This window comes from Wujia sp., assembly GCF_056872695.1.
Genome location: NZ_DBMFCD010000007.1, coordinates 57,672 through 155,201 on the forward strand (window position 1 = coordinate 57,672; position 97,530 = coordinate 155,201).

The following is a 97,530-nucleotide window of genomic DNA, read 5'->3' on the forward strand; positions in this document are numbered from 1 at the left end:
CGGAAGCATTTTCTATCTATGTGAAGAATCTGTTACAGGAAAAGAAGCTCACCCAGCAGTATGTATTCCTGCAGGCAGATATTCCGGAGCGGTATGGCTATAAGCTGTTGTCCGGGGAGAAACGTACGCGGCAGAGAGATGTGATCCTGCGAATCTGTTATGCGGCGAAATTCAGTCTGGCGGAGACGCAGCGCGCACTTAAAAAATACGAGATGCCGGAATTATATGCGAAGGTCCCGAGAGATGCACTCCTGATGATCGCGTTCAATGAGCGGCCGGGAAGCATCCTGGACGTAAATGATCTGCTTAATCAAAAAGGCTTGCAGCCGCTTCGCACAAGCGGGGTGCAGGATTAAAGGATAATTTTGCCACTGCTGCGGGGGCAACGAAGCCGGATAATTTATGGGATAATACTTGTGGGGATACAAAAGAAGAAAATGTCATAAACGAAGAGAACCGTTAGGATGTTTTCGATAAACTGCCACCGGGCAATGCGCGGGGGTAATACCACAAGAAAAGGAGGAAGAGGTTCATGAAAACTTGGAAATTAGTGTCCGGCATTTTATCCATGATTTTATTCGTCATCGTAACATTTCAGTCATGTGCAGCGGGCGTTGCCAATTCGCTCGAAGCAAATGGCGAGACATCCGGCTCCGCAGGCGTATTGGTAGCAATCCTGATGCTTGCAGGCGGAATCGTATCGGTTGCGACGAGAAACGCTGAGAAAAAGGGCGGAAATATCGCTTTGATTGTTCTGTTCGGTCTGGCAGCACTGGTAGGATTTACCGGTTTCGGAAGCTTCTCAGATCTTGCAATCTGGTCAGGCTGGTGTCTGATCAATGCGATACTTGCAGTCGTGGCGATGATAAAGAGCAAATAAAAATCATTTATATATAACAGTTATGGGAGAAATGGTGTTTCAAAGCATCCGCATTTGCGGGTGCTTTTTTATAGCGTAAATGATTGGAAATGTTGGAATCCAGATTGACGATTTTTGAATAAATGTCTATACTGAAAGCAAGTTTTTTACTACAAATAATAGAAAAGAGATACGAACATGACACGACAAACAGGCAGACCGGCCGATGAGACAGGCAGGCTGGCAAAGGAAATACGGACCTATGATTTTTTGGATGCAAACCATGTATGGTATGAGCGGATTGACCACGAAGCAGCGATGACGATGGAGGTTTGCGAGGAGATTGACAAGGCGTTGGAGGCGACAATCTGCAAGAACCTGTTCCTGTGCAATCGCCAGGAGACGAACTTTTATCTGCTGATGCTGCCGGGACATAAGAAGTTCAAGACGAAGGATATCTCGAAGCAGTTAGGCGTGGCGAGACTTTCCTTCGCGAAGGATGCTTATATGGAAGAATACCTGGATATCACGCCGGGCTCCGTGAGTGTGCTTGGGCTGATAAATGATACGGAAAATCACGTACAGCTTCTGATGGATAAGGATCTGGTGCAGGATGAATATGTAGGCTGTCATCCATGTATCAATACAAGCAGTCTGCGCCTGAAGATGGACGATCTGTTACATGTGTTGCTTCCGGCGACGCACCACGAGCCGATTTTCGTGACGGTGGAGGACGAGGAAAGTCAAATCAGTTAAATAATTGTAAAATATATAGCTATTTTTGTAGATTCATGTTACACTCAATTTAACTTAACAGAGGGGGTGAACGCGTGGATACGATGCAGATTGTGAATCAGCTCGATGGTTTGCATAAGAAGTACAGACAGGCGATGTATTTATTCGCAGCTCCAGTTGTATTGCTGGTGATAGCCTATATAGGGGCACCGGGAATGGGGGCGATGGCGGGCACAGTAGTTGCGGTATTGATGTTTGCGGTACCCGTTGGAACCATTTATGCATCCGGCAGGATGTCAAAGATCAACAAGGAATATCAGATGATCTACAAGAATGCATTTGTTGTTTCAATATTGAACAAGACATTCTCGGATGTTCAGGTGAACTGGGAGTGCGGATTTACGAGACAGAATGTCGAGCAGATGGGACTGTTGAAGCTTGGAAATCGTTTTGATTCCGAAGATCTGATCCACGGATCCTATGAAGGCGTCTCCTTTGATCAGGCGGATGTCACGATCAAGAATGTGACGGGCAGCGGAAAAAACCGGCATACGACCACCTATTTCAAAGGACGGATATTCGTGTTTGATTTGCAGAAATCCGATATACGTTCCGTCGGTATCCGGTCGAAGGATTTCCAGTATTATGGAAATCTGAATGGATTTCATCACGAGAATGTGAAGCTGGAGAGCGAAGCGTTCAACCGCGAATTCAAGGTGATGGCAACCTATCCGGTCGATGCGTTTTATGTGCTTACTCCACAGACGATGGAATGTGTGACAGATCTGTACCGGCGTGCAGGAAATGTAGCCATGCGGTATCTGGGTAACAAGCTATATGTGGCGATCAATACAACAGGAAATGCATTTGATGGTAATATCAAGAAGCCATTCGTCTATGTGGATGAAATCAACAAGATTAAAAATGATTGTGCTGTGATTATGGATATCATACACCGGTTGCGGATTGGAGAAGCACAGTAACATTTTTAATAGTCAAACAATATAATTTCTATGAAAAAGAGAGGAGAGCAATTATGGAAGCGATTATTACAGTGATTATTGTACTTTTGGGCTGTATCGTGATCTGGTACATATCAACATCGAATGGAATCAAGCGGTCACAGCTCAAAGTGGAGGAAGCAGAGTCCGGAATCGATGTGGCGCTCACGAAGCGTTACGATGTGCTTACGAAGATGCTCGATGTCGTAAAGGGATATCAGGCACATGAGAAGACAGTTCTGACAGAGCTTGTCAAGCTTCGAAGCGGCATGACGATGGCTGAGAAAAATGTGGCCAATCAGAAGATGGAACAGCTTACGAAGGATATCAACATTCTCGCTGAGAATTATCCGGAGTTAAAATCCAGCAACAACTTCATGGAACTGCAGAAAGCAATCACAGATGTGGAAGAACACCTGCAGGCAGCCCGCAGATTGTACAATGCGAATGTCAACACGTATAATACGAAGCTCGTTGTATTCCCGAGCAGCATCGTAGCAAACAACATGCATGCGGTAAAGAAACCATTCTTCGAGGCAGAGGAAGCAAAGCGTCAGGATGTGAAGATGAGCTTCTAATTAAAATAAAAATCTTAAAACAAAAATCCGGAGCGTTCATGCAAATGAATGCTCCGGATTTTTTATGGCAACGATTGTCAAATGCACGCATTATGCGGTGCATTTGACAATCGTTAATCGAAACGCAGCTTGTCTCTGCGGGACTGTATATGTACTAGGCTGCATCTTGTATCTGACTGACTCCAAGGTGCCCGTGTTTTTTCATCCATATAAATGCGCATACACAGATAATAACCGAAAGCATGGATCCGGCAGGGGCTGCAAGTCCCATCGGGAACAGGGTATCTGCGAAGAACTTCGAGGCCAGATACGAACCCGGTACACGCAGACAGATGATCGCAATCATATTGTGGATGAATCCGATGTAGGATTTGCCGTATGCACAGAAGTATCCGCTGAAGCAGAAATGGATACCGGCTAATGCACAGTCGACGATATAGCCACGCAGGTATTGTGAACCAAGCACGACAACCGCGGCGTCCTTCGTGAAGATGCCGACGATACCTGCGGTAATCAGTTCCCCGATGATTGCAACGATTATCCCATAGGTAAATGTAATCAGAATGGCATATTTCAGCGTCTTCGATGCACGGTCATGCCTGCCTGCACCGATATTTTGTGCGGCAAGTGCAGAGACGGTTGCAAGCATCGAAGATGGCACGATGAAGAGGGCACTGATTACCTTCTCGACGATACCGACGGCAGCGGCATCATTTAAGCCACGGCTGTTTGCGATAACGGTGATAATGATAAATGCAATCTGGATACAGCCATCCTGAATCGCAACCGGGATACCGATTTTTAAGATCTCGCTGAGCACAGCACGGCTTGGGATGAAATCCTGTTTGCAAAGCTTGATGTCAAGCTTCTTTTTCTTTGTCATGAGCAATGAGATAATAACACTTAACGTCTGGGCGAGTGTCGTGCCAAGTGCGGCTCCGGCAGCACCCATATGGAGAACTCCCATAAATACATAGTCGAGCGCGATATTTGCCGCGCAGGCAATCGCGATAAAATACATCGGACTTTTCGAGTCGCCCATACCACGGAAGATGGAAGCGATGATATTATAAGCTGTAATAAACGGAATTCCGATAAAGCAGATCGTCAGGTACCGGATCGAACCCTCGATTGCTTCGACCGGTGTCTGAATCAGTAACACGATCGGTCTTACAAGCAGCAACAGAACAATCGTCAATACGATGGAAAGTCCCATGAATAAGGTTACGGAGTTTCCGACTGCTTTTGCAATTTCATCCTTATGCCTGGCACCGACGGCACGCCCGATTATGACAGTGGATCCCATTGCCAGACCGACGATCATGACGGTCAGCATGTGCATGACCTGACTGCCGTTTGCAACGGCGGTCGTACTTTCGGTTCCGTTAAACTGTCCGATAATGAACAGATCCGCCATACCATATAATGTCTGTAAAAAATAAGAAAAAAGATAAGGAAGCGCAAAATATAAAATCGTCTTGAATACGCTTCCGGTTGTGAGATTTTTTTCCATAGTAAATAATGCCTCCTGCGAAGTCTTTTTCAACCCCGCATCCTATATTAAACCCTACAACAATTGTAAGGTCAATGCCAGTTATGCATAAAATTATAAAAAAATAAGCTTTTTATACATAAAAATGTATTGTATTGCAAAAAAAACGCGTCTTTCGTTGCATTTTTTGTCGCAGGATGCTATATTAAATCGTAAATGTGAAGAAAGGAAGTAAAATATTATGAAACTTAAGAAGTTAGTAGCAATTACATTGTCCGCAGTTATGTGCATGGCAGCACTGACAGGATGTGGCGGAAAGAGCGATTCTGCAAAGAAGACAGCCAAGGTTATCGAGGTAGATCTGACCGATGAGCAGTATGCATTCGGTGTAGATAAGGATCAGCCGGATTTATTAAAGGAAGTAAATCAGTTCGTTAAAGACATGAAGTCTGATGGAACATTTGACGAGATCTGCAACCGTTATTTTGGTGATGGTACTCCGGTTCCTGTGAAGTCAGCAGCTTATGACGAGAGCAAGGATCAGTTGGTAGTAGCAACAAACGCTGCATTTGAGCCATTTGAGTATATGGATGGTGAGAACTATGTTGGTATTGATATGGAGATTGCAAAGGCACTTGCAGATAAGCTTGGCAAGGAGCTTGTAATCCAGAACATGGATTTCGATGCCGTATGTCTCTCTGTTGGCCAGCACAAGTGTGACGTTGCCATGGCAGGCCTTACAATCAAGCCGGACCGTGAAGAGTATGTAGCATTCTCTGATCCATATTACAGCGCATCACAGAAGCTTATCACATTGTCTACAGATACAGAGTTCGATGCCTGCAAGACAGCCGATGACGTAAACAAGATTCTTGAGGCAAAGGGTTCTGACTTAAAGATCGGTTTCCAGAACGGTACAACCGGTCAGTTCTACTGTGAAGGTGATGCTGATTGGGGATTCCCGGGACTGAAGATGGAGTCTAAGGGTTACAAGAATGGTTCCCTTGCAGTACAGGATCTGTTAAATGGAAACATCAATTACGTAATCATCGATTCCGCTCCTGCTGAGAGCATTACATCATCTATCAATAAGATGCAGTAATTTAAGGAACGAAAGGATATTTCATGGGAGATATAGGAACTAAAATAGACAAATTCATAGAAATATTCATTAATAACCGTGGGTATGTAAAAGTATTAGAGGGTTTGAAGAATACGCTGGTGATTGCCATCATCGGTCTCATTATTGGTGTTGTGATCGGTACTTTGATCGCGATGGTGCGTGTGATTCCGAAGTATAAGCGTCTGCCGCGTGTCTTAGATGCCATCTGCCGGTTTTACGTCGGATTGTTCCGTGGAACTCCTATGGTTGTACAGTTGTTGGTATTTTATTATGTATTGCTGCCTCTGATGGATGCACATATGACAGGCGTACAGGTATCTATTATGGTATTTGGCTTAAACAGTGGTGCATACATCTCCGAGATCATGCGAAGCGGTATTCTCTCCGTAGATCCGGGACAGATGGAAGGTGGACGTGCGATGGGCTTGAGCTTTGCGACAACTATGCGCAAGATCGTCATTCCGCAGGCAGTCAAGAATATCCTGCCAACACTTGGAAATGAATTTATATCGTTGATCAAGGAAACTTCCGTAGTCAGCTTTGTCGGTGCCTCAGATCTGTATGTGGCATTCAACTTCATCGGAAGCAACAGCTACGAGTTCATGATTCCATATCTGGTTATGGCGATCATCTACATCGTGCTTGTCCTGCTGATCAGCTTTGGAATTAAAATGATGGAAAGGAGCCTGAGAAAGAGTGATAGAAGTCATTGATCTTGAAAAACATTTTGGTGACAATGAAGTCTTGAAAGGCATCAACGTCACTGTGGACAAGGGCGACATTATGGTTGTCATCGGTCCTTCCGGCTCCGGTAAGAGTACATTTTTGCGTTGCCTGAACTGTATGGAAGATCCAACAGGCGGACAGATCATCTTCAATGGTGTTGATATTGCAGATCCAAAGGTTGATATCAATATCCACCGCCGCCGTATGGGAATGGTGTTCCAGCATTTTAATCTGTACAATAACAAGACAGTCATTCAGAACATCATGCTTGCACCGGTCTATGTACAGTGTCAGGATCTGAAGAAGGCGAAACGCCACAACCGGTTCCTTCCACTTACAAACCTGTTCCGTAAGGAGAAGCAGGAGAAAATCGAAATCACAACGACCAAGGCAAAGATTGTAGCGGAAGCGAAAGAAAAAGCAGAAGATCTGCTGAAGAAAATCGGACTGTTAGACAAGGCAGACGTATATCCGTCTACACTTTCCGGCGGACAGAAGCAGCGTGTGGCAATCGTGCGTGCACTTGCAATGAATCCGGATGTGATCCTGTTCGACGAGCCAACCTCCGCGCTTGATCCGGAGATGGTAGGCGAGGTATTGGATTTGATGAAGGCAGTCGCGAAGGAAGGCATGACGATGATCATCGTTACCCACGAGATGGGATTTGCAAAGGAAGTTGCAAACAAAGTTCTCTTTATCGACGATGGTCAGATCTTGGAATCCGGCACACCGGAAGCGTTCTTTGGCAATCCAAAGAATCCAAGACTGAAAGAATTCCTGTCGAAGGTGTTGTCGTAAGTTAAATTGAAGTGTAAATAAAGAAGCATACAATGCACAGACATCAAAAAATTAGATGCCTGTGCATTTTTTTGTTATAGTATATATGAAAGACACATGTGTCATATATGATATAGAAAACGAAATTAACGAAACTGGTTAGAAGTAGTATTATATAGATCCAGATTGATTCATAAAGATATACGATATGTTTGAAGTTTAGAAGTTCTTGATGTTCTGTGAATTATAGCAGCCATGTTTGAACACGATGTTCAAACAAGCCGCCACTGAGCCATGGATGGCGAATTGGCGGCGGTGGCGTATATTACAAAATGTAGATCAGAACATATAGAACTTCTTAGCTTCAATACATTGTATATCGTATGAATCAATCTGAATCTATATATAGAATGCTAACCAGTTTCACCACGAAGTAAAGGGGAGAACAGTATGTACCAGATTCTGTTGGTGGAGGACGACAAATCCATCCGGGAAGTCATCGCAGATTACATGGACGAGAAAGGAAAAGACACGATGCGGCTGACACTCGCCGAGGACGGAAGAGCCTGCGAGGGCGCACTCGAACGCCGGACATTTGACCTGATCCTGCTTGATGTGATGCTTCCGGATATCGATGGATTCACACTTTGCCGGACGATACGGAAAAAAGATATGGTTCCAATCGTATTCCTGACCGCGAAGGGAAGCGAGGAGGATATTCTCTGGGGCTACGGACTTGGCTGCGACGATTATATCGTGAAACCATTTTCGCTGGCGACACTCTATGTGAAGATGCTGGCGATTCTCCGGCGTACTCAAAAAGAGAATCAGAAAATGGTACTTACCTGCGGGGGAATCCGTCTGGATAAAGAGCGCTGTCAGGTGTTTGTGAAAGACGAGGAAATAAAACTGCAGAACAAGCAGTATGAGATTCTGCGGTTCCTGCTGGAACATAAAAATGTTGTATGGTCGAGGGATGCCCTGCTAAATCACATCTGGGGATATGATTACATCGGCGTCGACCGTGTGGTGGATAACCAGATCAAGAAGCTGCGGAGTGCGCTTGGCGAGGAAGGAAAGCGGATTCAGACGGTGGTAGGCAGGGGCTATAAAATATCGGATGCGTAGCCATGTGTGAAAACAGAAAAATTATAGTTGGTATTTTATCTGATGTGTGTTCAGGAAAATCAAACGAAGATAAGAAAATGGAGGGATGCATATGAAGTTTACGATATTACCGGATTTTGAAGCAAATAGAAAAAGGCGTGCAATCCGCAGGCAAAAGCGTGGGCAGCGAAGAGATGCGCGGCAAAGCCGGAAGAACTATTGGTATCTGAAACGAAAGAAGTTCTGGCAGGTGTGGCTGGAGCGTTTTATCCTTGTGTTTCTGATTCTTGGAATGGGTGGTGCATGGTATTTTAGGACCGTGGTGCAGGATACGGAGGATAATGCGGAATTTGAGATGGATCAAAGTCAGGAAATTATTCAGACTTACGTCCAAAGGCGGTATGAAGAACTGACTGCGATGGGAATGAAGCCCGGAAAAGAGTTCGACGATCAGATGGGCGCGTATATGTACCGTATGATTCCGAGCAGATTGATGGGCGCGTATGGCGTATCTGCAGCGGCAGCGGCGATCTATAATGAAAATGGAGAACTCCTAACCGACAGCAATCCACGGTTTTATCTGTACTGTGACCGGTATGAGCCGGTAGGAGACGAGAACGATCATACAGTGAATCTATACCAGTCTTATTATACATGTGCGCAGGAGCTGTCGGATGAGTTTCTCCGGGATTATAACGACTATTTTCTCTATGGCAACATTGAAAATGGAGAACGAATGGAATTCGGAGATTTTTATGTAGATGAAGAGAAACGACAGTTTTATTTCAGTACCGTTTCTTGTTTAGAGCAAGGGAAAGTGGTGAAAACCTATGATTTTACACCGGAGCATGTAGAGGGAATGGAAAAAGTACAGGAAACGTATGACTACTGGACGAGAGAAGGAACACGCTGGTACCCGGTTCTTGGAATGCGGTCGGCGGAGATTTCGGAACTTCTGCAGTTTGCATATGATGTGTATGATGATTACAAGGATGACAAACAGTTAAAAGGTGCCGGTGTGACAGCAGAGCGGGGATACTTCGCAAAGACACATGCGCAATATAATGTGATAGAAGTGAGCAATCTGAATAATAGCAATCCGGAATATACAGTTGTGTTCACGTATAACTATGATTTCTTACAGGCAAATCGTGGCTTTGTACAGAAGTTTGTGACCTGCCTGTCCCTTGCAATCCTGATCATCAGCTTCTTATGGGCTCGGTTTACCTACGTGCGGCTTCGGGCGCGGTATGAACTCGAAGACTATCAGAAAAATCTGACAAATGCGATGGCGCATGACCTGAAAAGTCCATTGATGATCCTTTCCGGCATGGCAGAGAATCTGAAAGAAAATGTACATACGGAAAAACGGGAATATTACGCAGAGGAAATGCTGAAAAATATCGCGGATATGAATCGCATGATCGAGCAGTCGCTTGGATTCTCAAAGCTTAGCCAGACAGGCAGGGTTGGCAGGAAGATAGAGGTTGATATGCGTGCACAGACGGATGCATTGATCGGAAAATACAAGGAGCTTGCGGAGGCACAGGGACAGCATATTTCCGTGACAGGCGAGGGGCAGATGCGCGGAAATGAGGCGATGCTCCGGCAGATGATCGACAATCTGCTGCAAAATGCCATCCTGCATGGAGAAGAAAACGGACAGATTCAGATCATAGTCGGAAACGGAACATACCGGATTCGAAATACATACACGGGCTCCCTTACGACGGAGGACGCGAAGAAGCTTCTAAAACCATATGCCAAGGAAGAAGACCGGAAACGGACAGGCGGACATGGGCTGGGACTATCCATTGTAAATGAGATCGTGAAGCTGCATGGAGGAAAGCTGGAGCTGAACGTGGAGGATGCGGTATTTGAGGTAAGTGTCAGGCTGTAAAGGAAGTGGATTTTTCTAAATCCTGATAAACATTATCATATGAATAACTTTTCATGTATCAAAAATGGTGCTATAATCGGCGGTGGTTAGCAAATGCTAACTGTCGCCGATTTTTGGCGTAGTAAAAGAATAAAAAGAGATGGAGGATACATGTATGAGTGACACAGGGAAAAAGACGATTGTTGAATTTCAGGATGTCGTAAAAACCTATGGAGAGGGCGAGGCACTGCAGTATGCCAACAACCATGTGAGCTTTACGATCGAGGAAGGCGAGTTTGTAGTCATTCTCGGTCAGTCCGGTGCCGGAAAATCCACCGTGTTAAATATGCTTGGCGGCATGGATCTGCCGACATCGGGTAAGGTTCTGATCGATAGTGAGGAAGTATCGGCGATGAACGATAAGCAATTGTCAGATTTCCGTGCACGCAAGATTGGATTTATCTTTCAGTTTTATAATCTGATCCCAAGCCTGACGGTACGGGAGAATGTTGCTCTTACCAAAAGCATTGTGAAAGATGCTGCGGATCCGGACGAGATGCTTGCGGCGGTTGGACTTGCCAATCATAAGGATAAATTTCCATCTCAGTTATCCGGCGGCGAACAGCAGCGTGTATCGATTGCGCGTGCGCTTTCCAAGAAGCCACGTATCATCCTTGGCGATGAGCCGACCGGTGCACTTGATTCTGAGACGGGTGTGATCGTTTTATCGCTCTTGCAGAAGCAGAGCCGCGAGGGAAAGAACACTGTCATCTTAGTTACGCACAACGCGGATATCGCACAGTGTGCAGACAAGGTCATCCGTATGAAGAACGGAAAGATCCGTGAAGTGATCACGAACGAACACCCGCTTGCAGTTGAGGAGGTGGAGTGGTAATGCTATTTCGAAAGATGCTGCGTGAGTTCAAAGCGAACTTTGGACCATTCTTCTCTGTATTTTTGCTTGCAGCCATTGCCATGATGCTATTCATCACGATGGAGGGACATGTCGTATCCCAGAATGTGGCGCGAAGCAAATACCACGATGCATGTAACCTCTCGGATATCTGGATGTACGGAGAAGGCTTTACAAGTGACGATCTGAAAGCGGTAAGAAATCTGGATTTTGTGGAGCAGGCACAGCTGCGGATGCAGGTGACAGCGAGTGCACCGAAGCAGGATGGCGCACAGGTTGATCTGTTCTTAATGAAAGAAAATGAAGTGAATACACCGTATCTGATCGAGGGTGAGGATTTTAACCCGGATGATACAGACGGTGTATGGATAGCAAATGCATTTGCCGAAAAACGGGATCTGCATGTCGGCGATGCATTTACGATTGAATACAATGGTGTGACATTTACGAAGACGATCCGTGGTCTGGTCGAGTCTGTGGAATATGAGTTCCGGCAGGCGGACGGGGATGCGGATATGTTTCTGGAGAACATCACGATGGCATATATGTCGTACGATGCATTTCCGGTTCGGGAGTATGTGACGCACCTGATCAAACAGGAAAAGATTACGGCGGCAGATATCAAGAAGCACGCAGATACCTATCAGGCAGTGTTCGATAAGCTGGATGAATACGGTATGAGCGTGGATGATCTGTCGCAGGATATGCTTCTGACGCTGGTCGAGAAGATGAGTGATGAGAAGCTTACGAAGATGATGCCGTACACACAGATGGTCATTAAGACGACCGACGGAAAGGCACTTGCACACGAGGACGAGATTGCCGATGCAATCAATCACAGATATTCAGCAATGATTGACCGCAAATCAGTACCGGGACTGGCAAGACTTGACAGTGAGCTTGACCAGCACCAGACATTTTCGTATTCTTTTATGATTATCTTCGTTGGTATTGCAATTCTTGTTATTGCAACGTCCATGAAGCGTATGGTTGACAAGCAGCGGACGGAGATCGGAACGATGAACGCCCTTGGTATGAAGAAAGGAAAGATTCTGTTCCATTATTTAAGCTTCAGCTTATTTATTTCCCTGTTTGGTGTGATTGCCGGAATCCTTATGGGTGTATTCTGGTCATGTCCGTGGCTGATCAGCCTGTTTGCGGAATATTATATTGTACCGGGGTTGCATTCGATCTTCCATCCGATCTATCTGGTTGTCGGAGTGGCAATCGTAGCCGCATGTGTGCTGGCAGATTTCTTAAGCTGCAAGAAGCTTCTGAAGATCCGTCCGGCAGAAGCACTTCGCCCGGCACCACCCAAGCAGGTCAAACGGTGCCTGTTCGAGAAGCTGCCGTTCTGGAACAAGCTTTCGTTCCAGGCACAGTACAATCTGCGCGATGTCTCACGTTCAAAGCTGCGTGCCTTCATGTCGATCATCGGAACTGCAGTTGGTATGCTTCTGATGTTATATGGTGTAGGCTGTAATGAGCTTGTGCCGCAGATGGAAGATATGATGTTTGGCAAATCAACCATATCTGAATATCAAGTGAAGCTTTCTGCCGACGCATCGATCTCCGAGGTAAATGCGATGCAGGAGGAGCTTGGTGGAGAACTGGTGATGATCGACCAGATCGAAGTATCCAAGGTGCAGAATCCAACGACGGATGAGAAGAAGAAACAGACGATCACCGTGATCGAGGGGAAAGGACTGTACAATATTCTCGACCTTGACAACCATATCACATCGATCAAGCCGGGGACTGTCAGTGTCAGCCGCAAGCTTTCTGAGACAATGAAGATTCATGTCGGCGACACGATTTACTGGCATCTGTACAGCAAAAATACATGGTATGAAGCAAAAGTTGGGGCGATCTATCGAAACTCTGATACACAGGGAATCGCGTTTTTGAAGGAAGATTTCGAGAAGACCGGAGCAGCCTATACACCGACACTGCTTATGACAGACAACAAGGATGCTGAGAGTAAGAAGACACTTTCTTATGTCAGCGGTGTGAACAGCCAGACCGAGATGAAGGAAGCATATGAGAAGGGCATGGAGGTTATGAGTATTATGATCTTCGCCATGATCCTGTTTTCTGCCGTGCTGGTCGTAACGGTATTGTATAATTCTGGTTCGCTCTCCTTTAACGAGCGCATCAAGGAGTTTGCGACATTGAAGGTGCTTGGCATGCAGTCCGCGAAGATACGAGGCATGCTTTCCAGACAGAATTTCTGGCTGTCGATCATCGGCATCCTGCTTGGCGCACCGCTCGGAAATCTGACATTAAATGCGATGATAAACAGCAACGGGGAAAACTACGACTATATGCTGAAGGTTCCGGCGATGGATTATATTTTATCCGGTATCTTTGTGTTGATCATCTCCGTTCTTGTCAGCTTCCTGTTCGCAAAGCGGATCAAGAAGCTTGACATGATCGAAGTATTAAAAGGGGTAGAGTAATCCGGCAATCTAACCTCTGCCGAAAATCGTATCCATATCCTGCTCCGGCGCCGTAAGTGGCTGGAGCTGGTAGGTATCAACTAAGAACTTGACAACGGTCTCGGACATGAATGCCGGGAGCGTCGGGCCAAGGTATATCTTTTTGACACCGAGGGAAAGCAGGGTGAGCAGGATGCAGACAGCCTTCTGTTCGTACCACGATAAGACGAGGGTAAGCGGAAGCTCGTTGATGCTGCACGAAAATGCATCTGCAAGTGCGAGGGCAACCTTGATGGCACTGTAAGAATCGTTGCATTGCCCCATGTCTAAGATACGTGGAATCCCGTCGATCTCCCCAAGGTCGATATCGTTAAAACGGTATTTACCGCAGGCGAGTGTCAGGACGAGGGAATCCATTGGTGTCTGCTTTACAAATTCCGTATAATAATTTCGTCCCGGATGGGCACCGTCACAGCCGCCGACAAGAAAGATGTGTTTGATCGCACCACTCTTGATGGCGGCTATGATTTTGTCTGCGTGGGATAAAACTGCACCATGTGCAAAACCGGTCGTTACAATATGACCGCCGTTAATACCGCTCATGCTGTGGTCGTGTTCATAACCGCCTAAGCGTTTGGCATGTGCAATCAATTCGCTGAAATCCTTGTGTCCGTCTTTATCTCCGGTGATGTGCTTCATTCCGGCATAACCGACAACGGATGTCGTGTAAATGCGGTCAGCGTAGCTTGGACGCGGCGGCATCAGACAGTTTGTTGTGAAAAGCACAGGGGCAGGGATATTCTCGAATTCCGTCTGCTGACTCTGCCAGCTGGTTCCGAAATTCCCGGCAAGATGCTTATATTTCGCAAGCTCCGGATAGCCATGTGCCGGAAGCATCTCGCAGTGTGTGTAGACATTGATACCGGTTCCTTCTGTCTGTGCGAGCAGTTCTGCCATATCTTTTAGGTCATGACCGGACACGACGATAAATGGTCCCTTCCGGATGTCGGTGTGTACGCGTCGCGGTTCCGGAGTGCCGAAGGATTTTGTATTTGCTGTGTCAAGCAATTCCATACATTTGAAATTAACCTGCCCAAATTCCATGATCAGGGCAATCCATTCTTCCACAGTGTGTTCCCGATTGACCTCGCATAAGCCCTTGTAAAACCATCGGTTGACGTCCTCGTTCTCATAGCTTAAGTTGCGGGCGTGATGCGCGTAGGCGGACATACCCTTCAGTCCGAAGAGCAGGGTGGAGCGAAGCGATACGATATCGTTTGTACCATCCCACAGAGAGATAACCGGAACAGGTGTGGAACCGATGCGTTCCCGCTCCGCAATGACACGATGGATAAAATCCCGGATCGCATCGTTATCAAAATTCACATTGGTCAAGGTTGTGAAAAGTCCGTCGATGATCAGACGGCAGGATTCGGACGTGAAATTCTGCTCCTTCGTAGCTGCCTCAGCCAGCTGGATCAGCTCGCATACGAGCTCGTCTTGCAGATTAGAGGTTTCTGGCTGTTTGCCGCAGACACCGGTTGTCACACAGGCTTTGTTGCCTGCGGTCTGCTGACATTGAAAACAAAACATTTCTGACATGATTGTACTCCTTTGAAAATAGATTCTTACGAAAGTATGAACCGGAGAATCTAAATTTATTCAAAAATCGGGTTGTCAAACAAAAATCCTGTGGTATAATACCCATGTATATAGGAAAAAGCGTTGACGGAAAGAGTAGTGCATGGACACCATCCAGAGAGAACGACATAAGCTGGAAGCCGTTTATGGAAGAAATGTATGAAAACCATTCCCGAGCTGTGCGTAGAAGATGACCGGATGATCGGTTGTTGAAGCGTCACCGTAAGGCATGCGTTAAAGCCAAATGAAGTGAAACACTAAGGTGGAACCGTGTGAAAGCACCCTTAGATACAAGGTTAAGGCATTGTATCTCAAGGTGCTTTTTTGGTAGTATGCGAAACATTCAATAAGATGGATTGAGGAGCATATGAATAGTAATTCTAAAGCAGACCGTTGAAGCACGCTGGTACTTAATGAACGGCAAACTTGTTTGTCGTGAATTTAGTACCACTGCGTGATGAACCGAGCGAGAGCGTGTCTGCGTAGAATTAGTATTCATATGAGACTCTCGTAGAGTGGATATGTTTCGCAATAAGAAAAAGGAGAACGAAAATGGTAAACTTCAAAGAAGACGAACAGTTAAAAACATTGAACCACTCCTGTGCCCACTTAATGGCGCAGGCAATCAAGCACCTGTACCCACAGGCAAAGTTCTGGGTAGGACCGGTTGTTGCAGAAGGTTTCTACTATGACGTAGACCTCGGCGATGACGTAATCCGCGATGAGGATATCGCAGCCATCGAGAAGGAAATGAAGAAGGTTGCAAAGTCAGGCAAGAAGATCATCCGTAAAGAGATTTCCAAGGAAGAGGCTCTGGAGATGTTCAAGGATGATGAGTACAAGCTGGATCTGATCTCTAATCTGGAAGATGGAACGATTTCCTGCTATGAGCAGGGCGACTTTACAGACCTCTGCCGTGGACCACACGTAGACAATGTAAAGCTCTGCCGTAACTTCAAGCTGCTCCGTCATTCCGGCGCTTACTGGAAGGGCGACAGCAACAACAAGGTATTGCAAAGAATCTATGGCGTCTGCTTCCCGACACCGGAAGAACTGGAGGCACACTTAAAGCTTCTTGAAGAGGCAAAGGAGAGAGACCACAGAAAGATCGGTAAGGATATGCAGCTGTTCATGGTAGACGATCTCGTTGGACGTGGACTTCCGATGTTCCTTCCAAAGGGCTATACGATCTGGCAGGAGCTTGAAAACTACATCAAGGAGAAGGAGCGCAAGCTTGGCTATCTGCACGTTATGACACCATGTGTTGGTACGGTGAATCTGTACAAGACATCCGGTCACTGGGATCACTACAAGGAAAATATGTTCCCGGCCATGGACGTAGAGGGTGAGTCTTTCGTTCTTCGTCCGATGAACTGCCCACATCATATGATGATTTATGCAAACCGTATGCATTCTTATAAAGACCTCCCAATCCGTATTGGTGAGATCGCACATGACTTCCGTTTCGAGGCGAGTGGTACTTTGAAGGGTATCGAGCGAGGCAGACATTTCTGTCAGAACGATGCGCATTTGTTCGTGACACCGGAGCAGATCGAGGATGAGTTCTCAAAGGTTGTAGACCTGATCTTCAGCACATACAAGGATTTCGGTATCACAGATTATCGTTGCGTGCTGTCTTTGCGTGACCCGGAGAACAAGGTAAAATACCACGATGATGATGAGATGTGGAACACAGCCGAGGATGCACTTCGTAAGGTATTGAATGACCTTGGCATCGAGTATACAGAGGAAATCGGTGAGGCAGCATTCTACGGACCAAAGCTTGATGTAAATGTAAAGCCGGCCGTCGGAAATGAATATACACTTTCTACCTGCCAGCTTGACTTCTGTCTGCCTGCGAGGTTCCAGCTTACTTATATTGACAAAGATGGCGAGAAGAAGACACCGGTTGTATTGCACAGAGCAATCCTCGGTTCTCTGGATCGTTTCATGGCATACATTCTGGAGGAGACAAAGGGTAACCTTCCAACCTGGTTAGCACCAGTTCAGGTAAAGGTTATGCCGGTTAAGACAGACAACGAAGAGTTGATGGCATATGCACACAAGGTTGTGGATGCGCTGGATGCGAAGAATGTCCGTGTAGAATTAGACGACAGAGCAGAGAAACTTGGCTACCGTATGCGTGAAGGTCAGGTGGAGAAGGTTCCATATCTTCTGGTTCTTGGCTTCAACGAGGTTGAAAATAACACCGTATCTTACAGATTGCATGGTCAGGCAGATACAACTGTTGTTGGTCTGGATGAATTTGTTGCGAAGATTGAGGAAGAGATCAAGACAAAGGCGAAAAACAGATAATCAATGAGGAAACATCGAGTGCTTAGAGTGATCGGTTGCGTCGTTGGCGCAATCGTGATCATTCTGCTATATGAAATGATTGGAATATTTGCTGCATACAAGAAGCAGCCGGCGCTCTCGGAAGAGACGAAGCAGAGCCTGCATCCCGAAGATATTTATACGGATGCATCGGTCGAAGAGCGCGCCCGTATTATCGAGGAAAATGGGGATGCGTTGTTGCAGCGTGTCCGCCTGATCGAACAGGCGAAGGAAGAAATCATCTTATCTACGTTCGCATTTCATGATGATGACAGCGGACAGATCATGATGGGTGCTTTGCTTCGGGCAGCGGAGCGGAATGTGCACATCCGTATCTTAGTAGATGGATTCGAGAGTTGGACGGCGATGGAAGGAAATGCATATTTCTATGCGATGTCGTCCCATCCGAATATTGAGATCAAGGTGTATAACCGTGCGAACCCATTAAAACCTTGGGAGATGATGGGGCGCATGCATGACAAATATCTGATCGCAGATGGGAAAACATACATCCTTGGCGGACGAAATACATATAATTATTTCCTTGGTGAGTTCCCGGGACATAAGAATTACGACCGCGATGTGCTGGTCGTCTGCGAGAATCCGCAGGCGGATAGCTCCGTGAACCGGTTGCTTGCTTATTTTGAGACGATCTGGAGTCAGAAGGATTGTAAATATTTCCATGACAAAGAAAAGCTTGCCGACCGGAAATCTGTTAAGCAGGCAAAGGAAGATGTGCAGACGGCATTTGTCACTTATTACGATGCACGGAAAGATACAATCACAGACACGGACAATGAGAAAGATACGGTTGTAACTGACAAAATCATGTTGATCTCGAATCCAATCCATACCGGGGCGAAGGAGCCGACAGCATGGTATGAGATGGGTGTCCTGATGAAGCAGGCGAAGAAGCGTGTAAAGATCCACACACCGTACATCATCTGCAATGATATGATGTATGACACCTGGTCAGATGTAGCTGCAAATGTACCGGAATTTACGGTTATGACAAACTCTGTCGCGAATAACGGCAACCCGTTTGGTTCCGCAGATTACCAGAAAAACCGGGACAAAATCAGCAGTACCGGTGTTACAATCTGGGAGTATGAGGGCGGATATTCGTATCATGGAAAGAGCATTCTGATCGACGATGATATATCCATCATTGGTTCGTTCAATATGGATATGCGCAGTGTCTATTTGGACACAGAACTGATGCTCGTAATTCGAAGTAAGGAGATCAACGCCCAGTTGGAATCAGCCATGATGAAATATGAACAGGGCGCAAGACAGGTGCTTGCCGACGGACAGTATGCGAATCCTTATCATGTGGAGCCAATCGCACTCACACCGAAACGCCGCCGTAGAGTATTTGTTGTACGGTATCTGCTTGGATGGCTGCGGTTTTTGTTTTAGGGATATAATTAGATAAGATATAAAAAAGAAAGGTTTATCCGAGAAAAATTGGATAGACCTTTCTTTTTGTTGACTGCAAATCGAATTATTCTGTTATGCCTAATATGTTTTCAATTTCATCCGTGCTTTTTCCAGAAGCTAATGCGATCTGGTCTATGGTAAAGTTATTTTTGTACATATTTTTGATAGTGACTACTATGCCTTGCTGTTCACCTGCCAGATATTGTTCTTCCAATTCATCTTGAAATAAATCTCTTAATGCTTCACACATAGCTAATTTCTCCCTTCTGATTTCCTGATATATAGTTCGATTCGCCGCATAACTTACTTGCAATATAGCATTGATATTATTCATATCACGTTTGGATGTCATCCCTTTTGTACTTTTGAGGAACTCCTGAATTGTTGAGGTTTCAGCCTCTTTGGATAATACACAAAATATGCTGTGTAATACTGGATCTAGTCTGCGTAGTACAACAATCTGCAAAGGAAACAGAAAACCGGATATGTAATAAATTCCGGGATATTCTTCTTTGATCTCATGGCTTTGTGTATCCTCCTTGAGTTTTTTGAATAGTTCTCGTGGATATGCTTCCCGGAAGAGTGACACCGTGATATCATGCGTGGATATGGCGTCCACGGTGTCTCCAAAGGATTTGTACAGGCAGGCATAACCAAGTACTTTGTGCAATGTGTCAATGGATAACTGGTCACCGGGACCTTTGTACTCGATGATATTATGTTTCCGCATAATTTTTCCAATCTCATTATGCAGATGCGTTGTATGATCCTTCAAATGCAGAATCAATAGATCAATGCGCAACGGTTCTTTACTCAGATAATGCTCTGGCTCAAACGTTAACTCTTCGATATTTTCCCGTAGTTCCAATTCGGCTGCAGCCTGAAAGGCTGTATGCCAATGGATATAGTTTTGATTTGTACTCAATATATTCCTCCTAAGTATATCATAACAAGGCATGAAAATGTGTGAATTTTGTAAAACAGTAAAATGTTTGTCTGAATTCAAAAGTAAACGGGTAACAAAATAAGTAAATAGATATTTGAAATGATAAAAATAAATAGACTGTTACCGAACTACGCCAGAACAACGATTCTCGACAACACAATTACCATATCATGGAAAAGCATATGCTGTAAATAAGGGAAAGAAAAATATCACAGAAAATTCACACGTTACACAAGGTATTACAACCTATAAAATCGACACATTCCCCTATAAAAATCCCCTATTATCCGATATAATATTATGTGAAAATAATAGTAGTTAATTGTGCGATACAGGAAACGTGTTTACACGTGTGAAGTCACCGGGCGGTGTCCGGTGACTTTCCTGTAAATGAGCAAAAACGCGAAGGAGAATAATCTATGATTCGAATGGAGATTGCGCTGATACTGATTCTGGCGTTTGTGGCGGGAATCTATTTCTCGGCAAGGCGGAGACAGACCGCGTTACATAAGACATTTTCGGCACTTTTGATCGTGGTGATCGTGCATCTGATGTTTGATGCGGCGACGATCTATACGGTAAACCATCTTGCTCAGGTACCGCTTGTGCTGAACGATGTTTTACACCGGCTGTTTGTCGGTACGATGGCATTGGTGTTGTTCTTTTTCTATCAGTATATTGCGATACTGGTGGAGGAAGAGACCGGGAAGAAGCGGACACTCGATCTGCCGGCACGGATATTTCTGGCGATTTCGGAAGTCGGGGCGATGACGCTTCCGATTACTTACATCGAGACACCGGATGGAAATTATTCGGCGGGACTTTATGCATATGTAAGCTATGTCAGTGTGGCAGTGTATCTCATACTTTGCTCATGGCTGCTGCTTGCAAACTGGAAGCGGATGGACAATAAGAAGAAATTCGCCATCGGAATGGCACTTATATTTGAGTTCACAATCTGCTTCCTACAGGGATTGCACCATACATGGCTGATCAGTGGAATGGGAATCACGCTTATGACGCTCGCATTCTATCTGACCTTGGAGAATCCGGATGCGCTGCGTGCGGAGCTTACGGAACAGAAGATGTCGATGCTCTATCTGAAAAGTCAGGTGAATCCGCATTTCTTGTATAATACGCTTGATACGATTCGGATTCAGGCGGAGTTGGACGGAGATAAGAAGGTTGCAAAGCTTCTGATGCGGCTTGTGGATTTCTTCCGGCTGAGCGTCAAGGTCGACCGTTCGATGGTCACGCTTGATGATGAGCTCGAACTTGTGGAAGCATATATGGAGCTGATGTGCTACCGGTATCCGGAGCTCTTCTGCGATTATGATATCGATCCGGATTTAGGGGCAGTGCAGGTACCGAACTTTATCTTACAGCCGCTGGTGGAGAACAGTCTGCTGCATGGAATGAAGAACCGCGGATACCGGGGCGAAATCGAGATATCCGTAAAACGCGCAGGCGCAGATATGGAGATCCGCATCAAAGACAGTGGCAGCGGATTTGAAGAGGGTATGAAAGCACAGATTGATAAGATGTTACTGCACTACAACAAGCAGGAGGCGAAGCTGGATGGAAACAGTATCGGGATCCTGAATGTGCAGAAACGGATCAAATATCTGTGCGGCAGAAAATATGGACTATCCTATGAGGAAAACAGCGCAGGGGGCGTGACAGCGCGGTTGCTATTGCCGGTTTGGAAGGAGGAAGCATCATGAGAAAGTTGCGCGTCGTATTAGTCGACGATGAGATTATGATACGTGAGGGATTCAAGAAATTATTTGACTGGGGCGCACATGACTGTGAAGTCGTGGGTGAGGCAGCGGATGGTGTCGAGGCGCTTGGGGTGATCGACAGCATGGTGCCGGATATTGTAATCATGGATATCAATATCCCGATTATGAACGGCCTGAAGGTCATCCAGACCAGCCGCCTGAAATATCCGGATATGGCATTTATCGTTGTATCGGGATACGATGATTTTTCTTATTGCAGGGAAGCATTGCGGCTGCAGATTACGGACTACATCCTGAAACCGGTCGACTATGAGGAGTTCGGGAACACGATCGATCATTTGAAGATATCGATATTCGAGAAGCAGACGAAGGATGTGACACCCGGCAGTGAAGCGTCAACGATTGTTGGAATTGTACGGTATATGCAGGAGCATCTGGCAGAAGAAATCAGCCTGAATGTACTTGCGGAAACATTTCATCTGAGCGCACAGTATATCAGCCAGCTCTTCAAGAATGAGATCGGTGTGAATTTCCTTGCTTATCTGACGACAATCCGTATGGAGTGTGCGAAGAAGCTGCTCGTCTCGACACAGTTATCCGTTGCGGAGATTTCTGATCGGTGCGGCTATGCCGATTACCGGGTGTTTACCAAGGTATTCAAGAAGACGGAGGGGAGTACACCGTCGCAGTATCGCAGAGATTTTTTGTAAAAGATATAAATCTGTAACAAGAATGATGCAGAAATGATGCATGCCGGATGTATGATGCAGGTTATAAAAAGAAAATCGGAAGATATCTGAAGAATTGACACATTTAGATAGAAAAAGAGCCTATTTTCTTTTTATATCAATCGTTATAATACAACCGAAAGAAGGAAAGAACTATGAGAAAGAAAGCATGGATATTATGTACGGCAATGGTAGTGACTTTGGCGGGATGCAGCAATGTGAGTGAAAATAACACAACCGATATCATCCAGGTGAGCAGCGAGATGGTGACTACGACGGAAGCAGCAACGGAGGTTACGACAACCACCGAAAATGAAACTGCGACCGAATCTGTTACGGAGAGCAATACCCCGGACAGCACATTACAGTCAGAAGGTTCGAATACAGGGAAGACGGAACCGGCGGCAACAGAATCCCAGACAACAGAATCTCAGTCACAGGAAGGCGAGCCATCCGATGATTCGTGGAAGGAAGCGTTCGAGAAGACGCTGTATGAGGAGTATGGAGTGGTGCCGGATCATTACGAATATATCGGAAATGATGTCTATCAGGTCTATGTGAAAATCGACGGGAAGATCGTGCCATATGTGGCAGTGAATTGGAAGACGGGAGATTTCCACGGATAGAAGAAAGGATAAAGACGGGTGAAAGAAATGGGCGATGCAAACAAAATCACAGGATATGGAGAACATAGAGAATTATATCGGATTTCAACGGATGAAATCCTGTATTTTGAGGCAGTAGGAGAGAAAGTGTTTGCCTATACGGAACAGGAAATTTATGAGATAAAGAATCGCCTTTACCAGATTGAAGAGAAGGTAAATGCGTATGATTTTACCCGGGCATCCAAATCTATGCTTGTAAATACAGACAGAATCTCAAGTATTGCTTCGATTTCAGGCAGCCGAGGGAAGATTATGATGGATAACGGAGAGGCGGTCATTGCAAGCCGCATGTACTACAAACCATTGCTTTCATCCATGAAATGGAAGAAAATCAGTTAATGTTTTTTGTGTTTTTTTCTGACAGAAAATATGCTATGATGAAAGACAATTGGCATAAAGGTTAGAAAAAGGAGACACAAAATGAGCAAGAAATTACTTTTGATCAACGACATGGCTGGCTATGGAAAGGTTGCGTTATCCGCGATGATTCCGGTGCTTTCCCATATGAAATATGAGGTATTTAATCTGCCAACGGCAATCGTATCGAACACGCTTGATTACGGTAAGTTCGACATCCTGGATACAACCGGTTACATGAAAAATGCGATCGCTGTCTGGGAACAGCTGGGATTTGAATTCGATGCGATCTCAACCGGATTTATCGTGTCAAAGGAGCAGACGGAGCTTGTGACTAAGTTCTGTAAGGCACGGGCGGAAAAAGGTGTAACGATCTTCACAGATCCGATTATGGGAGATGAGGGAAAGCTCTATAACGGAATTACAGAGGAGACGATTCATTTGATGCGCAAGCTGATTTCGGTTGCGGACTACATCGTACCGAACTATACCGAGGCGGCATATCTGACTGGGCTTCCATATAAGGAAGATGGTGTGACAGAGGAAGAATATCATGCGATGATCGACAAGCTTCGTGCATTTGGTGCGAAATCAATTGTAATCACAAGTGCGAAGATCGCGGGCACAGACTGCAGATCGGTTGTCGGATACGACCACAAGAAGGAAGAATATTTTAAGGTTGATTTCGAAGAGATTCCGGTACGTTTCCCGGGAACCGGAGATATCTTCTCGGCTGTATTTATCGGAAAGCTTATGAGCGGTAAAGATCTGCAGACTGCAACCGCAGAGACGATGGATGCCGTGAAGATCATGATTAGGGTAAATGCGGATAATGTAGATAAATATAAGGGGATTCCGCTTGAAACCTGTTTGGAGGTGCTTGACTGATGGCAAGACCGAGGATTCGGATCACACTGATTGATCAGAAGGGTGAAAAGGGATGTCACAGAGGTCATAAGATCGGTGATTCCTATGATTTTGATACGGAGCGGGGGAAGCTGTGTCCGATGGCAATGCACGTTGCATTCCCATACGTGGATATCCTCCGGTATGGCGGCGAGATACCGGGACAGGAGAACGGTACCGCTGTTTTTGCATGTCCGGATGTGGATACACTGAATGTATTTAAAATCGAGCGGATAGACAGTTGATGTACGAAAAGAAAAACAATAAAAACAATAAGGATTATTGATTTTATTTGAAACATTTTGTATAATACAGTCAGAGTTTATATTACATCTAATATAAAACATAATATAAATAATTTGAAAGGAGAAACTATTATGTTACAGAACCAGGAATGGGAATCATTCACAGGTAGACTCTGGAAGGAAGAGTGCAACGTAAGAGACTTCATCCAGAACAACTACACACCTTATGATGGAGACGAGAGCTTCCTTGCAGGACCAACAGATGCTACGAACAAGCTCTGGGATAAGCTTCAGGCTCTTCAGAAGGCAGAGAGAGACAATGGTGGTGTATTGAAGGAGGATGCAGATGTTGTATCTAGCATTACAGCATATGGTCCTGGCTACATTGATCCAGAGACAAAGGATCTTGAGCAGATCGTAGGTCTTCAGACAGACGAGCCACTTAAGAGAGCATTTATGCCTTATGGTGGTATCAAGATGGCTGAGGAAGCACTCGAGATGTACGGATACAAGCCAAACGAGAACTTCCACAAGATCTTTACAGATTATCATAAGACACACAACCAGGCAGTATTTGATGCTTATACACCAGAGATGATGGCAGCTCGTCATACACATATCGTAACAGGTTTGCCAGATACTTATGGTCGTGGACGTATCGTTGGTGACTACAGAAGAGTTGCTCTTTACGGTATTGATCAGCTGATCGCTTGGAAGCAGGAAGATAAGGCTAACTGCGGCGATGGTAATATGTATGATGACGTTATCCGTCAGAGAGAAGAGTTGACAGAGCAGATCAGACGTCTTCAGGAGATGAAGGTTATGGCTCAGTCATACGGCTATGATATTTCTAAGCCAGCTTCAAATGCGAAGGAAGCTGTTCAGTGGTTATACTTCGGATACCTTGCAGCTATCAAGACACAGAATGGTGCTGCTATGTCCGTAGGACGTGTATCTACATTCCTTGATATCTATATCGAGAGAGATATTAAGGCTGGTAAGCTTACAGAGGCTCAGGCTCAGGAGCTTATCGATCACTTCACAATGAAGCTTCGTATGGTTAAGTTCGCAAGAATTAAGTCATACAACGAGCTGTTCTCAGGTGACCCTGTATGGGCTACACTTGAAGTCGGTGGTATTGGTATGGACGGACGTTCAATGGTTACAAAGAACGACTACAGATTCCTTCATACTCTTGAGGATATGGGACCTGCTCCAGAGCCAAACCTTACAGTACTTTACTCTTCAGCATTGCCTAACAACTTCAAGACATATGCTGCTAAGATCTCTGTAAGAACAAGCTCAATCCAGTACGAGAACGATGATGTAATGAAGCCAATCTGGGGCGATGATTACTCAATCTGCTGTTGTGTATCTGCTACACAGACAGGTAAGGAGATGCAGTTCTTCGGAGCTCGTGCAAACCTTGCTAAGTGTCTCCTGTACGCTATCAACGGTGGTAAGGATGAGAAGTTCCTTGACAAGAAGACAGGTAAGCCAATGCAGGTAGGCCCTGACTACGCTCCTATTACTTCTGAGTACCTTGACTATGATGAAGTACTTGCTAAGTACAAGCAGATGCTTGACTGGTTAGCAGGACTTTATGTAAATATCCTGAACCTGATTCAGTACATGCATGACAAGTACTACTATGAATCAGCAGAGATGGCATTGATCGATACAGATGTACGTCGTACATTTGCTACAGGTATTGCCGGATTCTCACACGTTATCGATTCCCTTTCAGCTATCAAGTATGCTAAGGTTAAGGTTATCCGTAACGCAGAGACAGGACTTGCAGAAGACTTCGAGATCGAAGGCGAGTTCCCTAAGTATGGTAATGATGATGACAGAGCAGATAATATCGGTGTATGGCTGCTTCATGAGTTCCTTACAGACATCAAGAAGAGACACACATACCGTAATTCAGAGCCTACAACATCTATCCTTACAATCACATCTAACGTAGTATATGGTAAGTTCACAGGTAACCTTCCAGATGGTAGACGTGCTTGGACACCATTTGCTCCAGGTGCTAACCCAAGCTACGGTGCTGAGACATCAGGACTTCTTGCATCTCTGAACTCAGTTGCTAAGATTCCTTATGAGTGGTCTTTGGATGGTATCTCAAATACTCAGACAATGAACCCATCTGCACTTGGTCATGATGAGGCTGAGAGAGCTGAGAAGCTTGTAAGCGCTATGGATGGTTACTTCGATCAGGGCGCTCACCACTTGAACGTAAACGTATTCGGTAAGGATAAGCTCCTGGATGCTATGGAGAACCCAGATAAGCCAGAGTACGCTAACTTCACAATCCGTGTATCTGGATACGCTGTTAAGTTTATCTCTCTTACACGTGAGCAGCAGCTCGATGTTATCAACAGAACATTCCATGACTCACTTTAATTAGAAGTTTGTCAAAAATGTTTTTGATAGATAAGTAATTCACTGGAGTCCCGGAGATACTATCTCCGGGACTTTTTATAAAAATAAAATTGTTAGAGGTGGAACATGCCGGAGAAGAAACAGATTTTAGGTTATATTCATTCAACAGAAAGCTTTGGAGCCGTAGATGGACCAGGTATCCGATTTGTAGTATTTTTGCAGGGCTGTAAGATGCGTTGTAAGTACTGTCATAACCCGGAGACGTGGAATCTGGTAACCGATTACACAAAGCTCTATGCTGATACAACGGATGATAAAGAACGAGAAGAACTCGAAAAGAAAATTGAAGAGAACACAAAACTGCTACTAGATAAAGGCGTCAAGGTTGAAGCGAGAACTCCGGAAGATCTGCTCAAGCAGGCACTTCGTTATAAGCCGTATTGGAAGGGCGACGGAGGAATAACCGTCAGCGGAGGCGAAGCACTTCTGCAGATGGACTTTTTGATCGAATTCTTCAAGCTTGCAAAAGCACAGGGGATTCACACAACGATTGATACAGCGGGCAATCCATTTACAAGAGAGGAGCCTTTCTTCTCGAAGTTTAATGAACTGATGGCACTCACTGATTTGTTCCTGCTTGATATCAAGCAGATTGAGGACGACAAACACCGGGAGCTGACAGGGTTCTCGAATAAGAATATATTAGACTTGGCACAGTATCTCTCCGATCAGGGAAAGCATATGTGGATTCGACATGTCCTTGTGCCGGGCATAACAACCGACGAAGCAGATCTGAAGAAGACGGCTGAGTTTATCAAGACTTTGAAGACGGTTGACCGGGTGGAGGTATTGCCATACCATAAGCTTGGAATTCAGGAGTGGGAGCGCCTTGGAATCCCTTATAAGCTGGAAGGAATCGATCCTCCAACGGACGAACAGCAAAAAATTGCAAGAGAGATTCTGGACGCAAAGTAATTTTGCTTATAGAATCAGAATAAGACAATATAAGAAAACGAATGAGACTGCACAATATTCAGAAAGATGAGTATTGTGCAGTCTTATTTTATTTTAGAAATGGAATAAAAATAGAGATTTGGAATAGAAAAGTAGGCTGTAACGTGCTATGATTTGATACAGTTAGTCGTGACAAACAAACGTTGCATATGGAGAGAATCAAGATATGAATAAGAGATTACAGGCAATTATTAAGCGGAGTAAGTATCTGGAAGCGCTGATAGGAGGAATTCCGCCAGAGATGTTATCCTTCTTCTTAGACAAATTGCAGATTGAAATATCGGAGCTGTCCGGGGAGGTAACACATTTAAAAATGGGACAAGATGATGAGTATATGAATTTTGTCACACCGCTGGAGGGAATTGAGATTCTGGAATACTACATGGCAGGAATGGATCAGGTGCCGGGACATGAACAGGCACAGGCAATGGATAATACCACTGTGATTCATTATTGTAACCGGGGACAGGCAGAAATCCGGGTACAGGATGGCAGGTATGCGTATATGAAGCCGGGAGAATTCTGTATCGAGTGGCACCAGCAGGTCGGGAAGCAGTTTAATTTCTATAATGAATCCTATGGTGGATTAGAGATTATAATGACGCTGGATGGTATCAGTGATGAGGATGAAGCATTGCTCCGGCGGTTTGGAATCGATCTGGACTTGATACAGGAAGCGTATGACCGGAATGATGATTACTTTATCGGACGGTGTACGGACAGACTCCAGGCAGCTTTCGAGGTTTTGGCGGAGAACATACAGGATGGCAGGAGTGAGAAAAGTACATATCTGATCTCTACACTGTATGTGTTGAATCTGATTCAGACGGAGGCGATTCCGAAGTTAGAACAACAGTTTTATCTGACGAAGGGACAGCGGAAGATCGTGCAGGAGATCCACGACCGTATCGTGCAGAATCTGGCGGAGGATATCTCTATGACAGAGCTTGAAGCGAGCTATCCGGTCAGCACCGTTTCGCTGAACAAATATTTTGAGATCGTATATGGAAGCACAGTCAAACGGTATATGCAGAATCTCCGGATGCAGGAGGCGGCGAAAAAGCTTGTGACTGGAACCGATTCGATTGCGGATATCGCACTCGCAGTCGGGTATGAGAGCCAGAGCAAATTCGGTACTGTTTTTAAGCGGAAATATGGACATACACCATTGGAATATAGAAGATTATATGGAGGAAAATAAGATGTTTATTCAGATGCAGCATGCAAAGAAAAGCTATGGAAAGGGAGAAAGGGAAGTACACGCATTGGATGATACGGAGCTTGCTTTAGAGCAGGGCAAGATCTATGTGATCTTAGGACCATCCGGTTCCGGAAAAAGTACGATGTTAAATATGCTTGGCGGTCTGGATTCGCTCGATTCTGGAAGTATCACTGTGGATGGAAAGGAGATTTCCAAACTGAAATCAGGCGAGCTTACGAAGTACCGCCGGTCCGATGTCGGATTTGTATTCCAGTTTTATAATCTGATTCCAGACCTGACAGTGAAGGAAAATATACAGGTCGTATCGGACATCGCAAAAGAACCATTGCCATTGGACGAAGTGATGCAGGCAGTGGATATCGAGAAATATAAGGATCGTTTTCCAAATGAACTTTCCGGTGGACAGCAGCAGAGAGTTGCAATCGCACGTGCGATCATCAAGAATCCGAAGCTTCTGCTGTGTGATGAGCTGACCGGAGCACTTGATTCCAAGACATCTAAGAATGTGTTAAAGTTCGTGGAGAAGGTCAATGCGCAGTTTGGCACGACTGTCGCAATCATCACCCACAATGAGATGATCGCGGGTATGGCAGATGGTGTGATCCGGATCAAGGATGGCAAGGTTGTCGCAAACAAAGTAAATGAGACGAAGATTCCGGCAGATAAGCTGGAGCTGTAAGGGGTGGCGACATGACATTAAATAAGAGATACATACGAAATATCAAACAGAATCTGTCCTTTTATATATGCGTGATGCTCCTGACAGCGGTTGCGATTATTTTATATGTTGCATGTAGCGGTGCCAGCCGTGGCGAGGGTGATTATCTGGACAAATTTTTTGAGGAAAAACACGTGGAGGATGCACAGTTTGCAACATATCAGAGCATTGACAAGGATGCACAGCAGACACTTTCAGAAAAGTATGATGTGACGATCGAAGAACAATCATACGCAGATTTTGATGTGGATGATCCAGACTGTGATGTGCGGGTTGGAAGTGATATTGCGGAGGAATATACGATCCGTGTATTTGATCCTACTGAGAAGATTGATACCTATGAGGTATTAGATGGTAATGACGTGCAGGCGGGGGATGAAATCCTGCTGACACCGAGAATGATGTCGTTACGGGGATTTGAGATCGGAGATACGATTGAGCTTGGTGGAAAACGTTATACGATCGTTGGTTCGATGGCACGCCCGGATTATTTATCTCCATATATAAATAATTCAGATAATATGTTCCAGTTCGATGTATTTGGCTGTGCGATTGTCAGCAAGACGGCATATGAGGAGATAGAGCCGGCAAAGAAAAACACCTATTACAGTGTGATCTATGGAGAAAATTCCGACGAGAAAGCATTTCGGAAGGCGGTTCATGAGGACTATTACATTCTCTCATATATAGCAGCCACGTCCAATATGCGAATCCGGACGTCAAGAAACGAGATCAAGACACTGGATATGTACACAGGCATGATTCTGCCGGTTATGGTGCTGTTCATCGTGCTTTTAATCGCAATCGTGCTCGGTAGAAAGATCAAGTCCGAAGCAAAACAGATTGGAGTGCTGAGCGCACTTGGCTATGGCAAAGGACGGCTGGCACTGCATTACGGAATATTTGGACTGATTCCGGGCGTTGGCGGTGCGTTGCTTGGAAGCCTCTCTGCAATTCCCCTTCGGGATGCAATGATAGAAATGATGTTTGGCAACAAGATAGAGAAGCTGCCGGTTGATTACAGCTCTTCTATACAGCAGATGATATATGTGTGCCTGATTCCGGTCGTTGCATATGTGCTGGTTGCGATGCTTGCGGCACTTCGGGTTCTTCGGTTAAAGACGGTGGATCTTCTGCATGGAAATGGCGGCGTGAAGCGGCATAACCGGATGCGCATGGCGAAATCAAAGCTGAAATTCACGACGAAGTTTAAGCTTCGGGCATTGATTGGAAACTGGTCAAGAAGTCTGGTCGTAATTTTCGGTGTTGCGGTTGGCGGAATCCTGATGATATTCTGTTATGCATGCGTGGATTCACTGGAGAATTTCTGTGACAAGTCCGTGCATGAAGTCGGAAGCTATGAGTACGAATATTTCCTGACCGATATCCGCACAGAGCCTGTGACCGATGCGACTCCGATCATGATCGGAAATTTCGGTGTGGAAGGCAGCGAGACAAACATGTTGTATATGGGTATGGATAATAATCCATATATGGGACTGAAAAACACGCAGGGCGAGGAGCTGACGCTGATGAAGGGAAAGCATTACATATCGGCGATGGCGTCCATGCTCTATAATGTGACGAAGGGGGAAACACTTCGGTTCTACAATCTGGCAACGATGGAGGAATACTCGGTCACGATTGATGATGTGATACAGAATGACTGTCAGAGTATCCTGTATGGAAACTGGGCGGATGCCTGTGCATTTATGGATGTTCCAGAGGGAAGCTATAATGCGCTGATGTCAGACAAAAAGCTGGATCTTGAAGAATCCGAATATCTGTCTTGTTTGTCAAAACAGGCGTTGTCCGATCAGATCAATGAGATCACGGTTAGTATGAAACAGCTTATCAATATCAGTCTTGTCTTTGCTGCCGTGATTATCGTAATCAGTATCTATCTGATGGTGAACATGCTGATCAACGAGAACGCATCGTCCATCTCGATGCTGAAGGTGCTTGGATATGAAGACAAGGAAATTAACCGGATGATCATTCATATATATCATATTTTGATTCCAATTGGATTTGTGATGAGTGCGGTTGGCGGTGTGGTATTGTGCCGGATGAATTTTGAGGTGAGCGTCAGTGCCTACAATACTTATATCGAAACGGTTTACAAACCGCAGGGATTCATAATATTCGCAGTCTTGCTGGTTGCAAGCTACGTTGTATCCCTGTTGTTGCTTGGTCGGAAAGTGAAGCGGGCGGATATGATCGAGAGCCTGAAGGATAACCGGGAGTAGGAATATTTTCTATAATTAATTAAGAAGCTGTATCTGTAATGGGTGCAGCTTTTTTGATATAGGAAAAGATTATAACAAACAATCATTTTTATGTATGGCTGTCTGTATTGACATAACAGAGGAAGCACGTTATAATCTGAAACCATGAAAGAGAAATAAATAATATATCAGATAGGAAAAGTAGGGTATAAAACCTGCGGGAGAAAGGAAGTACGTCTATGGCAATCATCCAGATACAAGATGTATCCAAAAAATTTCAGACAAAAGACGGCGAGATTGACGCGCTGAAGCATGTGACGCTCGACATTGAAGCCGGAGACATATATGGTATCATCGGTATGTCCGGTGCAGGGAAGAGTACACTCGTGCGATGCATCAACCATATCGAAGTTCCGACTGAGGGAACAGTGATCGTGCAGGATAAGGATCTGAGCAAACTTTCCGAGAAAGAGCTTCGCAAGCAGCGGGAACATATCGGCATGATCTTCCAGCATTTCAATTTGTTGATGCAGAAGTCCGTATTGGAGAATGTATGCTTCCCATTGTTTATTCAGGGGAAGTCGAAGGCAGAGGCAAAGAAGAAAGCTTATGAGCTTCTGGATATCGTAGGTCTGAAGGATCGTGCCAAAGCGTATCCATCTCAGTTATCCGGTGGGCAGAAACAGCGTGTGGCGATTGCGAGAGCCTTAGCTTCCGATCCTCAGATTCTTCTGTGTGATGAGGCAACGAGTGCGTTAGACCCACAGACAACTTCTTCGATTCTCGCTTTGTTGAAGGATATCAATAAAAGGTTTGGTATCACAATCGTTGTGATCACACACCAGATGGCAGTTGTCCGGGAGATTTGTAACAGGGTAGCAATTATGAAGGATGGACAGGTGGTCGAGAACGGAAGTACTGTAGAGATCTTCAATCATCCAAAGTCAGAGGTGGCAAGAGAACTGCTCAGAAAGGACGATGGCGGAGATACCGATGGTGACGATCAGCAGACAGCAAACCAGATTCAGGATGGAACGAAGATACGAATCGTATTTACAGAAAATTCCGCGTTTGAACCGGTCATTGCAAATATGATCTTGACATTTAAGGAGCCAATCAACATCCTGAAAGCAGCAACCAAGAATGTTGGCGGCGTGGCAAAGGGAGAGATGATATTGGAGATTCCAAATGGCTCCACGAATGTGAAAGCGATGGAACAGTATCTGATTGACCGGGGACTTGAGCTAGAAGAGTTGTCGGAGACAAAGACAGGAGGTGCGTTCTAATGTGGACAGAACAGGTTCGTTCCATGATTGGAACAGGTATTCTTGAGACGTTATACATGACCGTTGTTTCAACTGTATTTGGATATTTATTTGGACTGCCGATGGGAATTCTCCTCTGTATCACAGATAAAGAGGGATTGAAGCCAAATAAGGTGATATATAAGATTCTGGATGTAATCGCGAACATCGTGCGAAGCATACCGTTTTTGATCTTGTTGATCCTGCTGATTCCATTTACAAGATTGTTGCTTGGAAAAAGTTATGGTTCGACTGCAACGATCGTCCCACTGACAGCGGCGGCGATTCCATTTATCGCAAGAATGGTTGAGTCTTCGTTGAAGGAAGTCGATTACGGAGTCATCGAAGCAGCAAAGGCAATGGGCGCAAGCAACAGCAGAATCATCTTCAAGGTGTTGCTTGTTGAAGCAAGAACTTCCCTGATCACGGGTGCAACGATTGCAATCGGAACGATCCTTGGATATTCCGCAATGGCAGGTGCAGTCGGCGGTGGCGGACTTGGAGATATCGCAGTCCGTTACGGATATTACCGGTATCAGACAGATATTATGCTTGTTACGGTGGCGTTACTGATTGTGATTGTACAGGTATTTCAGTCGGTCGGTATGTTCGTTGCAAACCGTCTGGATCGCAGAAAATAATTTGCAATATATGCGGGAATCGGAATGTGCACACCGAAACCTGCTTATATATAAAGTAATGGATCATTGGATGAAAGTTTTCAATGATTATAAAAACAGGAAAGAGAGGACATGAATTATGAAGAAATCAATTAAGAAATTACTCGCACTGACACTGACAGGTGCATTTTTGGTAGGAACACTCACAGGCTGCGGAAAGAGCGGCGAGGATGATAAGACAATCACAGTTGCAGCATCTGCAACACCACACGCTGAGATTCTGGAGTACGCAAAGGATAAGCTCAAGGAGCAGGGCTATGATCTGCAGGTAACTGTCTTTGATGACTATGTAAAGCCAAACGAGGTTGTAGAAAGCGGCGATTTTGATGCCAACTACTTCCAGCATGTACCATATCTGGAAAGCTTCAATGAGGAGAAGGGGACACACCTTGCTGTTGCAGGTAAGATCCACTATGAGCCATTCGGTATCTATCCGGGAACAAAGAAGAGCTTGGATGAGATCGCAGACGGCGATTCTATCGCAGTACCAAACGATACAACAAACGAGGCAAGAGCATTGCTGCTTCTGCAGGATAATGGCATCATCACATTGAAAGATGGCGCTGGTATCAACGCAACGGTCAACGATATTGCTGAGAATCCACATAATGTAAAGATTGTTGAGCTTGAGGCTGCACAGGTAGCCAGAGTCGTTGATGAGACAGCATTTGTCGTATTGAATGGTAACTATGCACTTGCTGCCGGTTTCTCAGTAGGAAAGGATGCCCTTGCTTATGAGAAGAGTGATTCCGAAGCTGCCAAGACATATGTAAATGTAATTGCAGTAAAGGAAGGAAACGAGGATAGTGCAAAGATTAAGGCACTGGTAGATGTATTGAAGTCTGACGATGTGAAGAAGTACATCAACGATACTTACGATGGAGCAGTTCTTCCTTACGAGGAGTAATTATGGCAAAATGGTTATCCGCTTGAACAGACAGGCAGGCGTATAATGATAGTGCACAAAAGATAAACGACATGAACTACCCGGTTCTCTGTACATTCCCAATGACAGTCGGAGTGACAGACAGCCGGGTGTTTTTTTACGGATAAAAATGGAAATTCTCAGTCGGATATAAAAAGAACGCATAACAGCCATATAGATAGCAGATATCAATTGCCGTAAAACAAAAAAATCGAAAGTATTTGCCATGATTTTGGAGAAAAAATAGAGGAAAATATGCATTTTGCTCTTGTTTTTTTCGAGAAATGTCTATAAAATAGAAAACAGACAGTTTAAATGCATGATTCATACAATGCAAATAAATGTGAAAGGTATAAGGTAGCTGAAATGAAGAAATACAAGGATATGAGTAAAGACGAGTTATTGACATTAAAAGCCGCTCTTATGGAGGAATACAAGGAAGAACAGGCAAAGGGCCTCAGCCTCAATATGGCAAGAGGAAAGCCTGGATTCGCCCAGTTAGCACTTTCCATGCAGATGTTAGATGAGATTAATAGCAAATCTGATATGCGTACCTTGCTTGGAAATGATACAAGAAACTATGGAGATTTGGATGGTATCGGAGAGTGTCGTCAGCTTATGGCAGACATGATGGAAGTCAAGAAGGAGAACATCATCGTATATGGTAACTCCAGTCTGAACGTTATGTACGATACAGTTTCCCGTTCGATGACACACGGTGTCAATGGTTCGACTCCTTGGTGCAAGTTGGATAAGGTCAAGTTCCTCTGCCCGGTACCTGGATATGACAGACATTTTAAGATCACAGAGTTTTTTGGCATTGAGATGATCAACATCCCGATGAATTCCGATGGACCGGATATGGATCTGGTTGAGAAATACGTAAATAACGATGCCGCAGTGAAGGGTATCTGGTGTGTGCCGAAATATTCAAATCCAACCGGAATCGTATATTCCGATGAGGTGGTAAGAAGATTTGCAGCATTAAAGCCGGCAGCCGAAGACTTCCGTATCTTCTGGGATAATGCATACTGCATCCATCATCTGTATAAGGATCAGCAGGCAGAAATCCCGAATATCTTAGAGGAGTGTGAGAAGGCTGGGAATCCGGATATGGCATATATGTTTGCTTCGACATCAAAGATCACATTTCCTGGTTCCGGTGTTTCTGCGATTGCAACTTCTACAACAAATGTAGAGTTTATCAAGCAGCAGTTGACTGTACAGACGATCGGTCATGATAAGATCAATCAGCTCCGTCATACAAGATTCTTCAAGAATATTGATGGACTGAAGGCACATATGGAGAAGCATGCAGATATCTTACGTCCAAAGTTCGAGGCAGTTTTAAATGCGTTTGATCAGGAGCTTACAGGACTGGAGATTGGTTCGTGGGTAAAGCCACTCGGTGGATATTTCATTTCTTTTGATGCACTCGAGGGCTGTGCGAAGAAGATCGTTGCAATGTGTAAGGATGCAGGCGTGGTACTGACAGGCGCCGGTGCAACCTATCCGTATGGTAAAGATCCAAAAGACAGCAATATCCGTATTGCTCCTTCGTTCCCATCTGTGGAAGAGATGGAAGCAGCATCGAAGATTTTTGTGCTTTGCGTGAAGCTTGCAAGTATCGATAAGTATCTGGAAGCATAAGCTTGTCAGGACAATTAAATAGAGAGTGTTCGAATCCCGGTGTGAAAGCACCGGGATTTTTTGCAAAGTGCTGGAATGAAATAATTTAATAACTGACATACTAATTTCAGAATGCGGAATCCGAAATACGAGAATAATCAGACATTTGATATATCAGAAATGCCAGAAGCAATTCTCGTATTTTTGATTCGTGAATAAATGGAGGAATTCGTATGAAGGATCGAATCGAGACATTGAAGGAATATTTGAAGCGCCTTGGAGGTGGAGAACCGCTGGAAGCAGTAAGAAAAGATTTTGTGGAAGTATTTAAGGATGTTGATCCTGCGGAGATCATGAAGGCGGAACAGGAGATGCTCGCGGAGGGAACACCGCTTTTTGAGGTGCAGAAGCTGTGTGATGTACATGCCGCACTCTTCCATGGAAAGACGCGGGAGGAACAGATTGCGAATGCGGAAAGGGCAGTGCATGCGTCGGTGTTGCGGGAAGAACGGGAATCAAAGACGCGGGAACTGGCGCAGACCAAAGGACATCCGCTGTGGCTGTTTGCAAATGAGAATGGGGCTCTTGCTATGCTGTTAGAGCAGGCAGAGGAGAAGATCAAGGATGGCAGTGCGAATAAGAAGACGTTGGAATCGTTGCGTGGTATCTCCATTCACTATGCCAAGAAGGGAGATCTTCTGTACCCGGTTTTGAATGTGCGGTATGGGATATCCGGACCGGCAAGTGTGATGTGGACGGTTGACGATGAGATCCGGGATGAAATCTCATTTCTTGCGAAGATGAATGATAAGGAACCCGAATGGCAGGAGCGGTTTGCAACGGTAGTAGCACGGGCACAGGAAATGATCTACAAAGAGGCAAATATTTTGTTCCCAAACTGTGCGGCAAATTTCACGGAGGAAGAGTGGATCGGCATCTACCATGACCAGAAGGATTATGCATTCTGTTTCGGCGTGGAGCCGGAGATCTGGCAGAAGGCGGAGGACAATCAATATGTACCGGAGACGTCGCTCACAGAGACGGAAATCCGCATGCCGGGCGGACATCTGACGATTACACAGCTGATTGCACTTCTGAATACGATTCCGATGGAGATCACATTTGTGGATGTGGACAATATCAATCGTTTCTTCAATGAAGGACCGAAGGATTTCAAGCGTCCGGGGATGGCAATCGACCGGGAAGTATTCTCCTGCCACCCACCGAAGATTGAAGCAATCGTACGAAGAATTATCGGAGAATTCCGCGCGGGGGCATTGGATGAGGTGCCAATCTGGATGGACAAAAACGGAAAATGTATGCTTGTCAGATACATGGCGGTACGGGATAAAGAGGGTAAGTATCTCGGCACACTGGAGCTCGTGCAGGATATGGGATTTGCAAAGGAACATTTTCAACCGGAAAAGCGGCAGGAGGAGATATGGTAAGTGGAGAAATGGAAAATAGAGAGAGTAAGATCTCCCGGAAGTTATATTCCGGGAGATTTTTGCATGAGCGAATGAGTGTAGTTATATTCGTAGATGGACTTTTGTCTGCAGATATGGTAATTTAGGGATAAGTTTAGAATAGATATAGCCATTCATAAAATGGTATAGCATATAACAGAGAAAAACATAATACAGGAAGTTGAATGACTGATGGTGTGAGGCAGACAAATGAATAAAATCGAAGAATATTATAATAAATTTAACGAAGAAAAACGGTTAAATTCCAGACATGGGCAGATCGAGTACCGCATCACGATGAAATATATTCATGATTATCTGGATGTGCGGATGCAGGAGTTGAAGGTTACGAACCGGGAAGATATCAGGATTCTCGATATTGGTGCCGGAACCGGGCGTTATAGCGTGGCACTCTGTGAGGAATGTTACGATGTGACGGCAGTGGAGCTGGTGAAGCATAACTTAGGTATATTGAAGCAGAAAAACAGCAACGTACATGCAATGCAGGGAAATGCGCTGCATCTGAAGAAGCAGGAAGATAATACTTATGATCTGACGCTGCTCTTCGGTCCGATGTATCATCTGATGACGAGGGAGGAGAAGCTTCAGGCGCTCTCTGAGGCGAAACGCGTGACGAAACCGGGCGGGATTATATTAGTCGCCTATGTGATGAATGAGTATGCCGTGGTCGTATATGGCATTCAGGAGAACCATCTGGAAGAAAGCGTGAAGAATGGAACACTGGATGCATCGTATCATACGGTACCTGCGGAGGATAGTCTGTATGCATTTGAACGGATCGAGGACATCGACAGCTACAATGAGGCAGTTGGGCTGAAACGGGAGAAGATTTTGTCTCCGGATGGACCGGCAAATTATATCCGCCCGTTTGTGAATCAGTTAAGTGAGGAAAGCTATGAGCTTTTCGTGGCGTATCAGTTGAAGGTGTGCGAACGGCCGGATCTGATCGGTGCAGGAGCACATACGGTGGATATACTTCGTAAGGAATTGTGATGAACAGGATACATGCATGTATTGGATAGGATGAGCTGGAACGAATATATGCATGGTACAATGAATGGAACACAGAGACGTGTGTAGATTATCAGGCGATTACGTGATAATGTAAGATATAAGGAGAAGATAAAACATGGAACAAGGAAGCTTGCCGGAACGCTATCTGTCGCGTTCGGTGATTAAACATATACGAAGATTGAATCCGAAGCTTTCGGTATCGGCAGCAGTCGGAAATGATTATGCGAATCTGCACGGAAGCGTAAGTGCGGATGGCATCGGTGATACGCCGTGGATTGCGTGGGTGAAAGCAATGAATAATTTTGCGTGCTCCGGCGGACAGGTCGAGGGTGCACGTCTTACGATGCTACTTCCACAGAATGTAAAGGAGTCATGGATCAAAGGATATATGGCAGATTTCAATTCCTATGCAGAAGCAAAAGGCATACAGATCTTAGGTGGTCACACACAGGTGTCAGAAGTGTTTACGCGTGCGCAGTTTGTCGTGACGATGCTTGGAACAGCGAGTGAGTACCATGCGAATAAAAAGAAGATCAAGCCGGGCTATGAGATCGTAATGGCCGGACAGGCGGGCCTGATGGGCGCGGATATAATACTGAAGGAAAAGCGGGAAGAACTGCATACGCGGTTCCCGGATTTCTATCTGGATATGGCAAGTGTCAAGGAAGATGCGTATAGCATTGCGGATGCGGCGCGGAAGATTGCAGATTCCGGCATGGATATCTGCTATATGCATGATGGCTCATCGGGTGGTGTCTATGGTGCCCTGTGGCAGATGGGCGTCTGGATGGATAAGGGCTTTGAGGTACAACATGTAGATATTCCAATCCGACAGGAGACAATTGAAATCTGCGAGTTCTTCAATATCAATCCGTATCTCCTAGATGCAACCGGGTGTCTGTTTGCAGTCGTGGAAGATGGAAAGATGCTGGTGGAATATCTGGCAGAGCAGGAAATGGAAGCCGCCGTGATCGGTGTTGTGACAGAGAAAAAAGAGAAACTGATCGTGGTAAATGAGCTGGAACACCGGTGCCTGTCTCCTGTGAATGGGGATGAGATACATAAGGTATTGTAAATGAGAACAAGTGGACTTACAAATGAGTAACAAAAGAGGAAAACAATTAAATAAATATGTACCGGACTATGTGTTATATGATCTGGAGACAACCGGAATTTCTGCAAACTACGATGAGGTAATTGAGATCTCCGGCGTGAAGGTGCGCGGCGGTAAAATCATCGATGAATTCAGCACACTTGTAAATCCGGGACGAACGATTCCGTATGGTGCCAGTGCGGTCAATCACATCTATGATGATATGGTGGCGGATGCACCGGAGTTTCAAGAAGTGTTACCGTTGTTCCTTGCATTTATCGGAAATGATATTCTGGTTGGACATAATATTGCGGCGTTTGATATGAAGTTTCTGTATCGGGACTTTGAGAAATATATGGGATTGATACTTCCAAATGATTTCGTGGATACATTGCGCCTTGCAAAAATCGTATTCCCGGATTGGAAGCATCGGAGACTGGGTGATCTTGCGAACTATTATGGCATCTCTACGGTGGGTGCACACCGCGCATTGACAGACTGTAAGATGAACCAGAAGGTATTTGAATTACTTGGAAAAGAGTTGTCTGGGGAAGGAACGGCGGACGCGCGGCAGAATGTTAAGACTTGTCCAAAATGTGGAATGACGATGGTTAAAAGAAAAGGAAAGTTCGGCGAGTTCTGGGGGTGCAAGGGATTCCCGGATTGCCGGTATACGGAGAATATCTAAGGTGCGGATAACTTTTGAAAAATTTGGAAAAACAAATTAATCAAAAAGGAATGAATTATACGCTGTTTAAGGCTTGTAGACAGTTTTATAAAGTATATCCTCAAATTGGTTCGACAGTGTCGAGCGAATTTAAATTACCAGATTTTGGAAAATAAGAGAAGATAAAGCCAGATAGATGTGAGAACGTGGGAGAGATTCTGCGTCCTTTTTTAATGCGGATAAATATGATAGATGTTATAATGTGACAAGATAAATGTGAAACATACTTTTTACAAGCAAATGTGGTTAATAAGATAAAGGTGGGAGAAATTATGCCTAATATACTAATTGTAGAGGATGATATAAATATTAATAACCTTCTTTGTGAGGTGCTTATGAAGGCAGGTTATACGTGTGAACAGGCATTTTCAGGAACAGAGGCAAAACTGCTTCTGGATATAAAAGAAAAGGCTTATACGCTTGTACTGCTTGACTTAATGCTGCCTGGTGCAAGTGGTGAAGAGGTTTTAAAAGAGATAAGAAAACAGGGAAGGCTTCCGGTGATTGTGCTGACTGCAAAGGATAGTATAGATGATAAAATCGGAGTGCTGACAGACGGAGCAGATGATTATATAACAAAGCCCTTTGAGATTAGAGAGGTATTGGCACGAATTCAGGTGCAGCTTCGCCATATAGAGACAGAAACAAAAAGCGAAGCAGAGGTAGAAACAGAAGCAGAAACGGAAGTAAAAACAAAGGCTGGTATACAGGAAGGGCAAGGCAGCGGAAGGCTTGAGTTCAGGGATATGGTGCTTACACGCTCTACCTTTGAGGTAAGTATCGGTGGAAGGGTGCTTCCTAAGATTACAAAACAGGAATTTGCAATACTGGAATTGCTGCTTAAAAACCCGAAGCAGGTGTTTAGCAAGGAGGATATATTTGAATATGCGTGGGATGAGCCATATATGGGTGAAACAAAGACCCTGGATGTGCATATAAGCAATATCAGAAAGAAAATAAAGACCGTTACACCTGATGAATATATAGAAACAATATGGGGGATTGGATATCGCCTGCATGAATAATTTACTCTTTTTTTACTATTTATTTGCGATTGATTAGGATTTATTTTTTATGATAAGAGCAGTTAAGAAAAGGAGGTAAAAGCTTTGAGTGAATTATTATTGCAGACAAGGAATCTGACTAAGCAGTATGGCAGACACAGGGCGGTTGATGATGTAAATATGCACATTAAAAAGGGTGCGATATATGGCTTTATTGGAAGAAACGGAGCTGGTAAAACGACCTGTCTTAAGATGATTAGCGGACTGTCGACACCGTCTTATGGCGAAATAGAAATGTTTGGGTATAAGGGAAAGGACTTACAAAAGGTACGTTCAAGAGTAGGGTGTCTTATAGAAGCTCCCGGACTTTATGGCGATATGTCGGCATATGACAATCTGAACATTAAATGTAAGCTTACAGGGATTAAGAAAAAAGGATATATAGAAGAGCTGTTAAAAACAGTAGGTCTTGATGCTGTTGGACAAAAGAAAACAAAGCATTATTCGCTTGGAATGAAGCAGCGCTTAGGAATTGCTCTTGCACTTGTAGGCGAGCCTGACCTGCTTATTCTTGATGAGCCGATTAATGGACTTGATCCGCAGGGAATAGTGGAGGTGCGTGAAACCATCCAGAAGCTTGCTAAGGAGCGAGGTATGACAATATGTATTTCAAGTCATATTTTGGAGGAATTATCAAAGATTGCTACAGATTATGGCATTATTCATAATGGATGCCTTGTGCAGGAACTTACCAGAGAAGAGCTTATGAAAAAATGCAGCGAGCGCATAGAGCTTACACTTGATAATCCTAAGCAGGCTATTCCTGTGCTTGATGATATGGGCTTTAGCAGCTATCAGGTTATAGATAAAGAACATATTCATATATTTGAAAGACTGGGAGAAAGTGCCAGCCTGAACATGGAGCTTGCAAAGGCGGGAATTCCAGTTAAAGGAATATCTATTACAAGTGAAGAACTTGAGAATTATTTCTTAAGGCTTACAGGGGGTGACAATCGTGCTTAATATGATAAAGATGGATGTATACAGAATGTTTCGTACAAAGAGTATGTATGTAATATGGATTATATTGCTGGCATCAGCACTGCTTACCTCATTTCTTTCAAAAAAAGATTATGATGCAGTTAATAAAGAGTGGGAGCAACAGCAGGAAGTGGAAAGTCAGGCAGATACTGATGGTCAGACAGTTGATGTGGTAAATGCACAAGACATAGAGGAACAACAGGCAGATGACAGCAACAAAGAACAGCTTTCGCAGCAGAATACAGATAATGTCAATATTGGTATGAGTGTGGAATTACCTACGGAACCAGGGAAGAAGGTTACGGTAATGGATGTTTTCTTTTCTAATGCACAGGGAAAGTTTTATGCACTTTTTCTTGTAATATTTGCGGTTATGTTTGCAACAGCAGATATTAAGAGCGGTTATATTAAGAATATTGGTGGACAGGTGTCACAAAGGGGGATGCTTATTGTTTCAAGGGGAGTTGCGCTTGCCTTATTTACAGCAATTACCTTTGCAGGGATATTTGTATTCCAGGCAGCAGCGAATATGCTTGCGTTTAAATGTGTGATGTGGGGTAACTGGAAGGAAATTATACCTTATTTCTTAACGGAACTTACGCTTCATTATGCATTTGTGTTAATATGTATGGCGATAGCAGTTATAATTAAGAATAATGTCATAAGCATGACCTTGTCGGTATGTCTTACCATGAATATAATGAGTATTGTGTATGCCTTTATAGATTATGTAGTTAACAGAAAGGGACTTCATAACTTCAGCATCTATAAGTATACAGTAACTGGAAGGATGGCAATGCTTCCTATGAATGCAGGCAGGGATGATGTTGTTAGTTCAATGTGTGTGGCAGTTATATTTATTATTATAATGCTGTCATTAAGCAGTTATATTTTTCAGAAAAGGGATATTTAGAGAATGAGGATTATTATTGGAATATTAGCAGTAATAATTATTATACAGGCATTTATTATGTGGAAATACCAGCGGCAGATTAAGGACATCTGCCGCCAGTTGTCGTTTCTTATGGAACACGATAGTAACAAGCTGATTCAACGTGAAATAGATATGGGTGGAATAGGTGAGCTTTCAGATAAATTGAATGAGCTGCTTGACCTGCGTAAAAAAGAAAGAAACGAGAACAGAAAAAAAGAAGAGCTGATAGCAGACACATATACTAATCTTTCTCACGATATAAGGACACCGCTTACATCGCTGGATGGGTATTTTCAGCTTATAGAGGAATGTGACAATATAGATGACCAGAGGAGATATCTTGATATAATCAGAGAAAGGCTTAACAGCCTCAATGAAATGCTGGAGGAGCTTTTTACATTCACTAAGCTAAAAAATGATTCGTATAAGCTGGAGCTTACAGACTGTTGTATGAACAGAATATTAAAAGAAGCTGTATTTTCTTATTATGATGAATGGAAGAAGCAGGGCATTTGCCCAGAGATTAGTATTCCTGAGGAAATGCTGTATATATCAGGTAATAAGCAGGGCTTAAGGAGAGTTATACAGAATGTCATAAAAAATGGTCTTGATCATGGGGAAAAGAATATAAGTATCAAGCTTACCCGTGAGGATAATTACGCCTTGCTTAAAATCAGCAATTATACAGAACATCCTGAAAATATTGACTTAAGCCATGTGTTTGAGCGTTTTTATAAAGCAGATGTGGCAAGAGGCAGAGCCTCAACCGGACTGGGTTTATCTATTGCAAAAGAGCTTGTGGAGCGTATGAATGGAGATATAAGTGCAAGAATACAGGGAAATGATTTCATTATTGAGATAAAAGTTTCGCTTGTGGTACAACATGCATAGTCTGAAAACACAGGAGGAATACATCATGGAACGAGTAGCAAAATTTTTAAAAGAAGCAGAGACATATTATTTGGCAACAAAGATTTGAAATTATGTGATAAATAATCATAATTTTGAAAATATAATTTTGGCACTAAATGCAAAAAGTGCCGAAAATGTATTGACAAAAACAAAATTAGCACTATTACAAAATAAGAAAGTAAAACCATTCATGGTATAGCAACAACAGGTTGCTTTTCATAACATGGATTTGTCTGTATGATACGGTTATGGAGGTGGCAACTATGGAAACAAAAAATGTGATTTTGGAACTTCGCACGAAGCAGGGATTATCGCAGGATGAATTAGCCGAGAAAATCATGGTTACAAGACAGGCAGTATCGCGCTGGGAGAATGGTGAAACCGTGCCGAATACGGATACGTTAAAGTTGCTGTCGAAAGTATTTAATGTATCGATTAATACGCTGCTTGGACAACCGAGAAGATTGATCTGTCAGTGCTGTGGCATGCCGCTCGAAGATGAGATTATCGGGCATGACCGGGATGGGGCAATGAATGAATCGTATTGCAAATGGTGCTATGCAGATGGCATGTATACATACAGTAATATGGATGATCTGATCGATGTTGCAGTCAAGCATATGGTGACGGATGAATTTCCGGAGGAACAGGCACGGGAATATATGAAGGATCTGCTCCCGAAGTTAGACTATTGGAAGCGGTATGATGAACTGAGCGATGGCGGACAGTTCGATGAATTCAAACATCAGTTGATAAAAGAGATTAACAACCTTCACATCGAAGGATTGCCGAAGGTGGAGAAGCTGAATGCACTTGTCGGTCAGTATGTGAATCTGGCGTATCCACTTCCAAGTGGGGAGACAGTAAAATTCTTAGATGACAAAAAAACCTATCTTGGAAATCAGTTGGAATGTGAGTTTGGCGGAGACCGGTATTTCGGTGTGCTTGCAGGCATGGATTTCATTTTGGTAAGTACCTATGATGCGAGTGGCGAGAATCCGGAGCTGGTCGTATATAAGAAACGGTAATGATGAATAGAAGCGTTAGTGAAGAGCCGAGTGATCGGCTCTTTATTATATGCTTTATTTTTTTGAATTAAATTATGTCTATACCATATTTACACAAACTAAAACTTTGTTTAAAATAAAGTTATGATTAGTTTTAATAAGACTTAAAATACTATATTCTAGGAGTGATGAAGATGAGTACGTTTATAAAAAAGTGTAGAGAAGAAGCGGGGCTTACGCAGGCTCAACTGGCGGAAAAGATGGATGTATCTGTTGTGGCAGTACAAAACTGGGAAAGGGGGAAGACAAAGATTAATCTTGACAGATATATGGATCTGGCAGCGGTTTTTAATGTTCCGGTAGATCGGTTGATAAAGGAGGTGCTTATAGAACAAGACAAAGTTTGCAAGGATAGATGGCCGGATTTTTTGTTTGATAAAGAAACAAATGATATAGTAAATACTTTGCATCTAAATCTTGCGCAACAAAATTTATTTGGGCTTCTTTATATCTATGAAGCAGAATATTTGGAGAAAACACGAATTGATGTGGATGACTTTAATGCGGATTTAAAGAAGATACCATATGGATTTATAGATAAGGTTGGAAGTATCCAGTTTATGAATCAAGCTGAGGGATTACATAAGGTTATCAAATATTTGAAGACCGATTTTTTGATGAAAGTGTTAAGACAGAATCCAGAAGCAGAGTTCAATATAAGGAAACTAACTAAAAATCTTATATGTGAATTCATTGATTGTGGATACAAGTCTGCAGATGAGTCATCAGAATTTGAAGAAGGATATGAAGGAGAGGAGCAGTTATATTTTCATATTTGCATGTGTAAGGCGGAAAAATTGTTACCTGTATTGGAAGAAAATGGTCCTGTTCATTTAACAGATGGTTGGTGGTCACGACCTGTAAGGGATGATATTCCGGAAAAATTATTGAGTGAATATCTGAAGTATTGTAAATATAACCCTGAGCTGTTTAAAGAAGGATACTATAAGAAGGAGTATAACGTTATACGGATGATACAGGGACTTGAAGCAGTGACAGATTATAAAAATGTGGCATCTGGGGATGAGGAAGAAAAGTGGATGTGGAGTATCAATGAGAAAGGAAGAAAATTATTAAAATGGTTTAGGGAGTAACGAAATTCGTTACAATCTGTGATTATAAGAAAAGGGGAATTTTATGGAAAAAAAAGAAAAATATGATGCAGAATATATTAGTTACATTGAGTCAGGGGAGTCAGCGGCTGTATTTGTGGCAAGAGATATCGTTAAGTCAATTAATACGACTGGGAAGTGGATTGATATTGTAGATCTTAAAGATCGCAGAAAATATGTGGGAAGATGGGACTTTGAGTATTTTATAATTGAGTTATTTCCAAGGAAAAGGTCTCCCAAATATCCAGCAGGGATGGACAATGAAGGTAAAAAATATATAACATGGCAAACTGCTCATATTGACATATCAGAACAAAGAGCAGAAGGATACAAAGGTACAAGATTTAAGATATGCCCGAAACTTGTAAAGCGAAATAAAGATAAGAATAAGAAACCAAAGTGGGACTATGATATTTTGTCAATCACACGCTTATGACGGGATAATATTTTTCAAAAATGTGTTTGTGAAGAGCCGAGTGATCGGCTCTTCTTTGCATTTCGTCTGAAAAAGATAGAATTATGATACAATCCGATGTATAATTTAAAGATACAAAAAACGCAAAAATATGTATGAACATGATACGGGGTAAAAGGCAGATTTCATGCATCCGATATCAGAGAAGCGAATGAAGAATTAGGGAGGGGATTACAGATGAAGAAGAAATTATTGACTGTAATGATGGCTGTGATGATGGCGTTTTCATTATCCGGCTGTGGCAATGACGTTATCGTGGATGTCGTGACGAACGATGTAGAAAGTGGAAGCAATCAGACGGATACTTCCAACTCGGGAACGGCACAGGGAGAACAGACAGCGTCGGCAGAAGTGGCACAGACCAATCCGGCAGGACTTAAGACGATTCCGTTAGAGGATGTCAAGATTGGTGTGTTGTATATCGGCAGTGCATCAGATACATCGGGATATACGTATGCACACGAGCTTGGGATTCAGGGTATGGTTTCAAATCTCGGACTTAAGGAAGATCAGGTTGTACGCAAGGAATCGATAGACGATGGCGATGATGTGGCGATCAAAAAAGCATTGGATGAATGTATGGACGAAGGCTGCAACATTGTATTTACAACGAGCTGGGGTTACATGGAAGAGACCGCGGCATATGCGGAGAAATATCCGGATGTTTATTTTGCACACGGAACCGGATACATGAGCAATGGAAGCAATTTTACAAACTATTTCGGAAGAATCTATCAGGCGAGATATCTGTCCGGTCTGGTAGCGGGTATGAAGACAAAAAGTAATTTGATCGGGTATGTATCTGCGATGGGCAGCGACAACAGTGAGTGTACCGGTGGTATTGATGCATTTGCAATGGGTGTCGAGGAAGTCAATCCGGATGCGAAGGTGCTGGTGGCAGTGACGAACTCCTGGTTTTCTCCGGATGACGAGCAGGCGGCTTCCGATGCATTGATTGACAAGGGCTGCGATGTGCTGGCACAGCATGTAGATACGACAGCTCCCCAGACTGCATCCGAGGAAAACGGAACATGGGCGATCGGATATAATTCCGATATGAGTAAAGAGACACCGGATGCGACGCTGACATCGGTCATCTGGAACTGGAGTGCGTATTACACTTCCTATGTAAACAGTATTGTCAATGCGACATATGACGGTTCGAATTATTATGGAGGTATGGACGAAAGTCTGGTTGGACTGACAGGATTATCTTCTCTGTGTGAGGATGGAACACAGGAGAAAGTAAATGAGATGCAGCAGAAGATTTTATCCGGCGAATTCGGCGTGTTTGACGGAGAAATCCTTACCAACGATGGAACTGTGATCGGAGAAGAGGGAAAGACATTGGATGATGCGACGATTACCGGTAAGATCAACTGGTATTATCACAATGTGGAAGTCGTAGATTGGAAATAGGGGGGATAGCCGTGAAAATATTTCGCAATTTGAAGCTGCAGTACAAGATGCTTATACTGGCTATCATTCCGGTACTCATCATGGGTATTGTAGCGATTCTCATTAGTAATACAGTCGTGAAAAATAAACTGCTGGATGATGCCAAGCAGAAGCTGAAAGCGACATCGAATGCCGTGCTTGCGGCGTATGATCAGAATGCCGGAGATTATTTTGTAAATGCGACCGGGGATGTGTGGAAGGGTGCTTATAACGTATCGCTGTCTACGCCTTTTATCGACGATATTGCTGAAAAAACCGGGATTGAGGTTACATTCTTTTACAACGACACGCGACTTGTGACATCATTAAAGGATGCGGACGGGAAGCGGATCCTTGGTTCTAAGGCAGGCGATTTCCTTGTGGAAAATGTGCTGCAGGATGGCAATGAAGTGTTTACCAATCGTGTGCTGGTAGATGGTACTTTCTATTTTGGATATTATGTACCGGTGCACCAGAATAACAGTGATGAGATCATCGGTATGGTTTTCGCCGGAATGCCGGTCAAGGAGATATATGCGAGCCTGAATCTGATTACCATGATTTTTACAGTAGCAATCCTTGTTATACTGGTAATCGCGGTCATCGGATGTCTGCTTGTTTCCAGAGGAATTGCAAAGAGTATCCGGAACAGTATGGATGTGGTAAAACAGATTTCGGAAGGCAATCTCAATGTTGAGATCGAGCAGAGTATGTTGGATAGAAAAGATGAGGCGGGAGCTTTGTCATGTAATACGCAGACACTTATCGACAACTTATCTGCGATGATTGGCAAAATCAGCAACAATACCATGACTCTGAATGCATCTTCCGAGGAGATGAATGCGGCTGCCGGACAGGCAGGCAATGCGGTTGGAAATATCAACGATGATCTGCACAATATGCTGACCGGAGCTGTCGAACAGACCGGCAACGCGCAGAATATCAAGAACAGCATTCACAATATGAACATTCATCTGGAAAAGACGCTCGGGGAAGTGGATCACCTTTCCGATGAGACAAAAGCGATGCTTGACGCCAGAAATGACGTGGATAAATCGTTGAATCAGCTCGATGCTTCCAACCAGGATGTTATGACCGAAGTTGAGAACATCCAGAAGCAGACGCAGCAGAATAATGAATCCGTTGAAAAAATCATTGCCGCAGTTAGTTACATCTCCGATATTGCAGATCAGACAAACCTTTTATCTCTGAATGCATCAATTGAAGCAGCCAGGGCAGGTGAAACCGGTAAAGGCTTTGCTGTAGTCGCAGAAGAGATTGGCAAGCTGGCAAACCAGAGCAATGAAGCATCGACAGAAATATCCGAGCTGGTGAATCTGTTAAGCTATAATTCCAGCCAGACAATGGATATTATGGACAGCGTACAGGATGCTATGAATGATCAGACGAAGAAGCTGGTTGAAACTGCCAATATATTCAAGCAGTTACAGGAGCATGTATCTCATGTTGCAGATGGTGTGGATGTCATTCGTGATGCAACCGTACAGTTAGGCAAAGAAACCGATGAAATCGGAAAAGATATCAAGAACTTAAGTGACATCGCACAGAGAAATGAGGATACGGTTAAGGGAACGATTTCCTTTAGCGATGAGGTGCTTGGCACAGTAAACAGTGTGACCGAGATGTCAACGGAAGTCAGCTCATCTGCCAATGATATGGCAGGCGTGGTGTCACATTTCCGTATGTAGGAAGTAAGAATATAAATAGAAAAAGAATGCAGAAGCGTTGGTTCGATGAACCAGCGCTTTTTTGTGCAATAAGTTGGAATGCAGAAATCGTGCTTGCACGGATTCCTATATGACGGCAAATGTTCATCGAGCCGACAGGCGAGATGCCGCAATAAGCCGGAATGCAGAAATTTGACTTAGATTTTACATGGTTTCCACATAAATATGATAGTAGAAAGGTAAATCCTGATTTTATAATAGAATAGTAATATTGTATGATAGTATTTGAAACAAAAAAATGATTTCGGATGCGACCAACACTCTGTTACCAAGTAAAATGAGTGGCAACACATTCAAAGTGAGGAGAAAAATATGCCATCTACATATGCACATTACCGGATGGGACAGGAAGTAATCAAACAGGTTTCTTCCCCTGCCCGCGATATCATTATGAAACATAAACAGCTCTATGATATAGGTCTGCATGGACCGGATATTTTGTTTTACTATCATCCGTTGGTGACGAACCCGGTCAATGCAATCGGGTATGGACTGCACGAACGCTCCGGGAAATATTTCTTCGGGAAGGCGGCTGAAATCATAGAGACGGCATCTGACAAGGAAGCAGCACTTGCCTATATCTATGGATTCATCTGCCATTTTGCCCTGGATTCGACCTGTCACGGTTACATCGATGAGAAGATTGCGCAAAGTGGCGTGTCTCACACAGAGATTGAAGTGGAGTTTGACCGGAGCTTAATGATCGAAGATGGGAAAGACCCGGTTCGACAAGATTTAACGAAGCACATCGTCCCATCTATGGGAAATGCCAGCGTGATTGCACCATTCTTCCAAGGGACAGAACCGAAGCGGGTTAAAAAAGCGTTGAAGGGAATGATTCAGAATAATCATTTACTGCTCGCACCTTCCAGATTAAAAAGAGCGTTGATTTATGCCATACTCCGTCTGTCTGGAAATTACAAAGAAATGCATGGATTGCTGGTAAATTTTGAAGCAAATCCGGCATGTGAGGACAGTACAGCGAAGCTGCATCAGTTGTACGCTGTGGCTAAGAGCCGGGCGGTTATGCTGATTGATGCATATGGAAAGTATATGGCAAAAGAAGAGGCGTTAAATGCGCTCTATAATTATACATTCAGCGGCAAAGAGAAGGAGGCGTAGCAACGTGAAAACGAAAATGACAAAGGCTGAAAGAAACTGGGTATTATACGATGTGGGGAATTCTGCGTTTGTGTTGCTTGTCTCAACAATCATGCCGATCTATTTTAACTATCTGGCAGGAAATGCAGGACTCTCTTCGGTCGATTATCTTGCGTATTGGGGGTATGCGACTTCTGCTGCAACAATCATTGTAGCATTGCTCGGACCGGTATTCGGAACGTTGGCAGATACGAAAGGGCTGAAGAAACCAATCTTCACTGTGACGATGCTGATTGGAGGAATCGGCTGTCTGGCACTTGGATTCGCCAGACAATGGATGGTTTTTCTCTTGATTTACATTATTGCGAAGACAGGATTTTCAGGGAGCCTGATCTTCTATGATTCGATGCTTGGTGATGTCACAACCGAAGAACGGATGGATAACGTATCTTCACAGGGATATGCCTGGGGCTATATCGGAAGCTGTGCGCCATTTGTATTATGCCTGGGAATTGTGCTCGGCGCAGGGAAGATTGGAATCAGTATGGAGCTTGCGATGATGATTTCATTTGCGATTGTTGCGGTCTGGTGGATCGGTGCAACCATTCCGCTTCTTAAGATCTATAAGCAGAAACATTACGTGGAACGGAAGCCACGGGCGATTCGGAACAGCTTCAAGCGTCTGGGTGTCACCCTGAAAAATGTGAGAAACGAGAAGAAAATCTTCCTGTTCCTGCTGGCATTTTTCTTCTACATTGATGGCGTCTACACGATTATTGATATGGCAACCGCCTATGGAACCGCGCTCGGATTTGACAGTACGAAACTGCTTCTGGCACTGCTTGTCACACAGATCGTAGCATTTCCGTTCGCAATCATATTCGGCAAGTTAGCCAATTGTTATAAAACAGAACGACTCATCACGATCTGTATTAGCGCATATCTTGGCATTGCCATATTTGCCATCTTCCTGAAGGAGCAGTGGCAGTTCTGGATTCTGGCGATTCTGGTTGGCATGTTTCAAGGCGGAATTCAGGCATTATCCCGCTCGTATTTCGCCAAGATCATCCCACCGGAAAAATCCGGCGAATATTTCGGCTTGATGGACATATGCGGAAAGGGTGCATCCTTCCTTGGCACAACCGTAATCAGCCTGATTTCGCAGGTGACCGGAAAGGTAAATATCGGTGTTGGTGCGATATCCGTGTTCTTTGTACTCGGAATGATTGTGTTCCGGATGGCGACCACGGAAGAAAAGGGAGAGGTAAGGAAAGTGGAGATGAGATTGGGGGAAGATGGGGTGTCTTGAGTGGGAGAGGAAGAGAATATTCTGTAGGGATGGTTAGAGAGTCGAGGGATCGGCTCTTTTTATTTATGTTATTATATTGTAATATAAGCTATAATAATTATGGAGGTAACAGATGAAGAATACAAATAATACAACGAAAAGAACATTAGATGAAATTATTGATGTAGATCAGTATATTGTTTCAAAGGGCACACGGAGAGTATATAAGAAAAAATTAGTATTGAAAGAAAACGGAGATATGCAGTTAAATAGTACTTTTGTGAAAGGTACATCAGAAAGACATTTTGCTGTTGCTTTTAAAAAAGATTTTCATGAAGCTGTTGTTGTTCCAAATTGTGAACCGCAAATTCAATTTTCCAAAAATGGAGCAGCAAAGGATGTTGAAGTAGTGAAAAAAATAGGAAGAAAAAATAAGCCATTTCCATTAGTATATAATTTAGATTGGGATGAGAAAAAAGAATTGTGGATAGGAAAAATAGATCAGGAAACAAAAGAATGAAGGAAATTCTTTTTGCAGGAAAGAAAGCAGAAAACACGATTAAATCGTAGAAAATATTATGAGAATAATCGTTATAAATTTTCAAAACATTGTATAGAAAATATGCAAAAAGAAATAGATCGATTAAACAAGGAAATTCCAGAAAAAATACATGAGTATTATAAGATATATGCCTATGGTGTAAATATGGAAAACTATACAATTTCTATATTACGACATTATGGTATAGCTAAGGAAAAAAGTTTTTATCAAGAATGTGTGAGCAATACATATTTAGGTTATATGTACTCAATTGGAAGATGCGCTTATTGTGGATATACAGGTAAACATGTAGAGAATTATATAAAACTCATGATTCGGGTTGGAATTATTTGTGGAATAAATACGTCTAATGAGGCAAGACAGATAGCCAAAGAAATTCATGCGAAAGTAATATATTTGGAGGATGATTAATTATGATGAAATATCTAAAATTGTCAGATGAAGAGTAGACAGTGTTTGTAGATGAATTTGTTGGTAGGATTATTGCATAAATATGTAAAAGAGGGATTGTTGTATGTTTAAAATTACTGAGGGAGATTTTAAAAATCAAGAATATGGAACGGAGAATTATCTTACGAATTGGCCAATGCTTTATATTTTAGAAAACGGGAAACAGGCTTATATTGGTGAATCAAATCATGTAAAAACACGTATGAATCAACATCATATGTCTGTTGAAAAATCCATATTTGATAAAGTACATTTTATCTATTCGAAACAGTTTAATCAGTCGGTAACTTTTGATTATGAGTCAAAACTTATTCAGTATATTGTTGCAGATGAAAAATTTGTCGTTACAAATAAAAATGCTGGAATTGCGGATAAGGAATATTTTGATAAAGAAAAATATGATGTGGATTTTCATATTCTTTGGCGTAAATTACAACGAGAAAAATTAGTTAAGCATTCAATTGAAGAAATAGAAAACTCAGATCTATTTAAATATAGTCCGTTCAAGGAACTGAATGATGATCAGCGAGATGCAGTTGATAAAATAACACAGAGAATTAAACAAAATCTACATCAGGCAATTGTTGTTAATGGTATGCCGGGAAGTGGAAAAACTATTGTAGCAATTTATATTATGAAGTTACTTCGTGATAGTGAAGAATATAAGGATAAAAAAATAGGATTTGTTGTTCCGCCTACATCCTTGCGAAAAACGTTGTCTAAAGTGTTTCGAAGTATTTACGGATTAAAAGCGGCAGATGTAATTGGACCTTCAGATATTGTAAAGCAACATTACGATATTTTACTTGTTGATGAGGCGCACAGGCTGCATCAATATAAAAATATTGTAAATAGAGCTAGCTTTAAGGCGAATTGTAAGGCACTGGGGTTGACGACCGAAAGTGACGAACTTGATTGGATTATGCAACAGTGTGAATGCCCAATTTTGTTTTATGATGAAATGCAGGTGGTTGGACCATCTGGTGTTAATATGGAGCGATTTGATGAAAAAATGAAATTGGAACAGAACCGCAGATTAGTCACGTATTATAGTTTACTTACACAAATGAGAGTAAATGGTGGAAATGATTATATTAATTTGGTAAATTGTATTCTTTCTGGAAAATGCAATCAACAAGCTTGCTTGGGAAATTATGAGTTCAAAGTAATGAGTGATTTTAAAAAGTTTAACAATCTTCAGAAAAAACTGGAGGCTGAGTTTACTTTATCACGCATGATTGCGGGATATGCTTGGGAGTGGAAGAGTAAAAAGGATAAGTCTCTTTACGATATGGAATTAGATGGTGTTAAAAAACAATGGAATTATAGATTAGAGAATTGGGTGCTTTCTGAAGGTGCTGATAAGCAAGTTGGATGTATTCATACAATACAAGGTTTTGATTTGAATTATGGATTTGTAATTATGGGGAATGAGATCGGCTATGATCCGGAAAACAAAGAAATAATCGTTAGACCTGAAAATTATTATGATCAAAATGGAAAAAAAACAGCTTCGAAGGAAGAATTGTTAGAATACATAAAGCATATTTATTATGTACTTATGACGAGAGGAATTAAGGGAACATATTTGTACATTTGTGATGACAATTTGAGAAAATATGTATCATCAATAATAGGAGAGATTTGAAGATGAAGAAGGAAACAATAGATCGAATTCGAAAATTTACAGAGGATAGGGATTGGGACCAGTTCCATTCTCCGGTAAATCTTGCTAAATCAATTGTGATTGAGGCAGCTGAACTTCTGGAATGTTTTCAGTGGAATGATGAGGAATATGATTTACAGCATGTTAAAGAGGAATTAGCAGATGTTATGGTTTATAGTCAGAATCTGTTGGACAAGCTGGGGCTGGATGCAGATGAAATCATCAATATGAAGATGGCGCAGAACGAGGCAAAGTATCCCGTGGAAAAAGCAAAGGGAAGTGCAGCAAAGTACGATCAGTTGTAGTGGATAGTGGGAAAGAATAATGTGTCAGTAACTTTTGGAAGGGGATAAGAAGTGATTAAAATACTTTTCATCTGCCATGGCAATATTTTCCGAAATTGAAAAAGGCCTGTAAAATGGGCGTTTCCGGTGCAAAGGAGGTGAAGTTTACCACTGGTTTACCACTTTTGCAGGAAGAAAAAATTAAATAGAGCTCAAACTCATAGATGGCGTTCCGGCAAATAGGGCTGTTGGGATGCCATTTTTATTCTATATGTGTTATTTTTTGTGGTTAATCGAAAAATAGTAGCTATATTTGAGAGTGTTTTGGAACTCAAGGAGAAAAAAAGGCGTATGGCGAGTGTGTCAAAAAACAAAGTCGATAATGGATAATGCTTGACACCATGCACCTTTGGGTGTTACACTCCGTGTAACACCCAAAGGTGCATGGAAAAAGTGGAGAGTTATGCTTTATTTAATTGAATAGAAAAGATTTATGTTGTGCATTTGAAGAAAATGATGTATTATATAAGTAGAAAAGTAAGTTTATTATAATTTTGCTAGTTGACTGGTAAAAATAAACGTGGTAAACTTGCTTGGAAAAGTAGTTAATAAATTGTATGCTATGTGCATATATTAAGAATAGTTCTTTTTGCTTACGGGCGAAGAACTACTTGGCTGATGAAGTTTGTGTGAGTGATACCAAATGCAAATGGAGGTCTTCCCGTTGGTTTAGGCGTTGAGCCAACAGTATCTTACTCTTCGGAGGAAAAGGTGAAAATGCTTATAAGTGTCTTCTAGGTTTTCCTAGAAGACATTTATTATTTTGAGGAGAAAAAGCCTTGAATATAATTAGAGATATTATTGCTGATTATGAAAAGTTAATAAAGACAAATATTCAGATTCCTTTAAGTAATGGTGATACAATAAAGTTTGCTTTTAACCCACAAGATTTACCACATTTACTTGGATTGCAATATCTTGTAGATAATCCAATTTTGTTTGAATATAAAGAAAAACGTATAAGTGCAACTGATTTGTATAATAGAATGTGTAGTGATGGAGAAGATGCAATAGATATAGATGACTTTGAAAACAGTGAACATTTTGATGAAATATATAAAGGAAGAATTCAGTATTTCAGTAGTGAAATGATTTTAGATATTATACAGTCAAGACAGATTGTTAAGTTTGATTATACTAAAGTCAAGAATTTTTCAACCAAATTGGACAAAATCGAGTACATGTTCTGGAAGAAATATAAGGATGAAAACAATAATTATGGATATTTTGGGATTGGGTTTATGTCATCCGGAAAAAGTAGTGATATCAATTATCCTAATACATTTTTCTTTCGTGTGGATGATGAATACATTTGTCATCAAGAAAGGGTATTGCCGTATTCACTCATGAAGAAGGATAAAAATGGCGTAAAAACATTTGAAATTTATTGGGAACAAGTCTGGGAAGCACTTCGGAAAAATAGTCATTATAAAAAACTAAAAAATCATTATGTGTTGGAAAATGGTGCAATTAATTTTGACGCTTTAGAATTATGCTCGGACAAAGAAATCTTAAAGCATTATGAACTGTTACAATTAGATGCATTGGATAGAATCTATTTGCCATACATGAAACGGGATTTTCGTTGGACAAATGATGAAAAGAGATTTATTTTACATAGGCTTAAGGGTGAAGAGAGAGACTTAATGCCAAATGAAGTTAGAGATTTATTAAATGAATGCAGACAAAAAGGTTGATTGCAGTTAAAAAACATTATAGGAGTTGGGAAGAAGTTCTGCCTGATTCCTTTTTTATTTAGAAAAGGAGAACAGAATAAACTCATAGATGGCGTCCCGACAAATATTACTGTTGGGATGCCATTTTTTGTTTTTATGTATTATAATTGAAATAGGAACACTTAGATAGAGGCATATTATGAGTAAGTAAGTGGGGTGACTGAGTAAAAGTGTCATAATTGACAAAAATATTCAATTTTTACATATAAAGAAATCGAGGTGTAAAATGTTAAGTAAATTAGACGAATTTAAACTTCTGTTAAAAATGGATGCAGATTATATGCCTGCTGAATATGAGAATGACTTGTTTCATTACACATCCCCTACTGGATTTTCGTCAATTATGTCTGGTGATTTAGAACAGGTGACTTTATGGGCAAGTAGATATGATTGTTTAAACGACGCATCAGAAGGAACTGTTGTAGAAGAAGTTTACCAAGAGGTGTGTAAAGAATTAAGAGATAGAGATGAAATTACAGAGTACTTGTACCAACTTTTTATAAAGGTTAAAACTGCCCGTACAATTCTTCTGAGTTATAATAAAGATGAGAAGATTAAGATAACTCGACCGGAATGTGATAGATATTTATGTTCTTTTTCTAAGAATAAAGACTCGCTGGCTATGTGGAACTATTATTCAAAGGGTAACAAATATGAAGGATTCAATATTGGTTTTTATCCTTATAGCATAAAAGAATCATTGAAAAAGCTTTTAGGAGACAAAGAAGCTGAGTTTCATATTTATCCTGTAATCTATAGTCGAAGTGAACAAAAAAGATTAATAGAAAAAATGTTGTTAAAATTAAGAGATAATTACGATAAGGAACAAGAATCCTCTATTCGGTATATTATTTCCAATCGATTATCGGAGTGGCGCCTTGTTTTTAAATATGAGTTTTTTCAACATGAAGAGGAAGTTCGAATTATTGTTGATGTTGCAAAAAGAGAGAAAAAACTCCCTGTGAAGCATAGGATGAATGCTGGATATATTGTTCCATATATTGAATTGAAACTAGAGAAATGTGATGTGTCATATGTGAATTTTGGTCCTTTACAGTGTGATGTAGAGCAGAAAAAGCATCAAGTGAGTGTGATGGAAGAGATGCTTGAATCAAAAGGATATTCTGCATTGGTTGATTATTCCCACATACCTGTACGGTATTGATAGAATTTATGGAAAGTGAATAATAAGTTTACTGGTAGAGAAATCAAATTAATTAGCAAAGATATATTGTATTATTGAACTTGCAATACAAGCAGTTAGAATTGAGGGATTATAAAATGAATACAATTGAGAGTTGGGATAATTTTACAAGGTATTATGGTGGGATTGTTGGAGCAAGGGATTGTTTTGAATTAGTTTGTGAAGATTTACTTAAAAGAGAGAATCCAACGTGTGAAGTGCATCGAATAAAGGCTAGTAGGGGCGATGGAGGAATTGATATTCATGTTTCGAATGGCAAATTAGTTCAAATATATCAATGTAAGTTTTTTGTTGATGTGTTAAATGCATCAAGATGGCAACAAATAGATAATTCCTTTTTAAAAGTTTTAGAACAACAAGAGATTAATATTAATGAATGGTTTTTGTGTGTTCCTAAAGAGTTTACAAAAGAAGAAATTATAGAAATTGAAAATTTCAAAAATAAATATTCTACAAAAGGAATCAAAATTACTTTTATTGATGGTAATGAATTAATATCAAGAATGAAAGAAGTGAGTATATGCGAAAAATGGTTTTCGCCAGTGCCACAGAGATGTTTATGTATTAATGAGCCAAAGATATGTCCTGAATATATTGATAGAATAGAAGTTGAAACTTTAAAGGAATATATTTTAAGCAGAAAGCATCATTTGCTTATTTCAGGTATTGGTGGAATGGGAAAAACTACATTGGCTGAAAAACTTTTTAACGAAGTGAAGATGATGTTTGATGTTTCATTATGGATGACATATAAGGGGAGTGTGGTGGCTGGTATTGCGATGGCCATGGCGGAAAAAAGTGTAGACGAAGATTTAATAATGCACTTTGAGAAACGAATGAATTCAAAGGATAACCAGCGAAATGTAATTTTCATTGACGATGTGGATGATAATTATTTATCAGATAAAAATAGGGATATTTTAGAACGAAATGCGATAGTTATTGTTACATCTAGGATGGAATCAATTTCAGGATATATTACACATGAAGTCCTTCCTCTTAATGATATTGACTGTATTAAACTTTTCAAAGAATATTACAAAAGAACTATATCATCAGACGATGAGGAGATGATTATTGAATTAGTGAATAGATTTGGCAAAAGTACATTACTTATTGAACTTTTTGCACGAGCTGCTAATAAAAGCACAAAAGAACTAAATGAATATTTAGGATGTATTCTTGAAAAAGGAATATCTAGTACAGGAATTAAAGTTCAAAATAATAAAGAAAAAACATATGCTAAAATCGCAGAGCATCTAGCAACGCTTTATTCATTAGAAAATATGTCTGATGAAAGGAAACGTATATTGATTAATTTTTCTTTAACCAAAGAAAAAGGCGTTATAAGAAAATTTATTCAAATTATAAAGGCATCTGACGAAGATATAGGAGATTTAGTTGAATTTGGATGGATTAAGCGAAATGACGAAGGGTTCTATATGCATTCTTTGATAAGAGAGTGTGTAAGAAATCAGGTTGAAGAATGCGATAAATATGTTGCTGATTTAAAACAATATTATACTGATAGGGATTTATATCAAGATGAATATTCAATTATAGAGAAAGGTATGCATTTTGATATTATAGTCAGTTTATTAAAAATTATTAAATTCAATAATGAGAAAGATGTGTATATTTTATATAATTTGATACAACTGCTGGATGGTCTGTCTTTTTATGATTCATTGGATAGCGTTGTAGGATTGGCAATTCAAGAACTTGAAAAATTTGAAGAAAGTCAATTACGAGCTAAGATTGGTTGTGATATATTTAATGCTGCTGGATTGGCATATTTGTCATCTGATAAAAATAAAGCTCTAATATCTTTTTTGTGTGTCAAACAATTATTAGATAAGTTTTTACCAAAAGAAGAAAAGGCCCTGATGGCGTACTATTGCAATATGGGATTGGCTTATAGCAAGATTGACTTTGAAAAAGCTAATCAGTTTTTGCAAGAAGCATTGGAGAGGGAAAAACAATATTATGGAGAATATTCGATGGAGGTTGCGGATGTATATCATAATATTGGAAAAAATTATTTATCGATATCTGATTATGAAAATGCGTCTTTTTATTTAGAGAAAGCATTACAGATTAAAAGAACTAAAAGCGAATGTACATATAGTTTGATCAAAACTGAGTTTGGACTTGCAAATGCATTGAATTTTATGTTAAAAGAACCATTTCTTAAAGAAGATGTAGAAAAGATACGAGAGTTATATGTTTCAGTTCTTGAAGGATATAATTGCCTGAGAAATATAAATATACAGGAATATTATAATACTCTTTGGATAATTTCAGAGTTCTTAGATAAAATAGGGGAAAAGAAGGGAGCAGTAGAATTAAAGCAATTAATAGAATGTGATAAAGTGTGTACTAAATGTAAGGGAATAACTTGCAAACAGTAGATATTGGAGATTAATTGAAAGCAACTGTCCAAGATGTAATGCTTAGACTATTTCCCCAGTGGTACGCCCCTCAACTTTACCACTTTTTTACCACTTTTGCAGGGAATAATATGCCATGATATGCCAGCATATGCCAAGATATGCCATTTTACCCCTATTTGGTGTCTGCCGTCCGGGTAGACTAACATCTTGAAAAAAGCCCGTATTTTCGGGCTCTTGCCACGATATGCCAAGATATGCTAAGATATGCCAAGAAACTAAAGGAAAATGAGACAATGATAAAAATATTATTCATCTGCCACGGCACTATACTAACTTCTTTGAAAAAGCCTTGATTTACGGGCAAAAATCCAATTTTTGAAAAAAGTTTACCACCTGTTTACCACTTTTGAAAGGCAGTTTTTTAGGGCTGAAAATGTACTGAAATGAGGTATATTTTAGCGTAAGATTACAGAAGTGGATTTTTTTAAAAACTGGTAACGGCAACTATTGGGGCAGCATTTGAATATCCAGTGAAAACCTTGATTCTGTGGGAAATATTTCAACGGTAATTAACGATTACCACTTATTTACCACTTGTGAAACGATGATTTTAAGAGCCCAAACTCATAATAAAATTGAGATTGGAGAATACATATGTATAAAAATTGTCGAGAGGAATTACTTGCAGTTATGCGAGCTTTTGTTATTGAAACTGGAGAAAATGAGTTTAGTAGAGCTGAAGCCATTGCAGCTATGCGTAGGAGTGGAGGTAAGTATCCGGAAGGAACTGTGAGTGCTCATCTAACATATAGATGTTGTGCGAATATTCCTACCCGGTGTTATAAACCAATGTATGATGATTATGAAAAGATTGGTAACGGCAAATATAAAGTTATAAATTGGGAAACGGAAATTAAGGAAGTGGAGCAGGATGATAAGTTCTAGTTCCTATCAAGTAAGAAGGGAATGACTGGATTAGTCATTCCCTTTCTTTTTTTGTAATGTATCATTAAACAATAGTAATCGATTTTTGGTGGTTTCTAAATCCATATTATGGTTTTCAAGTGACATATCGTCACATGCTGTTTCTTTATTTGTTGTTAAAGTAGAATTTTCCATTTGTGATTCACGGTATTGCATATAGGAAGACAAGGCTTGGCTTGTTTGATAGCCTTAGCTTTTTGTTTTTCAACAAGTGGTATAGGCATATCGATTTTGTATAAGTCGCTCGGATTCCAAACTTCTCCAGTAGACAACATCTGGTAGATAGCGGTAAGAATCATACGAGCAATAGCGATAATGGCTCTTTTCTTGTCACGACGTTTCGCAAGAGATTCATATTTCTTTTTGCGGTAAGGAGATTTATCCGATTTCACGGCTGCATGGGCACACTGTATTAATGCAGGTTTGAGGTAAACACCGGCACGTGTTATACGGACAGATTTTTTCTTACCAGCAGATTCGTTGCTTCCTGGTGTTAAACCAGCCCAGCAACAGAGACGTTTGGAACTGGAGAATTGAGACATATCAATACTTATTTCGGAGATGATAGTGATTGCACTATCACGTTTAACACCCGGAATGGTAGAAAGAAACTGGATAGCATTTTCATAATCAGGATCAGAAGAAATCAAATTTTCTATCATAGAGTCTACATCATTGATTTCTGCTATGATATAATTCATATGTGCGCGGACGAGGCACATGCGATATTTTTGGGAATCAGTCATCTGATATCCTTCTATGGATTCAATCACAGAATCTTCTTTGGATTTGAGGCTCCTAAGAAGTTTTGAAGCGATTTCTTCGTGGTTGATAGAAGTATCCGATTGTTGAAGTAGATAATCAATAATGGATGTGGATGACTTCCCAAAGATATCGGAAACTACAGAGTCTAGTGCGACATTACAAACAGTAAGTGCATTCTGATATCGATTCTTTTCGCTGGAACGGCAGGAAATAAGTTTATAACGATATCTTGTGTATTCTCTAAGAATACGTTTTTTTTGCAAGGAATGTAACTGCCTTTTACAAGTCCAAGACGGAATAAATCTCCAATCCATTTAGAATCTTTGGTGTCATCTTTGTTGCCTTTGACAACTTTTACCCATTTAGGGTTAGCAATTACGACATTGATTTCATCCTCAAGAAGATTAAAGACAGGAACTCAGTATTTACCCGTAGATTCCATGCAGACATCATGACAATTGTTTTCTAGCAACCATTGCTTAAATTCAAGAATAAAATTGTTGAATGTAGAAAAGCGTTTCTTTTGATAAGAAGGTTCAATACCGCCAGTAGTTTTTACTATTGTGGCAACGAGAAATGATTTGTGAACATCGACACCACAACAGGTTTGATAAGTAACTTTCATAGCAAATGCTCCTTTCGTAAAAGATAAGAAGCCATTGACTGAACTGCCACACAATTTAACGAAGAAGTTAAAACAATTCTTAGTGTACGGGCTCATGGCGCCACTTATTTGTGCTTGAAAAGGCAGAACTTACACTGATTAGTATGCTGTCTAAAACGAAGAAAGTTATTACAACTCCTCCTCCCGTGCTTTGTAGTGTAGTTTCTTTTAAGTTGTTTTACATCACGGAGTAGAATTTGTAACACTTTCATTACTATTTGTGCCGCCAGCCGAAGGCGGCGGAATGGAGATTAGTATGAACATTAAGAAAAATATTATAAAAAAGTGTCCATCGGATACGCATAAGCAGTTTTTAGAGTATGCTTTTTGTTTTTTTCAAGAAAAAAACTGCAAGGCGATATTGAAAGGTTCAATTCAAAAAGATACCGCTCATAAATTTTCCGATATAGATTTGGTGTTAAAAAGGATGGATAAGGAGCTGGTGAGAGAATTTATATTTAATTTTGGAGAAGTTGTTCTAATAAGCAGAACGCAAAGACCATTGGGGATTCTGATAGTTATTTATAGTGATGGATTGTGTTTGGATTTGGATTTTAGAGATAAAATTACAAGAGAAGAGATTAATGATTGTGATGTGATTGGTGTGGCTTTTACGGATGGAGATATTGCGGAAAAGGTGGTGAGATGCACCAATATTTTAGAAGAAGAGAATACAGATGATTGGGAGAATATGCAAAGATTATTTCATCGTTCGCTTATTAAGTGGATAGGGGGAAATGAAGAGCTAGGATACAGTATTCTTCAGGAAATTTATGAATTTATTCTAAATAAGACGAGGAGTGTTGAAACTTTAAGTGGAGATTACAAAAAAGATATTGCCTATCTTCTGAGGGAATTCAATAAGGGGTATTCACTTGACGTAAAGTATTATGGTGTTATCGAAGAATTAATAGATAATATTAGGTGAAAAAGATTCATTTTGTATTATGCTTTTGGCTTGTTTGTATAGGAGCATAGACATATTAGAGCTGAGAGGTTATACTGTTGTGATTAAAATGTTTTTTGTTAAGAATCTTGTTGGCATGTATGCTTGTAGATAATGAAGCAGCGGCGAGATAAATTAAATTGTATAATTTGATTAAGCAAGGTTAATATTCTCGAGAAATAAACTTTATTTCGTTATGGGAGAGGGTTTAGATGAATAAGATAGGTGACAATGAATTAGATGAGATATTGTCAACTCTTCAAGAAATAGAACATATAGAAATAATAAGAATTGGTACAAGAGCTATTGTGGTAAATCCAATGCGGATAACCGATGATTTGATAAATATTTTTAAAAAGTATAAGCCATTATGGATAAATACACATTTTAATCATCCTAAAGAGATAACGGCTGACGCGGTTAAGGCTTGTACTAAAATAGTTGATAGACCGAGTGACGATGTAACCCAGAATATGCTTGTAACAATTTACAAAACAGACGTTGAAACAACAGAACTACTTGAAAAGTTTGGAATTACTGTATCTAAAGATAAAATCATTGATGGAACCACACTTTTGTTGGAACCAGGACAGATGCAGACCTTGTATAGACGTGCACCTTATCTTATTTCAATGAGTGTTACGGATTTAACTCAAGTGAAATTAGAAGATATTGTCGATGATGAAGAAATTGACTTTGATAGTGAACGAAAAATACCTGTACCAGGTAATGAGCCAATTGTCGGTGTTATAGATACTCAGTTCAATGAGAAGGTATATTTTCATGAATGGGTGGAATATAAGAATATGCTTTCAAACGATATTCAGCTTGAAAAAAAGGACTATTACCATGGAACAGCTGTAACATCAATCATTGTTGATGGGCCGAAAGGTAATCCTAAGCTTGATGATGGTTGTGGTCGTTTTAGAGTTCGTCACTTTGGAGTAGCGACACAGAGTGGATTTAGTTCATTTGCTATTCTGAGGAGTATTAGAGAAATTGTGGCTAATAATCCTGATATAAAGGTTTGGAATCTTTCTTTGGGTTCGCCAGAACCTATCAAGGATAATTTTATATCACCTGAAGCAGCTGAGCTTGATCGCATTCAAAGTGAATATGACGTAATCTTTATTGTTGCAGGAACTAATACTCCAGATGGTTTAGTTCATCCTGAAATGAAAGTAGGATCACCGGCAGATTCATTAAATGCAATGGTTGTAAATTCTGTAACAATGGAAAATGAAAGTGCTTCTTATTCGAGAAGAGGACTGGTATTGTCTTTTTTCCATAAGCCTGATGTCAGCTACTACGGAGGAGATGGAAACAGGCAGGACACAAAGATTGCACTATGCATAGATAACATGGGGGCAATTTATAAAGCGGGAACTTCATTTGCAGCCCCTTGGATTACTCGAAAAATGGCATACTTGATTCATGTAATGGGATTAACAAGAGAAGTTGCAAAGGCTCTACTAATAGATTCTGCCGCAAAGTGGAGTGCGAACGGTAGAATATCTGATTCTATAGGATATGGAGTAGTTCCTAAACGAATTGAGGATGTTTTAAGCACAAGTGATGATGAAATAAAATTTTTCATCACCGGAACAACAGAGGATTATGAAACATACAATTATAATTTGCCTGTCCCGGTTGTAGATGGAAAACATCCATTTTATGCGCGTGCTGTAATGATATATTTTCCTCATTGTGACCGTAATCAGGGCGTTGACTATACTAGTACTGAAATGGATATTCATTTCGGTCGAGTTCAGCCAAACGGAAAATTGAAAACAATTGACGATAATAAGCAATCCGAAGAGGGGCAAGTTCTTTATGAAGAAGATGCACGAGAAATATATCGTAAATGGGATAATGTCAAACGTGTATGTGAAGAAATAAAGGGGCGTGCTGTTCCAAGAAAATCCTACGAATCAGGGATGTGGGGAATCAGTATTTTAACCAAAGATCGTGTGACGACAAAGAATAAAGAGGCTTTGCAGTTTGGCCTAGTTATTACTCTCAAGGAAATGTACGGTAAAAACAGAATAAATGAGTTTATTAAGAGTTGTATGGCACGTAACTGGCTTGTAACAAGACTTGATGTTCAGAATCAGGTTGATATCTATACACGGGCTGAGGAAGAAATTGAGTTTGAGTAAGGAGATAGTCATGAATACAGATAATTTGGTTGTGGCAGTTAGCTATGCACACGATAGCGATGAGTTTAATAAAAAAGTGGTGGCATTTGTAAGTTGTTTAAGAGAAAAGCATGGCTATGATGCCATAATGGATGAATATTTAAAGCAAAAGGAAACGGCAGTGGATTTTAATGAAATGATGGCTAAAATGATTCCAAATGCCAATAAGGTAATTGTATTATTGACACCAAAATATAAAGAGCGTGCTGACCAATTTATAGGAGGTGTAGGCGATGAGTATAGGATAATATTAGAAGAGATAAAAACATGTCCTAAGAAATTTATTTTTGCATCGTTTGTCCCAATTAATGATGAGGTTGTAACTAGGATTAATCCAGCTGCTTTAGGCAATAGGGAAATAGTGTATCTATCTGACGATGAGCAGTGGGATGATTTGTTTTCTAAATTGTTAGATGAACCTATTATAGATTTTCCGGATGTCGCAAATAAAAAAACAAAGCCAAGAAAGAAGAGCATTGGTTTTTGCGGGAATAAAAAGAAAACGGATTTGTTCAGGGAAACACAGATTTTGCTTTGTGAGAATAAACAAATCCTAGAACAATTTGGTCCAGATTCGTTGGTTGCAATTAATAACCCTATGTCATCAGCTATCAATACATGGAATCAGTTTAAGCAAAATATTATTATTCCCAATAATAGAAAAATAGTGGAAGCTTTTGAAAGTAATATTTCGGTTCTTTCTATGGAAGAAGTGGAAGTATACAAGAAATTTAAAATTCATGCCGAAGCTTTTGAAAGTTGTAATAAAGGAGAAATTATACGAGAGGGAACTCCAAGGTTTCCGGTAGAATTTGAGCAGATGATTAAGGGGGAGAAATAAATATGCCAGATCAATTTATAAAATTTCCAAGAGTGGAAAGTATACAGTACTTTGAGAGCGCTATGTACGGACATAATAAGGTGCTTAGATGTAAAAAAATAAGTGATAGTTATTACGAAATACAAAGAGAAGATTTACCACCAATATTTGTATTTGTATCAAATTATTATGCGCTTAGTGTATCGGATTATTATGAAATAACAAGTGAGTATCAAATAGATTGCCTTGTTACAATTTCAAATTGGAATAGGGTGACGCAAGATGCATATGAATTAGGTAGAAGAAATGGAATTGGCGTTTTTACTATGAGTGAATTTATGGGGGCTTTAAATTGTGCAAAACCAAGTGTATATATTAGGCCAATTGATAGAGAGGATAATGACAGAGCAGGCGTCGGATTTGGAAGAATCGGTTAAGGCTGATGTTTTTTTGATGGGTTCGTTTCAATATACAGAAGAAGCAAATGACATTGATTTAATTCTTATATATAGCATTGCAAATTATGATGCAATGAAACGCCTAAAAGATGTTTTGGCAGAAGCCATTTATGATACTTTTAATATTCCAGTTCATTATACAACTTTGAGTGAAAATGAATATGAGGAGATGTATGCACTTAGGCAGGAAAAACAGTGTGTATTATTTGAATATTACCATAAATGAGATATTTGATTAATACTGCCTTGACCTACCGCCTAAGTCAGAAATGGCGTAGGCATGGTTACTGTCATTTAAAAAGAGGTGAAATAATGCCAGATATAATTAATTCCGTTAAAGAGGAATTTATAAATGAATACATAAGAAAAATAGATACTGCAATTGAAACTTATAACGCGACAATAGGTTCAAATGATGAAATATTTGATCTTGTTATTGAAATATCAAATGTTTTTGAGAATGATATACCAAATTTACAAACGAGTGTGTTGATAAGAACAGGAACGGAAATACGTGATGCAAATATTGTGAGAGCAATGCTGATAAAGTATTTGGCTGATAATGGAATTGAATATAAAGGTAAAGGAATCGAAGAAAATGTTAAGGAGAAAAGATTTTGGAATTCATTTATTCATTGGTTCGAAACAGAATTACCTGGCTTGGAATTGTTAGATGGTAAATATTTGCGGTGGGATAATTGGGATGGAGGAATGTGGTTCATAGAATTGGATTATGACCATGAATTTACTTTATATAGAGGTACAGTTTATCCAAGTTCGTTAAAGAATAATACTGGTGACTTTGTAGATATAAAGGCTTTTATAGAGATCGCATATAAGCACTGGATAATTAACACGGGAGAATGCCATTATAAATTTACTATAGAGGTTAATGATAGATTTAAAATATTCAAATTGCCATATAGGTTGCAAAATGGGATTGTAATAAAGCAAGGCTATAAATCAACTTCTCCTATTGATAAAATTATTAATTATAGAATGTTTGAACGAAAAATACAGTTTTCGGAGGAAATGATTAATAGTAAAGATATAATGGAAAAGAAAAGCGCATTAGATTTTATTATAGATGCGCTTCAATATCTAATATCAACTAAAGGAGATACTAGAAATGAACAGTATAAAGCGTTGGCTCTGAGTGTGAGCGATAATATGGATGGCAAAGTTTATGCGGTTGTGAAAAAAGAATTGGATGAATTAATGAAGTTATCCAATGAATATTTTGATGTAAGACATAATGATTATTTAAATGCTGCTAAGGAGAAAAGAGAACCATTGAATGATTCACAGTTTATAGAGTATTTATATAATCGTGCATATTCAATATTGTATCTGCTGAGATTGAAAAGTTAATACACTGATTATCATTGTTGTTAATAGCATTGAGACAAAAGAATAATTGTAAAAGGTAAAGCAATTTGAATAACTTGAGTCATAGTCCAAAACAAATTGGCATATTGACATTGGTCATATACAATGGTATTATTTCGACAATAAACAAAAAGAAAGAGCACATTGAGTGTAAGGTGAAGAAATGAGAATTAGATAGTTTAGTTTAAGTTATCACATTTAGTTTTAAGTCCTGCCGATGGCGGGCTGTTTGTGTACGCTTAAATTAGATTATCGCATCCGAATTCACTTTATACTTATCGTAGGATAAATATAGAGTTATTTTTGCGGGTCTATTTTGCGTATGCAAGATAGACCCCCTTTTGTTATGCATGTCGTGTACAATGAATGCTGTTATGTATTGAGGGCAGGCGAAGGAGGAAAATATATGGCACAAATTAATGTAAATAATCTTACCTTCGCATATGAAGGTAGTTTCGATAATGTATTTGAGAATACCTCTTTTTCTATTGATACCAACTGGAGGTTAGGTTTTGTCGGAAGAAACGGAAAGGGTAAAACAACATTTTTAAATTTGCTTCTTGGGAAATATGAATATGAAGGAAATATTAGTACCAATACGATTTTTGACTACTTTCCGTACATTGTTAATTCAGAAGAGCTGACTAAAACTGCCGGCGAGCTTATAGAATCCTGGAAGCCTGGAGTAGAAATCTGGAGGGTTATGTGTGAATTGCCGGAATTGTCTATCGATGCAGAACTTTTGTACAGACCTTTTGGTACATTAAGTTTTGGCGAAAGAACGAAGATAATGCTTGCAATATTATTCTCCGGCGGCAATGATTTCCTTTTGATAGATGAACCAACAAATCATCTTGATAAAGAAGCTAGGGAGATAGTCAAAAGTTACCTTAAGAAAAAGAAGGGATTTATCTTGGTTTCTCATGATCGTGATGTGCTTGATGCTTGTATTGACCATGTGTTGGTACTTAATCGCGCTTCAATTGAAGTTCAGACAGGTAACTTTAGCTCGTGGTGGGAGAATAAGGAAAAAGCTGATAGCAATGCACGTGTTGAGAATGAAAAGCATCTTAAAGAAATCGGAAAACTTGAGGTAGCAGCAGAAAGAGCAGGCAGATGGGCAGAGAAAAGTGAAAACACAAAGATAGGATTTGATCCCATTAAGGAGCACGACCGGTCTATAGATACTAGAGGATATATTGGTGCCATAACCAAGAAAATGCAAAAGCGGGTGAAGGCTTACGAAGGTAGGATTGACAGAGAAATTGAAAAAAAAGAAGGACTTTTAAATGACATCGAAGAGGTGACGGACCTTAAATTAATGCCACTTAAATATCATAAAGAGCGTTTGCTGTTTGGGCGAGATTATTCGTTTAAATATAAGGATTCAGATAATAATGTATTTGATGGATTAAGTTTTGAAATTAATAATGGCGACCGCGTAGTTATTGATGGTGAAAACGGTTCCGGCAAATCAAGTCTTATTAAGGCAATTCTTGATATGAATCGTGGAATTGTTAAAGAGAATGCAAATTATGAAGGGGAAGGAATACTCGAAGTTCCTGAGAATCTAGTTATTTCATACATTAACCAAGATACATCCCATTTAAAGGGCTTTCTTAAGGATTACTGTGAATTACAGGGGCTTGATTACACGCTTTTCTTATCACTTCTTCGACAATTAGATTTTGAGAGAGTCCAGTTTGTAAAGCCGATGGAACAGTATTCAGAGGGTCAAAAGAAAAAAGTTCTGATTGCTGCAAGTTTACTCACATCAGCACACTTATATATATGGGATGAACCCCTTAATTACATTGATGTTTTTACAAGAATGCAGATAGAAAAGCTTATTGAAACTTATAGACCGACCATGCTTTTGGTAGAGCATGATGTGACTTTTAAAGAAAAAATAGCAAATAAGGTTATTAGATTATAGAAGGGAGATTGTGGCTATATGAATTACTTTATTGAAGGAATACAAGGTTCTGGAAAGACCACCATGCTTGAAAAAATGACTCAGGACAATCCTAAACTTAAAGCGTATAGAGAAGGCGACTTTTCGCCAGTTGAACTGGCGTGGTGTGCATATGTTTCGCATTCACAATATGAAATAATAATAAAGAAATATGCCAATCTTGCAGGAGAAATAAAAAAGAATACGGTGAAGGAAGGTGAAATGTATATTATTACATATACACGAATCATCACAGATATTCCTGACTTCCATAAAGAACTGGAGCAGTATGAGATATACAATGGACTAAAATCTAAGGCAGAATTTGAAGAAATTGTTTTAAGTAGATTTACTAGCTGGAGCGAGGACAATCAATTATTTGAATGCTCTATTTTTCAGAACATTATTGAGAATCAGATTTTATATTTACAGATGAATGACGATGAAATAGTGGATTTTTATAGGAGAGTAAAGGATGCGCTTAAAGGTAAAAAATATAAAATCATTTATCTTTCTGTAGACAATGTCAGAGAGGCTGAAGAAATAATAAAAAAAGAGAGAAGTGATGAGGCTGGAAATGAGATGTGGTTTCCTGTTATGATAAAATATCTTGAAGGAGCACCATTCTTCAAAGCGCATGGCTATATAGGAATGGAAGGGTTAGTTAAGCATCTGGAGCACAGAGTGGATTTAGAAAGAAGAATTCTTCGAGAAGTTTTTGAGGGATATTATGAAATTATAGAAAGGAAAATAGGACTGGAGAACACAAATATATGAACGAATATAAAATTATAATATTAAGAGAAAAGCCAGAATTAGCGCCAATTGCAGCTGAGTGGTTTCATTGCAAGTGGGGCGTACCGACAGAGGCATACTTGAAATGTATGGAAGCATATTTATCAGGTAAGACAGAGAATGGATGGTGGTTATGCTTATATGGTGAAAACATAGTTGCTGGGCTTGGGGTAATAGATAATGACTTTCATGATAGAAAGGATTTGACTCCGAATGTATGCGCTGTATACACGGAAGAAGAACATCGTAAAAAGGGATTAGCCGGAAAACTGCTAAATAAAGTTGTTGATGATATGGCAAACAAAGGAGTAGCAACCTTATATTTAGTGACGGACCACATTGGTTTCTATGAACGTTATGGATGGGAATTCGTATGTATGGTTCAAGGGGATGGTGAACCGGAAAAGACAAGAATGTACATTCACAGATAGTAATATAACAACAAAAGGCAGATGGTATTAATCTGCCTTTTGTTGTAGTAAAGTCTATTTTCTTTTGCCTCTTCCATTGCCTTTTGGCACCTTAAAAGCGTCTGAATATCTTTGAAGAATATCTGTAAAGGTCTTGAATTCATGGGGATCCATTTTGGAAAAGTTGATTTTGAACATTTTACTGTACATAATCATTTGAGCCTGTGTAGCATTATCAGCCTTCTGTACCTGTTCAAAGGCATCTTCGATTTCATCAACTTCGGTTGTGTCACTTCCGGTATTGGAATCTTTTTTATGAGCTTCTTTAATATCCTTTGCAATTCCGGTGATATCGTTGCCGAGAAGATTTGCAAAATAGTCATCTTCCTTTATAGTGGCAGCTTCAAGCGTTTTCATGAAGTGGTCGCTAGTATTCGTCCCTTTTTCTTGAAGTTTTGCTCTGGTATATTCAATATATTTGTTCATGTTATGAATCTGCATAGCAGCTAGATTATCAACATAAATCTCCATATCAGACATGAAATTAGCAAAAGCAGGATTCTTAATCATTTCACAAATAAGCCTGACATTTAAATCACCGCTTTTCAGTATTTTTACAGTGGCATCATCGAGACCAAGTTCATCAACCGGAAATAGATGCTGTTCTTTATTATCTGTCATACCAAGTAGATAGTCAGTTGTTACTCCATAATACTTTGCCAAGGTAATAAGTGGTGCAATGGTTATTTCCTTCTTGGTATCATCACTTTCATAGCTGCCAAGTGCGGATTTTGATATTCCGGTAGCTTCTTCAAGTTCTACTAGGGACAGCCCTGCAGCTGTTCTTAAATCTTTTAATTTCTCTCCAAGCGTTAGCTTGCAATTCATCTATATCACTTCTTTCATTTATACTCACAAAAGGTTACCGACACATTATACAGCAGAACAACAGTTCACATCAACAAGGATTTCCATAAGCGTGGAAATTCTTATTTTTTTGCAAAAAATCCTACCTTTTGGATATACGGGATGCGGCCTCTGATTTTGAGAAAATCGCTATACAAACAAAAAAACTAAATGAGCGTTCCAAATCAATACCGATTCGGGGAAGCTAAGCGATGACCGGAAAACCGTGAGCGAGCCAAGGTCGTGATAACGGCACAGTCCAAAACAGTCCACAGGGCTAAAGAAACCAGAGGTTACCTGCCAGGAATTGAGGAGGGGAGACGACAAAAAGAAATATTAACAGGAGGAAAGATGAAGAAGCGATTTAATTAATTTTATGGAGATCAAGCGCAGTTGTTTGCTTTCTATAGAACACCAAAAGCATTTTTCCAAAGTGACGAATACAAAGATTTATCGGCGGAAGCAAAGATTCTATATGGAATTCTTTTAGACCGGGTATCTTTGTCAGCAATGAACGAATGGAAAGATGAAGCCGGCAGGGTATTTATCTACTGCACTTTAGAAAGCATACAGGAAGCGTTGGGATGTGCACATCAAAAGGCAACTAAGTTATTGCGTGAATTAGAAAAAGCGGGACTGCTTGAACGTAAGAAACAAGGGCTTGGAAAGCCGGATATTATCTATGTTATGAACTTTGCAGATAATCTGTTTTCAGCATTCAAGAGTGATGAAAATCATCATTCCGGAGAGCTGAAAATCAGCACTACAGAGTGCTTAAAATCATCAGGTAATAATACTGATAAAAATTATATTGATATTAATAATATTAATCCTATCTTATCAGCGGATGAAGATGTGGATATGGATGAGAGACGGTCATATAAACAGTATTTTGATGAACAGCTCTGTGTAGATGCTCTTTATCATGATAATCCTTATGACAGAGAAAGTATTACGGAAATAATGGAGCTTATTCTTGATACGGTCTGCTCTAAGAGAAAGACAATACGGATTGCTGGTGATGACAAGCCACTAGAGGTAGTCAAAAGCAGATTTATGAAGCTGGATTATAGCCATATATCCTATGTGTTGTCCTGTCTTAAGGAGAATTCCACACAGGTTAGAAACATTAAGCAATATCTGTTAGCTGCGCTTTACAATGCACCACTGACAATCAGTAATTATTATCAAGCAATGTATAACAATGACCATGCGAATGGGCTTGTTTAGGAGGAAATGACAAATGAAGGAATACAGAACGAAACAGATTAATTTCAGGGTTACAGAAAGTGAATATGCCCGTATCAGTGAGAGAATGCAGGAGGCAGGAGTCAACCATCCTTCTGCATATTTAAGAAAAATGGCGATGGATGGATATATCTTAAAGCTTGATTTGGGTGATTTACAGGAGATTCAAAGGCTGGCAAGAATCAATTCCAACAATATAAATCAGATTGCAAAACATGCAAATGAAACCGGAGCTGTTTATAAGAGTGATGTTGAAGAACTTACCGCAGGTCAGAAAGAAATCCAGAAACTGCTCCGTGGCATTTTTTCTGAACTGGCAAAGATTCAGTAGGAGGTAACGGTACTATGGCGGCGACGAGATTAATTCCCATGCATCTGCAAAAGAGCAGGAGCATGGGACAGTGCTTAAAGGAAAGAACTGATTATGCAAAAAATGATGAGAAGACCGAAGCCGGGCAATTTGTTTCATCTTATGAATGTGATCCCAGTACCGTGGATTTGGAATTTGAAATCACAAAGAATCAGTATGCGGTTAACACCGGAAGAAATCCAAAAGAAAAGGATGTAATTGCTTATCAGATTAGGCAATCCTTTAAGCCCGGTGAAACTACACCGGAAGAGGCAAACCAGATAGGATACGAAACGGCGATGCGATGGACGAAAGGAAAACATGCTTTTATTGTTGCAACTCATGTGGACAAGGCACATATCCATAACCACATTGTTTACAATTCCACCACACTGGATGCGCAGCATAAGTATAAGAATTTCTTCCTGTCGTCATTTTCGCTAAGGCGATTAAGTGATCTTATCTGCTTAGAACATGGCCTTTCTGTTATTCCTGAGAAGAAGCCGGGGGAGTGGCAAAACCGGACAACTTATCCGAAAAAAGAAACCAAAAGAGATGATATCCGCAATCTGATAGATTCGATTTTTGAGAGGAAAAGGCCAGATAGCTTTGATGAATTTTTAAGAGCACTTGAAGGTAACGGCTATGAAGTTAAACGGGGAAAATATATTTCTGTTAAAGGAAAAGAACAGAAGAATTTCCTGCGACTTCGCTCACTTGGAAACGGATATACAGAAAAAGATATTGAAAAGAGAATTGCCGGTGAAGTAATTGATATTGTTTCAGATGATCCAAGAAATGTGATTGCAGGGAAGAGAGCGGAGCAAAAAACGGAAAAGAAGGTAGATACCGTTCTTGATATTCAGAGCATCATTGCAAAGAATAAAGGTCCTGGATATGAGCGTTGGGCAAAGCTTCACAATATAAAGGCTATTTCCAAAACTTTGATTTTCTTAAGTGAAAAAGGCCTTGGAGATTATGAAAAGTTGAGCGAAGCAGCAAAAGAAGCAACTGATAAATTTGATTATTTATCTGCAAGACAAAAGGAAATTGAAGCACGTTTGGCCGAAATAAAAGCTCTTCGTCAGCATATTTTCAATTATTCTAAGTCGAGGAAAATCTATATGGAATATAAGACAAGGAAATTTGATGCCAACTTTTTTGAAGAACATCGAGAACCATTGACATTATATCAGGCGGCAAAAGATGCATTCAAAAAATATGATGGACCGATTCCTACAATCAGGGAACTGGATGCAGAATTTCAAAAGTTGGTTAAAGAGAAAAATCAAATCTATTCAGAATTCAAGATTGCAAGAACAGAGATGAGGGAACTTCTATCTGCAAAACAGAATGTAGAACATTTTCTTGGAGAGCAGAATCGGCTGGAGCAAGACATTCAAAAGAAGAAAGGTGATACCTCATTATAGGAGTTGATTTTGATAAAAGTGTTTTGCAGCTCCGAGCCGAAGGTGAGGTTTGGGGGGATTGGGGAATTCGTCCCCAACAAGCAAAATCGATATTCGCTAACGGATATCATTGCTTGCAATCTTTTATAAAGAACTTAATAAGAAAAAATAAATTGAGAAAAGAAAGGAATTTAAAAATGAAAGAAGTATTATTTTTGCAAGAAATAAACATGGCACCCAAAGCAATACCTGCATGTATTCCGTTAGCCTATGATGCAATAGCCAGACTGAATGGCAAACTTGCAGAAGCGGACAAAGCGTTAAAGAAATCATCACAGACGATCCCGGTATGGAAAAAATATCTGCTTACCATAGAGGAAGCAGCATCTTATTTTGGCATAGGTGAGAAGAGGCTAAGACAGCTTGCAGCAGAAAATGCCGGAGCGGAATATATTATGGAGATTGGAACTCAGATTAGAATAAAAAGACCTGAGTTTGAAACATATTTAAGCACAGCGTATGTAGTATGACAACAGAAAATATAATGACACAAACGGCAAATGTCGTGACACTAAGGACCTCCTATGGTAGAATTACAATCACGGGATGGTCCTTTCTTATTTACTTGGAAAATAGAAAGGAGACCGAATATGAGCGAAAAGAGAAGAGATAACAGAGGACGTATTTTACACACAGGAGAGGTTCAGCTTTCCACCGGACAGTACAGATATAAGTATGTAGATAATTATGGGGATGAGCGTTATTGTTACAGTTGGCGACTTGACCATAATGACAGAATGCCGGTGGGAAAGAAACATACAGAATCTCTCAGAGAAATGGAAAAGAAAATCGAAGCAGATCAGTTTGATCACATTGTTGTAAACGGAGGCAAACTTAATGTGCTTGAACTTGTAGAAAAGTATATTTCGGTAAAGAACGGAGTAAGACCTACTACAATGGCTGGATATGGAACAGTAATTAATCTTCTTAAGAAGGATCCGTTTGGCAGAAAGAGAATTGATACTGTGAAAATCTCAGATGCAAAGGCATGGCTTATTAAGCTTCAGCAGAAGGATGGAAAGAGTTACAGCTCCATTCATACAATTCGTGGAGTGCTTCGACCTGCATTTCAGTTAGCAGTTGACGATGATTTGATTCGCAAAAATCCATTTGGATTTCAGCTTGTTGATGTGGTTATCAATGACAGCATCAAAAGAGAAGCCATCAGCAGAGAGGAAGAACGAAAGTTTATGAAGTTTATAAAAGAAGATGCACATTACTGTCGATATTATGACGGAATGTATATTCTTTTTAAGACGGGACTTCGAATCTCTGAGTTTTGCGGTTTAACTTTGTCAGACATTGATTTCAAGAATCACAGAATTAATGTAGATCATCAGCTGCAGAAAAAGGGGAAGCGTGGATACTATATTGAGGAAACCAAGACTGACAGCGGAACAAGAGTATTGCCGATGTCAGCGGATGTAGAGGAATGCTTTAAGCGTATTATTGAGAATCGTAATCCTCCGAAGATTGAGCCGATGGTGGATGGCAGAAGTGGTTTCTTATTTTTTGATAAGGATGGAAGCATTTCTTATTCGCTTCATTGGGAGCATTATTTCAAGCATGCTCTTGATAAATACAATGGCATCTATAAGGTGCAGCTTCCGACCATTACTCCGCATGTATGCCGTCATACCTATTGTACAAACATGGCTAAGTCCGGAATGAATCCTAAGGCTTTACAGTACCTTATGGGGCACTCTGATATAAGTGTGACACTTAATGTTTATACCCATGTTAAGTTCGAGGATGCCAAGGCTGAGATTGAAAGAATTGCAAATGTCTAATCCATTTACCGTGTAAAATACCGAGGTGTAAAGGCGATATTTTTACACCTTATTTTACACCTTTTGCTTACAAAACTATGCCATGTTATACCAATATATGCCAAGTTAGCAGAGTATAAAAATGGCTGAAACACTTGAAAATAAAGGAAAAAGCGTATGATTAGAGTCTTATTCATTTGCCACGGCAACATCTGCCGTTCCACCATGGCTCAAAGCGTATTCACCCACCTCGCCCGCCAGTCCCATCTCGATTCCTATTTCGAAATTGATTCGGCAGCGACTAGTACAGAGGAGATTGGGAATCCGCCGCACCATGGGACAAAGAGAAAATTACAACAGGAGCAGATTCCGTTGATTCCGCATCGGGCGAGACAGATGACACGCGCGGATTATACATATTATGATTATCTGATCGGAATGGATGGTGCGAATATCCGGAATATGACGCGGATTGCCGGTGGTAGTGATGTGGAAGGGAAGATTTACAAGATGCTGTCATTCGCGGACTATGAGAAGACGCATAGGTTGAGCGAGGCATGTGATGTGGCTGATCCGTGGTATACCGGCGATTTTGACCAGACATTTGAGGATGTTTTGGTAGGTTGCAAGGGCTTGCTCGCCTACATCATAGACAAAGAACAACTGCATAAGTAAAACAGCATTTACGCGTATTTAACATATGCGAGATAACATATTTAACAACCCCTGTTTATTATGAAATAGAAATCATAATAAATGGGGGTTTTTACATGAAGAGTATGTGGCAGATCCTGCCGGAACTATTCACATATTAAAGAAGAAGGGTTTAGAAAATGGCACAGATATTATACAAAGACATCATCAAGAACAAAGAGATTAACGAATTTATCAAGAAAGGCGATGCGAATTTAGCCACGCTTGGCTATACGGAGCATTCGAAGACACATTGCACGCTGGTGGCAGAACGGGCGGCATATCTGATGGAGAAGTTCGGACATGCTGACGCGGAGATCGAACTTGCGAAGATCGCCGGATATATGCATGATATTGGAAATGCAGTCAATCGTGAACATCATGCCGAGTATGGCGCGCTCCTTGCAAATGATATCCTGCGGCGGATGGATATGCCGTTTACAGATCGTGCAACCATCGTTTCTGCGATTGGGCATCACGACGAGTCAACCGGAGGTGCCGTGGATATTGTGTCAGCGGCGATGATTATTGCGGATAAGACGGATGTCCGCAGAAGCCGTGTGCGTTCGCGTGATAAGTCGACCTACGATATTCACGACTGGGTGAATTACGCAGTCACGGAAGCGAATCTGAAGATCAATCGGGAGAAACGCCAGATTGCATTGGAACTCAAAATTGACGAGAAGATCTGTACGATGTATGAGTATTTCGATATTTTCCTTGGACGCATGCAGATGTGCCGGCACGGGGCGGAGTTGTTCGGAGCGAAATTCAAGCTGACTGCCAATGGCAGTAAGGTACTGTAAAATCTTCTGTGGATATTCCTGTAGAAAAATGCTATAATTACAATAATTGTAAACTGATTCCGGAGTGCTTGTTTGACAATGCTCCGGTTATTTGGTTAGCAAACTATAGTATAAATATGGGGGAAGCGTATGAAACTAAAATGCACAAATGTCTTGGTTACAATCGCGATGATCTGCAGTGTGCTGGCTATGATTATGAACTGGATTATTTACTTTGGACCGCAGGACAAATATGTTCAATCTTTTGGCGTGGATGTAAACACCGAACGAATCTTTGATGTCCGCTGCATTATATGTCCGATTTTGATTGTGGCCTTGTATATTCTTGCATGCACCATCACACGGAAATCGCAGAAGAAAAGAACCGGATTGGCGATTTCAGTCATTGTTCTTGTGAGCCATATTATTTTAAATGTATTAAATGTTGTATGTGTGGTTGCAGTAAACCGGGAATATGCCTTTTTTTATGGGGCGTCAGTGCTGGCGAAAGCTTCGATTCTGAATAATATGAGGAATTTTATGGAAAAACCATTTCATATATTGGCTATGATATTTCTGGCAATCACGATTGGAACGCTATGCGGAAGGGATAATAACATGCAGCAGACACCATACTATGGTGATCCGATGTACCAAATGCCGAACAATGGGTATAATACGCAGCCTCAATCCGGACAATCGTTGTAAGGCATAAAATCATATACAGACATTTCATAAAAAGGAGTTTATACAGTATGAAAATCGGAAGTCATGTTGGAATGAGCGGCAAAGAGATGATGCTTGGCTCGGTGAAGGAAGCGCTCTCTTATGGCGCAAATACATTTATGTTATATACAGGAGCGCCGCAGAATACGCGCCGGAAGGACGTGTCGGAGCTGCGCGTGGAAGAAGCGTGGGAGCTGATGCGGGCAAATGATATCACAGAGTTTGTGGTACATGCGCCGTATATCATCAATCTGGCAAATACGGTGAAGCCGGAGATCTACCAGCTGGCGGTTGATTTCTTAAAGACAGAGATCGAGCGGACCGCGGCAATGGGAAGCAAGACGCTTGTCCTGCATCCGGGTTCCCATGTGAATGCCGGTGTCGACGCAGGCATCGATAGTATTATTAAAGGGTTAAATGAGGTGCTTAACCAAGATACGCCGGTATATATCGCGCTTGAAACAATGGCAGGAAAGGGCAGCGAGATTGGCAGAAGCTTCGAGGAGCTGGCGCGTATCTATGATGGTGTCATTTATAATGACAAGCTGCGTGTCTGCTTTGATACGTGTCACACGAACGATGCCGGATATGATGTGGCAAATGATTTCGACAGCGTGATCGAAGAATTCGACAAGATCATTGGCAAGGATCAGATTGCGGTATTCCATATCAACGACAGCAAGAATCCACGCGGAGCGGCGAAGGATCGCCATGAGAACATCGGACTTGGTTCGATTGGGTTTGATGCATTGTATAAGATCGTATGGCATAAGGATTTCTTGGACGTACCGAAGATTCTGGAGACACCATATGTGAAATCACTTGCAGATGCGAAGAAAGCATTTCCGCCATACAAGGAAGAGATTGATATGCTCCGGAGTGGCGCGTATGATGCGGCAAGAATTACGAAGCTTGCGGAGTAAGTCATCCGAAGAAACTTAGACATATTGCGAAAACACACATGGAGCCGTCAGGCGACATGAAAAACAAAGAATCGAGAGTAGGAAATATGGCAGTCAGAGATGAAATTATAAAGACACTGGAAGAAAACAGAGGCACCTATCTGTCTGGCGAGCAGCTTGCGAAGAAACTATCTGTCAGCCGGGCAGCAGTGTGGAAGGCCATCCGCAAATTGCAGGAGGATGGATTTGCAATCGAGGGCGTGAACAACAAAGGCTACAAGCTGGCGGAGGATACGGATGTGTTGTCTGTACAGGGAACGGCGAAATATCTGGACGTCGAGTGCCCGGTGCGGTTGGAAGTGTTCCGCTGTATCAACTCCACGAACCTTGCACTCCGTGAGCGGACGCAGGAGGAAGAAGGCCTGGTGCTTGCCGCGATGGAACAGACGAACGGACTCGGAAGACTGGGACGGTCGTTTATGTCGCCGGCAAATACAGGAATCTATTTCAGTATCCTGTTGAAGCCGCAGATTGCAAATCAGGAAGTGACGCTGCTCACGACAATCGCCGCCGTGGCAGTGTGCGAAGCAATCGAGAAATACACGGACAAGAAACCACAGATCAAATGGGTCAACGATATCTTCATCGATTCGCACAAGGTATGTGGCATCCTGACACAGGCGGCATTCCAGATGGAAAACTTAGACCCGGAATACGTGATCGTTGGAATCGGAATCAATCTGTATATGCCGACGGAAGGATTCGGTAAGGAACTGGAAAATATTGCCGGTTCTGTCCTGCAGGAGCAAAGCGGTGACATCAAGAATAAGATTTTGGCAGAGACACTGAACCGCTATTTCTATTACTACAAAAACTTTGTGAAGAAAGAATTCATCGCGGAATACAAGAAGCGCAGCCTGGTTCTTGGAAAAGGTATCCGTGTTGTGACAAAGGATGGTGAGCGCAAGGCAACCGCACTTGATATCGACGACATGTGCCATCTCCTTGTCGAGTACGAGGATGGCACCCGCGAAAACCTCTCAACCGGTGAAATCAGTATCCGGCTGCAGTAATACGTGATAACCAAGGGAAAATTGGATATAATATGTGTGTATGATTCATTGTTACAATTAAATAATTACAAATGAAACAATATGTAGATTCGAGTTGCACAGAATACTTATTATTAAGCAGACCATTGGAACACGCTGGTACTTAATGAGCAGGGCAATAAGAAATAAATAATTGATGTATGATATTCCTGCGAATTTAGTACCACTGCGTGTGGAAGTGAGCGAGAGCGCGTCTGCGAAGAATAAGTATTCTGTGCAACTCGGTCAGTATAGTAGGATTCGTAACTGTTTGATTTGTAAAACAACGAAAGGAGACACATATTATGAAGATACTATTTTACGACGCAGCAACCTACGACGTGGAATCCTTCGAGAAAGAACTTACCCATTTCCCGGACATCGAGATCATCTACCACGAAGTTGATATTTCTCCGAAGACTGTATCACTCGCACAGGGCTGCGATGCAATCTGTGCATTTGTAAACTCGGATCTGAGCGCGCCGGTACTGGAGAAGCTTGCTGCAATAAATATCAGACTGGTGCTGCTTCGCTGTGCCGGGTTTAATAATATAGATTTGGAAAAGGCAAATGAACTTGGCATTACGGTGCTGCGTGTGCCGGGCTATTCTCCGGAAGCCGTTGCGGAGCTTGCGATTACACTGGCGCTTGCGGTCAACCGCCATGTACACAAAAGCTACATCAAGGTGCGGGAGAATAATTTCAGCTTAGTGGGATTAACCGGAGTGAATTTTTATGGGAAGACCGCGGGCATCATCGGGACCGGAAAGATCGGTGCTGCAATGTGCCGGATCTGCCGTGGATTTGGTATGCGCGTAATCGCGTATGATATGTACCCGAATAAAGAGCTGGAATTCGTGGAATACATGCCGCTCGAAGACGTGCTGAAGCAGAGTGACTTGATTTCCCTGCATTGCCCGCTCACAGACGAGACTTATCACATGATCAACAAGGATACGATTGTACAGATGAAGGATGATGTGATCTTAGTCAATACATCCCGCGGTGCGCTGGTCGATTCAGAGGAACTGATACAGGGTATCCGGCAGGGCAAATTCTTCGGCGTCGGTCTGGATGTCTACGAGGAAGAGGGAGACAATGTATTTGAGAACCGGGAGGACGAGCTGTTACAGCATTCTATCACAGCCAGATTGCTTTCATTCCCCAATGTTATTATTACGTCCCATCAGGGGTTTCTGACGCGGGAGGCACTTGCGGCAATCAGCCGGACAACCTTACAGAATGCGGTTGATTATGAAAATAGAACCATCCATGAAGCCAATCAGGTAAAATAAATTGCAAGATTATAACAATCATAAGTACGGGCAGATGTATGTATCACACATATATCTGCCCATTTTTGCTGTTTTTATCAAATAGATGTGGATTTAAAAATGAATCTATGATAAAATGGCTCTTATCTGCTGTTTATAGGACAACAAAATGAAATCAGACAGCAAATAACGGACAAGATGCATGATACAGAATTCTTTATAAGAGGGTATGTGTTGTGAATCGAGAACGAAAAAAAGAGAGGGAAAAAGGATGGAAGAAAAGAAGCGACACTCATTTGGTGGATCAATCGGATTCGTACTTGCGGCGGCAGGTAGTGCGGTTGGTCTTGGAAATATCTGGCGGTTTCCGTATCTGGCAGCCAAGGATGGAGGCGGATTATTCTTAGTCGTCTATATCATTCTGGCATTGACATTTGGCTACACGCTGCTGACTACGGAGATTGCGATCGGTCGAAAGACGAAACAGAGCCCGCTCACGGCATATACGAAGCTTCATGATAAATGGGGATTCTTAGGTGCTATTGCGAGTATTATACCGGTTATCATCATGCCGTATTACTGTACGATCGGTGGCTGGGTAGTAAAATATTTCTTTGTATTTTTGACGGGACATGGAGCTGAAGCTGCACAGGATGGATTCTTTACCGGATTCATCACGTCACAGTGGGAACCAATCATTACATTTGTGATCTTCCTTGCAGTATCCGCATTTATCGTATTCCGCGGTGTCAATAAGGGAATTGAGTCTACATCGAAGATTATCATGCCAATCCTGCTTGTCATGATTTTTGGAATTGCAATATTCTCATTAACGTTGAAAAATACAAATGATGCAGGTGAAGTAGTAACCGGTCTGCAGGGATTCAAGGTGTATATTGTTCCGAATCTCGAGGGACTGACAATCGGAAAGTTATTTACGGTTTTGATCGATGCACTCGGTCAGTTGTTCTTCAGCTTGTCTGTGGCAATGGGTATCATGATTACATATGGTTCGTATGTGAAGGATGATGCAAACCTTGGAAAATCAATTAATCAGATTGAGATTTTTGATACGGTTGTTGCATTTCTTGCAGGTGCAATGATCATTCCGGCTGTGTATGCATTTATGGGAACAGAGGGTATGTCATCCGGACCAAGTCTGATGTTTGTATCTTTGCCAAAGGTATTTGCTGCAATGGGTGTTGCCGGAAATATAATCGGTACAATCTTTTTTGCAATGGTATTGTTCGCTGCAATTACAAGTGCGGTATCCGTCATGGAGGCAGTTGTATCATGTATTATGGATGCATTCCATACAAGCAGAACAAAGGCCGGCACAATCGAGGGAATCTTCGCACTGATCGTTGGTATCATTGTCTGCCTCGGATACAATAAGCTGTACTTCGAGTTCAAGCTTCCGAATGGTTCAACGGCGCAGATCCTAGATATCATGGATTACATCAGTAACAATCTGCTGATGCCGATCGTAGCACTTGCAACCTGTATTCTCGTTGGATGGGTCATCAAACCGAAGAATGTGATCGAAGAAGTAGAAAAGAGCGGTTGTAAGATGGGAAGAAAGCGGCTTTACACTGCTATGGTAAAGGTCATCGCTCCAATCTTCCTGATCCTGCTTTTGCTGCAGACACTCGGAATCATGAAACTGTAAACATAAATTCTTCCTTAACACAAGGTAAGGAATCCTTGCCAGACGGGGAAATAACGAATAACAACAAGAAACTCAGCAAGATATTACGCAAAGATTGAATTGTGTGATTACAGTTAAAATCGTAATAAGAGTCAAAATAGATTTTTATCTTCGCGGGAAATCGTGAATTATAGAAAATAGCACAGAATGTATTAATAAACAGACCATTGGAACACGCTGGTACTTAATGAGCAGATCAATAATTGATAATAATCAATAATCGTAAATCTGCGAATTTAGTACCACTGCGTGTGGAAGTGAGCGAGAGCGCGTCTGTGTTTAATCATTCTGTGCTATTTTCTATATCATATATATTATTCGCGGAGATACAATTATAAAGTTTTAATTATATCCAACAGTTCTTTTGGAACATTCATATTTCCCCGTCCGATTCCCATCTGTATATTTGGCTTCACAACCCCATGGAAATCCGAGCCGCCGGAGATTGCCAGCCCGTATTTGGCAGCCAGCGAGCGGAGCTTCTCACTTTCAAAGCGGTTGTTCGAAGAGTGGAATGCCTCAAGCCCTTTTAAACCAAGGGACTTCAGATATGCTAACAGCTCATCAATCTGTGCATAACCAAGATGATAGAGCAGAGGATGTGCCAGAAATGCCGCTTTGCCATAAGTCGTTAAGATACGCATAGCAGTCTCACAGGTAACCTGTGGCTTCGGCAGGTAATATTTGCAGCCGATGCCGATGTATTTGCGGAACGCGGTATCCTTGTCTTTGCAGACACCTTCCTCGACAAGAACTCTTGCGAAATGTGCCCGTGTGATGACGCTGTCCGGGTTGCCGTGAAGCAGCTTCTCCATCGTGACAGGGAGACCATCTGCCTGCATCATCGCTACCATTTTCTCATTTCTTCCCTCACGTGCTTCCTTTAATACGGCAAGCTCTTTTTGAAGCTCCGGGTTTTCATAGTCCATATAGAAGCCCAGAATATGAATCTCACGATTGTTATAGTAGCAGGACAGTTCGATGCCCGGCACTACCTCCAAAGGCTTGTCCTTTGTATAGTCTAAGATTTCTGCCACGCCATCGACCGTGTCGTGATCGGTCAGGGCAATCGCGGAAAGTCCCATCCGCATTGCTTCGTCGGCAACCTCTGCCGGTGTCAGAGAACCGTCGGACGCATTGGAATGTACATGTAAATCGATTCGTTCCATATTACCAACCTCCTTGTGATCGTGTTTGATGTATTATTTTATATCACAGCTTGTACCATCTGTTTTGTTTAGGTGATGCAAATCCATATCGGATAAGCGGATTATTTATTCTTCAGAATATTCAACAGCTCATCCGGTGAGAATGTATATTTCGTGTGACAGAAGTCGCACACAACTTCAATTGGCTTGTTATCGGCAATCATAGCGCCAAGCTCTTTTCTGCCAAGGCTGATAACTGCCTGCTCGACACGCTCCTTGCTGCAATCGCAGACATACGCACAAGGCATGGAATCGGTCAGCTCGACATCATAGCCTTCAAACAATTTCCGTACGATAGCTTCCACAGACATGCCCTGCTTGAGAAGCGCAGTGAAAGAAAAACCTTTCAGACGTTTCTCCAGCTCGTCAATCAATGCGTCCTCAGCAAATGGCATCAGCTGGATGATAAATCCACCGGCATTTGCTACGGATGTATCGTCGTTGAACAGTACGCCCAGAGCCACAGAGCTTGGAATCTGGTCACTTGTTGCAAAATAGTAGGTCAGATCCTCTGCAATCTCGCCGCTTACCAGATGGGTGTCGCCGACATATGGCTCCTTCAGACCGATATCTTTGATGACGCTTAAGACACCGAGATCCACAGCCTTTGCGACATCGTTTGCAGGAAGCATAACCTCCGGTTCGCTGACATATCCCTTGACATGTCCGTTTGCATCGGCAGTGACAAGCATACCGGAGATCGGCCCCTGGCACTGGATACGGAGTGTTAATTTGTCGGTATCATTTTTACACATGGCGCCCATCAGCACGCCTCCGGTCAACAGTCTGCCGAGTGCGTTCGTAACAACCGGGCTGGTATGATGTGTAATTCTTGCTTTTTCCACAGTATCGGTAGAGTTGCAGGCGAAGAAACGAACCTGCTTGTTCGCTGCCATGCCACGAATCATTGTATCTGCCATAAATGTATCCTCCTTAAAATGAGTGCCTGAATTTTGTATATATACTTGCATGTGTTGTTATTTATGATTGATGCAGTGGTATACAAAATTACTGTATATATTGTTTCTTTGAATTCTTGTTTCGTGTTTCTTTCGCGATGATATAGATCCGCTCACAGTTCTCGTCTGCCGGTTCGTGTGTGAATGCATCATAGGCGGCCAGAAGGGTGAGACCGGAATCGGTTACCATCTGTTTCATCTGCTTTAGTGTGTACCCTTTTTGCACATGTAATTCCTCATATTTGCGGAACAGGTTATCGTCGGAATCCGAAGGTTCCTTTACGAACAGGCTTAAAGCAAGCTCGTTGATCGCTTCCTCTTCATCATAATAATTATCCCAGATAAAGCTGATATCATCCCGATCCTCAGCAATCGTCGCTTCGGCTACAACATCCCGGTAATAATGCTCCGTATGGAAGTCGAAGATGAAAAGTCCGTCCGGATCAAGGTAGTTATTGACGAGCGAAAATACATGCGTAAGCTCGTCCGGTTCGGTAATATAATTGACGCTGTCGCAGAGACTTACAATAGCTGCAACGGTTCCGTATAGCTCAAACTCACGCATATCCTGACACAGGTAGAGCGATGAAGAATGATTTTGTTCCCGCTTTTCATTTGCAATATCCAGCATGGCAGGGGAGTTGTCGATACCGATCATGTCGTATCCCAAATCTGCCATACGCTCGGTTATATTTCCGGTTCCACAGCCAAGCTCTGCCAGAATGCCGCTTGCAATATCATATTCCACAAGCAGGCCGTGCAGATAGTCTGCCCATGCGTCATAGGGAATGTTGTCCATGAGCGCATCGTAGACAGCAGCAAAATTTGAATATGCTTCAGCCATAGGGTACCTCCTTATTTTTCGTAAACACTAACTTTAAATTATAAAATAAAAGATAGTGAAAAACAAGGAAAAATCATATATAATAAAATGCGCGATTGATAGAGCGTATGTGAGATTTGGAGGATTACAATGAAAAATCAGATACAGACAATAAAATTAAAGAAGGAAAAGCATGCATTTTCGTATTGGCGCATCCCATTTTTTGCGGGCACGGGCATCTATCTGGAGGTGCTGTTTCATCTGGCGATTTATCAGAAACTCGAAAGCACGAGCATCTATCCGGTTTTGTTCGGTGCCACGTTGGGGCTTTTCTTAGCGGCACTCACCGTATGGCTGCCGCGCATCGGAAATGAGGTCATCGCACATGTCGGTCTTACCGTGTTCTGCGTGTATGATATCGTGCAGCTCATTTATTTCCGGATATTTGGGACATTTTTAAGTCTGGTGTCTGTCGGCGGCGCCGGAAATGCGATGGATTTCAAGGTCGTGATGTTCGAGAAGATCCGCCAGAATGTTGGATGGATGTTGCTGTTTATGTTGCCGGTGATCGCACTTGTTTTGCTGCGTGTATTTTTGATAAAGTTTGACAGACCGAAGATGAAAATAAGGCTTATAAGTGTGGCAAGTGCGGTTTGTCTGTGCACCATTTCCATCCTTCTGCTGAATGTGCAGGGACGCGCGATGTATTCGCCGTATCAGTTGTTCCACAACCAGTATGTGCTGGAGCTTTCGATGAACAAGCTCGGCGTATGTGTGACGACTGTGCGGGATGCGCAGACGATGATCACGGGTGGAAAGAAAGATGTGACATTTACTTTGGATGATACAGATATGCAGCCAGATGATGTGACGGCAACCGAAAGTGATGCAATGGAAGCTACGGCAACCGATACGGATGCGGCACCTGTGTATGTAGAACAGGTTGATCCGGCAGTTGATTTTAAGAAGTTATATCAGGCAGCCGAGGATGAACAGTTGAAGAATCTGTCCGCTTATTGTGTGCAGCAGACACCGACCATGCAGAACGAATATACGGGCATGTTTGAAGGGTATAATGTTGTATGCATTACCGCGGAGAGCCTGTGCAAATACGGTATCTACGAGAACTGCACACCGACGCTTTATAAGATCATGAATGACGGCTTTGTATTTGAGAATTACTATAATCCGATCTGGTATCACAGTACGATCGATGGAGAGTTTGTGGATTGTCTGGGACAGTATCCGTGTTCCTCAGAGTGGAGTTTTTATAAGTCAGCAGATACATATCAGCCGTATGCACTTGGCAATGCATTGAATGAGAAAGGCTACACAAGCAAAGCATACCACGACTTTGACTTCTATTATTATAACCGGAGTGAGACACATGCGAATATGGGATATGATTTCAAGGCAATCGATTATGGTCTGGATATCCCAAGCTATGTGACATATTCCGATTATGATACGATCGAGGCAGTATACAAGGAGTTTATTAACGAAGAACCGTTTCTGATGTATTTTATGACATTCAGTGGGCATCTTCCATATAATTACGATTACAATGCCATGTGCCTGAAGAACCGTGAGGAAGCAGAAAAATGCACAGAAGGAATGGACTTGCCGGAAGACGCGGTGGCGTATATTGCGGCACAGATGGAGCTTGATAAAGCGCTAGAGGATCTGATCAACAAGCTGGATGAAGCTGGAAAGCTGGAGAAGACCGTGTTCATCGTGACACCGGACCATTATCCATATGGACTGACAGACAGCGGCTACGATGCGCTTGCAGGCAAGAATGTATCCGATGATGCATTTGAAAAACATCATTCCTGCCTTGGCATCTGGTCTGCATCGATGGAAGAACCGGTTCCTGTCAAGAAGCTCTGCGCAAGCGTAGATGTCCTTCCGACTGTCTTGAATTTACTTGGCGTGACATATGATTCGCGCATCCTCGCAGGACACGATATCTTATCCGATTCGGAAGAACTTGTCATCTTCGCCGACCATAGCTTTAAGACAGACAAGATAGGTTATAACACGAAAACCGGAGAAGTGACCTACTATGTGGACGAAAAAACAGTTTCACAATCCTACATCGACGATAAGATTAAGGAAGTCGAAACGAAACTTTACATGTCCGATGAGGTCATCAACACCGATTTCTACGGCTATGTGTACGGCAGGAAATCAACAAACACCACAACAAACACCACCACATCAACCGAACAGCAAAACAAAGAATAACCACGAAAAACATACGAAAAGGTACAAAAAGATACGATTTAGCGGAATTTTGTTGTGAAAAGCAACGAAGTATGCTAAAGTGGATTCGATTGTAAATTTTTAAATTGATTCGACCTTCGGGCATGAGGAACTATATGTAGATTCGAGTTGTTCCGGATTTTCAATTCTAAAGCAGACCATTGGAGCACATCAGCACTTAACGAACGTAGTGAGTTTAGTGTCTGCTATGTGCGGAAGTGAGCGAGAGCGCGTCTGCGTAGAATGAAAATCCAGAACAACTCGGAGAAAGTGTAGAAGTTCTCATGCAGGGAGATAGAATAAGGAGGAAAACAAAATGACGAGAATCGGAATTTACGGATACGGAAATCTTGGCCGTGGTGTAGAAGCAGCCATTAATCAGAACGATGATATGGAATTAGTTGCCGTATTCACAAGAAGAAATCCAGATGAATTGGTTATTAAGAACCAGACAGCCAAGGTGTGCAACGTAAAGGACATGGCAGACTGGAAGGATAAAATCGATGTTATGATTCTGTGTGGCGGAAGCGCAACCGATCTTCCGGAGCAGACACCGGAATGTGCAAAATATTTCAACGTGATCGACAGCTTTGATACACACGCAAGAATCCCGGAGCATTTTGCAAATGTGGACGCAAACGCAAAAGCAAGCGGACATATCGGAATTATCTCCGTTGGCTGGGACCCGGGTATGTTCTCACTCAACCGCCTGTACGGAAATGCATTGCTTCCGGAGGGAAATGATTATACATTCTGGGGCAAGGGTGTCAGTCAGGGACATTCCGATGCCATCCGTCGTATCGCAGGTGTCAAGGATGCCAAGCAGTATACGATTCCGGTAGAATCTGCACTTGAGGCAGTTCGTAACGGCGAGAATCCGGCGCTTACAACAAGACAGAAGCATACAAGAGAGTGCTTTGTAGTGCTGGAAGAGGGCGCAGATGCGGCAAAGGTTGAGGAAGAAATCAAGACAATGCCGAACTATTTCGCAGATTACGATACAACGGTTCACTTCATTTCGGAAGAAGAACTGAAGACAAATCACAGCGGAATTCCACACGGCGGATTTGTACTCCGCAGCGGCGTGACCGGCTGGAACAAGGAGAACAAGCATATCATCGAGTACAGCCTGAAGCTTGATTCAAACCCTGAGTTTACATCCAGCGTACTGATTGCTTATGCAAGAGCGGCTCACAGACTTGCAAATGAGGGAGCAAGCGGCTGCAAGACCGTATTTGATATTGCACCGGCTTACCTTGTGAATAAAACAGGGGAAGAGCTTCGTGCATCCATGCTGTAAGATGCACCAGATACCATGTCGCCAACTGAATATGGGTGGCAGACAATAAGAAAGAAAACAAGGAGAGAAGAGAGAAGATGGAAGAAATCGCAAATTACGTGCCACAGATGTACGCAACATTCTGGGCATTAATTCCGCCGGTCGTGGCAATTGTGCTGGCACTCATTACAAAGGAGGTTTACAGTTCGCTCTTTTTAGGAATTGTGATTGGTGGACTGTTCTGGTCCAACTTCAGATTTGAAGCAACCGTAAACCATGTATTCAAAGACGGAATCGTCCGCGTGCTGACCAATTCATATAACATGGGTATTCTGGTATTTCTTGTAATACTCGGTGTCATGGTCTGTATGATGAACAAAGCCGGTGGTTCGGCAGCGTTCGGACGATGGGCAAGCGCCCATATCAAGACGCGGATTGGCGCACAGTTAGCGTCAGTTGCGCTCGGAGTTTTGATTTTTATTGATGATTATTTTAACTGCCTGACAGTTGGAAGCGTGATGCGTCCCGTGACAGACAAGCACCAGGTATCGCGTGCGAAGCTTTCGTATATCATTGATGCAACAGCAGCTCCGGTCTGTATCATTGCCCCGATTTCGTCATGGGCAGCAGCGGTAGCCGGATTCGTAGAGGGAGAGGACGGATTCTCCATCTTTATCCGTGCGATTCCATATAACTATTATGCGCTTTTCACGATTATATTTATGATTGTTTTGATCGTCAGAAAGATTGATTATGGTCCGATGCGGACACATGAAAAGAACGCTTTGAAGGGCGATATCTACACGACACCGGACCGTCCATATGCAAACGCGGAAAATGAAGTCGTTGAGACAAAGGGTAAAGTGATTGACCTTGTATTCCCAATGATCGTTCTGATTACAGCCTGTGTCATCGGCATGATTTACAGTGGTGGATTTTTCTCAGGCGTTGGATTTGTAGAAGCATTTTCGGGCAGTGATGCATCGGTTGGATTGATGTATGGCAGCTTCTTTGCACTTGTGATTACGATTATCTATTATATGTTCCGCCGCGTATTGAAATTCAGCGAATCCATGTCTTGTATTCCGGAAGGATTTAAAGCGATGGTTCCTGCGATTTTAATTCTGACATTTGCCTGGACATTGAAGGCGATGACAGACAGCCTTGGCGCAAAAGAATTTGTGGCAGAGCTCGTGAAGAGTACGCCGGATGCGCTGCTTAGCTTCCTGCCGGCACTTGTATTTATCATTGCATGCTTCCTCGCGTTTGCAACCGGAACCTCATGGGGAACCTTCGGTATGCTGATTCCGATCGTTGTAAATGCATTCGAGGGAACAAACGCAACGATGATGATCATTTCCATCTCTGCATGTATGGCAGGTGCCGTATGTGGAGACCATTGTTCACCGATTTCGGATACGACAATTATGGCATCCGCAGGTGCGCAGTGTAATCACATCAATCATGTAAGCACACAGCTTCCATATGCGATTACAGTTGCACTTGTATCGTTCGTCACATATGTTATTGCCGGATTCTTTGGTAATAGCAAGGGACTTCCGGGAGTAATGAAGAGTCCTGTGATTCCGCTGGTAATCGGTCTGATTTTACTGTATGTTGTGTTGCAGGTGATCAAGGCAGTTGAGAAAAAGAAAGATCCAATTGATGCAGAATAAGAGGCTTGAAATGAAAAAGGCAAAAGGAAGTATTATGTTGCTGTTTGCCGCGTTCTTCTGGGGAACGACGTTTGTGGCACAGACAACAGCATCCGATCAGATTGGAACATTTACATTTAACGGAAGCCGCTCCATAGTTGGAGCGGCATTTCTTGCGATTTTGATTCTCGCTCGCACGGGAATGAAGAAGCAGAAAGCAAAGGTAAGTGGAGAACCGGTCGAAAAAGAAAGTATAAAACGGACCGTGATCGGTGGTATCCTCTGTGGCTGTGTGTTGTTTTTCGCAACGAATCTGCAGCAGAGTGGTATCGCGGCATATCCGGAAGGTGTGGCCAGCTCCGGCAGATCGGGATTCCTTACCGCAACGTATGTGGTTATGGTTGCAATCGTATCCGGATTACTCGGGAAGAAATTACATAAGATCGTTTATGTGGCAGTTTTTGTCTGCCTTGGAGGTATGTACATGCTGTGCATGTCCGGCGGTATCGGCAATCTGTATTTTGGAGATCTGCTTGGACTTCTGTGCGCAGTCTGTTTCACCGGACATATCCTGACGGTCGATCATTTTAACGACTGTGACAGCGTGAAGATTTCGTGCATCCAGTTTATTACGAACGGTGTGTTATCCCTAATCTGTATGGCAATCTTTGAACAGCCGGCATGGAGTGATCTTGCCGCTGCGTGGTTCCCAATCCTATATGCGGGTATCTTCTCGAGCGGTATCGCATATACGCTTCAGATCGCAGGACAGAAATATGCAGATCCGGCAGTTGCATCCATCGTGATGAGTCTGGAATCTGTATTTGCAGTGCTCGGTGGATTCGTCGTATTGCATGAGGTGTTAGCACCGCGGGAAATCGTTGGCTGCGTGCTTGTGTTCACCGCAGTGATCTTGGCACAGGTGCCGCAGATGCGAAAGTAGAGGCTATTATTTGATTGTGCTTGCATTTTTATAATAATCTTGTATATTATCTGTATTGAATGAGGTGTATGTTTCCGGACTGCACTGGGGGAGTCACTCTGTGGCTCTCTTTTTTGTTATCAAATAAAAGTGAATAGTCACGCAGTTTCGTGATAATCGGAATCGCAATTGCTTCGAACAACAAAAATCTACTTTAATTCGATATGAACAAATTGCAAATGAACTATTTTGGTGTAAAATGTAATTAGCAAGTAGCGGAGGATAAGTATGAGAGACTATAGTTTTGGAAATTTTATCAGTACACTACGACAGAGAAAAGGCCTGTCTCAATATCAGTTGGGTGTACTTGTCGGCGTTTCAGATAAAGCGGTGTCAAAATGGGAAAATGGAGAATCAGAACCGTCAATTGATAAGTTAATCAAGTTATCGAAATATTTTGGAGTTAATATTGATGAATCAATGTCATTTAGATAAGGTTTTTTATGATGAAAACAGTATATCATATGCGTTCATGCATTGAAAATACTGTTCAGTTAAGAAATGCTGTATTTTTTAGGTGCACTAATGCGTAGAAAGCAGGTGTATGATGAGTTCAAATCATTTTTTGTGTATGACAAAAAGACAGATTGCATATCTGCCTCATAACGCAGTATAATGGTAACGAGATTTATGCAACCCGATACATGAAATTCCTATTTCTCTTTGGACGGAGGTGGATAGGATATTTTCGATTGTACCTGACAGGTGTCAGATACTTTTGTATGAGAAGCATGGTCTCTGTTTCGTTACCACCGTGTTTGAGATATGCCTTGCATATGTTTACTGCGATGGTGTATTTGAGTTCACGGAAGCTTGTTTCCACGCTCCAGCGCATCCGGTAAAGTTTATTGATTTCTTCCAGAGGAAATTCTTCTTCTGAAAGATTGGTGGCAATACAGATCTAGGTTCCATTATCAAGGCGAATACGTACTATACGGAATTCAATATCGTAATACATGCAGTTTTCATCAAGAAAATCAAAATCGGTAGAAGGCTGAAGTATGGTATAGGTGTTAGGATTCCCCCAGTGTTTCTTTCGTATGGCGTCTGGTAAGTGTTGTTCTTATATGAGTATCGAATTCGCTGTCAGGCAAATTCATCGAGTTCTGTGATGCAGCTGTCGAGTGTGGATTTTTAATTAGATAAGAAAAAATCAGCCATAACGAGCATCCTTGAAATATGTTTATAATCAAGGCTTGCGCAACATATATTGGCTTACTTGTCAACTGCTTTTTGTAATATTTTTAAAGTTTTTAGGCATAAAAACAGTGGCTTTCTATGACAGAAAACCACTGAAATGATGTGTAACTGAATGGCATTGATTGTTCAAGAAAAAAACTCATTGACATATTTCAATCTATTTAGGAGGATAAACGATCATGTGTACAGCAGCAACTTATAAAACAAAAGATTTTTACTTTGGACGAACCCTCGATTATGAATGCTCTTATGGTGAGCAGATAGTAATTACACCACGTAATTATGCGTTTAATTTTCGCCATGTTGGCGATATGAAAAATCATTATGCAATTATTGGAATGGCTCATGTTGCAGAGGATTATCCTTTGTATTATGATGCTATGAATGAAAAAGGAGTGGCAATGGCAGGACTGAATTTTGTCGGAAATGCTGTTTATGCCGAGATTAAGCCAGATGTGGAAAATATTGCACAGTTTGAATTTATTCCGTGGATTTTAAGTCAGTGTTCTTCTTTAGTTGAAGTTCGCGAGCTTCTTGAACGAATTAATATTGTTAATACTCCTTTCAGCGAGCAATTACCATTAGCACAATTACACTGGATCATTTCTGATGAGAATGAGTCAATTACGGTAGAATCTATGGCAGATGGTTTGCATATTTATGACAATCCAGTAGGAGTGCTTACGAATAATCCGCCATTTCCACAGCAGATGTTTCAACTAAATAATTATATGTATTTATCTCCTAAACAGCCCAGAAATACTTTCAGCGAAACTTTGACTCTTGATGCATATAGTAGAGGTATGGGAGGATTAGGTCTTCCGGGAGATCTCTCATCTTCCTCACGTTTTGTACGTGTAGCTTTTACAAAGGTAAATGCAATTTCAGGTGAATCAGAGGAAGAAAGCGTTAGCCAATTCTTCCACATTCTCGGATCTGTGGATCAGCAACGAGGATGTTGCGAAGTAGCGGATGGAAAATATGAAATCACATTGTATACGTCGTGTTGTAATGTTACAAAAGGTATTTATTATTACAATACTTATGAAAACCATCAGATCAGTGCAGTAGATATGCATGTAGAAAATCTGGATAGTGATAAAATGATTTGTTATCCAGTAATTCAAGGAGAACGAATCAACTATCAAAATAAATAATGTTTTGAGATCAGGGATGAGGTAGAAAGGAAAGTTCCATGACAAAAGATGAAGTAAAAAAAATCAGGATGGACAGTCCGGAATCACTACAGTTTTTAAATAATGCTACAAAATTTTATAATTTAATGATGATGTATCGTTGTGCTATTCGGGAGATACAAACT

Annotated in this window: 88 protein-coding genes and 2 pseudogenes (1 of these 90 cut by a window edge); 81 read left to right on the top strand and 9 right to left on the bottom strand. The window is 41.6% G+C overall.

Annotation, left to right across the window (positions count from 1 at the left end; translation table 11 throughout):
• From ACZQK9_RS08110 to ACZQK9_RS08130, 5 genes are all read left to right on the top strand, one after another.
• Window positions 1-356: the 3' portion of a hypothetical protein gene (locus ACZQK9_RS08110; protein ID WP_483270261.1), read on the top strand. The gene continues 106 nt to the left of window position 1, outside the view; 356 of the gene's 462 nt are visible here — the last part of the coding sequence; the start codon falls outside the window, past its left edge; its stop codon occupies window positions 354-356.
• 176 nt (window positions 357-532) lie between these two features.
• Window positions 533-880, top strand: a complete 348-nt coding sequence (locus ACZQK9_RS08115) for a hypothetical protein (protein WP_483270262.1) — start codon at window positions 533-535, stop codon at window positions 878-880.
• A 177-nt stretch (window positions 881-1,057) separates the two neighbouring features.
• Complete coding sequence (locus tag ACZQK9_RS08120; RefSeq protein ID WP_177982443.1) at window positions 1,058-1,615, top strand: prolyl-tRNA synthetase associated domain-containing protein; 558 nt, start codon at window positions 1,058-1,060, stop codon at window positions 1,613-1,615.
• 83 nt (window positions 1,616-1,698) lie between these two features.
• Complete coding sequence (locus ACZQK9_RS08125; protein ID WP_483270321.1) at window positions 1,699-2,577, top strand: DUF3137 domain-containing protein; 879 nt, start codon at window positions 1,699-1,701, stop codon at window positions 2,575-2,577.
• 53 nt (window positions 2,578-2,630) lie between these two features.
• Window positions 2,631-3,173 carry a LemA family protein gene (locus ACZQK9_RS08130; protein WP_483270263.1) on the top strand — a complete coding sequence of 181 codons (543 nt, stop codon included), beginning with the start codon at window positions 2,631-2,633 and terminating at the stop codon, window positions 3,171-3,173.
• 154 nt (window positions 3,174-3,327) lie between these two features.
• Here ACZQK9_RS08130 and ACZQK9_RS08135 read toward each other — a convergent pair whose 3' ends face one another.
• Window positions 3,328-4,686: an MATE family efflux transporter gene (locus tag ACZQK9_RS08135; protein ID WP_483270264.1), complete on the bottom strand. Its 1,359-nt coding sequence runs from the start codon at window positions 4,684-4,686 to the stop codon at window positions 3,328-3,330.
• A gap of 220 nt (window positions 4,687-4,906) precedes the next feature.
• Between ACZQK9_RS08135 and ACZQK9_RS08140 the strand changes: the two genes are divergently transcribed.
• The 7 genes from ACZQK9_RS08140 (at window position 4,907) to ACZQK9_RS08170 (ending at window position 13,649) form a co-directional block, all read left to right on the top strand.
• Window positions 4,907-5,767 carry a transporter substrate-binding domain-containing protein gene (locus ACZQK9_RS08140; protein ID WP_483270265.1) on the top strand — a complete coding sequence of 287 codons (861 nt, stop codon included), beginning with the start codon at window positions 4,907-4,909 and terminating at the stop codon, window positions 5,765-5,767.
• 23 nt (window positions 5,768-5,790) lie between these two features.
• Window positions 5,791-6,501, top strand: coding sequence for an amino acid ABC transporter permease (locus ACZQK9_RS08145; RefSeq protein WP_483270266.1), 711 nt, complete (start codon window positions 5,791-5,793; stop codon window positions 6,499-6,501).
• Window positions 6,485-7,312, top strand: coding sequence for an amino acid ABC transporter ATP-binding protein (locus ACZQK9_RS08150; RefSeq protein WP_483270267.1), 828 nt, complete (start codon window positions 6,485-6,487; stop codon window positions 7,310-7,312). Before ACZQK9_RS08145 ends, ACZQK9_RS08150 begins: the two co-directional genes overlap by 17 nt.
• A gap of 429 nt (window positions 7,313-7,741) precedes the next feature.
• Entirely contained in the window at window positions 7,742-8,419 is a 678-nt protein-coding gene (locus tag ACZQK9_RS08155) for a response regulator transcription factor (RefSeq protein WP_483270268.1), read from the top strand.
• A 91-nt stretch (window positions 8,420-8,510) separates the two neighbouring features.
• Window positions 8,511-10,298 carry a sensor histidine kinase gene (locus ACZQK9_RS08160; RefSeq protein ID WP_483270269.1) on the top strand — a complete coding sequence of 596 codons (1,788 nt, stop codon included), beginning with the start codon at window positions 8,511-8,513 and terminating at the stop codon, window positions 10,296-10,298.
• Window positions 10,299-10,452: 154 nt separating this feature from the next.
• Complete coding sequence (locus ACZQK9_RS08165; protein ID WP_483270270.1) at window positions 10,453-11,172, top strand: ABC transporter ATP-binding protein; 720 nt, start codon at window positions 10,453-10,455, stop codon at window positions 11,170-11,172.
• The gene (locus ACZQK9_RS08170) at window positions 11,172-13,649 is read left to right on the top strand and encodes an ABC transporter permease (protein WP_483270271.1); all 2,478 of its coding nucleotides are present in this window, start codon (window positions 11,172-11,174) and stop codon (window positions 13,647-13,649) included. Before ACZQK9_RS08165 ends, ACZQK9_RS08170 begins: the two co-directional genes overlap by 1 nt.
• A gap of 9 nt (window positions 13,650-13,658) precedes the next feature.
• Here the strand turns inward: ACZQK9_RS08170 and hcp are convergent, their stop codons facing one another.
• Complete coding sequence (hcp, locus tag ACZQK9_RS08175) at window positions 13,659-15,221, bottom strand: hydroxylamine reductase (RefSeq protein WP_483270322.1); 1,563 nt, start codon at window positions 15,219-15,221, stop codon at window positions 13,659-13,661.
• A 600-nt stretch (window positions 15,222-15,821) separates the two neighbouring features.
• Between hcp and thrS the strand changes: the two genes are divergently transcribed.
• Together thrS and ACZQK9_RS08185 are read left to right on the top strand one after the other, a co-directional pair.
• Window positions 15,822-17,585, top strand: coding sequence for a threonine--tRNA ligase (gene thrS, locus ACZQK9_RS08180; RefSeq protein WP_483270272.1), 1,764 nt, complete (start codon window positions 15,822-15,824; stop codon window positions 17,583-17,585).
• A 3-nt stretch (window positions 17,586-17,588) separates the two neighbouring features.
• A complete protein-coding gene (locus tag ACZQK9_RS08185) occupies window positions 17,589-19,022 on the top strand; it encodes a phospholipase D family protein (RefSeq protein ID WP_483270273.1) in 1,434 nt (477 codons plus the stop codon).
• An 85-nt stretch (window positions 19,023-19,107) separates the two neighbouring features.
• On the opposite strand, the gene ACZQK9_RS08190 is transcribed toward ACZQK9_RS08185, so the two are convergent.
• A complete protein-coding gene (locus tag ACZQK9_RS08190; protein WP_483270274.1) occupies window positions 19,108-19,968 on the bottom strand; it encodes a nuclease/transposase family protein in 861 nt (286 codons plus the stop codon).
• A gap of 440 nt (window positions 19,969-20,408) precedes the next feature.
• Here ACZQK9_RS08190 and ACZQK9_RS08195 point away from each other — a divergent pair, with 440 nt between their 5' ends.
• The 39 genes from ACZQK9_RS08195 to ACZQK9_RS08385 all read left to right on the top strand — a co-directional run bounded on the left by ACZQK9_RS08195 (window position 20,409) and on the right by ACZQK9_RS08385 (window position 62,480).
• Window positions 20,409-21,713 (top strand): sensor histidine kinase, encoded by a 1,305-nt coding sequence (locus ACZQK9_RS08195; RefSeq protein WP_483270275.1) that lies wholly within the window; start codon window positions 20,409-20,411, stop codon window positions 21,711-21,713.
• Complete coding sequence (locus tag ACZQK9_RS08200) at window positions 21,710-22,441, top strand: response regulator transcription factor (protein ID WP_483270276.1); 732 nt, start codon at window positions 21,710-21,712, stop codon at window positions 22,439-22,441. The genes ACZQK9_RS08195 and ACZQK9_RS08200 overlap by 4 nt, the downstream gene beginning before the upstream one ends.
• Window positions 22,442-22,614: 173 nt before the next feature.
• Window positions 22,615-23,085, top strand: coding sequence for a hypothetical protein (locus tag ACZQK9_RS08205; protein WP_483270277.1), 471 nt, complete (start codon window positions 22,615-22,617; stop codon window positions 23,083-23,085).
• 27 nt (window positions 23,086-23,112) lie between these two features.
• Window positions 23,113-23,463, top strand: coding sequence for a LytTR family DNA-binding domain-containing protein (locus ACZQK9_RS08210; protein ID WP_117781439.1), 351 nt, complete (start codon window positions 23,113-23,115; stop codon window positions 23,461-23,463).
• 81 nt (window positions 23,464-23,544) lie between these two features.
• On the top strand, window positions 23,545-24,369 hold the full coding sequence (locus ACZQK9_RS08215; protein ID WP_483270278.1) for a pyridoxamine kinase: 825 nt from the start codon (window positions 23,545-23,547) through the stop codon (window positions 24,367-24,369).
• Window positions 24,369-24,632 (top strand): TIGR04076 family protein, encoded by a 264-nt coding sequence (locus tag ACZQK9_RS08220; protein WP_118373513.1) that lies wholly within the window; start codon window positions 24,369-24,371, stop codon window positions 24,630-24,632. Before ACZQK9_RS08215 ends, ACZQK9_RS08220 begins: the two co-directional genes overlap by 1 nt.
• A 132-nt stretch (window positions 24,633-24,764) precedes the next feature.
• Entirely contained in the window at window positions 24,765-27,041 is a 2,277-nt protein-coding gene (gene pflB, locus ACZQK9_RS08225) for a formate C-acetyltransferase (RefSeq protein WP_118734339.1), read from the top strand.
• 105 nt (window positions 27,042-27,146) lie between these two features.
• Window positions 27,147-27,995, top strand: a complete 849-nt coding sequence (locus ACZQK9_RS08230; RefSeq protein WP_195541446.1) for a radical SAM protein — start codon at window positions 27,147-27,149, stop codon at window positions 27,993-27,995.
• 205 nt (window positions 27,996-28,200) lie between these two features.
• Complete coding sequence (locus ACZQK9_RS08235) at window positions 28,201-29,235, top strand: helix-turn-helix domain-containing protein (protein WP_483270279.1); 1,035 nt, start codon at window positions 28,201-28,203, stop codon at window positions 29,233-29,235.
• Between the two features lies 1 nt (window position 29,236).
• Complete coding sequence (locus tag ACZQK9_RS08240; protein WP_440586870.1) at window positions 29,237-29,935, top strand: ABC transporter ATP-binding protein; 699 nt, start codon at window positions 29,237-29,239, stop codon at window positions 29,933-29,935.
• A gap of 11 nt (window positions 29,936-29,946) precedes the next feature.
• Entirely contained in the window at window positions 29,947-32,223 is a 2,277-nt protein-coding gene (locus ACZQK9_RS08245; RefSeq protein WP_483270280.1) for an FtsX-like permease family protein, read from the top strand.
• 218 nt (window positions 32,224-32,441) lie between these two features.
• Window positions 32,442-33,488: a methionine ABC transporter ATP-binding protein gene (locus ACZQK9_RS08250; protein ID WP_483270281.1), complete on the top strand. Its 1,047-nt coding sequence runs from the start codon at window positions 32,442-32,444 to the stop codon at window positions 33,486-33,488.
• Window positions 33,488-34,147 carry a methionine ABC transporter permease gene (locus tag ACZQK9_RS08255; RefSeq protein WP_118734337.1) on the top strand — a complete coding sequence of 220 codons (660 nt, stop codon included), beginning with the start codon at window positions 33,488-33,490 and terminating at the stop codon, window positions 34,145-34,147. The genes ACZQK9_RS08250 and ACZQK9_RS08255 overlap by 1 nt, the downstream gene beginning before the upstream one ends.
• Before the next feature lie 118 nt (window positions 34,148-34,265).
• The gene (locus tag ACZQK9_RS08260) at window positions 34,266-35,093 is read left to right on the top strand and encodes a MetQ/NlpA family ABC transporter substrate-binding protein (RefSeq protein WP_483270282.1); all 828 of its coding nucleotides are present in this window, start codon (window positions 34,266-34,268) and stop codon (window positions 35,091-35,093) included.
• A 384-nt stretch (window positions 35,094-35,477) separates the two neighbouring features.
• Entirely contained in the window at window positions 35,478-36,761 is a 1,284-nt protein-coding gene (locus ACZQK9_RS08265) for an aspartate aminotransferase type Ic (protein WP_483270283.1), read from the top strand.
• 212 nt (window positions 36,762-36,973) lie between these two features.
• Window positions 36,974-38,188, top strand: a complete 1,215-nt coding sequence (locus ACZQK9_RS08270; RefSeq protein WP_483270284.1) for a DUF438 domain-containing protein — start codon at window positions 36,974-36,976, stop codon at window positions 38,186-38,188.
• Window positions 38,182-38,313, top strand: a complete 132-nt coding sequence (locus tag ACZQK9_RS08275; RefSeq protein ID WP_483270285.1) for a hypothetical protein — start codon at window positions 38,182-38,184, stop codon at window positions 38,311-38,313. Before ACZQK9_RS08270 ends, ACZQK9_RS08275 begins: the two co-directional genes overlap by 7 nt.
• 103 nt (window positions 38,314-38,416) lie before the next feature.
• A complete protein-coding gene (locus ACZQK9_RS08280) occupies window positions 38,417-39,220 on the top strand; it encodes a class I SAM-dependent methyltransferase (protein ID WP_483270286.1) in 804 nt (267 codons plus the stop codon).
• 136 nt (window positions 39,221-39,356) lie between these two features.
• The gene (locus ACZQK9_RS08285; protein WP_483270287.1) at window positions 39,357-40,316 is read left to right on the top strand and encodes an AIR synthase related protein; all 960 of its coding nucleotides are present in this window, start codon (window positions 39,357-39,359) and stop codon (window positions 40,314-40,316) included.
• Between the two features lie 22 nt (window positions 40,317-40,338).
• The gene (locus ACZQK9_RS08290; RefSeq protein WP_483270288.1) at window positions 40,339-41,022 is read left to right on the top strand and encodes a 3'-5' exonuclease; all 684 of its coding nucleotides are present in this window, start codon (window positions 40,339-40,341) and stop codon (window positions 41,020-41,022) included.
• Between the two features lie 311 nt (window positions 41,023-41,333).
• On the top strand, window positions 41,334-42,086 hold the full coding sequence (locus ACZQK9_RS08295; protein WP_483270289.1) for a response regulator transcription factor: 753 nt from the start codon (window positions 41,334-41,336) through the stop codon (window positions 42,084-42,086).
• A gap of 84 nt (window positions 42,087-42,170) precedes the next feature.
• The gene (locus ACZQK9_RS08300) at window positions 42,171-43,088 is read left to right on the top strand and encodes an ABC transporter ATP-binding protein (protein WP_483270290.1); all 918 of its coding nucleotides are present in this window, start codon (window positions 42,171-42,173) and stop codon (window positions 43,086-43,088) included.
• Window position 43,089: 1 nt separating this feature from the next.
• Window positions 43,090-44,019, top strand: a complete 930-nt coding sequence (locus ACZQK9_RS08305; RefSeq protein WP_483270323.1) for an ABC transporter permease — start codon at window positions 43,090-43,092, stop codon at window positions 44,017-44,019.
• Window positions 44,020-44,022: 3 nt separating this feature from the next.
• Window positions 44,023-44,931 carry a sensor histidine kinase gene (locus ACZQK9_RS08310; protein ID WP_483270291.1) on the top strand — a complete coding sequence of 303 codons (909 nt, stop codon included), beginning with the start codon at window positions 44,023-44,025 and terminating at the stop codon, window positions 44,929-44,931.
• Between the two features lie 284 nt (window positions 44,932-45,215).
• Window positions 45,216-45,980 carry a zinc ribbon domain-containing protein gene (locus tag ACZQK9_RS08315; protein WP_483270292.1) on the top strand — a complete coding sequence of 255 codons (765 nt, stop codon included), beginning with the start codon at window positions 45,216-45,218 and terminating at the stop codon, window positions 45,978-45,980.
• Window positions 45,981-46,153: 173 nt separating this feature from the next.
• Window positions 46,154-47,113, top strand: a complete 960-nt coding sequence (locus ACZQK9_RS08320) for a helix-turn-helix domain-containing protein (protein ID WP_483270293.1) — start codon at window positions 46,154-46,156, stop codon at window positions 47,111-47,113.
• Window positions 47,114-47,156: 43 nt separating this feature from the next.
• Window positions 47,157-47,567: a hypothetical protein gene (locus tag ACZQK9_RS08325; protein ID WP_118734329.1), complete on the top strand. Its 411-nt coding sequence runs from the start codon at window positions 47,157-47,159 to the stop codon at window positions 47,565-47,567.
• 216 nt (window positions 47,568-47,783) lie between these two features.
• The gene (locus ACZQK9_RS08330; RefSeq protein ID WP_483270294.1) at window positions 47,784-49,025 is read left to right on the top strand and encodes a BMP family ABC transporter substrate-binding protein; all 1,242 of its coding nucleotides are present in this window, start codon (window positions 47,784-47,786) and stop codon (window positions 49,023-49,025) included.
• Window positions 49,026-49,036: 11 nt separating this feature from the next.
• A complete protein-coding gene (locus ACZQK9_RS08335) occupies window positions 49,037-50,752 on the top strand; it encodes a methyl-accepting chemotaxis protein (RefSeq protein ID WP_483270295.1) in 1,716 nt (571 codons plus the stop codon).
• Window positions 50,753-51,103: 351 nt separating this feature from the next.
• A complete protein-coding gene (locus ACZQK9_RS08340; protein WP_440586859.1) occupies window positions 51,104-51,913 on the top strand; it encodes a zinc dependent phospholipase C family protein in 810 nt (269 codons plus the stop codon).
• A 4-nt stretch (window positions 51,914-51,917) separates the two neighbouring features.
• Complete coding sequence (locus tag ACZQK9_RS08345; protein WP_483270296.1) at window positions 51,918-53,201, top strand: MFS transporter; 1,284 nt, start codon at window positions 51,918-51,920, stop codon at window positions 53,199-53,201.
• A gap of 112 nt (window positions 53,202-53,313) precedes the next feature.
• Window positions 53,314-53,700: a hypothetical protein gene (locus ACZQK9_RS08350; RefSeq protein ID WP_483270297.1), complete on the top strand. Its 387-nt coding sequence runs from the start codon at window positions 53,314-53,316 to the stop codon at window positions 53,698-53,700.
• Between the two features lie 12 nt (window positions 53,701-53,712).
• The gene (locus tag ACZQK9_RS08355) at window positions 53,713-54,153 is read left to right on the top strand and encodes a hypothetical protein (RefSeq protein ID WP_483270298.1); all 441 of its coding nucleotides are present in this window, start codon (window positions 53,713-53,715) and stop codon (window positions 54,151-54,153) included.
• 103 nt (window positions 54,154-54,256) lie between these two features.
• A complete protein-coding gene (locus tag ACZQK9_RS08360; protein WP_483270299.1) occupies window positions 54,257-55,840 on the top strand; it encodes a DNA/RNA helicase domain-containing protein in 1,584 nt (527 codons plus the stop codon).
• 2 nt (window positions 55,841-55,842) lie between these two features.
• Entirely contained in the window at window positions 55,843-56,163 is a 321-nt protein-coding gene (locus tag ACZQK9_RS08365) for a nucleotide pyrophosphohydrolase (protein ID WP_178016378.1), read from the top strand.
• Window positions 56,164-56,981: 818 nt separating this feature from the next.
• A complete protein-coding gene (locus ACZQK9_RS08370) occupies window positions 56,982-57,899 on the top strand; it encodes a PBECR4 domain-containing protein (protein ID WP_483270300.1) in 918 nt (305 codons plus the stop codon).
• Window positions 57,900-58,164: 265 nt separating this feature from the next.
• Window positions 58,165-59,103 carry a DUF2971 domain-containing protein gene (locus ACZQK9_RS08375; RefSeq protein ID WP_483270301.1) on the top strand — a complete coding sequence of 313 codons (939 nt, stop codon included), beginning with the start codon at window positions 58,165-58,167 and terminating at the stop codon, window positions 59,101-59,103.
• Between the two features lie 116 nt (window positions 59,104-59,219).
• The gene (locus ACZQK9_RS08380) at window positions 59,220-61,553 is read left to right on the top strand and encodes a tetratricopeptide repeat protein (RefSeq protein WP_483270302.1); all 2,334 of its coding nucleotides are present in this window, start codon (window positions 59,220-59,222) and stop codon (window positions 61,551-61,553) included.
• Between the two features lie 636 nt (window positions 61,554-62,189).
• Window positions 62,190-62,480 carry a DUF7669 domain-containing protein gene (locus ACZQK9_RS08385; RefSeq protein WP_118669776.1) on the top strand — a complete coding sequence of 97 codons (291 nt, stop codon included), beginning with the start codon at window positions 62,190-62,192 and terminating at the stop codon, window positions 62,478-62,480.
• A 155-nt stretch (window positions 62,481-62,635) separates the two neighbouring features.
• Here the strand turns inward: ACZQK9_RS08385 and ACZQK9_RS08390 are convergent.
• Window positions 62,636-63,909, bottom strand: a pseudogene (locus ACZQK9_RS08390) (IS110 family RNA-guided transposase).
• Between the two features lie 295 nt (window positions 63,910-64,204).
• Here ACZQK9_RS08390 and ACZQK9_RS08395 point away from each other — a divergent pair.
• The 9 genes from ACZQK9_RS08395 to ACZQK9_RS08435 all read left to right on the top strand — a co-directional run bounded on the left by ACZQK9_RS08395 (window position 64,205) and on the right by ACZQK9_RS08435 (window position 72,939).
• A complete protein-coding gene (locus tag ACZQK9_RS08395; RefSeq protein WP_444108098.1) occupies window positions 64,205-64,876 on the top strand; it encodes a hypothetical protein in 672 nt (223 codons plus the stop codon).
• Window positions 64,877-65,106: 230 nt separating this feature from the next.
• The gene (locus tag ACZQK9_RS08400; protein ID WP_483270303.1) at window positions 65,107-67,053 is read left to right on the top strand and encodes a S8 family peptidase; all 1,947 of its coding nucleotides are present in this window, start codon (window positions 65,107-65,109) and stop codon (window positions 67,051-67,053) included.
• 10 nt (window positions 67,054-67,063) lie between these two features.
• Window positions 67,064-67,933: a TIR domain-containing protein gene (locus tag ACZQK9_RS08405; protein WP_182439181.1), complete on the top strand. Its 870-nt coding sequence runs from the start codon at window positions 67,064-67,066 to the stop codon at window positions 67,931-67,933.
• Window positions 67,934-67,935: 2 nt separating this feature from the next.
• Window positions 67,936-68,349, top strand: a complete 414-nt coding sequence (locus tag ACZQK9_RS08410) for a hypothetical protein (protein WP_349115487.1) — start codon at window positions 67,936-67,938, stop codon at window positions 68,347-68,349.
• The gene (locus ACZQK9_RS08415) at window positions 68,333-68,596 is read left to right on the top strand and encodes a hypothetical protein (protein WP_118669781.1); all 264 of its coding nucleotides are present in this window, start codon (window positions 68,333-68,335) and stop codon (window positions 68,594-68,596) included. Before ACZQK9_RS08410 ends, ACZQK9_RS08415 begins: the two co-directional genes overlap by 17 nt.
• 86 nt (window positions 68,597-68,682) lie before the next feature.
• Window positions 68,683-69,741 (top strand): hypothetical protein, encoded by a 1,059-nt coding sequence (locus ACZQK9_RS08420; RefSeq protein WP_349822842.1) that lies wholly within the window; start codon window positions 68,683-68,685, stop codon window positions 69,739-69,741.
• Between the two features lie 424 nt (window positions 69,742-70,165).
• The gene (gene abc-f / locus ACZQK9_RS08425) at window positions 70,166-71,695 is read left to right on the top strand and encodes a ribosomal protection-like ABC-F family protein (RefSeq protein ID WP_483270304.1); all 1,530 of its coding nucleotides are present in this window, start codon (window positions 70,166-70,168) and stop codon (window positions 71,693-71,695) included.
• Window positions 71,696-71,713: 18 nt separating this feature from the next.
• On the top strand, window positions 71,714-72,490 hold the full coding sequence (locus tag ACZQK9_RS08430; protein WP_444108092.1) for a P-loop NTPase family protein: 777 nt from the start codon (window positions 71,714-71,716) through the stop codon (window positions 72,488-72,490).
• Complete coding sequence (locus ACZQK9_RS08435) at window positions 72,487-72,939, top strand: GNAT family N-acetyltransferase (RefSeq protein WP_444108090.1); 453 nt, start codon at window positions 72,487-72,489, stop codon at window positions 72,937-72,939. The genes ACZQK9_RS08430 and ACZQK9_RS08435 overlap by 4 nt, the downstream gene beginning before the upstream one ends.
• Window positions 72,940-72,993: 54 nt before the next feature.
• Here ACZQK9_RS08435 and ACZQK9_RS08440 read toward each other — a convergent pair whose 3' ends face one another.
• Entirely contained in the window at window positions 72,994-73,806 is an 813-nt protein-coding gene (locus ACZQK9_RS08440; RefSeq protein WP_118669646.1) for a helix-turn-helix domain-containing protein, read from the bottom strand.
• A 411-nt stretch (window positions 73,807-74,217) separates the two neighbouring features.
• Here ACZQK9_RS08440 and ACZQK9_RS08445 point away from each other — a divergent pair, with 411 nt between their 5' ends.
• From ACZQK9_RS08445 to ACZQK9_RS08500, 12 genes are all read left to right on the top strand, one after another.
• On the top strand, window positions 74,218-75,054 hold the full coding sequence (locus ACZQK9_RS08445; RefSeq protein ID WP_444108088.1) for a DUF6017 domain-containing protein: 837 nt from the start codon (window positions 74,218-74,220) through the stop codon (window positions 75,052-75,054).
• 13 nt (window positions 75,055-75,067) lie between these two features.
• Complete coding sequence (locus tag ACZQK9_RS08450; protein WP_118669647.1) at window positions 75,068-75,403, top strand: plasmid mobilization protein; 336 nt, start codon at window positions 75,068-75,070, stop codon at window positions 75,401-75,403.
• 14 nt (window positions 75,404-75,417) lie between these two features.
• Window positions 75,418-76,851, top strand: coding sequence for a relaxase/mobilization nuclease domain-containing protein (locus tag ACZQK9_RS08455; RefSeq protein ID WP_483270305.1), 1,434 nt, complete (start codon window positions 75,418-75,420; stop codon window positions 76,849-76,851).
• Between the two features lie 176 nt (window positions 76,852-77,027).
• Window positions 77,028-77,360: an excisionase gene (locus tag ACZQK9_RS08460; RefSeq protein WP_444108083.1), complete on the top strand. Its 333-nt coding sequence runs from the start codon at window positions 77,028-77,030 to the stop codon at window positions 77,358-77,360.
• Window positions 77,361-77,480: 120 nt separating this feature from the next.
• Window positions 77,481-78,680, top strand: a complete 1,200-nt coding sequence (locus tag ACZQK9_RS08465) for a site-specific integrase (protein WP_444108081.1) — start codon at window positions 77,481-77,483, stop codon at window positions 78,678-78,680.
• 156 nt (window positions 78,681-78,836) lie between these two features.
• On the top strand, window positions 78,837-79,334 hold the full coding sequence (locus ACZQK9_RS08470; RefSeq protein WP_483270306.1) for a low molecular weight protein-tyrosine-phosphatase: 498 nt from the start codon (window positions 78,837-78,839) through the stop codon (window positions 79,332-79,334).
• Between the two features lie 158 nt (window positions 79,335-79,492).
• Window positions 79,493-80,158, top strand: coding sequence for an HD domain-containing protein (locus ACZQK9_RS08475; protein WP_483270307.1), 666 nt, complete (start codon window positions 79,493-79,495; stop codon window positions 80,156-80,158).
• A gap of 129 nt (window positions 80,159-80,287) precedes the next feature.
• Complete coding sequence (locus ACZQK9_RS08480; protein ID WP_483270308.1) at window positions 80,288-80,845, top strand: hypothetical protein; 558 nt, start codon at window positions 80,288-80,290, stop codon at window positions 80,843-80,845.
• 47 nt (window positions 80,846-80,892) lie between these two features.
• On the top strand, window positions 80,893-81,786 hold the full coding sequence (locus ACZQK9_RS08485; RefSeq protein WP_483270309.1) for a deoxyribonuclease IV: 894 nt from the start codon (window positions 80,893-80,895) through the stop codon (window positions 81,784-81,786).
• A gap of 56 nt (window positions 81,787-81,842) precedes the next feature.
• Window positions 81,843-82,838 carry a biotin--[acetyl-CoA-carboxylase] ligase gene (locus ACZQK9_RS08490; RefSeq protein WP_483270310.1) on the top strand — a complete coding sequence of 332 codons (996 nt, stop codon included), beginning with the start codon at window positions 81,843-81,845 and terminating at the stop codon, window positions 82,836-82,838.
• 323 nt (window positions 82,839-83,161) lie between these two features.
• Window positions 83,162-84,151, top strand: a complete 990-nt coding sequence (locus tag ACZQK9_RS08495) for a 2-hydroxyacid dehydrogenase (RefSeq protein ID WP_483270311.1) — start codon at window positions 83,162-83,164, stop codon at window positions 84,149-84,151.
• 250 nt (window positions 84,152-84,401) lie between these two features.
• Window positions 84,402-85,799 (top strand): sodium-dependent transporter, encoded by a 1,398-nt coding sequence (locus ACZQK9_RS08500; protein ID WP_483270312.1) that lies wholly within the window; start codon window positions 84,402-84,404, stop codon window positions 85,797-85,799.
• 371 nt (window positions 85,800-86,170) lie between these two features.
• On the opposite strand, the gene ACZQK9_RS08505 is transcribed toward ACZQK9_RS08500, so the two are convergent.
• The 3 genes from ACZQK9_RS08505 to ACZQK9_RS08515 form a co-directional block, all read right to left on the bottom strand.
• Entirely contained in the window at window positions 86,171-87,007 is an 837-nt protein-coding gene (locus ACZQK9_RS08505) for a PHP domain-containing protein (protein WP_483270313.1), read from the bottom strand.
• Between the two features lie 101 nt (window positions 87,008-87,108).
• A complete protein-coding gene (hslO, locus tag ACZQK9_RS08510; RefSeq protein WP_177986781.1) occupies window positions 87,109-87,966 on the bottom strand; it encodes an Hsp33 family molecular chaperone HslO in 858 nt (285 codons plus the stop codon).
• Window positions 87,967-88,054: 88 nt separating this feature from the next.
• Entirely contained in the window at window positions 88,055-88,849 is a 795-nt protein-coding gene (locus ACZQK9_RS08515; protein ID WP_483270314.1) for a class I SAM-dependent DNA methyltransferase, read from the bottom strand.
• A gap of 129 nt (window positions 88,850-88,978) precedes the next feature.
• Between ACZQK9_RS08515 and ACZQK9_RS08520 the strand changes: the two genes are divergently transcribed.
• The 5 genes from ACZQK9_RS08520 to ACZQK9_RS08540 all read left to right on the top strand — a co-directional run bounded on the left by ACZQK9_RS08520 (window position 88,979) and on the right by ACZQK9_RS08540 (window position 95,444).
• Entirely contained in the window at window positions 88,979-91,075 is a 2,097-nt protein-coding gene (locus tag ACZQK9_RS08520; protein ID WP_483270315.1) for an LTA synthase family protein, read from the top strand.
• 334 nt (window positions 91,076-91,409) lie between these two features.
• Window positions 91,410-92,393, top strand: a complete 984-nt coding sequence (locus ACZQK9_RS08525) for a diaminopimelate dehydrogenase (protein WP_483270316.1) — start codon at window positions 91,410-91,412, stop codon at window positions 92,391-92,393.
• Between the two features lie 77 nt (window positions 92,394-92,470).
• Window positions 92,471-94,048 carry a Na+/H+ antiporter NhaC family protein gene (locus ACZQK9_RS08530; protein ID WP_483270317.1) on the top strand — a complete coding sequence of 526 codons (1,578 nt, stop codon included), beginning with the start codon at window positions 92,471-92,473 and terminating at the stop codon, window positions 94,046-94,048.
• Window positions 94,049-94,058: 10 nt separating this feature from the next.
• Entirely contained in the window at window positions 94,059-94,970 is a 912-nt protein-coding gene (locus tag ACZQK9_RS08535) for a DMT family transporter (protein ID WP_483270318.1), read from the top strand.
• A 267-nt stretch (window positions 94,971-95,237) separates the two neighbouring features.
• Entirely contained in the window at window positions 95,238-95,444 is a 207-nt protein-coding gene (locus tag ACZQK9_RS08540) for a helix-turn-helix domain-containing protein (protein ID WP_196021056.1), read from the top strand.
• 193 nt (window positions 95,445-95,637) lie between these two features.
• Here the strand turns inward: ACZQK9_RS08540 and ACZQK9_RS08545 are convergent, their stop codons facing one another.
• Complete coding sequence (locus ACZQK9_RS08545) at window positions 95,638-95,910, bottom strand: transposase (RefSeq protein ID WP_483270324.1); 273 nt, start codon at window positions 95,908-95,910, stop codon at window positions 95,638-95,640.
• A 478-nt stretch (window positions 95,911-96,388) separates the two neighbouring features.
• Here ACZQK9_RS08545 and bsh point away from each other — a divergent pair, with 478 nt between their 5' ends.
• Both bsh and ACZQK9_RS08555 read left to right on the top strand, forming a co-directional pair.
• Window positions 96,389-97,366 carry a choloylglycine hydrolase gene (bsh, locus tag ACZQK9_RS08550; protein WP_117781082.1) on the top strand — a complete coding sequence of 326 codons (978 nt, stop codon included), beginning with the start codon at window positions 96,389-96,391 and terminating at the stop codon, window positions 97,364-97,366.
• A gap of 38 nt (window positions 97,367-97,404) precedes the next feature.
• Window positions 97,405-97,530, top strand: a pseudogene (locus ACZQK9_RS08555) (GTP pyrophosphokinase); the annotation flags it as partial.

Excerpts from the sequence above, each read along its gene's own strand:
- ACZQK9_RS08115 (WP_483270262.1), top strand. The coding sequence starts at position 533 with ATGAAAACTTGGAAATTAGTGTCCGGCATTTTATCCATGATTTTATTC.
- ACZQK9_RS08120 (WP_177982443.1), top strand. The coding sequence starts at position 1,058 with ATGACACGACAAACAGGCAGACCGGCCGATGAGACAGGCAGGCTGGCA.
- ACZQK9_RS08125 (WP_483270321.1), top strand. The coding sequence starts at position 1,699 with ATGCAGATTGTGAATCAGCTCGATGGTTTGCATAAGAAGTACAGACAG.
- ACZQK9_RS08130 (WP_483270263.1), top strand. The coding sequence starts at position 2,631 with ATGGAAGCGATTATTACAGTGATTATTGTACTTTTGGGCTGTATCGTG.
- ACZQK9_RS08135 (WP_483270264.1), bottom strand. The coding sequence starts at position 4,686 with ATGGAAAAAAATCTCACAACCGGAAGCGTATTCAAGACGATTTTATAT.
- ACZQK9_RS08140 (WP_483270265.1), top strand. The coding sequence starts at position 4,907 with ATGAAACTTAAGAAGTTAGTAGCAATTACATTGTCCGCAGTTATGTGC.
- ACZQK9_RS08145 (WP_483270266.1), top strand. The coding sequence starts at position 5,791 with ATGGGAGATATAGGAACTAAAATAGACAAATTCATAGAAATATTCATT.
- ACZQK9_RS08155 (WP_483270268.1), top strand. The coding sequence starts at position 7,742 with ATGTACCAGATTCTGTTGGTGGAGGACGACAAATCCATCCGGGAAGTC.
- ACZQK9_RS08160 (WP_483270269.1), top strand. The coding sequence starts at position 8,511 with ATGAAGTTTACGATATTACCGGATTTTGAAGCAAATAGAAAAAGGCGT.
- ACZQK9_RS08165 (WP_483270270.1), top strand. The coding sequence starts at position 10,453 with ATGAGTGACACAGGGAAAAAGACGATTGTTGAATTTCAGGATGTCGTA.
- ACZQK9_RS08170 (WP_483270271.1), top strand. The coding sequence starts at position 11,172 with ATGCTATTTCGAAAGATGCTGCGTGAGTTCAAAGCGAACTTTGGACCA.
- hcp (WP_483270322.1), bottom strand. The coding sequence starts at position 15,221 with ATGTTTTGTTTTCAATGTCAGCAGACCGCAGGCAACAAAGCCTGTGTG.
- thrS (WP_483270272.1), top strand. The coding sequence starts at position 15,822 with ATGGTAAACTTCAAAGAAGACGAACAGTTAAAAACATTGAACCACTCC.
- ACZQK9_RS08185 (WP_483270273.1), top strand. The coding sequence starts at position 17,589 with ATGAGGAAACATCGAGTGCTTAGAGTGATCGGTTGCGTCGTTGGCGCA.
- ACZQK9_RS08195 (WP_483270275.1), top strand. The coding sequence starts at position 20,409 with ATGATTCGAATGGAGATTGCGCTGATACTGATTCTGGCGTTTGTGGCG.
- ACZQK9_RS08200 (WP_483270276.1), top strand. The coding sequence starts at position 21,710 with ATGAGAAAGTTGCGCGTCGTATTAGTCGACGATGAGATTATGATACGT.
- ACZQK9_RS08205 (WP_483270277.1), top strand. The coding sequence starts at position 22,615 with ATGAGAAAGAAAGCATGGATATTATGTACGGCAATGGTAGTGACTTTG.
- ACZQK9_RS08210 (WP_117781439.1), top strand. The coding sequence starts at position 23,113 with ATGGGCGATGCAAACAAAATCACAGGATATGGAGAACATAGAGAATTA.
- ACZQK9_RS08215 (WP_483270278.1), top strand. The coding sequence starts at position 23,545 with ATGAGCAAGAAATTACTTTTGATCAACGACATGGCTGGCTATGGAAAG.
- ACZQK9_RS08220 (WP_118373513.1), top strand. The coding sequence starts at position 24,369 with ATGGCAAGACCGAGGATTCGGATCACACTGATTGATCAGAAGGGTGAA.
- pflB (WP_118734339.1), top strand. The coding sequence starts at position 24,765 with ATGTTACAGAACCAGGAATGGGAATCATTCACAGGTAGACTCTGGAAG.
- ACZQK9_RS08230 (WP_195541446.1), top strand. The coding sequence starts at position 27,147 with ATGCCGGAGAAGAAACAGATTTTAGGTTATATTCATTCAACAGAAAGC.
- ACZQK9_RS08235 (WP_483270279.1), top strand. The coding sequence starts at position 28,201 with ATGAATAAGAGATTACAGGCAATTATTAAGCGGAGTAAGTATCTGGAA.
- ACZQK9_RS08240 (WP_440586870.1), top strand. The coding sequence starts at position 29,237 with ATGTTTATTCAGATGCAGCATGCAAAGAAAAGCTATGGAAAGGGAGAA.
- ACZQK9_RS08245 (WP_483270280.1), top strand. The coding sequence starts at position 29,947 with ATGACATTAAATAAGAGATACATACGAAATATCAAACAGAATCTGTCC.
- ACZQK9_RS08250 (WP_483270281.1), top strand. The coding sequence starts at position 32,442 with ATGGCAATCATCCAGATACAAGATGTATCCAAAAAATTTCAGACAAAA.
- ACZQK9_RS08255 (WP_118734337.1), top strand. The coding sequence starts at position 33,488 with ATGTGGACAGAACAGGTTCGTTCCATGATTGGAACAGGTATTCTTGAG.
- ACZQK9_RS08260 (WP_483270282.1), top strand. The coding sequence starts at position 34,266 with ATGAAGAAATCAATTAAGAAATTACTCGCACTGACACTGACAGGTGCA.
- ACZQK9_RS08265 (WP_483270283.1), top strand. The coding sequence starts at position 35,478 with ATGAAGAAATACAAGGATATGAGTAAAGACGAGTTATTGACATTAAAA.
- ACZQK9_RS08270 (WP_483270284.1), top strand. The coding sequence starts at position 36,974 with ATGAAGGATCGAATCGAGACATTGAAGGAATATTTGAAGCGCCTTGGA.
- ACZQK9_RS08275 (WP_483270285.1), top strand. The coding sequence starts at position 38,182 with ATGGTAAGTGGAGAAATGGAAAATAGAGAGAGTAAGATCTCCCGGAAG.
- ACZQK9_RS08280 (WP_483270286.1), top strand. The coding sequence starts at position 38,417 with ATGAATAAAATCGAAGAATATTATAATAAATTTAACGAAGAAAAACGG.
- ACZQK9_RS08285 (WP_483270287.1), top strand. The coding sequence starts at position 39,357 with ATGGAACAAGGAAGCTTGCCGGAACGCTATCTGTCGCGTTCGGTGATT.
- ACZQK9_RS08290 (WP_483270288.1), top strand. The coding sequence starts at position 40,339 with ATGAGTAACAAAAGAGGAAAACAATTAAATAAATATGTACCGGACTAT.
- ACZQK9_RS08295 (WP_483270289.1), top strand. The coding sequence starts at position 41,334 with ATGCCTAATATACTAATTGTAGAGGATGATATAAATATTAATAACCTT.
- ACZQK9_RS08305 (WP_483270323.1), top strand. The coding sequence starts at position 43,090 with ATGATAAAGATGGATGTATACAGAATGTTTCGTACAAAGAGTATGTAT.
- ACZQK9_RS08310 (WP_483270291.1), top strand. The coding sequence starts at position 44,023 with ATGAGGATTATTATTGGAATATTAGCAGTAATAATTATTATACAGGCA.
- ACZQK9_RS08315 (WP_483270292.1), top strand. The coding sequence starts at position 45,216 with ATGGAAACAAAAAATGTGATTTTGGAACTTCGCACGAAGCAGGGATTA.
- ACZQK9_RS08320 (WP_483270293.1), top strand. The coding sequence starts at position 46,154 with ATGAGTACGTTTATAAAAAAGTGTAGAGAAGAAGCGGGGCTTACGCAG.
- ACZQK9_RS08325 (WP_118734329.1), top strand. The coding sequence starts at position 47,157 with ATGGAAAAAAAAGAAAAATATGATGCAGAATATATTAGTTACATTGAG.
- ACZQK9_RS08330 (WP_483270294.1), top strand. The coding sequence starts at position 47,784 with ATGAAGAAGAAATTATTGACTGTAATGATGGCTGTGATGATGGCGTTT.
- ACZQK9_RS08340 (WP_440586859.1), top strand. The coding sequence starts at position 51,104 with ATGCCATCTACATATGCACATTACCGGATGGGACAGGAAGTAATCAAA.
- ACZQK9_RS08350 (WP_483270297.1), top strand. The coding sequence starts at position 53,314 with ATGAAGAATACAAATAATACAACGAAAAGAACATTAGATGAAATTATT.
- ACZQK9_RS08360 (WP_483270299.1), top strand. The coding sequence starts at position 54,257 with ATGTTTAAAATTACTGAGGGAGATTTTAAAAATCAAGAATATGGAACG.
- ACZQK9_RS08365 (WP_178016378.1), top strand. The coding sequence starts at position 55,843 with ATGAAGAAGGAAACAATAGATCGAATTCGAAAATTTACAGAGGATAGG.
- ACZQK9_RS08375 (WP_483270301.1), top strand. The coding sequence starts at position 58,165 with ATGTTAAGTAAATTAGACGAATTTAAACTTCTGTTAAAAATGGATGCA.
- ACZQK9_RS08380 (WP_483270302.1), top strand. The coding sequence starts at position 59,220 with ATGAATACAATTGAGAGTTGGGATAATTTTACAAGGTATTATGGTGGG.
- ACZQK9_RS08385 (WP_118669776.1), top strand. The coding sequence starts at position 62,190 with ATGTATAAAAATTGTCGAGAGGAATTACTTGCAGTTATGCGAGCTTTT.
- ACZQK9_RS08395 (WP_444108098.1), top strand. The coding sequence starts at position 64,205 with ATGAACATTAAGAAAAATATTATAAAAAAGTGTCCATCGGATACGCAT.
- ACZQK9_RS08400 (WP_483270303.1), top strand. The coding sequence starts at position 65,107 with ATGAATAAGATAGGTGACAATGAATTAGATGAGATATTGTCAACTCTT.
- ACZQK9_RS08405 (WP_182439181.1), top strand. The coding sequence starts at position 67,064 with ATGAATACAGATAATTTGGTTGTGGCAGTTAGCTATGCACACGATAGC.
- ACZQK9_RS08410 (WP_349115487.1), top strand. The coding sequence starts at position 67,936 with ATGCCAGATCAATTTATAAAATTTCCAAGAGTGGAAAGTATACAGTAC.
- ACZQK9_RS08420 (WP_349822842.1), top strand. The coding sequence starts at position 68,683 with ATGCCAGATATAATTAATTCCGTTAAAGAGGAATTTATAAATGAATAC.
- abc-f (WP_483270304.1), top strand. The coding sequence starts at position 70,166 with ATGGCACAAATTAATGTAAATAATCTTACCTTCGCATATGAAGGTAGT.
- ACZQK9_RS08430 (WP_444108092.1), top strand. The coding sequence starts at position 71,714 with ATGAATTACTTTATTGAAGGAATACAAGGTTCTGGAAAGACCACCATG.
- ACZQK9_RS08435 (WP_444108090.1), top strand. The coding sequence starts at position 72,487 with ATGAACGAATATAAAATTATAATATTAAGAGAAAAGCCAGAATTAGCG.
- ACZQK9_RS08440 (WP_118669646.1), bottom strand. The coding sequence starts at position 73,806 with ATGAATTGCAAGCTAACGCTTGGAGAGAAATTAAAAGATTTAAGAACA.
- ACZQK9_RS08450 (WP_118669647.1), top strand. The coding sequence starts at position 75,068 with ATGAAGGAATACAGAACGAAACAGATTAATTTCAGGGTTACAGAAAGT.
- ACZQK9_RS08455 (WP_483270305.1), top strand. The coding sequence starts at position 75,418 with ATGGCGGCGACGAGATTAATTCCCATGCATCTGCAAAAGAGCAGGAGC.
- ACZQK9_RS08460 (WP_444108083.1), top strand. The coding sequence starts at position 77,028 with ATGAAAGAAGTATTATTTTTGCAAGAAATAAACATGGCACCCAAAGCA.
- ACZQK9_RS08465 (WP_444108081.1), top strand. The coding sequence starts at position 77,481 with ATGAGCGAAAAGAGAAGAGATAACAGAGGACGTATTTTACACACAGGA.
- ACZQK9_RS08470 (WP_483270306.1), top strand. The coding sequence starts at position 78,837 with ATGATTAGAGTCTTATTCATTTGCCACGGCAACATCTGCCGTTCCACC.
- ACZQK9_RS08475 (WP_483270307.1), top strand. The coding sequence starts at position 79,493 with ATGGCACAGATATTATACAAAGACATCATCAAGAACAAAGAGATTAAC.
- ACZQK9_RS08480 (WP_483270308.1), top strand. The coding sequence starts at position 80,288 with ATGAAACTAAAATGCACAAATGTCTTGGTTACAATCGCGATGATCTGC.
- ACZQK9_RS08485 (WP_483270309.1), top strand. The coding sequence starts at position 80,893 with ATGAAAATCGGAAGTCATGTTGGAATGAGCGGCAAAGAGATGATGCTT.
- ACZQK9_RS08490 (WP_483270310.1), top strand. The coding sequence starts at position 81,843 with ATGAAAAACAAAGAATCGAGAGTAGGAAATATGGCAGTCAGAGATGAA.
- ACZQK9_RS08495 (WP_483270311.1), top strand. The coding sequence starts at position 83,162 with ATGAAGATACTATTTTACGACGCAGCAACCTACGACGTGGAATCCTTC.
- ACZQK9_RS08500 (WP_483270312.1), top strand. The coding sequence starts at position 84,402 with ATGGAAGAAAAGAAGCGACACTCATTTGGTGGATCAATCGGATTCGTA.
- ACZQK9_RS08505 (WP_483270313.1), bottom strand. The coding sequence starts at position 87,007 with ATGGAACGAATCGATTTACATGTACATTCCAATGCGTCCGACGGTTCT.
- hslO (WP_177986781.1), bottom strand. The coding sequence starts at position 87,966 with ATGGCAGATACAATGATTCGTGGCATGGCAGCGAACAAGCAGGTTCGT.
- ACZQK9_RS08515 (WP_483270314.1), bottom strand. The coding sequence starts at position 88,849 with ATGGCTGAAGCATATTCAAATTTTGCTGCTGTCTACGATGCGCTCATG.
- ACZQK9_RS08520 (WP_483270315.1), top strand. The coding sequence starts at position 88,979 with ATGAAAAATCAGATACAGACAATAAAATTAAAGAAGGAAAAGCATGCA.
- ACZQK9_RS08525 (WP_483270316.1), top strand. The coding sequence starts at position 91,410 with ATGACGAGAATCGGAATTTACGGATACGGAAATCTTGGCCGTGGTGTA.
- ACZQK9_RS08530 (WP_483270317.1), top strand. The coding sequence starts at position 92,471 with ATGGAAGAAATCGCAAATTACGTGCCACAGATGTACGCAACATTCTGG.
- ACZQK9_RS08535 (WP_483270318.1), top strand. The coding sequence starts at position 94,059 with ATGAAAAAGGCAAAAGGAAGTATTATGTTGCTGTTTGCCGCGTTCTTC.
- ACZQK9_RS08540 (WP_196021056.1), top strand. The coding sequence starts at position 95,238 with ATGAGAGACTATAGTTTTGGAAATTTTATCAGTACACTACGACAGAGA.
- bsh (WP_117781082.1), top strand. The coding sequence starts at position 96,389 with ATGTGTACAGCAGCAACTTATAAAACAAAAGATTTTTACTTTGGACGA.